At 71.0% G+C, this 114,014-nt stretch carries 104 protein-coding genes and 5 pseudogenes (1 of these 109 only partly in view); 68 read left to right on the top strand and 41 right to left on the bottom strand.

The genetic code is table 11. From position 1 onward, the window contains the following. From KGS77_RS25085 to KGS77_RS25240, 32 genes and pseudogenes are all read left to right on the top strand, one after another. A protein-coding gene (locus tag KGS77_RS25085) for a phage tail tape measure protein (protein ID WP_242585220.1) crosses the window boundary here: on the top strand, positions 1-2,311 show its 3' portion. 1,961 nt of this gene lie to the left of the window's left edge; the window shows 2,311 of its 4,272 coding nt (coding positions 1,962-4,272); its start codon lies beyond the left edge, outside the window; its stop codon occupies positions 2,309-2,311. Next, positions 2,311-3,207 carry a phage tail domain-containing protein gene (locus KGS77_RS25090; RefSeq protein WP_242585221.1) on the top strand — a complete coding sequence of 299 codons (897 nt, stop codon included), beginning with the start codon at positions 2,311-2,313 and terminating at the stop codon, positions 3,205-3,207. Before KGS77_RS25085 ends, KGS77_RS25090 begins: the two co-directional genes overlap by 1 nt. Before the next feature lie 16 nt (positions 3,208-3,223). Next, positions 3,224-4,153 (top strand): hypothetical protein, encoded by a 930-nt coding sequence (locus KGS77_RS25095; RefSeq protein WP_242585222.1) that lies wholly within the window; start codon positions 3,224-3,226, stop codon positions 4,151-4,153. Positions 4,154-4,155: 2 nt separating this feature from the next. Beyond that, entirely contained in the window at positions 4,156-5,241 is a 1,086-nt protein-coding gene (locus tag KGS77_RS25100; protein ID WP_242585223.1) for a hypothetical protein, read from the top strand. Positions 5,242-5,243: 2 nt separating this feature from the next. After that, entirely contained in the window at positions 5,244-8,192 is a 2,949-nt protein-coding gene (locus KGS77_RS25105; protein WP_242585224.1) for a hypothetical protein, read from the top strand. Positions 8,193-8,233: 41 nt separating this feature from the next. Further along, complete coding sequence (locus KGS77_RS25110) at positions 8,234-8,641, top strand: hypothetical protein (RefSeq protein ID WP_242585225.1); 408 nt, start codon at positions 8,234-8,236, stop codon at positions 8,639-8,641. 59 nt (positions 8,642-8,700) lie between these two features. Continuing rightward, positions 8,701-9,549, top strand: coding sequence for a peptidoglycan-binding protein (locus KGS77_RS25115; RefSeq protein WP_242585226.1), 849 nt, complete (start codon positions 8,701-8,703; stop codon positions 9,547-9,549). 29 nt (positions 9,550-9,578) lie between these two features. Further along, positions 9,579-9,833, top strand: coding sequence for a hypothetical protein (locus KGS77_RS25120; protein ID WP_242585227.1), 255 nt, complete (start codon positions 9,579-9,581; stop codon positions 9,831-9,833). 184 nt (positions 9,834-10,017) lie between these two features. Then, on the top strand, positions 10,018-10,605 hold the full coding sequence (locus KGS77_RS25125) for a hypothetical protein (RefSeq protein ID WP_242585228.1): 588 nt from the start codon (positions 10,018-10,020) through the stop codon (positions 10,603-10,605). A 217-nt stretch (positions 10,606-10,822) separates the two neighbouring features. Continuing rightward, on the top strand, positions 10,823-11,167 hold the full coding sequence (locus KGS77_RS25130) for a hypothetical protein (RefSeq protein WP_242585229.1): 345 nt from the start codon (positions 10,823-10,825) through the stop codon (positions 11,165-11,167). 23 nt (positions 11,168-11,190) lie between these two features. Further along, positions 11,191-12,282: an AAA family ATPase gene (locus tag KGS77_RS25135; protein WP_242585230.1), complete on the top strand. Its 1,092-nt coding sequence runs from the start codon at positions 11,191-11,193 to the stop codon at positions 12,280-12,282. Between the two features lie 31 nt (positions 12,283-12,313). Beyond that, positions 12,314-13,444: a PD-(D/E)XK nuclease family protein gene (locus tag KGS77_RS25140; RefSeq protein ID WP_242585231.1), complete on the top strand. Its 1,131-nt coding sequence runs from the start codon at positions 12,314-12,316 to the stop codon at positions 13,442-13,444. Between the two features lie 1,172 nt (positions 13,445-14,616). Beyond that, positions 14,617-15,045, top strand: coding sequence for a hypothetical protein (locus KGS77_RS25145; RefSeq protein ID WP_242585232.1), 429 nt, complete (start codon positions 14,617-14,619; stop codon positions 15,043-15,045). A gap of 81 nt (positions 15,046-15,126) precedes the next feature. After that, entirely contained in the window at positions 15,127-15,780 is a 654-nt protein-coding gene (locus KGS77_RS25150) for a hypothetical protein (protein WP_242585233.1), read from the top strand. Next, positions 15,780-15,935 carry a hypothetical protein gene (locus KGS77_RS25155; protein WP_242585234.1) on the top strand — a complete coding sequence of 52 codons (156 nt, stop codon included), beginning with the start codon at positions 15,780-15,782 and terminating at the stop codon, positions 15,933-15,935. Before KGS77_RS25150 ends, KGS77_RS25155 begins: the two co-directional genes overlap by 1 nt. 54 nt (positions 15,936-15,989) lie before the next feature. After that, positions 15,990-16,472: a hypothetical protein gene (locus KGS77_RS25160; RefSeq protein ID WP_242585235.1), complete on the top strand. Its 483-nt coding sequence runs from the start codon at positions 15,990-15,992 to the stop codon at positions 16,470-16,472. Between the two features lie 70 nt (positions 16,473-16,542). Then, the gene (locus tag KGS77_RS25165) at positions 16,543-18,039 is read left to right on the top strand and encodes a DNA cytosine methyltransferase (protein ID WP_242585236.1); all 1,497 of its coding nucleotides are present in this window, start codon (positions 16,543-16,545) and stop codon (positions 18,037-18,039) included. After that, entirely contained in the window at positions 18,036-18,494 is a 459-nt protein-coding gene (locus KGS77_RS25170; protein WP_242585237.1) for a hypothetical protein, read from the top strand. Before KGS77_RS25165 ends, KGS77_RS25170 begins: the two co-directional genes overlap by 4 nt. A 21-nt stretch (positions 18,495-18,515) precedes the next feature. Next, complete coding sequence (locus KGS77_RS25175) at positions 18,516-18,890, top strand: hypothetical protein (RefSeq protein WP_242585238.1); 375 nt, start codon at positions 18,516-18,518, stop codon at positions 18,888-18,890. A gap of 39 nt (positions 18,891-18,929) precedes the next feature. Beyond that, positions 18,930-19,247: pseudogene (locus KGS77_RS25180) on the top strand (HU family DNA-binding protein); the annotation flags it as partial. Positions 19,248-19,613: 366 nt separating this feature from the next. Next, positions 19,614-20,120 (top strand): hypothetical protein, encoded by a 507-nt coding sequence (locus tag KGS77_RS25185; protein WP_242585239.1) that lies wholly within the window; start codon positions 19,614-19,616, stop codon positions 20,118-20,120. Beyond that, positions 20,120-20,365, top strand: a complete 246-nt coding sequence (locus KGS77_RS25190) for a hypothetical protein (protein ID WP_242585240.1) — start codon at positions 20,120-20,122, stop codon at positions 20,363-20,365. The genes KGS77_RS25185 and KGS77_RS25190 overlap by 1 nt, the downstream gene beginning before the upstream one ends. After that, entirely contained in the window at positions 20,362-21,063 is a 702-nt protein-coding gene (locus KGS77_RS25195) for a hypothetical protein (protein WP_242585241.1), read from the top strand. Before KGS77_RS25190 ends, KGS77_RS25195 begins: the two co-directional genes overlap by 4 nt. Before the next feature lie 159 nt (positions 21,064-21,222). Further along, a complete protein-coding gene (locus KGS77_RS25200; protein ID WP_242585242.1) occupies positions 21,223-21,630 on the top strand; it encodes a hypothetical protein in 408 nt (135 codons plus the stop codon). Beyond that, complete coding sequence (locus tag KGS77_RS25205; protein ID WP_242585243.1) at positions 21,627-22,700, top strand: protein phosphatase 2C domain-containing protein; 1,074 nt, start codon at positions 21,627-21,629, stop codon at positions 22,698-22,700. Before KGS77_RS25200 ends, KGS77_RS25205 begins: the two co-directional genes overlap by 4 nt. Positions 22,701-22,793: 93 nt before the next feature. Then, entirely contained in the window at positions 22,794-23,141 is a 348-nt protein-coding gene (locus KGS77_RS25210) for a hypothetical protein (RefSeq protein WP_242585244.1), read from the top strand. A 34-nt stretch (positions 23,142-23,175) separates the two neighbouring features. Then, positions 23,176-23,460, top strand: a complete 285-nt coding sequence (locus tag KGS77_RS25215) for a hypothetical protein (RefSeq protein WP_242585245.1) — start codon at positions 23,176-23,178, stop codon at positions 23,458-23,460. Positions 23,461-23,477: 17 nt separating this feature from the next. After that, entirely contained in the window at positions 23,478-24,077 is a 600-nt protein-coding gene (locus tag KGS77_RS25220; RefSeq protein WP_242585246.1) for a hypothetical protein, read from the top strand. Positions 24,078-24,155: 78 nt separating this feature from the next. Then, positions 24,156-25,211, top strand: coding sequence for an N-6 DNA methylase (locus KGS77_RS25225; protein ID WP_242585247.1), 1,056 nt, complete (start codon positions 24,156-24,158; stop codon positions 25,209-25,211). An 86-nt stretch (positions 25,212-25,297) separates the two neighbouring features. Further along, positions 25,298-25,486 (top strand): DUF4314 domain-containing protein, encoded by a 189-nt coding sequence (locus tag KGS77_RS25230; protein ID WP_242585248.1) that lies wholly within the window; start codon positions 25,298-25,300, stop codon positions 25,484-25,486. Between the two features lie 69 nt (positions 25,487-25,555). Then, the gene (locus tag KGS77_RS25235) at positions 25,556-26,299 is read left to right on the top strand and encodes a hypothetical protein (protein WP_242585249.1); all 744 of its coding nucleotides are present in this window, start codon (positions 25,556-25,558) and stop codon (positions 26,297-26,299) included. A 1,295-nt stretch (positions 26,300-27,594) separates the two neighbouring features. Beyond that, positions 27,595-29,277, top strand: a complete 1,683-nt coding sequence (locus tag KGS77_RS25240; protein WP_242585250.1) for an SWIM zinc finger family protein — start codon at positions 27,595-27,597, stop codon at positions 29,275-29,277. A 67-nt stretch (positions 29,278-29,344) separates the two neighbouring features. Here the strand turns inward: KGS77_RS25240 and KGS77_RS25245 are convergent. Together KGS77_RS25245 and KGS77_RS25250 are read right to left on the bottom strand one after the other, a co-directional pair. Beyond that, positions 29,345-29,512: pseudogene (locus tag KGS77_RS25245) on the bottom strand (type II toxin-antitoxin system YoeB family toxin). Beyond that, positions 29,509-29,772 carry a type II toxin-antitoxin system prevent-host-death family antitoxin gene (locus KGS77_RS25250; RefSeq protein WP_242585251.1) on the bottom strand — a complete coding sequence of 88 codons (264 nt, stop codon included), beginning with the start codon at positions 29,770-29,772 and terminating at the stop codon, positions 29,509-29,511. The pseudogene KGS77_RS25245 and the gene KGS77_RS25250 overlap by 4 nt, the downstream one beginning before the upstream one ends. 555 nt (positions 29,773-30,327) lie before the next feature. On the opposite strand from KGS77_RS25250, the gene KGS77_RS25255 reads away from it, so the two are divergent. From KGS77_RS25255 to KGS77_RS25270, 4 genes are all read left to right on the top strand, one after another. Continuing rightward, positions 30,328-30,588: a DUF2399 domain-containing protein gene (locus KGS77_RS25255; RefSeq protein WP_242587678.1), complete on the top strand. Its 261-nt coding sequence runs from the start codon at positions 30,328-30,330 to the stop codon at positions 30,586-30,588. Between the two features lie 157 nt (positions 30,589-30,745). Continuing rightward, positions 30,746-31,459 (top strand): hypothetical protein, encoded by a 714-nt coding sequence (locus KGS77_RS25260; RefSeq protein WP_242585252.1) that lies wholly within the window; start codon positions 30,746-30,748, stop codon positions 31,457-31,459. A 278-nt stretch (positions 31,460-31,737) separates the two neighbouring features. After that, positions 31,738-32,805 carry a hypothetical protein gene (locus KGS77_RS25265; protein ID WP_242585253.1) on the top strand — a complete coding sequence of 356 codons (1,068 nt, stop codon included), beginning with the start codon at positions 31,738-31,740 and terminating at the stop codon, positions 32,803-32,805. A gap of 110 nt (positions 32,806-32,915) precedes the next feature. Beyond that, complete coding sequence (locus KGS77_RS25270) at positions 32,916-34,106, top strand: hypothetical protein (protein ID WP_242585254.1); 1,191 nt, start codon at positions 32,916-32,918, stop codon at positions 34,104-34,106. 100 nt (positions 34,107-34,206) lie between these two features. On the opposite strand, the gene KGS77_RS25275 is transcribed toward KGS77_RS25270, so the two are convergent. Both KGS77_RS25275 and KGS77_RS25280 read right to left on the bottom strand, forming a co-directional pair. Further along, positions 34,207-35,010: a nucleotidyl transferase AbiEii/AbiGii toxin family protein gene (locus KGS77_RS25275; RefSeq protein ID WP_242585255.1), complete on the bottom strand. Its 804-nt coding sequence runs from the start codon at positions 35,008-35,010 to the stop codon at positions 34,207-34,209. A gap of 115 nt (positions 35,011-35,125) precedes the next feature. Beyond that, positions 35,126-36,364, bottom strand: a complete 1,239-nt coding sequence (locus tag KGS77_RS25280; RefSeq protein ID WP_242585256.1) for a hypothetical protein — start codon at positions 36,362-36,364, stop codon at positions 35,126-35,128. 83 nt (positions 36,365-36,447) lie between these two features. On the opposite strand from KGS77_RS25280, the gene KGS77_RS25285 reads away from it, so the two are divergent. The 7 genes from KGS77_RS25285 (at position 36,448) to KGS77_RS25315 (ending at position 46,334) form a co-directional block, all read left to right on the top strand. Next, positions 36,448-39,357: a CRISPR-associated endonuclease Cas3'' gene (locus KGS77_RS25285; protein WP_242585257.1), complete on the top strand. Its 2,910-nt coding sequence runs from the start codon at positions 36,448-36,450 to the stop codon at positions 39,355-39,357. Between the two features lie 104 nt (positions 39,358-39,461). Next, on the top strand, positions 39,462-41,243 hold the full coding sequence (casA, locus tag KGS77_RS25290; RefSeq protein WP_277994265.1) for a type I-E CRISPR-associated protein Cse1/CasA: 1,782 nt from the start codon (positions 39,462-39,464) through the stop codon (positions 41,241-41,243). 53 nt (positions 41,244-41,296) lie between these two features. Further along, on the top strand, positions 41,297-41,902 hold the full coding sequence (gene casB, locus KGS77_RS25295) for a type I-E CRISPR-associated protein Cse2/CasB (protein WP_242585259.1): 606 nt from the start codon (positions 41,297-41,299) through the stop codon (positions 41,900-41,902). Positions 41,903-41,981: 79 nt separating this feature from the next. Further along, positions 41,982-43,130 carry a type I-E CRISPR-associated protein Cas7/Cse4/CasC gene (gene cas7e / locus KGS77_RS25300; RefSeq protein ID WP_242585260.1) on the top strand — a complete coding sequence of 383 codons (1,149 nt, stop codon included), beginning with the start codon at positions 41,982-41,984 and terminating at the stop codon, positions 43,128-43,130. Further along, positions 43,127-43,990 (top strand): type I-E CRISPR-associated protein Cas5/CasD, encoded by an 864-nt coding sequence (gene cas5e, locus KGS77_RS25305; protein ID WP_242585261.1) that lies wholly within the window; start codon positions 43,127-43,129, stop codon positions 43,988-43,990. The genes cas7e and cas5e overlap by 4 nt, the downstream gene beginning before the upstream one ends. Positions 43,991-43,994: 4 nt before the next feature. Further along, positions 43,995-44,822, top strand: a complete 828-nt coding sequence (cas6e, locus tag KGS77_RS25310; RefSeq protein ID WP_242585263.1) for a type I-E CRISPR-associated protein Cas6/Cse3/CasE — start codon at positions 43,995-43,997, stop codon at positions 44,820-44,822. A gap of 783 nt (positions 44,823-45,605) precedes the next feature. After that, positions 45,606-46,334, top strand: a complete 729-nt coding sequence (locus tag KGS77_RS25315; RefSeq protein ID WP_242585265.1) for a DUF4232 domain-containing protein — start codon at positions 45,606-45,608, stop codon at positions 46,332-46,334. Positions 46,335-46,703: 369 nt separating this feature from the next. Here KGS77_RS25315 and KGS77_RS25320 read toward each other — a convergent pair whose 3' ends face one another. After that, a complete protein-coding gene (locus KGS77_RS25320; protein WP_242585267.1) occupies positions 46,704-47,414 on the bottom strand; it encodes a phosphatase PAP2 family protein in 711 nt (236 codons plus the stop codon). Between the two features lie 198 nt (positions 47,415-47,612). Here KGS77_RS25320 and KGS77_RS25325 point away from each other — a divergent pair, with 198 nt between their 5' ends. Both KGS77_RS25325 and KGS77_RS25330 read left to right on the top strand, forming a co-directional pair. Continuing rightward, the gene (locus tag KGS77_RS25325; RefSeq protein WP_242585268.1) at positions 47,613-48,005 is read left to right on the top strand and encodes a BlaI/MecI/CopY family transcriptional regulator; all 393 of its coding nucleotides are present in this window, start codon (positions 47,613-47,615) and stop codon (positions 48,003-48,005) included. Positions 48,006-48,007: 2 nt separating this feature from the next. Continuing rightward, on the top strand, positions 48,008-48,958 hold the full coding sequence (locus KGS77_RS25330) for a M56 family metallopeptidase (protein WP_242585270.1): 951 nt from the start codon (positions 48,008-48,010) through the stop codon (positions 48,956-48,958). A 235-nt stretch (positions 48,959-49,193) separates the two neighbouring features. Here the strand turns inward: KGS77_RS25330 and KGS77_RS25335 are convergent, their stop codons facing one another. The 3 genes from KGS77_RS25335 to KGS77_RS25345 all read right to left on the bottom strand — a co-directional run bounded on the left by KGS77_RS25335 (position 49,194) and on the right by KGS77_RS25345 (position 51,110). Beyond that, positions 49,194-49,493: a DUF6506 family protein gene (locus tag KGS77_RS25335; RefSeq protein ID WP_242585272.1), complete on the bottom strand. Its 300-nt coding sequence runs from the start codon at positions 49,491-49,493 to the stop codon at positions 49,194-49,196. A gap of 103 nt (positions 49,494-49,596) precedes the next feature. After that, complete coding sequence (locus tag KGS77_RS25340) at positions 49,597-49,995, bottom strand: nuclear transport factor 2 family protein (protein WP_242585274.1); 399 nt, start codon at positions 49,993-49,995, stop codon at positions 49,597-49,599. Between the two features lie 128 nt (positions 49,996-50,123). Next, the gene (locus KGS77_RS25345) at positions 50,124-51,110 is read right to left on the bottom strand and encodes a helix-turn-helix domain-containing protein (RefSeq protein WP_242585276.1); all 987 of its coding nucleotides are present in this window, start codon (positions 51,108-51,110) and stop codon (positions 50,124-50,126) included. Positions 51,111-51,348: 238 nt separating this feature from the next. Here KGS77_RS25345 and KGS77_RS25350 point away from each other — a divergent pair, with 238 nt between their 5' ends. Together KGS77_RS25350 and KGS77_RS25355 are read left to right on the top strand one after the other, a co-directional pair. Continuing rightward, on the top strand, positions 51,349-51,699 hold the full coding sequence (locus KGS77_RS25350; protein WP_242585278.1) for an immunity 53 family protein: 351 nt from the start codon (positions 51,349-51,351) through the stop codon (positions 51,697-51,699). A 324-nt stretch (positions 51,700-52,023) separates the two neighbouring features. Then, positions 52,024-52,899 carry a RimK family alpha-L-glutamate ligase gene (locus KGS77_RS25355; RefSeq protein ID WP_242585280.1) on the top strand — a complete coding sequence of 292 codons (876 nt, stop codon included), beginning with the start codon at positions 52,024-52,026 and terminating at the stop codon, positions 52,897-52,899. Between the two features lie 82 nt (positions 52,900-52,981). Here the strand turns inward: KGS77_RS25355 and KGS77_RS25360 are convergent, their stop codons facing one another. Further along, positions 52,982-53,497: a recombinase family protein gene (locus KGS77_RS25360; RefSeq protein WP_242585282.1), complete on the bottom strand. Its 516-nt coding sequence runs from the start codon at positions 53,495-53,497 to the stop codon at positions 52,982-52,984. Positions 53,498-53,533: 36 nt separating this feature from the next. Here KGS77_RS25360 and KGS77_RS25365 point away from each other — a divergent pair, with 36 nt between their 5' ends. From KGS77_RS25365 to KGS77_RS25390, 6 genes and pseudogenes are all read left to right on the top strand, one after another. Beyond that, positions 53,534-54,016, top strand: coding sequence for a DNA-processing protein DprA (locus KGS77_RS25365; RefSeq protein WP_242585284.1), 483 nt, complete (start codon positions 53,534-53,536; stop codon positions 54,014-54,016). A gap of 25 nt (positions 54,017-54,041) precedes the next feature. Then, positions 54,042-55,370 carry a hypothetical protein gene (locus KGS77_RS25370; protein ID WP_242585285.1) on the top strand — a complete coding sequence of 443 codons (1,329 nt, stop codon included), beginning with the start codon at positions 54,042-54,044 and terminating at the stop codon, positions 55,368-55,370. Positions 55,371-55,471: 101 nt separating this feature from the next. Continuing rightward, positions 55,472-56,164 carry a GntR family transcriptional regulator gene (locus KGS77_RS25375; RefSeq protein ID WP_242585287.1) on the top strand — a complete coding sequence of 231 codons (693 nt, stop codon included), beginning with the start codon at positions 55,472-55,474 and terminating at the stop codon, positions 56,162-56,164. Between the two features lie 249 nt (positions 56,165-56,413). Then, a pseudogene (locus tag KGS77_RS25380) lies at positions 56,414-58,830 on the top strand (collagenase). Between the two features lie 280 nt (positions 58,831-59,110). Next, positions 59,111-59,539 carry a thioredoxin gene (gene trxA, locus KGS77_RS25385; RefSeq protein ID WP_242585289.1) on the top strand — a complete coding sequence of 143 codons (429 nt, stop codon included), beginning with the start codon at positions 59,111-59,113 and terminating at the stop codon, positions 59,537-59,539. Beyond that, positions 59,532-60,128: a histidine phosphatase family protein gene (locus KGS77_RS25390; RefSeq protein ID WP_242585291.1), complete on the top strand. Its 597-nt coding sequence runs from the start codon at positions 59,532-59,534 to the stop codon at positions 60,126-60,128. Before trxA ends, KGS77_RS25390 begins: the two co-directional genes overlap by 8 nt. A 174-nt stretch (positions 60,129-60,302) precedes the next feature. On the opposite strand, the gene KGS77_RS25395 is transcribed toward KGS77_RS25390, so the two are convergent. Both KGS77_RS25395 and KGS77_RS25400 read right to left on the bottom strand, forming a co-directional pair. Next, positions 60,303-61,334, bottom strand: a complete 1,032-nt coding sequence (locus tag KGS77_RS25395; RefSeq protein ID WP_242585292.1) for a rod shape-determining protein — start codon at positions 61,332-61,334, stop codon at positions 60,303-60,305. An 81-nt stretch (positions 61,335-61,415) separates the two neighbouring features. After that, complete coding sequence (locus KGS77_RS25400; protein ID WP_242585294.1) at positions 61,416-62,432, bottom strand: YafY family protein; 1,017 nt, start codon at positions 62,430-62,432, stop codon at positions 61,416-61,418. A 63-nt stretch (positions 62,433-62,495) separates the two neighbouring features. Between KGS77_RS25400 and KGS77_RS25405 the strand changes: the two genes are divergently transcribed. Next, positions 62,496-64,937: an excinuclease ABC subunit UvrA gene (locus KGS77_RS25405; RefSeq protein ID WP_242585296.1), complete on the top strand. Its 2,442-nt coding sequence runs from the start codon at positions 62,496-62,498 to the stop codon at positions 64,935-64,937. 210 nt (positions 64,938-65,147) lie between these two features. Then, entirely contained in the window at positions 65,148-66,089 is a 942-nt protein-coding gene (locus tag KGS77_RS25410) for an SDR family NAD(P)-dependent oxidoreductase (protein ID WP_242585298.1), read from the top strand. Positions 66,090-66,532: 443 nt separating this feature from the next. Here the strand turns inward: KGS77_RS25410 and KGS77_RS25415 are convergent, their stop codons facing one another. The 10 genes and pseudogenes from KGS77_RS25415 to KGS77_RS25460 all read right to left on the bottom strand — a co-directional run bounded on the left by KGS77_RS25415 (position 66,533) and on the right by KGS77_RS25460 (position 79,560). Beyond that, positions 66,533-67,129: a hypothetical protein gene (locus tag KGS77_RS25415; protein ID WP_242585300.1), complete on the bottom strand. Its 597-nt coding sequence runs from the start codon at positions 67,127-67,129 to the stop codon at positions 66,533-66,535. Further along, entirely contained in the window at positions 67,113-68,015 is a 903-nt protein-coding gene (locus KGS77_RS25420) for an FkbM family methyltransferase (RefSeq protein ID WP_242585301.1), read from the bottom strand. The genes KGS77_RS25415 and KGS77_RS25420 overlap by 17 nt, the downstream gene beginning before the upstream one ends. A gap of 197 nt (positions 68,016-68,212) precedes the next feature. Then, positions 68,213-68,413: pseudogene (locus KGS77_RS25425) on the bottom strand (Trm112 family protein); the annotation flags it as partial. Further along, positions 68,410-69,375, bottom strand: coding sequence for a DMT family transporter (locus tag KGS77_RS25430; protein WP_242585303.1), 966 nt, complete (start codon positions 69,373-69,375; stop codon positions 68,410-68,412). The pseudogene KGS77_RS25425 and the gene KGS77_RS25430, both read right to left, overlap by 4 nt. Positions 69,376-69,379: 4 nt before the next feature. Further along, positions 69,380-70,000, bottom strand: a complete 621-nt coding sequence (locus tag KGS77_RS25435) for a class I SAM-dependent methyltransferase (protein WP_242585305.1) — start codon at positions 69,998-70,000, stop codon at positions 69,380-69,382. A gap of 145 nt (positions 70,001-70,145) precedes the next feature. Then, positions 70,146-71,741, bottom strand: coding sequence for a condensation protein (locus tag KGS77_RS25440; RefSeq protein WP_242585307.1), 1,596 nt, complete (start codon positions 71,739-71,741; stop codon positions 70,146-70,148). Then, on the bottom strand, positions 71,738-76,318 hold the full coding sequence (locus tag KGS77_RS25445; protein ID WP_242585309.1) for an alpha-(1->3)-arabinofuranosyltransferase family protein: 4,581 nt from the start codon (positions 76,316-76,318) through the stop codon (positions 71,738-71,740). The genes KGS77_RS25440 and KGS77_RS25445 overlap by 4 nt, the downstream gene beginning before the upstream one ends. Next, positions 76,315-77,040 carry a class I SAM-dependent methyltransferase gene (locus KGS77_RS25450; RefSeq protein ID WP_242585311.1) on the bottom strand — a complete coding sequence of 242 codons (726 nt, stop codon included), beginning with the start codon at positions 77,038-77,040 and terminating at the stop codon, positions 76,315-76,317. The genes KGS77_RS25445 and KGS77_RS25450 overlap by 4 nt, the downstream gene beginning before the upstream one ends. Before the next feature lie 7 nt (positions 77,041-77,047). After that, positions 77,048-78,250 (bottom strand): glycosyltransferase family 4 protein, encoded by a 1,203-nt coding sequence (locus KGS77_RS25455; RefSeq protein WP_242585313.1) that lies wholly within the window; start codon positions 78,248-78,250, stop codon positions 77,048-77,050. A gap of 347 nt (positions 78,251-78,597) precedes the next feature. Next, on the bottom strand, positions 78,598-79,560 hold the full coding sequence (locus KGS77_RS25460; protein ID WP_242585314.1) for a DUF3068 domain-containing protein: 963 nt from the start codon (positions 79,558-79,560) through the stop codon (positions 78,598-78,600). A 248-nt stretch (positions 79,561-79,808) separates the two neighbouring features. On the opposite strand from KGS77_RS25460, the gene KGS77_RS25465 reads away from it, so the two are divergent. Both KGS77_RS25465 and KGS77_RS25470 read left to right on the top strand, forming a co-directional pair. Next, positions 79,809-79,961, top strand: coding sequence for a hypothetical protein (locus KGS77_RS25465; protein WP_242585316.1), 153 nt, complete (start codon positions 79,809-79,811; stop codon positions 79,959-79,961). A 19-nt stretch (positions 79,962-79,980) separates the two neighbouring features. Beyond that, on the top strand, positions 79,981-81,417 hold the full coding sequence (locus KGS77_RS25470; protein ID WP_242585318.1) for a helix-turn-helix domain-containing protein: 1,437 nt from the start codon (positions 79,981-79,983) through the stop codon (positions 81,415-81,417). A gap of 30 nt (positions 81,418-81,447) precedes the next feature. Here the strand turns inward: KGS77_RS25470 and KGS77_RS25475 are convergent, their stop codons facing one another. The 3 genes from KGS77_RS25475 to KGS77_RS25485 form a co-directional block, all read right to left on the bottom strand. Further along, positions 81,448-82,536: a GntR family transcriptional regulator gene (locus KGS77_RS25475; protein ID WP_242585320.1), complete on the bottom strand. Its 1,089-nt coding sequence runs from the start codon at positions 82,534-82,536 to the stop codon at positions 81,448-81,450. Between the two features lie 155 nt (positions 82,537-82,691). Then, positions 82,692-83,330: a DsbA family protein gene (locus tag KGS77_RS25480; RefSeq protein ID WP_242585322.1), complete on the bottom strand. Its 639-nt coding sequence runs from the start codon at positions 83,328-83,330 to the stop codon at positions 82,692-82,694. A 106-nt stretch (positions 83,331-83,436) separates the two neighbouring features. Continuing rightward, the gene (locus KGS77_RS25485) at positions 83,437-83,901 is read right to left on the bottom strand and encodes a MarR family transcriptional regulator (RefSeq protein ID WP_242585324.1); all 465 of its coding nucleotides are present in this window, start codon (positions 83,899-83,901) and stop codon (positions 83,437-83,439) included. An 88-nt stretch (positions 83,902-83,989) separates the two neighbouring features. Here KGS77_RS25485 and KGS77_RS25490 point away from each other — a divergent pair, with 88 nt between their 5' ends. The 4 genes from KGS77_RS25490 to rbsK all read left to right on the top strand — a co-directional run bounded on the left by KGS77_RS25490 (position 83,990) and on the right by rbsK (position 87,270). Continuing rightward, positions 83,990-85,009 carry an NADP-dependent oxidoreductase gene (locus tag KGS77_RS25490; RefSeq protein ID WP_242585326.1) on the top strand — a complete coding sequence of 340 codons (1,020 nt, stop codon included), beginning with the start codon at positions 83,990-83,992 and terminating at the stop codon, positions 85,007-85,009. A 124-nt stretch (positions 85,010-85,133) separates the two neighbouring features. Beyond that, positions 85,134-85,562, top strand: coding sequence for an organic hydroperoxide resistance protein (locus KGS77_RS25495; protein WP_242585328.1), 429 nt, complete (start codon positions 85,134-85,136; stop codon positions 85,560-85,562). Positions 85,563-85,900: 338 nt separating this feature from the next. Further along, positions 85,901-86,161, top strand: a complete 261-nt coding sequence (locus KGS77_RS25500; protein WP_242585330.1) for a hypothetical protein — start codon at positions 85,901-85,903, stop codon at positions 86,159-86,161. A gap of 215 nt (positions 86,162-86,376) precedes the next feature. Next, complete coding sequence (gene rbsK, locus KGS77_RS25505) at positions 86,377-87,270, top strand: ribokinase (protein WP_242585333.1); 894 nt, start codon at positions 86,377-86,379, stop codon at positions 87,268-87,270. 44 nt (positions 87,271-87,314) lie between these two features. Here rbsK and KGS77_RS25510 read toward each other — a convergent pair whose 3' ends face one another. Genes KGS77_RS25510 through KGS77_RS25520 form a run of 3 tightly spaced genes read right to left on the bottom strand, consistent with a single transcriptional unit; the run spans position 87,315 to position 91,388 of the window. Further along, entirely contained in the window at positions 87,315-88,775 is a 1,461-nt protein-coding gene (locus KGS77_RS25510) for a nitrilase-related carbon-nitrogen hydrolase (protein ID WP_242585335.1), read from the bottom strand. Then, complete coding sequence (locus tag KGS77_RS25515; protein ID WP_242585337.1) at positions 88,772-90,193, bottom strand: pyroglutamyl peptidase; 1,422 nt, start codon at positions 90,191-90,193, stop codon at positions 88,772-88,774. The genes KGS77_RS25510 and KGS77_RS25515 overlap by 4 nt, the downstream gene beginning before the upstream one ends. 43 nt (positions 90,194-90,236) lie before the next feature. Next, a complete protein-coding gene (locus KGS77_RS25520; protein ID WP_242585339.1) occupies positions 90,237-91,388 on the bottom strand; it encodes a helix-turn-helix domain-containing protein in 1,152 nt (383 codons plus the stop codon). Positions 91,389-91,522: 134 nt separating this feature from the next. Here KGS77_RS25520 and KGS77_RS25525 point away from each other — a divergent pair, with 134 nt between their 5' ends. Together KGS77_RS25525 and KGS77_RS25530 are read left to right on the top strand one after the other, a co-directional pair. Then, complete coding sequence (locus tag KGS77_RS25525) at positions 91,523-92,449, top strand: NAD(P)-binding domain-containing protein (protein ID WP_242585341.1); 927 nt, start codon at positions 91,523-91,525, stop codon at positions 92,447-92,449. Beyond that, positions 92,446-93,036, top strand: coding sequence for a maleylpyruvate isomerase N-terminal domain-containing protein (locus KGS77_RS25530; protein ID WP_242585344.1), 591 nt, complete (start codon positions 92,446-92,448; stop codon positions 93,034-93,036). Before KGS77_RS25525 ends, KGS77_RS25530 begins: the two co-directional genes overlap by 4 nt. A gap of 108 nt (positions 93,037-93,144) precedes the next feature. On the opposite strand, the gene KGS77_RS25535 is transcribed toward KGS77_RS25530, so the two are convergent. The 3 genes from KGS77_RS25535 to KGS77_RS25545 form a co-directional block, all read right to left on the bottom strand. Then, a complete protein-coding gene (locus tag KGS77_RS25535; protein WP_242585347.1) occupies positions 93,145-93,897 on the bottom strand; it encodes a DUF4097 family beta strand repeat-containing protein in 753 nt (250 codons plus the stop codon). A gap of 220 nt (positions 93,898-94,117) precedes the next feature. After that, positions 94,118-95,218: an aldose epimerase family protein gene (locus KGS77_RS25540; RefSeq protein ID WP_242585349.1), complete on the bottom strand. Its 1,101-nt coding sequence runs from the start codon at positions 95,216-95,218 to the stop codon at positions 94,118-94,120. Between the two features lie 172 nt (positions 95,219-95,390). Further along, entirely contained in the window at positions 95,391-96,314 is a 924-nt protein-coding gene (locus KGS77_RS25545; RefSeq protein ID WP_242585351.1) for an SGNH/GDSL hydrolase family protein, read from the bottom strand. Between the two features lie 397 nt (positions 96,315-96,711). On the opposite strand from KGS77_RS25545, the gene KGS77_RS25550 reads away from it, so the two are divergent. Both KGS77_RS25550 and KGS77_RS25555 read left to right on the top strand, forming a co-directional pair. After that, on the top strand, positions 96,712-97,206 hold the full coding sequence (locus KGS77_RS25550; RefSeq protein ID WP_242585353.1) for a DUF3145 domain-containing protein: 495 nt from the start codon (positions 96,712-96,714) through the stop codon (positions 97,204-97,206). Positions 97,207-97,470: 264 nt separating this feature from the next. Then, the gene (locus KGS77_RS25555; RefSeq protein ID WP_242585355.1) at positions 97,471-98,346 is read left to right on the top strand and encodes an NAD(P)-dependent oxidoreductase; all 876 of its coding nucleotides are present in this window, start codon (positions 97,471-97,473) and stop codon (positions 98,344-98,346) included. A 219-nt stretch (positions 98,347-98,565) separates the two neighbouring features. On the opposite strand, the gene KGS77_RS25560 is transcribed toward KGS77_RS25555, so the two are convergent. The 5 genes from KGS77_RS25560 to KGS77_RS25580 form a co-directional block, all read right to left on the bottom strand. Then, positions 98,566-99,831: a beta-ketoacyl-[acyl-carrier-protein] synthase family protein gene (locus tag KGS77_RS25560; RefSeq protein ID WP_242585357.1), complete on the bottom strand. Its 1,266-nt coding sequence runs from the start codon at positions 99,829-99,831 to the stop codon at positions 98,566-98,568. A gap of 76 nt (positions 99,832-99,907) precedes the next feature. Beyond that, the gene (locus KGS77_RS25565) at positions 99,908-100,156 is read right to left on the bottom strand and encodes an acyl carrier protein (protein ID WP_242585361.1); all 249 of its coding nucleotides are present in this window, start codon (positions 100,154-100,156) and stop codon (positions 99,908-99,910) included. 103 nt (positions 100,157-100,259) lie between these two features. Then, complete coding sequence (locus KGS77_RS25570) at positions 100,260-101,303, bottom strand: ketoacyl-ACP synthase III (protein WP_242585363.1); 1,044 nt, start codon at positions 101,301-101,303, stop codon at positions 100,260-100,262. Positions 101,304-101,315: 12 nt separating this feature from the next. Further along, complete coding sequence (locus tag KGS77_RS25575) at positions 101,316-102,266, bottom strand: ACP S-malonyltransferase (protein WP_242587679.1); 951 nt, start codon at positions 102,264-102,266, stop codon at positions 101,316-101,318. A 90-nt stretch (positions 102,267-102,356) separates the two neighbouring features. Continuing rightward, positions 102,357-103,547, bottom strand: a complete 1,191-nt coding sequence (locus tag KGS77_RS25580; protein ID WP_242585365.1) for a helix-turn-helix domain-containing protein — start codon at positions 103,545-103,547, stop codon at positions 102,357-102,359. A 107-nt stretch (positions 103,548-103,654) separates the two neighbouring features. On the opposite strand from KGS77_RS25580, the gene KGS77_RS25585 reads away from it, so the two are divergent. Continuing rightward, positions 103,655-104,344 carry a pirin family protein gene (locus tag KGS77_RS25585; protein WP_242585367.1) on the top strand — a complete coding sequence of 230 codons (690 nt, stop codon included), beginning with the start codon at positions 103,655-103,657 and terminating at the stop codon, positions 104,342-104,344. A gap of 283 nt (positions 104,345-104,627) precedes the next feature. Here the strand turns inward: KGS77_RS25585 and KGS77_RS25590 are convergent, their stop codons facing one another. After that, entirely contained in the window at positions 104,628-105,449 is an 822-nt protein-coding gene (locus tag KGS77_RS25590) for a serine hydrolase domain-containing protein (protein ID WP_242585369.1), read from the bottom strand. Between the two features lie 168 nt (positions 105,450-105,617). On the opposite strand from KGS77_RS25590, the pseudogene KGS77_RS25595 reads away from it, so the two are divergent. Together KGS77_RS25595 and KGS77_RS25600 are read left to right on the top strand one after the other, a co-directional pair. Next, positions 105,618-106,052: pseudogene (locus KGS77_RS25595) on the top strand (MerR family transcriptional regulator); the annotation flags it as partial. Positions 106,053-106,270: 218 nt separating this feature from the next. Beyond that, the gene (locus tag KGS77_RS25600; RefSeq protein WP_242587680.1) at positions 106,271-107,272 is read left to right on the top strand and encodes an aldo/keto reductase; all 1,002 of its coding nucleotides are present in this window, start codon (positions 106,271-106,273) and stop codon (positions 107,270-107,272) included. 219 nt (positions 107,273-107,491) lie between these two features. On the opposite strand, the gene KGS77_RS25605 is transcribed toward KGS77_RS25600, so the two are convergent. From KGS77_RS25605 to KGS77_RS25625, 5 genes are all read right to left on the bottom strand, one after another. Beyond that, entirely contained in the window at positions 107,492-108,790 is a 1,299-nt protein-coding gene (locus KGS77_RS25605; RefSeq protein ID WP_242585371.1) for an acyltransferase, read from the bottom strand. A gap of 144 nt (positions 108,791-108,934) precedes the next feature. Continuing rightward, positions 108,935-110,101: an alpha/beta hydrolase gene (locus tag KGS77_RS25610; protein ID WP_242585373.1), complete on the bottom strand. Its 1,167-nt coding sequence runs from the start codon at positions 110,099-110,101 to the stop codon at positions 108,935-108,937. Positions 110,102-110,376: 275 nt separating this feature from the next. Then, positions 110,377-111,057 carry a response regulator transcription factor gene (locus tag KGS77_RS25615; protein WP_242585375.1) on the bottom strand — a complete coding sequence of 227 codons (681 nt, stop codon included), beginning with the start codon at positions 111,055-111,057 and terminating at the stop codon, positions 110,377-110,379. Next, a complete protein-coding gene (locus KGS77_RS25620) occupies positions 111,054-112,586 on the bottom strand; it encodes a sensor histidine kinase (protein WP_242585377.1) in 1,533 nt (510 codons plus the stop codon). Before KGS77_RS25620 ends, KGS77_RS25615 begins: the two co-directional genes overlap by 4 nt. Positions 112,587-112,890: 304 nt before the next feature. Next, positions 112,891-113,772, bottom strand: a complete 882-nt coding sequence (locus tag KGS77_RS25625; RefSeq protein WP_242585379.1) for a DUF4429 domain-containing protein — start codon at positions 113,770-113,772, stop codon at positions 112,891-112,893. Positions 113,773-114,014 lie beyond the last annotated feature (242 nt).

Here is a 114,014-nt window from a genome sequence, read left to right on the forward strand (position 1 = left end):
CCGGAAAGCGGGCCGGTCGGCCGACGCGTCGAAGGCATCCCTATCGGACTACGTCGCGGAGCTGCGCAAGCAGCTCAAGGCACAGCGCGAGTTCCAGAAGAACCTGGGCGATCTGGCCGCCGCCGGTCGCCTCGGTCTGGCGGACCATTTCTCCGACCTCGGCCCTGACTCCGCGCCCATCCTCGACGAGCTGGTCAAGCAGCTCAAGAAGGGCAAGGGCAAGGTCGCCGACGAGCTGGAATCGATCATCCGGGAGTCGTCCGCCCGCTCGACTCCCGCTTTCCGCGCCGGCCTGGGGCAGTTACCCGCGATTTCAGCGAAGTACGGCAAGAAGGTAGCCGAAGCCTGGGCGGACGCGGCAGCCACCAATGACCCCAAAAAGCTCGCCCGCGTCATGCGGGACATGACCGTGGCCGACATGGAGACGGCGGCGAAGAAGCTGCCCAAGGCCGCAGCCGCGCAGCTCGAACAGGGCATGGGGCTCCTGGCGGACGTATCTGCCAGGTTCGGCAAGGAGGCGTCCACTTCGCTGGCGCAGTCCTTCCTCAAGGGGGACATCGGGGAAATCCGCTCGCAGCTCAACGCCCTGTACGGCGCGGACCTGCCGATCAAGGCGCCCGACCTGACGGGGGTCGTGGGCGCGTTCAAGGCGGCTGGGGTTCAGTCGAATTCCGAGTGGTCCGGGATGCTCAGCCTCATCGTTGCCGTGGCCCAGCAGAAGGGCACGGCAGCGGCATCGGCCCTGACCACCGCACTCCTGTCCGGTGACATGGCAGCGGTGCAGGCCCAGCTCGACTTCATCGGTGCGTCTGTGGGGCGTATCCCCGGAACGAAGACGATCACCGTGACCGTGACCAAGCCCGCCGCGGTGACCATTCCGTTCTACGCCAAGTTCCAGCCCAGCTCTTGGGACAAGGACGGCAATGGCGTCCCCGACGGGATCCAGGCGCCAAAAAAACAGGCGAACGGCGGCCTGATCGACTTCTACGCCGATGGCGGCGTGCGCTCCCGCCGCGAGGAGCACACGGCCCAGATCGCACCCGCCGGCGCATGGCGGGTTTGGGCCGAGCCAGAGACACAGGGTGAGGCGTACATCCCGCTGGCTGGAGCCAAGCGGGCCAGGTCCAAGCGGATCTTGGAAGAGGTCGCCCGCCGCTTCGGCGGGGAGGTCAGTTACCACGCCGACGGGGGCCTGTCGGGCTTCACCTACCGGCCGCAGACGCTGTACTCCCTCTCCGGAATTGCCAGCGATTCACAGGATAAAAAGGGGCACTTCAGCCTCGCCCTGTTCTTGAAGAAGCTGCACTCCTCGGTAGCGACGGCCAATCGATGGCGACGCGACCTCAACACAGTGGCTCGCCGCGCTGGCCAGGACGTGGCCGACGCTCTGGCGGAGATGGGCGAGGAGGGCGTCTCGCTCACCCACAAGATGGCGACCGGCAGCTCACGCGACGTGCGGTCGATGGCAAAGGACCTGCGGGAACTGGCCAAAGCGTCCAAGGCGAGCCTCGGCGAGTACACCGGGCGGCTCCGCCAAGCGGTGAAGGACCAGACCGGCTTCGAGCAGGCCTTGGCAAAGCTCGCCGCCAGCGGTTTCGGCGACCTCGCCAAGCGCCTGGCCGAGCAGGGGGACCAGGACGCGGCCGACCTCGCCGCTCAGGCCGTGAAGGACAAGAAGAAGGCGAAGGCGGCGAACGACGCCGCACGCAGCGCCGGCAAAACCGTCCCCAGCGATGATCTGCCGGACCTCGTCGCGATCATCGGCGCGGTCAAGAGCAAGACGACCGGCCTGCATGCGGTGGCCGACGCGACAGGGCTCGACGAAGACCACATCATCAAGATCGCCAACTTGGGCCTCTCCCGACTCAAAAGCGCGCTGGGGGCGAAGGGCGCCAAGTTCTTCTCCGACCTGAGCCGCGCGAACAAGGGCTTGTCGTACGCGAACGGTGGCATCCTCACGCCCGGTCTCTACGCAACCTCTGACGGCCTGATCAAGTTCGCCGAACCGGAGACACAGGGTGAGGCGTTCATCCCGCTCGGCGCTGCCAAGCGCAGCAGCGCCCTGTCCGTCCTCAACGACGTCGCCACGCGCTTCGGAATGCGCCTGGCCAGCGGAGCCGCCCCACCTTCCCTGCGGCTCGTCGACGCCCGGCCGCCGACCGCCATCAAGGTCACTGTCGTCCAGCAACAGCCGAAGGCCCTCGTGGAGAACATGCCGATCACCGTCCAAGGCCGCGACAGCTCGCCGCAGGAGCTGTCCAGGGAGATCATGCGCCGCCTGCGGAACGCCCAGCGTGGAGGGCGGATCTGATGCTCCCCCTCAGCGAATGGCAGATCGACTTCGGCGGCGTCCTCATCGGCCACAAGACGGTCGTGTCCATCTCCGACGTCGAAGGACTCGGGGCTGCCGAGCTGCGCACGCAGGACGTCCTGAACCCTGTCGACGACGGCGCGTTTCCCGGAGTCGATCTCTACGCGCCGCGCACGGTGCGGATCGAAGCGGGAATCCGGACCGCGGGCGATCCGGCCGCCGCCCTGGACAAGCTCGCCGAGATAGAGGCTGTCGCTGCGAACCCATCGATCCGTCGCACCGCCGGCGCGCTCGCACAACTACGACTGCGCTGGCCTGGACGTGGCACGAAGGTCCTCTTCGGCCGCATTCGACGCGCCGAAGCGGTTTCCACCTCCCAGGCCATCCACGGCTGGATACCCCTGGACCTGGAGTTCACCGCCCTCGACCCGCGCCTGCACGACGACGAGGTGTCCAGCGTCACGCTGCCTCTGGACATCTCCAACACCACCGAAGGTTTCACGGCCCCGATCGTCGCCCCCATCACCACCGGCATCGCCACCCCGGAGACCAGACCGGGCTGGGTGATCAACGACGGCACCACCGGTGCGTGGCCGACCATCCGGATCTCCGGACCGGTCACCAACCCGCGCATCCTGCACGTCGACTCCGGGCGGGTCCTGAACCTCGACGTCACTCTCGGGGTCGGCGAGCGCATCGACATCGAGACCCGGCCCGGCACGCGGTGGGTCCTGCGCAACGGCAGCGGCAACGCCGCCTCGGCCCTATCGGGCGCATCGCGCCTGGACCTCTTCCAGATCCCGCCGGGTCGCAGTGAGATCCGCTGGACGGCCACCGACTACACCAACACCACCCGCCTGACCGTCTCGTGGCGGTCGGCGTGGACTGCCCTGTAAGAAGGAGGACCCTGCTGTGACGCTCGTCCAGCCGCCCATGCTCACTCACGGCGGCACACACCCCGCCCGCGCCTTCCGGATGATGGTCAGAGACCTCGCCCGCGGTAGCCAGGGCGTGACCGAGGCCAACGACCTCAAGGTCCGGCAGCTCTCCACGCCGGGCTCCGGCGTACGAGTCGGAGACGGTTCCTCCGTCATACGCGGTGCTTCGTGGGGGCAGGGGTCGTACACGCAGTACAACGTTGGCGACGCCATCGTGCCGGTAGCGCCGACCGGGGCCTCCGGCCGTTCCGACCTGCTGATCCAGCGCATCGAGGACCCCGAGTACGAGGGAAACCGCGACCCGGCCAAGGACGACATCGGCTACTTCCAGGTGATCCCCAACGTGTCGGCGACCGCCACGGCGGTGCCAGCGGGGATGACGGCCATTCCCCTGGCCCGCCTCGACATCCCGTCCAACACCGCAACCATCACGGACGCGATGATCAAGGACCTGCGGAAGATCGCCAACCCGCGTCGGGAACGCCGCCTCTACACGGCGTTTCCGGGCAGCTTGTCGACCCTCGTCTACCAGGACAACAAGTGGCACACATGGCCCGCTGCTGCGCGCTGGACCGTCCCCGTGCCCGCCTGGGCGGTCAACCTAAAGGCGGTCACGACCTTCGCGGGCCTGCGTATGTCCGACGCGGATGTCTTCGCTTCGATGCAGCAGGTCATCGGCACCGTGCAGGGCCAGAACACGGTCATCGACGACGACCAGGGCAAAAACACCCGACGATCCACCATCGTCCTGGCCGACAACATCGGCATCACGCCGGCCATGCGCGGCACCAACCAGACGCTGTACGTGCAGACCTACATGTCCAAGAGAGAGACCGGCAATCTCGGCGTGGACGGATCCACCTGCATTGTCTGTGACGTGGAGTTCAACGAGGGCGTCATCTGACGATGGCGTACCGCTACCTGACCACGCACGCCCTCACCGGCGACACGCTGGCCTGGGACCTTCCGCTGACCGAGGTCGAGTTCGGCTCGGAACTGTGCGGGCCGGGCAACTTCACCGGCGTCATCGAGCCGAGGTTGGCCAATCTCACCCCTGCCCAGGTCGACCCGGGCACGACCCTGATCTTCGCCGAACGCGACCGCACCCTTCTGTGGGGCGGCATCATCTGGCGCGCGGAGCCAGAGGGCCAGAAGCTGCGGATCGAGGCCAGCGGATTCGGCTCGTATCTCACCAAGCGCATCGACCTTCACGGCAACTTGGACGGGCGTGGACCGTGGGTGAACGCTGACCCTTGCCGCGTAATCCGGGACGCTTGGGCGTACTGCCAAGCCCAGCCGGATGGGAACCTCCGCGTCGCGGTCGACGGGACGACGTCCAACGCCAAGGTCGGCACGCCTGCCGAGCCCTATTCCACGCCCTGGTGGGAGGCGCCGACGCTCAGCAAGGTCGTGGACGACATGGTGGCCGTAGCTGGCGGACCGGAGTGGACCGAGACCGTCGCCTGGTCGGGTGACACGCCGACGCAGCGCATCCGGATCGGGTGGCCCCGCCTGGGCACGCGTCGGCAGGACATCAGCTTCACTTCGGGCATCAACGTCACCTCGACGGTCCCCGTGGAATACGACGCCGACAGCTACGCCCAGGTCGTCATCGGCCTTGGCGCAGGCGAAGGCCGCTCTCGGCGCCGCGTCGTGGACGCAGCCCGGAACGGACGCCTGCGCCTGGAGCAGGTCCTCGAAGTTCCTACCGAGAAGGCCAACGATCGGCTCGCCGCCCGCACCCGCACCGAGCGCGTGAACCGGTCGGTCATCGGCGAAGTCACCGGCATAGTGCTCCGTGACCATCCGGCGGCCCGCATCGGAGCCTTCCAGATCGGCGACGACGTCCGTGTACGCCTGAATGACGAGTGGACCCAGTACGACGGCTGGTCACGCATCACTGGCTGGACTCTCAAGCCACCGGCCGGCGACGAGCCGGAGCAGGTCACCGTCCAACTGGCGCGGGCGGACCGCTACACCTACGGAGCCTGAGCATGACCAACCAGATCGCCAGCCTCGCCGCCCGCCTGGCCGCCGTCGAGAGACGCCTTGACAGCACCGGCCGCACGGCCCAGCTCGCGTACTCCTCCATCGAGGACGGTGCGATCAACGTCTTCGACGACGACGGGTCCTTGCGCGCGGTCATAGGCCAGCAGCCCGACGGCACCACCGGAGTCAACGTCGTCAACGGCCCGACGCCTCCGACCCCGAGCCAGCCCACCGTCACCGCGATACCAGGTGCCGTGGGCGCCGCCTGGGAGGGAACCTTCGCTGACGCCGTCGCCGCGCCACTGGACTTCGCCCGCGTCGAGGTCCACGCGGCTAGCTTCGACAACTTCACACCCGGAGCCGCCACCCTGCGTGGCACACTCGAATCCCCGCGCGGCGGCACGCTGACCATCCCCGGCGAGCAGGCGCTGTACGTCCGCCTGCTGACGCGCAGCTCCTCGGGCGTGGCGTCGCCTCCGTCAGTTCAGAGCGGCCCGGTCACCCCGGGGCCGGTTGTCGCCCAGGAGGTCCTGGACGGCATCGTCGGCGAGACCGCGCTCGCCGAGGGCGCCGTGTCCCGTGCCAAGCTGCAAATCGGTGCGGTCGGCCACAACCAGCTCGCCATCGGTACAGGCAACCTGATGCCGGACCCGTCGTTCGAGGGAGCGTTCACCGAGCAGCTCGTCTCCGCGAACAGCCAGTGGACGCTTGTCGACGGCAACGGCTCGCCCAAAGCTCTGCGGGTCGACGGCACCAGCGCCACGGCCGCTTCTCCCAGTCTTCGCATCACTGAGTTGCCCGTCTCCCCGGGCAACCACTTCTTCCTCGCCTTCGACTACCGTGTCTCCGCCGACTGGGTGGGGGACTCGGTCCGTTTCTACCTGCGCTGGCAGGATGCCGCAGGCGTGGCGCTCGGCTACGGCACTGCCATTGCGAAGCCCACCCCCGGCGCCGTGTGGGCGCGCGTGAGTCAGCAGGTGCAAGCTCCCGCCGGGACCGTGGCCGCCACGGTCTGGCTGCAAGACGTCCAGGCCACCGCCGGCACGGCCGACTTCGACAATGCCGAGATCCGAACCGTCATCGGCGCGGGTATGGTCCTGGCCGAGTCCATCGGCACGCTGGAGCTGGCCGCACAGTCCGTCACCGGTGAGAAGGTGGTCGCCAAATCCATCACCGCCCGCGAGGTAAAGGCTCTGTCCCTGACCGGGGACGAGATCGCCACCAACACGTTGACCGCCCGCAACATCGCCGCGGGCTCACTTTCGGCGTCGCGGCTGGCGATCGGCACCAACGGCAATTTGGTTGGAGACGCCTCCTACGAGACCGGCGTCGTCGCAGCCGGTTTAGCTGGCCAGGACCCGGCGGTCTTCGCTGTCGAAGACGGGGGCAACAACTCCGCCAAGCGGTTGCGCATCACCGCGGCTGTTGGGGCGTACCGGTGGGTGCAGCACGCCACGTCGCCTGTGCTGCCCGGAGACCGCTACTGGATTGCCGCCGACTACAAGACCACCGCAGATTTCGCCGGGGCCAGCGTGAAGCTGTTCCTCGGCTTTTACGACGAGGCCGGTACGCGCCTCGGCTCGGACGGAATCATCGTCTCTACCCCTGTCACCGACGGCACATGGCAGCGCATTTCCAAGGTCATCACAGTCCCGGCCGCCTCCACCCAGGTCAACGTGCGGATCGGCGTCGACGGCACCGGCAGCACGGTTACCGCTGGCAGCGCCTATTTCGACAACCTCGAATGCCGCTCCGTTCTCTCAACCCCGGGCAGTGGCGCCCGCGCCGAACTCTCCCCGGAGGGACTGCGTCTTTATGACGAATCCGGGGGCGAGGCAGTCTCGCTGACCACCGGCACACCGAACTACGTGACGCTGACCAACGACGGCATCGCGGTCGCCACCATCGACCAGGACGGCAATACCGGTGTCGCTGATCTGGCCGTAGCTGGCAATTTCACCGTCGGTGGCGATCCGTTCGAAACTTATTTGGCGGGCTTCGCTCGCGGCCTGGTCGCTGTCGATTACCAGGCAAGGGCCGTCACGGCAGGGAATACCGAATACGGATTCGTCGAGTTATCCTTCGACGCCGACACCAGCCGCATGTACCGCGTTGTCTTGGACTGCTACGCCGACCCTTCTGTGGCCGGTGGCGAACTGGTTGTTGCCCTTCGGGATGGTGGCGCGAAGACACCGTCGATCTCCTCACCTCAGATTCAGTCTGTGATCTACCCCCTGGCCACAGCCGGATATCAACGAATCCGGCTGGAGTCCATCCGCTCCGGCGCGGTGTTGGGGGAGGGCCTGCACCGTTTGCTGACCACCTTCCGTTGCCAGGGCGGCCCTACCGGTCAGACCGTGCGCCTGTTCGGCGGTACCACCTACCAGGGCGTGATATACGTCGAAGACGTGGGGCCGTACATCCCGGAGACCGGGGTGTACAACGTGGGCGGCGGGACAACGTCCCCGCCGAAGAAGACCTACACCAAGACCTACGCGGCCTCCTGGTCTGGCAGCTATGCCAATCGCGGTGCCTACAACTCCTACCACGGAAACCAGTGCCTCCAGGGATATTACAGCTCCAACAACGGCATGCAGGCGAGCCTTGTTGGATTTCCCGCATCGCTCGGCACCGACCTGTCAGGTGCTGTCATTCAAAAGGCGGAGGTTTACCTCTACTTCGATCACTGGTATTACAACCGCGGTGGAAAGGCTGTCATCAAGGCGCACAAGTTCACATCGCGGCCGTCAATCTTCGGCTCCGATAGTGAATCTCAGACAATCAGTTGGGGGAAGAATGTCGGCAAGTGGGTGGACATCACCGCTGTATTTGACAGTACGAGCTGGCGCGGGATCGCGCTGGACCCGAACAACTCGGACCCGAACTACTATGGGCGCGCTCAAGGAGCCGGGCAGAGTCATCCCCCTCAGCTCCGCGTGACCTACACGAAGTAGGGGGCGTGCCTTCCAGTTCTGCTGGCATCCCGCGCGGCCGTATGATCAAGGATGTGGCGCGGGGCCACCGATCGCCGAAGGAGCACGCGGTGAGCATCCCGCCGCCGGGCGCGGAACCCACGCTGTGGGAACTGCACCGCGCCGTCGTCCAGTTGCGCGAGGACCAGCGCGACGATCTCGCACAGCTCCGTGACGATCTGCGCAGCGACATCGCTGCTCTGGCGAACCGTCTCAACCAGGTGGTCACCGTGGACGTCTACCGTGCCGACCAGCGTAACCTCACTCTGCGTATCGACACCCTTGAACGGGAGCTGGAGACCGTGAGGGCCGAGCGGGACCAGGACCGCGAGCAGGCGAGCACCAACCGGCGTCTGATTATTTCCGCGTTCATCGCGCCAGTGCTCCTGACGGTGCTGCAACTGCTGCTCGCTGCACGCGGCAGCCCGTAACGAAACGAACAACGTCAATCTAGATCGCCATGGCGCGGGGGAGAAGCAGGACGCGCCTCATGCCCGATCTCTGGCTGCCCGGAGCGGAACGGCACCCGCTCAGTGACACGGCACCCACCGACACCAAGTACGCCCCGCGCGTGATCTGGCACATCACCTGGGACAAGAACGGCACGGCGTCCAAGCCCGCCGACCTCGTTCCCTTCGACCAGCTCGTCCGGTACTTCACGGGCGGGGGTAGCGGGGCCGCTCCGCACCTCCTGTGGGACCCGTTCACCGGACGCACCGCGCAGTTCTACCCGGCCAACAGCCGTTCCAAGTCGGTCGTCGACGCCGCCGGCGGCACGCGGACGAACCGCACGGGGAAGGTGTGCCTACAGGTCGAGACACTGTTCTTCCCCTACTGCCGAGTGGGCGGAAAGACGTACGCGACCGTCCGGGACACCCCGGCCAAGGGTCTCGACAAGATCCTGACCTGGGCCCGGAGCTGGGGAGTCCCCGACGCCTGGCCGATGGGCACGCCCACCTGGAGCGCGGCCCGCAGCGAGCACACGTGGGAGACGAAAGGTGGGCACTACGGCCATGGCCAGGTGCCCGAGAACCAGCACACCGACCCGGGACCGATGCCGAAGTGGCCCACCGGGGGGAGCCCGGCGCCCAAGCCAGACCTGCCGCCGTTCCCCGGCCGTAGCGCCTTCGGCCCCGGCAAGTCGAACGCCTCGATCCTCCTCCTGGGCCAGCAGCTCGTCCGGCGTGGTTTCGGCAAGCACTACCGCGTGGGCCCGACCCGCGACTGGGGTGAGGCAGACCGCCTGAACGTCAGGGACTTCCAGCTCGCGCAGAAGTGGAGCGGTTCCGACGCCGACGGCTTCCCCGGCCCCCAGACCTGGGCCCGCCTCTTCGGCTGACCCCTCGACATCATCAAGGAGCGCAACCCATGAACCTGTACGCATCCCTTCTGCGCACCGGGGTGCCGACCGCGGTCGGCTGGCTCGTCGCAGTAGCCCTGAGACACGGCCTCGACCTGGACGCGAACGCGGTATCCGGTGTCCTCACTCCCACGGTGATCTTCGTTTACTACGGAGTCTTCCGTTTCGCCGAGAAGCACCTGTCGCCCCGCTTCGGCTGGCTGCTGGGCTACGCCCGGCCGCCGAAGTACGAGGACCCGCAGCTCTCGCTGCCGAGGACCTGACCGGATCGGCGTGACGCCGAGCGCGACTCGAGTAAGCAAGGAAGAAGGCCCCCGTCTCGCCTGTGACGGGGGCCTTCGACCTCTTGGAAGCCTCCACACTACCCGGGTTTCGGGGGACACGGACTCCACCCTCTCGCACTGGTTACAATTTATATGCAGACGTACCGCGAGGGAAGGCGATGGCGTGCCAGAGGATCAGAGGTCATCGGCGAGGAAGCCGTACCTGGCCGGCGGGGCGGAGTTCGCCGCGCTCTATGGCGTGAAGCGGCTCCAGGTGAGTCAGTGGATCAGTCGTGACCACACGCTGGACTACCGGTACGCCAAGATCATCAGTGGCTCGCCCTACTGGCTTCTCCAGTTCGTGAAGGGTTTTGGGCAGACCACTCCGCGTACGAAGTACATCAACGAGGTCGAGCTTGCGCGGCTGGTCAGGGAGCAGGACCCGGGGTACTGGGTCGGCGAGGTCGACCAACTTCCTCCTCTCGTGGGACAAGCCGAGCTGGTGGCGCTGTTCCAGTTGCCCTCCCGCGCTCTGCTGAGGAAGGCGGTCAGCACGGGCCGCTTCCGTCCTGCCGACTACACCCTTTCCGGCTCACCGATCTGGCTCCTGGAGCCGCTCATGGAAGATGTTCCCGCGCTCCAGGCCGGGGCCCGCGGTGTGGACTGGGCGGTCGACGAACGCGTCCTGGCCGCGCTGCGCGACGGTACGTATAACGGTCCCGGCGCCAGGATCGTGCCGCGAGGCAAGGCGGCCCGCCAGACCCCCAACTAGCCTGCAAGGAAGGTGACTTGTTCTTGACCTCACTCCTGGTTGCATATAGAATAGAAGCGTGCCCAGCAGGGGTGCGTTTCATTCAGTGGAGGGTCGAGTGTCTTGTTCGAGAGGGCCGCCGAGTGTGGGCTACTGGTGTTGCTGATCGACATTTCTCCTGCCTGGAGATAGATTCCAACACTCCATAGTGTTCGTGCTACCTCTGAGGGGGAGAGTCTTGCTGATCGAACAGCCGCCGTTGTTCGGGACCATCCAGCCCGTTCGCCACCCCGCCGACGCCGGCAACCTGACCATCCAGCAGCGGTTCGAGGCATTCCACGCGCTCAACCCCTGGGTCATCGGGGCGCTGGCCCGGATGACCGCCGACTGCGCGGAGAAGGGGCTCGGCCGCATCGGCATCGGGATGCTCTTCGAGCTCCTGCGCTACCAGTACGGAGCGGCCACCCGAGGCGACGAGTTCGCGCTGAACAACGACTACCGCTCCCGGTACGTCCGGCTCCTGCTGGCCGAGCACCCGGAGTGGTCCCCGCTATTCAAGGTCCGAGCCCTGCGTACGGACTGACCACGACCTCTTGGAGCCAGATCGTGAACGCACCAGCGGGCGCCGCCAAGCCGCCTGCCATCAAACTCAAGACCCGCAAGCCGACCGGCGTCGTGCCATGGCCGCTGATCCTCATCGAGGGGGAGGAGGGCGCGGGCAAGACCTACTCGGCCGCCCAGTTCTCCGCCTCTGAGCGCATCGGCCAGACGTACTGGATTGACCTCGATGAGGGATCGGCCGACGAGTACGCGGCGATCCAGGGCGCAAACTACCTGATCATCGAGCACGACGGCACCTACCGGGACATCCTTGAGCAGGTCGAGGCCGTGCACGCCGAGGCCCGGCGTGCCGCAACGGCAGGAGAGCCGCCGGTCGTCCTGACTATCGACTCGGGCTCGGCCCTGTGGCGGATGCTGTCCAACTGGACGTACGAGCGGGGCCGCAGGACGCGCAAGAACCGCAAGCTGCTCCAGGAGGACCCCGACGCCGCCTACGACATCGGCCGGAACCTGTGGAACGACGCGTTGGAGCGGTGGAACAGGATCATCTACCTGCTGCGTACCCTCCCCGGCATCGCCATCGTCCTTGCCCGCGGCAAGCAGGTCAGCGCCACGGATGACAACGGCCAGCCGATCCAGAACCAGACGGAGTGGAAGGTCTCGGCTCAAAAGGATCTGGGCTTCGACTCAACCTGTTGGGTCCGGATGAAGCGTGATGCCGACCCTCAGATCATCAAGGTTCGGTCCCTGCGCATGCGCGTGGAGCAGAGAAAGCCCTTGACGCTGCGGGACTTCAGCATCGAGGACCTGGTCTTCAACAGGCTCGGCTGCTCCATCGAATCCCAGCCGCGCGTGATGCCCGCGCTCGCCGGTGACCTTGTGCAGCCGTGGCTGACTCGCATCGCCGAGTTGAAGGACAAGGAAGCCCTCGGCGCGCTGTGGCGCTCTGTCCCCGACCCGGCCAACCGCCTCAGCCGGGACGAGATCGCCACTGTCCGGGCCGCCGCCGAGCAGAGGGCAGCCGAGCTGGACAACCCGCGCTCGGAGATGGGCGAGGGCCCACTGACCGACGCCGACAAGCTCCGCGCCGCCGCCAAGCGGAAGGCCGCCGAGCAGGACCAGGACGCCGAGCAGTGACCGGCCCGCACGCACCTCTTGGAGAACTCCCATGTCCGTAGCCACCGTCGTTGACGGCGTCGCCCCTTCCATCTGGGACGCCGCCCACTACGTCGACGCCCGCAGCCCCCGTTCCCGACAGACCCAGCTCGGGGCATCCGACACCGTGTGTGGCCGACGCGCCGCCTACATCCTGCACGGCGTCACCCCGACCGACCACGCCGATAAGCGCGCGGCGATCCTCGGCACGTTCATCCACTACGGTCTGCTGGAGTCGGCGCGCACGGAGTACGGATGGCTGGTTGAGCGCAGCGTCCAGGATGACCTGATTCGAGGGCACGTCGACGTCGTCCAACTCGACGCGGCGACCGCCGCCCGCCTGCCCGCTCGGCACAGACCGGCGATACCTGCTGACGTGCTCACCGTGGAGGACGTGAAGACGAAGTCCACGTACATGTGGGACCGCATTCTCCGGTACGGGGCTACGGCGGCCGAGCTGCGCCAGGTCCACCTGTACGCGGGTGTACTGCACGAGGTCGGGTTCGAAGACGTACCGGGCCAGCGGTACCTGTCACGGCTGGGCCCGTTGGACATCGGCCGCATCCGCTTCCGCTTCATCAACCGCGACAGCGGCGCGGAGCACACCCAGGAGATCGACTTCGACCCCCAGCGGGCCGCCGAGGCCCAGTGGTGGGTGGAGCGCGTGCGCGAGGCCAGGGACCCCGAAGAGATGCCGCGTGACTTCAACGGACCGGGTCTCGACGCCATCTGCGACTACTGCCCGTTTCGCTCCGTGTGCTGGCCGGGGGCGGCTCCGGGCGTCCCGGAGCAGACGGTGCTCATCCACAATGATGCCGACCGCGAACAGGCGCTCATCGACTACGTGAAGGGGCATGAACTCGCAAGCGAGGGCAACCGGATCAAGACGTTCGCGCGCAAGAAGCTGGACCAGTCCCCGGCTGGGATCTATGGGCCCAACAAGCTCTCCTGGCGCGGTGGGAACGACGAGGAGAAGGACGACGTGGAGGCGATGGTCGACCTCCATGAGGTCGCCGGCATCCCCGTGCCGATGAAGCCGGACGTGGATCGCATGGTGAAGAACCTCAAGGCGGCCGGGCTGCCCATCCCGCGGCGGAAGACCGGGAAGAAGACGGCTCCGGTCATCAACGTCGCGCCGGCCTGACCCGAAACCCCTACCCCTCCAGCCCCGCCCGTGACAACGGGCGGGGCGCCCCGCCCTGCCGCCATGCCTGTACCGCCCAAGGGGAATCGTGTCCATCCAACTGATGATCGCCGCGGCGTACTTGCCGCCCGATGTGCTCAGCCAGAGCCAGAAACTCGCCCTCATGAAGATCGCGGACAGCGCCGACGACGAGACGCGTCTCGCTCGGCCCGGCCTGACCCGCCTTGCCGCGTGGGTCGGCGTGACCGACAAACGTGCCATCACCATCGTCACGGAGCTGGTAGCCAAGGGCCTCGTCGAACGTGTCGAGACAGGCAAGGCAGGCCGATCTGCGGTCTACCGGGTCTTCCCACTCGGCGTACCCCCCACGCCCACCACGCCGGAACTGAAGGCGGCTGCCGAGGCCCGCAAAGCCGCCCCCAAGAACCCTCACAAAGCTCGCTCCGGGGTGGTGCGTTCAGCTCCGGCCAAGCCCGCGATGACTTATCAGGATGTCGAATCCCGTGAGGCTGTACGACAGCAGAGGGATGTAAAGCCGAAGGCGGAAGCAGGGTTTCACGGGGGGAACCCAGCGGGGGAGGCAGGGTTCCACGGGGGGAACACTGAGAAGGCGGAGGGCAGGGTTTCACCGGTGGAACCCGATGAGTTCCACGAGGGGAACCCACAGGGTTCCAGCGGTGGAACCCCTTCCTTTCCTGGGTCTTCCTGTGTCCCTCCTTTCCCCCCTACCCCCACGGCTGACGCCGTAGGGGAGCCCGCGCCCGCTTCGGCAGATACCCCGATCCCGCAACGCGAGGAGCCGCAGACGGGCTGTTCGAGGCACCGCGGGCGCCCTGCTGCCTCCTGTCGCGGGTGCGGCACCAACCCGCGCGCAGAACGCGAGAGGGAGCGGGAAGAAGCAAAGGTGGCAGAGCACCAGGCGCATGTGCGCTTCTGGGATCAGTGGCACGGAAATGCGGCTAGCCGCCGTCAGCGGGTCGAGGAGCAGTCCGAGTCGGTGGAGGCCGCCCGCAGGGCTGCGCGTGAGGCAGTGCGTGGGTCCAAGGCCCGCCGGGGGCAAAAAACTTAGGCGGCCGAATGAATATTTCGCCAGGAATCTAGACATACGCGGTATTGCATATAGAATAGTACCATGAAGAAGGGGAGGGGCCCCTTCGGATCGGAAGGATGACATGAGCTACTTGCCCACTCTGCGTCGCGAACACAAGGGCGCGATCGTGCTCGACGGTAGTGCCGCCGCCCACGAGCAGATCCGCGCCCTCGCTGACCTCTATCGCGAAGACCCCGAAGGTGTCGGCGACATGCTCATTCAGATCGCCGACCTCAAGGGCCAGGTCGAGTGCGAACGCGACCTCGACGGCCTCGGTCACGCCGAGCACGTGCGCGACGAGATCGTCAGCGAACTCCTCGATGAGATTGGCGGTGCGGAGACCCGCCTCGACCCCCGCGACAACCACCACGCACTCATGCAGGCGCGAAGCCTCGCCCACCAGGCCCGGCGCATCGGCGATGCTGCGCAGCAGCGCGCCGACGAGTTGGCGGCCCTGACTGCCGTCGCTCGAGGGGTGCGGGAAGAGCGCCGGAGGCCCCCTGTCTGCTAGTCGCAGGCGCATCAACCTGGTTCCAAGATAGATCCCAACTTTGTACCGTTTAGTGGCACAAGACCTCTTGGAGAGGACACCGTGAGCAACGACCTCGCACAGATGGCCCCCATGCCCGTGCACGGCAACACTGATGACCCGCTGTGGCGCAAGCTGTGGAACGCCTACGAGCCGATCATCACCGCTCTGCGCCGCATCCCGCTCGTGACCGACGTCGAGATCTCCGGTGGCATGGTCGGTATCACCGCCCAGCTCACCGACGGCTCGCACCTGTGGATCTCATCGGTCGAGGAACTGCCCCTCGACCTCAGCGACGTCGAGGGCTTCATCGTCCGGCGCGCACACGAAGACAACCCGACCATCGACGAGACGGTCTACGACTCCACCGAGGACGGCGAGCACACCCAGCACGGGAACGATCCCGTTTCTCTCGTCCAGGCCATCGGAGTCTTCGTCACCCAGCGGCGCCTGGCCCCCCGACGTGTCGACCTGGTCTCCGTGCAGATGCAGGGCGTCTCAGCGAGACACCAGTCGCTGTCCCAGTTGGTCCAGGGTCCGTTCGACGCCCGCCACGCGGCCATCAAAGAGTACGGCTACGTCACCCACGACCTGATGCAGCGGGGTTGGCGTTGCATCCACGAACAGGGCGGGACCGCATGGCCGCTCACCATCTGGGAGCGAAACGGCGAGGTCGTCACCGTCTACCTCGCCCACGCCGGCCAGGCCACGGTCTGATGACTGTCATCTACGCGCTGCTCGCACTTTCCATCGGTGTCGCCGTCGGCCTCGCCGCGCTCACCGTCGGCGAACTCCGCTGGGAGGCCCGCAACCGGCTCCCTCGATGCACCACTTGCGGCGAACGGCACCACCGCCACGCCGCCCACCGCTGAACGCTGCCCGGCCTGACGCGAGGCCGGGCAGCCACAGACCTCTTGGAGAAACCCGTGGGATACGACATCTACATCCAGACCACTGACGGCAAGCCAGCCGACGGGGACGAGAACTACTTCCGCTTCGCGTGGACCGCGATGCCACGCATCCTCGACGCGATGAACGACTTCGGGATGCTCGTCGAGCTGCCCGTTCCCTCCTACCCGGAGCTGTCCGCCTACGGGCTGACGGAGGAGGACCTCAAGCCCGGTACGCAGCCCGACCACGCCACGGCTACCCGCATCGCCGAATACCGAGCCGCATACCTGGCCGTCAAGGACGCCTCGGAGTCCGAGCCCAAGGGCATCCCCGCCTACAAGCTCAGGTACGACGACGGCTTCCTGGTCACCGTCGCCGAGATCACCGCCGCCCTGACCATTTACGAGGCTCAGCCTCACGTGGGCATCGCTGAAATGCCGGTCGGCGACCACACCTGGCGGCTCTGGGTGAACTTCCTGCGCCGGGCCAAAGAGCGCGGCGGCCTCCGCACTCACTGATCCCGGCCATCGCCCGGCCCCGTTACGCGGGGCCGGGCCTCACAGAACATCTTGGAGAACCACGACCATCATGGCCAAAGTCATAGACCTGCTGTGTGGCGCAGGGGGCAGCAGCACCGGGCTCGTCGAAGCCGGGTACGAACTGATCCTCGGGATCAACCACTGGCAGCTCGCCATCGACACGCACGCAGCCAACCATCGCAACGCCGACCACGCGTGCATCGACATCTCCGGCCTCCCGATGCGCTACCTCCCCAACGCCGACGTCCTGTGGGCATCGGTCATCTGCACCGAGATCAGCCCCGCCGGCGGGCGGCGCCGCGAGACCAACCAAATGGACCTGCTCGACCTGATCGAGGAGGGCGAAGGCTGGGAGGCCCTGACCAAGGATGCCTTCGAGCGCACCCGCGTCACCGGCTGGTGCGTCGTACGCGCCGCCGAGGCCAAGCGATTCAAGGCAATTGTCGTCGAGAACGTAGTCGAGTTCGGCCTCGACTGGATCCTGTTCCCCAAGTGGCTGGAAGCCATGGAACTACTCGGCTACCAGTACCAGATCGTGTGTGTCAGCAGCGCGCACATTGGAGACGACGTCAACCTGCGCGCTCCCCAGTGGCGCGACCGCATGTACGTTGTCTTCACCCTCAAGACCATGCGGAAGCCGGACCTGGAGCCCAGGCCCCTCGCGCCATGCGTGGACTGCGGCGAGGACGTGCCCGCCGTCCAGTCGTGGAATGTGGCGGGCGTACGGATCGGGAAGTACCGGCGCGACTACATCTACCGCTGCCCCAACACCTGTTGCCGCCACGCCATGGTCGAGCCCTATGTCCGCCCGGCCAGCGACATCATCAACTGGGAAGACCTCGGCACACGCATCGGCGACCGCAAGAAGCCCCTCGCGGACACCACAATGGACCGCATCCGCGCGGGCCTCCTCAAGTTCCCCCACCGGCCCAGCTCTATCACCCTCACGCACGGCAGGGAGGGCGGCGACCGGGCGTACGCCGTTGAGGACCGGCCCCTGCCGACCCGCACGGCTAAGCAGGGTGACGCACTGTTGGTGCCGACCGGCGGCTCGTGGAACACCGACGCCGTTCCCATCGACGTGCCCCTGCGCACTCGCACCACCCGCCAGAGCGAAGCACTCCTGACGGTGGAACCGTTCATCGTCGAGTTCCGCAACAACGCCACCGCCAGCCCCGCGGCCAATCCGCTGAGCGGAGTCACCGCACAGGGAAATCACCACGGCCTAGTGACCCACGGCGGCCGAGTGCCGGAGCGGGCTAGGGCCACCCTCGTCGTGCCGTACCGCAAGGCCGCAGTGAAGACGGCCGCCGAGCCCATCCACACCCTCTCCACCCGCGACTCGGCCGCCCTGGTCCGCTCCGCGCCGGACATCAACGACTGCTACTTCCGGATGCTCAAGCCCCGCGAACAGCTCGAAGGACAGCGGTTCCCGGCGAAGTACGTGGTCTACGGCAACCTGGCTGAACAGACCATGCAGGCAGGCAACGCAGTCTCTGTCAACGTTGCGCAGTGGATAGGTCAGCGATTGAAGCCTGTCCTGTGACCGGATCTCGCAGTGCCCTACCCGGCACACACATCACCGACCACGCCCCCTGCTGGGGCGATCCCGACTTCGCCGTGGCCGACAACCGGTGGAAGACCGGTAAGGACTTGGTCGCCATCTGCGAACCCGTCCTCTACGTCTGCGGTGGTTGTCCCTACCGAGCCGCCTGCATCCGGCAGGTCCTGCCCGCTAAGAGCGACTTCGACGGCGTTTGTGGCGGCCGGATCTGGCTGTCCGGCGTGATCGTGCACTCCCTGCCGGACGCCGACCCCTCGGAGCTGCCGCCGGCGGTCATCCGCAAGTCGTGTGGCACCGCCGCCGGGTCCCGCGCCCACCGCCGCGCCGTCGAGCAGCAGTGCCCAGACTGCCAGCCCTTCTACAAGCCCGGCCCCAACCCACTCGACGCCGAGGACGAGCCGGACGCGCAGCAGCTCGCACTCCCCGACGTCGCCTGATCCACCGAAGGAGTAGGACAGATGAACAACCGATCGATGCGCGAACTCCTCGGCCCCGTCGCCGCCGTGGCACTCATCGCACAGCTCAACCCAGACCTGCCCGCGCCCGGCATCGAGTTTGCCCCGATTTTCCACGGCGGCGTGGAGTACGGCATGGGCATCCGGCTGCACATGTACCGGCCCCAGGAGGGCGTATACGAGCGGTGGGCGCACCTGGTCGGCAGCAATGACCCGGACTCTCACACCAATCCGGCCACGACAGCCCAGGGCAACCTGTGCCGCCGCACCTACGGCAGTTACGCGAACATCCCCGTCGAGGCCGTCGCCTACGTGCCGCAGACCGCGCCCCGAACCGCCAACCACTGGGCGTTGGCACTCGACGAGCCCGCCGCCTGAACTCGGCCGCTTCCCACCCAACCCACAGAAGGACATCCCATGAACAAGAAGCTCCTCATTGAGGACGTCGCCGCCAAGATCGGCTCCCGGACCGTTGCCGCACAAGCGGTGGAGGCCGTCTTCGACTCGATCGTCCGCGCGGTGGCCGACGGGAAGCGGATCAGCGTGACCGGCTTCGGCTCGATTGCACCCGTGGAGCGTCCGGCGCGACTCGCTCGCAACCCGCAGACCGGAGAGCGGGTGCAGGTGGAGGCTACCCGAGCGGTCCGCTTCCGCGCCGGAGCGTCCTTTAAGGCCCTGGTCGACGGCACCAAGCCGATCCCGGAAGAAGGCAGCGCCATCAAGAAGGCCCCGAAGACGCCTCGCACCTGACCTGCACGCCGTTGCCGCCCCGGCAGGATCCGGGGCGGCCCGAACCCGGAGCGCACAGTGATCGCTCATGTTGTGCAGTTCAGCGGCGGCATCGGCAGCTTTGCAGCCGCCGTCCGCGTCGCTGAGAAGCACGGAACCGACAACCTCACTCTCCTCATCGCCGACACGGGCATTGAGGATGACGACCTGTGGAGATTCGCTGACGACACCAGCCGCCTGCTGGGGGTGCCGCTGACCAAGGTGGCGGACGGGCGCACGCCCTGGGAGGTTTTCCGAGACAAGAGGTTCCTCGGGAACGACCGACTCGCGCCATGCACACGGACGTTGAAGCAGACTCCGTGCCGCGCATGGATGGAAGCACACAAGGACCCCGCCCGCACGCTCGTGTACGTCGGCATCGAACCCACGGTGCGCGACAAGGCCCGCATACCCGCCATCGCCCGCGCCTGGAAGCCCTGGCGCACCCGCTTCCCCCTGTGCTCGAAGTGGGAACCGCCGCGCACGAAGGGCGAACTGCTCCAGGAGGCGCGTGCACTGGGCGTCGCTCCGCCGCGCCTGTACGAACTGGGCTTCTCCCACAACAACTGCGGGGGGACGTGCGTGAGGGCAGGCATGCGTCAGTGGAGGCACCTCCTCGACGTCATGCCCGACCGGTACGCCTACGCCGAGGCGCAGGAAGAGGGCCTGCGCCGGCTGCTGGGGCCCGTCACGATCCTCCGGCAACGACGCAAGGGCGTCGCCCGTCCCCTGCCCCTGGCCGAGCTGCGGCGAGCGCACCAGGCGGCGCCGATGCTGCCCGACGAACGAGAAACGCCTCCCGTCGACCGCGACGAGCTGATGAACGAAGAGGTGTGCTGATGCACGAGGAGATAGCCGAGCGCGTCTGGGAAGCGGTCGGACGCTGGATGGAGAGTCGGCGTGAGGAGTCCGTGCAGATCCTCGCCACGCTGGCGGAGACGCAGACGCCGTCGACGATGTACGGGGTGGCTCTGGGCATCGCCCCCGTCGCCAAGGCCACGCTGACGAAGATGCACGGAAGCCATGGCCACGCCTGCTTCTGGGGGATCAGAACTGCTGACAGGTCGCGCCGGGACCGCCCATGACCCACATACGCACCGGCCGCATCTTCGCGGCCTGCCACCCGCAGGACACCGCTCGCATCCGCATCGTGGAGTACGAAGAGGGGGGCGCGCGCGCCCTGGTCGCCGACGCGGCCACCGGGCTTCGCCAGCGCCTCATTCTCGTGACGAGCCTGCACCCCACAGCCGTCACCGGGACGGGAAGCAGACGCAAGAACGGATACGCGCCCGAGGACGTGCCTGCGCTGGACGTGCCCGCAGCGCCCAAGCCGCCGACGCTGTTCCAACGCGGAGACGTGGCCGCCGAGACGACGGACTGGTTCGACGGGATGCCGGGCCGCCGCTTCCGCGTGGCACTGCCCCCGCGGCTGCTGCTCCTCAACTCCAACCAGCGGCTCCACCATCACCGTCGTGCCGACATCACCAGAGTTCTGCGGCGCGCCGCCTGGGCGGCTTCGCGGGCAGTGCCGCATCTGGAAAGGGCGCACATCGTCGGCGTGCTGCACCCCGAGGACCGGCAGCGGCGCGACCCGGCCAACTGGTATCCCAGCTTCAAGGCGTGCGTGGACGGCCTCGTGGACCAAGGAGTCCTGGACGACGACGACCACACGCGTGTCATCGGCCCGGACATGAGGATCGGCCACGTCGTCACCGGGTCTCGTCTCATCCTTCACATCAGAGAGCTGGCTACGCCGGAAACGCCCGCTGAGCTGCGGAAATAGCTCAGCCCCCTGAAAAGAAAATCACCCAAAATCTTGCAAACCCCCCTAATGCATATAGAATCAAACCAGCGCAAAAGGGGAAGCCCCACCCGAACTCCGCCCGGCGGCCGGTGACCTACAACCCGGCCGCCGGGGGGACCTACACCAAGGAGGACACGCGTGACACTGGTCGACCCCTGTCGGATCGCGGATCGCCAGGTCTGCCTGGCCATCCGCGGTCTCTCACGCGGCGTGCTCAGGCGCCTGACGGTCGCCACAGCCGGGATCGAGCCGCGCATCAAGACGATCGTCGCCACCCAGACCGACACCTCCGGAAGCTACGCCCTGTGGCGCCCGCACGGCGATGACGAACGGCCTCTCCTCCAGTTCGACCTGTTCAAGCAGCCGGATGCCGCCTGGGCCAGCCTCACCCGCGACGTGTCCTTCCTCGCCCGGCTGGCCGACGTCCGCACCCACCCGCCCGGCTACTTCTACGTCCACCCGCTGCCGGACCTCCGTGACATCGCAATCCCCCTGTCCTCCAACCCCCGGGGCCACGCCCCGCGCACGATTGGACCGCTTCAGTGATCGCCACCACCCCGGCCCTGCTCGTCCAGCCTGACGGCCAGGTCGAGGAGATCGTCCTCGACTCCCATCTGCCCGACCAACTGCGGAGCATCGGCTTCCACGTCGACGGCGCCCACGCCTACCCGCTCGGCCGCCTGGCCGTCGTCCACGTCGGGCAGGGCAGGGAGACGGTCAACAATGTCGCCCGGCAGGCATGGATGAGCGTCACCGGCGGAAGTACCCCGCCCGTGCTGCGCGGACCCGTCGTCATCACCGGCCCCGCCGACAGCGCCGGCGACTACACCCCGCTGCCCGCGCTGAGCGCCGAAGCTGTCCGCCGCGCCTCGGGCCTGCTGTCCGGCACGTTCGCCGTGGCGCCGGGCGTGAGTGCGGCGCAGCATCCCGGCGGGCGGGCCCACCAGTGCGACGCCTACGCCGTCAAGCGCGACAAAGGCAGCGGTCGCTGGGCCTTCGCCGTCCTCGACGGTGTCGGCGACACGCCGGAAGCCCGACGCTTCGCCCGCAGGTTCGCGCCGCGCATCGCCCGCGCCGCAGCCCTCTACTGCGACCCCGCTCGCGCCCTCGCGGCAGCACGCATCCAGGCCAGGAACGAGAGTCGGTGGGACTTTGACCCCGCGACCGACCCCAGCGCCGTCGCGGTCGTTGCCGTGGCCGACCACCGCTCGCCGCTCGTCCGCTTCGCCTGGTGCGGCGACGTACGGGCCTACCGGCTCACCCCGATCGGTACGGCGGTGCCGCTGACCAAGGACCACGACTACGCCGAGGAGCAGCGAGCCCGCAGCCGTACCCCGGGCCCGTACGACCGGGACTTCATCACCTCCTGCCTGATGCGCGGCTCCATCGCGGCAGGAGCGGTCGAGCGCAAGTGCGCCCGGCGACTGCTGCTGTGCACCGACGGTGTTCACGTCCCCCTGGAACAGAGGAGTCGCGGAGTGGGTGACATCCTCGCCCTCGCCGCTGACGCCAAGGATGCGGCCACCATGTGCATCGCCGACGCGCTGGAGGCCGCCGGACCGGACGGCGTTCCCGACAACGCGACGGCCCTCGTCGTGGACTTCCCCGAGAGCTAACCCCCCTTTCCCTGCCCTCAGCATGGGCACACTGCCTCCTGAATGCCTATAGAAAAGAAGCATTCGGGCGGTGCGCCCCGAACCGGAGATGCCATGCCTGCCCGTCCCTCGTTGCCGGTCATCAACACGCCGGAACACCACCTTGGCGCGATGTTCCTGGTCATCGCTACCCGCCAGCCCGACGACGCGACGCTCCGCGCCGCCGCGAACCTCATCGACAGCGCCGCAACCGCGTCCTGGGCGCTGCGGCCGGAAAGCCTCGCGACGCTCACCCAGGACCAGTACCGCCAGCTCCTGGACTACGCCGCCGCCCCTCAGGTCCTCGACCTGGCCCTGTACCTCGGCGGCGACAGGAAGCAGATCCGCACCCTCATGGATCACATCGGCCGAGAGATCGCCGAACTCCTCATCCACCACCCCGCACCCCAACCGCAGGACTGACCGCCCGCCGACGCGCTCACGAAGGAGAGACACCGTGCTCAGCTCGCCACAGCAGACGTGGTGGGTCATCTACCGCGAACCCAACCCCGCCCAAGTCGAAGTCATGGCGGTCGAACCTCCGCCCGGTGGTGACGCCGCCCACGACAGGCGATGCGCCGAGCTTCAAGAAGCAGAGCAGCACGCCTACGTCGTCACCGCGCCCGACGCGGATACCGCTGGCGACATCGCCCTGCTCGCCTGGGCGGAAGAACTCGTCGCCAGCCCGACGCGACTGGCCGCCGCCAACGCCTACCTCGCCGTCAACGCTCGCACCGAATAGACCTTTTGGAGATCAGCATGCACACCATCGCGTCGGAAACCCTGTGCGCCACCCTCGCGGCCCGTCTGGGCGTGCATCCCGTGGCCGCCGAGAGCGCCCTGCTTGCCACCCTTGAACACTTCCATGCCCAGTCCCACGAGCCCGCCATCGCTCGCGCCGGCTTCACGCCCGCCGAGTACATGCAGACCGCCATGCGAACGCCTCGCTTCAAGGCCATCCTCACTGCCAGTGCGCTTCGGGCCGACGGCCGGGAGGCCGATGCCCGCCTGAGCTGGGAGGCGTACGTGCAGCGGGAGATCGCCGTCGCAGAGCGAGCCCACCAGGCTGTTCCGCCGACCGCCCTCCTTGGTGACATCGACGCCGTGCACCGCGTCGGACGACAGCTCGGTCTCAGCGACGAGCAGACCGACCAGCTCATTCCGGGCATTGTGCTCACGCTCGCCGCCGGATACCCGTACCGCGCGCCCGACCAGCGGCACCTGAGCCTCACCGACATCCTCGCCCAGGTCGCCACCGAAGACCTGACCGAACTGCTCAGGCACACCGCCCTCTCGGCGGCGCGGCGCTCCGAGGAAGCCGCCACCGCCCTTCGCCGCATGCAGCGCGGAGCACGCTGACCCACTGTGCGGCGGCTCGCCCATTGCGCGGGCCGCCGCACAGCCATGCCCCGATGATCACCGTTCCTGGAGGACTGCATGAGCCAGCTCGACCTGTTCGCCGACGCCGACGTTTCCGACGAGCCCCCGCCCCCGTCCATCCCCGCGGCAACCCGCAGGTACCTCACCGACCTACCGCCGGCGCCCGCCCCCGTCACCACCCCGCCCAAGGCCCGCCCCAAGCTGGCCACGGTCAAGCCCAAGTTGGGCCACTACCGCCCCTTGCTGAGCAACCCGCATCAGACTGCCTTCGACATAGCCGAGGCCGTCAGCTACGCCTGGCATCACGCTCAAGGCGGGGCGGGCATCGAGATCCCAATGGGCGTGGTGGCCGCACTCGCCCTGTGGCCCCTGCGCGGCCCGGACGCCTACCTCGCCGCCGACTGGTGGCTCAGCCTCGACGACGACCAGCTCCTCACCGCCTTCCGCGAGTGCTGGGCGCGCTGGTGGATCATGCGCCCAGACCTGATCGACCGAGCCACGCCACTGCACAAGTGGATCGAGGACGAGAAGCCCGGCCCGACGCGCGCCCGCGCCGTAAGGGCGGTGGTGGAGGCCGCGCTCACCCGGGGGCTGCTCCACCTGACCAGCAGGGACGACGCGTACTTCCGTGCAACCGCGGACGTGATGGGCGCCCTGCTGGCCATCATGCGGTCGAAGGGGGCCCACGACGCTCTCGCGGAGGTCCACACGCCCCCCGAGCTGGCCGAACTGATGGCGCGGATGATGCTCGACGACATGCCGCTCAAGCCGGGGATGAAGTTCGATGAGCCAGCCGGTGGAACCGGCGGGATGTACCGCGCGGCCGTCCAGGTCATGCGGGACAAGGGCATCGACCCTCACCAGTTCGGATGGCGTCTGACCGACATCGACGAGATCGCGGCGGCCGGTGCGGCCGTCAACGTGATCATCTGGGACCTCGGTCCACACGTCCTGATCGCCTGCGGTGACACCCTGCACGACGGCGACGTGACGGCGAAAGCGGTTCAGCAGGCCCGCGCCTCCATCGAGCGGCGTGATGATCTGCATACGCAGGCCGCCATCCTTGCGGCGCTCCAGAAGGTCGAGGCGCTGGTGCGCGGAGTGGCCGCCTGACCAGGGCTAACGCCCCGGAATCTTCTGTACGTGATCGTGACCCCGCTTTTCACGCATACAGAATAGAACCCGCGAAAACGGTTCCGATGACCTGCAAGCGAGACGACCGCATCGCACTCGTCCCCACCACCGACCCGTACACCGACCTCACTGAAGGAGACCAAGGAACCGTCCGGCGGTACGACACCGCCCTCGCCCAACTCTCCGTCGACTGGGACAGCGGCTCCACGCTCTCGATGCTCCTGGACGGCGGCGACGAGGTGCGCCCCACGTAACCCCGTGGGCCCGTCTTGCACCGGGGCGGGCCCGGCGCCCCACCAGCAGACCTCTTGGAGACACGCCCCATGCTCATCACCTACGCCGCAGTACGAGAAACGGCGGCCACCCTTGCCCGGAGCCTCGGAGAAGACTGGACTCTCGACCCCGAAGCGCCCGCCGACGGCGCGGCCCACCTGATCTGCAGCGACGGGCGAGCCATCAGCTTCCGCCCCATCTTCGGCGGAGCAACCGTCCAGCTCTGGATCACCGGCAACGCCGCGCCCACCCTCCCCGCCGGCGCCAGCCCGGCTGAACGCGCCGCCCACGAGGCCCACGTCGCCATGCGCCTTCCCGAAGGCCGCCGCTACAACAAGGCGACCACCCTCGTCACGGACGAAGAGGAGGAACCGGCGGTCATTATCCTGCGCACTCTCGAAGACCTCCTCCCAGCCTTCGAGCACAAACCCCGCTACGTCGGCCACAAACCGTGGATAGACCTCTTCGACAACGCCCTTGCGGCCGTCACCGCCGAGCGCACCCCCTCGCCAGCCGCCGCCACCCGCGGGGAAGACCCGGAGCCCGAGGCCGAGGCCGCGCCCGAGCCGGAAGCTGGCCCCGAGCCGGACTCTGACGCGGAGGTCGAGCCCAAGGCGGTGTCGGAGGCCGCCCCCGAGGTCGAGCCCAAGCCGGAGCCTGAGCCGGACGGTGACTCCGAATCCGCCCCAGCGGAAACGGCCAGCAGCCTGACCGACGAGCAGCCGGGAGCCGCCGCGGCTCGGCGTCCGCGCAAGCGCACGCCCAGGCGGCGCCCCAAGGCCGGCACCAACTGACCCGTACGACTCGACAAGGGGCGCGGCAACGCCGCGCCCCTCCTGGAGTGCCATGAGCAACAACACCGGAGCCATAGCCCGTCAGCGTCACTACACCAGTCTCCGGAACGCCGACAGGGAAGTCCTCCGTGGGACCTGGTCCATCGGATACGGCGACCCCGGCTTCACCACGCAGTTCGGCACACCGCCGGAACCCAGCAACCATCACTCGGCCACATCCATACACAAGATCGTCACCGACGCCCTATGGCTGCATCGCGGTGCCTGCCTCGCCTGTCCCTGGGAGGGGCCAGACCGGCGACGCCGAGACGCAGCGATCGAAGACGCCCACGATCACACCCATCCCGAATGGCGCACTCTCCCGATCATGGACCGGGCGAGCGGCAGAGGGGCAAGGATCTGGTGGCAGCACGTCAGGGCGAGGTACCCGCAGGGTTGGTTCGACGCCGGCGGACCGCTTCGGCTCTATGCTGAACCGCCCTTCGACCGGCATGAGGCCGGGGCCGCGCCCGGTGGCGGATTCATCCTCCACGCGACACGTCGTAAGCCGAAGCCGTCCAGCGCCATACAGCTCACCCTGGAGCAGGCCGTACCGGCCGGGTAGAGTAACCGCACGACGTTTGGCCTGCATGAACGGCCACAGAGGCTCCGCCCCGGTTCTGGGGCGGAGCCTCTATGCGTTGGAACGGGAATCCGCTGCGGAGGAGTTCGGCCACCGGCCCCGAGCTGTTGCGGTCGTTCCTTCAGTACCTCGCTGCGTCCTCGTGGGGACTCGTTGAGGACGCGTTGGGGACACAAGGACAGGAACAGACTGACAAAGGTTCCAGAGTGCCAGCACACGTCATGCGGTCTGAGCTGGGAAAACGCCCAAAACCAGCGTAGAGAAGCAAGGGCCGCCAAGATCCCCAAAGGACTCATAATCCGTCGGCCGTGGGTTCGAGTCCCACCCGCCCCACCAAACGCAGGTCAAGGAAACGTTGTGAACTGCGGGAATGTCCTTCCGGGCCCTCGGGGTCGGGGCTGCGGCCCAACGGATTGACTCCGTTCGCCGTTACTTCGCCAAACGCGTGGTGTTGGTGCTGGTCTCCGCGTTGTGACCTGCGGTGCTGCAGTGAACCGGAGGTGCGGCGGGTCGGGAGCCAGGTCGCTGACGGCGTGGATCGTGCGGTGGTTCGTGATGGCGGCGTAGCCGGCGGTGGCTGGGCTTGCATGCGATCGCGGATGCGGTCGTGTATGCGTGGACGGCTGGGGCCGTCGGGCCTCCGGAAGTTGCTGATCCGCGGTTGAATACCGGTGTGGCGCGGAAAGTTGCGGGGTTCGGCGAGGACGATCTGCGGGCGCTGGCCGGGGCTCGGTCCTTCGAGCGGGGGCTGGGGTATCTGGACGCGGTGAGCGGTCTGGAGGTGGGGGACGGCTCGGTCACCGCCTTGGTGCACGGCACGGATGTCTATGAGGTGGAGCTCGCCCTCGGCGAGGACGACGGGCTCTCGGGGTGGTGCGACTGCCCGTACGGGCAGGAGGGCAACTTCTGCAAGCACTGTGTGGCCGTAGGGCTGACCGTGCTGCGGCGGGCGAAGGCCATCCCGGGGCAGCGGGCCGCCGCGCGGGCGCGGGCCGGGGCTCTGGAGGCGTGGCTCACGGCGCTGTCCCGGGAGGAACTGCTGGCGCTGGTGCGGGAGCAGATCGCCGAGGACCGCGGGCTGCGCCGGCGCCTGGAGCTGCGGGCCGCCGCCGCTCGCTCCGATCTCGGTACGGTCCGGGACCGGATCCTGGCGCTGGTCGATCCGCGGCCTTTCGCCCGGTACGGGTACGTCGAGTACGCCGATGCTGCCAGGTATGCGCGGCAGGTGGCCGAGGCGGCGGGCGCACTGCGCGCCCTGACCGCCGGCGGTCAGGCGGCGCAGGCGGTCGGTCTGGCCGAGGAGGCCATCCGGGTACTGGGGGAGGCGTACGGGGAGATCGACGACTCCGACGGTGTGGTCGGGGAAGCCGCAGGGGCGGTAGCCGAGGCCCATCTGGAGGCGTGTGAGAGTGCGCGCCCCGATCCGGAGCGACTGGCCGAGTGGCTGGTCGGCCAGGTGCTCGGCGAAGACAGCGGCGTAATGGATCTGGACCCGCTCGACTACGCCGGGGTGCTGGGGCCGAGCGGGCTTGTCCGCTTGCGGCGGCTGGCGGCCGGAGCGCGGCGGCGCAGGCCGTCCGGCTGGGCGGAGCGGTATCTGATGGAGCGCCTGGTCAAGGCGGAGGGTGACGTCGACGCGTTGGTCGCCCTGTACGCGCAGGACCTCGACCCGTCCGGTGCCACGCATCTGCGCATCGCTGAGGAGCTGGAGACGGCGGGCCGCGGTGACGAGGCGCTCACGTGGGCGGAGCGCGGACTTCGGGACTGCGCCGCCGAGACGTACGTCGACGGCCGCCTGGTCGACTATGTGTGTGCCCGTTACGCGAACGCGGGGCGGTCGGCGGACGTGGTCGGGGTGCGCCGGGACCGGTTCCGGATCGAGCGGTCCCTGGCCGCCTACCAGCAGCTACGCTCCGCCGCCCAGGCGGTGGAGTGCTGGCAGGCCGAGCGCGTGGCCGCGCTGGCCGTTCTCAGGGAAGACACCCGCCGCGAACGGAGCGGCTGGTACGGCGGGCCCGTGCTGATCGACGCGCTCCTTGACGACGGTGACGTGGACGCCGCCTGGCGCGAGGCCACCGGCCTCGCCGACGACCGGCAGTGGGAGCAACTCGCCGGCCTCTCGCGCGAGTCGCACCCGGCCGAGGCGCTCGCGGTCTACCTGCGGCTGGCCGAGCGGTTGAAGGAGCCGACCGGCGACCGTGCCTACGAGCGTCTGGCGGGGCTGCTGCTGGGTGCCCGTGACTGCCATCGTGTGCTGGGCACGCAGGAGGCGTTCACCGGCTATCTCGCCGGTCTGCGGGCGGAACTGAAACGCCGGCGCAAGCTGATGAGCATCCTCGACCGGCATGGGCTGTGAGGGGGGCGCGGGCCGTGGGCCGGGCGGCGCTTCTCCATCTGAGGTCGGTCGTGTGTACGCGCTGGAGTCAGTTGCGGTACCGGGCCTGGACGATGATCAACTCGTCGTCGGCCGGCTTGTACACGAGTCGGTGGGTGTCGTCGATCAGTTTGTTGATGCGCTTGATCATCTTGCGGTCGGTCTCGGCCCATTAGGTGTAGTCCTGCCAGGCGTGCGACGTAGGCGAGATCTTCACGCACGCCCCGCGTCGGGGTCGGTGAGCTCATGCTGCCGAGCCTTACCGGTCTCTGCCTCGGCGATGGAGCCGAGCAGGCGGCGGGCGTTCTTGGGGGAGCGCAGGAGGTGCACCGTCTCCATCCAGGAGCTGAAGTCCTCTTCGGACATCGGGACGGCGTTCCCCTTGCGGGAGGTGATGTGAACGGGAGCGTGGTCCTCGTTGACCTGCTCGATCAGTGGGAACAGGTTCTGACGTGCCTCGCCGGCATTGATGGACATGCCTGTCGACTCCTCTCTCAACCTGTGCAAGATGCCGTACGAGTCTTGTCGACGGCCACTGATCGCCTCCAGCCGCCGGCGCGGGGCCGTGGCCGGCGTGGCCGGAACCGATCGGACCGCCGGGCCAGGCAGGGGCCGCTGGAAGGGGCGCGGTCGGGTTCATGCCACAGTCCGGCGGCCTCATGGCTGCCTCCGTCCCGCGGGACCTGGCTTGGTAACTCGGTGTGAAGGTCGGGGCCTGGTTTCAGGGTGGGGTCCGAATCGAAGACAATGTCGGCACGATGACGCCGCAGCCCGCCCGTCCCGACCCTGCTGATCCCCGCCCCGCTGAGGCCCCGGGATCCTCCAGCAGCCCCTCGTATGCGCCGTTCGCGCACCTGACCGCACCCAACAGTGCCCTCTACCGCGACGTGATGAAGGCGCCGGCTCGCCCGCACCCCGCGGGCGGCCAAGAGCCTGCTGGGCGAGACAGCCGAGGCCCTGCGCCGGGCTCCTGAAGGACTCCCTGTCCTCCACCGTCCTCACCCTCGGTCTGCGCGGCACTCCCGCCCTGGACTGGGCGGCCGACGCCGGCGAACCCGTCGTGCTCACCCCGCGCCAGCTCAGCCGGACCGCCGCGTCCCCTGGCACCCCTGGCGCTACACAGCCGCCGACTACCGCAGCGCGGTCGCCTCCGCCCCACTGGCCCCGCCTCTGACCGGCACGCCGACCACCGCCGCATGGGACCCGGACCTGCCCACGGCCCTCACCGAACTCGGCGTGCGCACCGAGGAGGAGTCGGTACTCGACGACCTGCTGGCCGACCTCGGACACTGACACGGCACCGTGGCCGTATCACGGGATGCCCAGCTCTCCTGGGCCTATATCCGGGCACTTGAGCACACCGGCCAGTTTCTGCGGGCTACGCTGCTTTCTCGCTGCGAGGAAGAACAGAGGAAGAAGAGAGCAAGGGCAGGGAAGAGGAGAAGAGCCGATGGCAGAGGTGCCGGCATGTGCAGGTGCCGCGGGGCCCGCGGAGGCGAGTGTGCCTCCTGGCCGTCCGGTCGTCTGTGAAGAACTGCTCGGTACCGCCGTGCTGGCGGCCCTGGAGCAGCGCTTCGCCGAGGGGCTCGTGCCGCCTCGCGAGCCGCAAGCCGTCATTCATCCCAATGGTTTCGTCAAATTGCCGCTTGCGCAGACCGACGACGGTGCCATCAGGCTCTTTCTGCACGTTTGGCGTGCGGACAGTATCGACGCCGATGTGCATGACCACCGATGGCCGTTCTCCTCCCTCGTATTACGTGGCGAGGTGTCCCACACCTTGACAGAAGTGACGGTCATCTCCGGTAGCGCCGGCAGCAGAAGCGGCGAGAAGGACGCCAAGGAGGTGTTCCCTGTGGTTCGTTACCGGCTCGCCGGAGGTGAGCACTGTTTCGACTTCTCGCACGGGGAGAGTGCTGTTGTCGATCGCAGACGTACGCACGTACTTTCCGCCGGCCGTCGTTATGGCATGGAGGCATTCGTCTTCCATCGGGCGCATTCTCTGGCCGGTGCCATGACCCTCGTGGCCAGAGGCGTGCCGCAACAGCCGTACTCACGCGTGCTGCTGAATGACGAGACACCCGTGCCCGCCATGAAACCGTGGCGTCGCCTCGACCAGGACGAGAGGCGGCGGCACTTGCGCGATGCATTGGAGGTATTACGGTGAGTGGCCCGCTCCCGGGTCGCCCGGGCCCTTTCGGCCCCGGGCCCGACGAGCCGGACGCGCTGTTCCGCCGGGAGGCGGTCCTGGTCGTGGCTGTGCGAATGGAGCGGGCGCCGGATGGTACGTACACTTCCGGGCCACTCGTACGCCGCTGGCGTGCAGGTCGCGAGAACGAGGTCGTGTCGCATGCCGATCGGCGTGCCTCGTACACCAATCCCCAACTCCTCCCATTGCTGTGGGCACCTGATGTGCGGTGGCACAGGCAGTGCGAGGGAGAGGCGGTGTCCCCGGCCGGCTTCCGGCTCGGCGCCGTCGAACTGGTCAGGCTCGATGGCTCGATGAACGCCGCGCTCATGGATATGGAGACGCCCGCGGCAGCGAATGGCGTAGCCCTGCTGCACGGTACGCTTCCTGCCGTCAGACCGGCGGACTTGCCCAAGTCTCTGCAGATCTGCGTGGACATCGACACACATCAACGTCGTGGCGAGCAGCGTCACTGGGTGGCCGGACAGTTGCCGGACGGGTGCCGCATCGCTGAAACTCAGCGCAAAATGATCCATGGTGTTTTTGTCTCGGCACGCGGTGAATTACCACGCCTGCACGAGAACTCGGAGCTTGACGTGGCCGGGCAATGGCTCTGGGACATGTTCCATGCGACGGAGTACGCTCCACCGGCCGAAGCCGCGGAGGAATTGGAAGAGTTACGGCTCCGGCTCCCGATCGCTGTGCGTGGGGTGGCGGGCACCCGTGGACTGTCCCTGGTGGCGACCGGGTCCGACCCCAACAGAGAACAGCCCTCGGATCGCCAGTACTACGATGGCACCAGCTTTCACCTGACGACCCTGTACAGCGAAGCGCTGGCATTGGCCTGTCTGCAACAGATCGTCCTTGACGCATTCGGGCGGGAGGTGGCCCGTCTGGGTCAGAGCGAGCCACTGCGTCGTAAGGTGGGCCGGCTGGAGCGGGACCTGCTCATCTTCCGCCGCAGTTACTGGGCTGTGGACTTCGGACGGCAGGCCACATGCACGGCGATCGTCCGGAACATGCAGCGAGGCTGCGGCCTGCCCGAAGCACTGCAGAGCCTGATCAGTGACTTGGGCGAGCTGGCCAGGCAAGTGCAGGCGGCCGAGACCGAGACGACCAACGCCATTCTTGGCCTGCTGGCCGCGATCGGCCTCCCGCTGGCGACCGGGCTGGCGATCTGGCAGGGACTTCCGCAAGCGGGCACGGCATCCCTGTACCGGACGCTGGGAATCACCTGCCTGACCACGGCGCTGCTCATCGGTACCTTTCCCGGCCTGCGTCGTCTGTTCGTCTCCCTCTTCCGGCGCGACAGGGGGAGGCGGTGAGCGAAGCGTTCGTCTGGCCGCCGCGACACGCGCCGGGTTTTCCGACGGGCTGCTCGGACGCGGGGGACGTCCTCGGCCGGATTGCCGAGGAGAGCGGGCATGGGGTCACCATGACCGTCGTGACCAGTGCGCTACGCGCCACCGTGGAGGACAGCGGGGACCACGACGCCGGACTGCGCAGGGTGCGGAACAGCCTCGCTCTGGTGGCGGACGGTACGGACAGGGGCCGGTGGTCCGCCTCGTACTACGGCAAGGACCTGGTCCTTACGTGCCCAGGCGCGGCGGAGCCTCCCCGGATGCGGTTCGGTGAAGGGGTGCGGCACGGGTGGGCCTGGAACCGGGTGAGGCTCGACGGGGGAGTTGGGCAGCGGCGTGAGTCCCTGCTGGCCGCCTGCTACGAGGTGTCGATGGCTGCCCGGCTGCGGCGTGACCACCCCGGCCTTCAGGAGGCCCGCAGCGGCCCGGTGATCGACCGGGCCCGGCACGTACTGAGCCCGGTACAGATAGCGTCACTGCTGGCCGGAGTGCTGGTGAGGCCCTTGGGCGGAGCTGATGGCGCGGGCGGCGCCGCACCCGGCGAGGACCCGCGTCTGCCCGGCGTGCCGTCGGCCGATGGCTGGGCCGGGACCGTCGCGACGCGCACGCCGGCCGGCCATTACGCCGTCACGGATGTGCATGACATCGAGTGGGGCACCGTGCGTCGCGCTGACGGTGAGCGACTCACCGAGGGCAACGCCCAACAGCTCCTGCCCCTGGCGGAGACCTGGTCCGCCGGGAGGCTGGAGACCTCCGCGGTCCTGAGACAGGCGTACCGACTCCGCGTTGCGCGGGAGACCGATCTCGTGGATCACTTGCGCGCCCTGAGCGACGCCGTACGGCCGGCCGGACGTCTGTACGCGACCCTGGGCGACGGACTCAGCGGGTTGGTACCGGACGCGGCGACACTACGTGCAGCCGTTTCCCTGGCCAACCGGCGTAGCGCGGGGCGTATGCACAGCGGCGCCGGTGTGGCGCCCCTGGCCTCTGTGGACCTTGCCGCGGCGCGCGAGCGCGCCCACTTCAGCCTGCACGTGACCAAGACGTTGAAGGGATCCGCAGCCCCACAGGCCGCGACGCATGTGTTCGGGCAGCCACTGGATGCCGGGGCAACCGGGTACGCGCTGGACTTCCTCACCGGCCTCGCGTGTGCGGGCGCAGGGCAGCCGGGTCACCACCACCTGCTCCACGCCCGGCGGTGGCGTGATTGGTGGCTGGAGCATCTGCCGTGCTCGGCGCACCGTGCCTTCATGCGCTTGTTCTGAGCGAGCTCGCAGATCGAGCTGCCGGTGGTGACACGCCGCGTACCCGCGGGCCGATGTGAGCGTCTGCTCAGCAGGGATCGCCGGAACGGCAGGGGGCACTTCAGGACCACGCGTCGGGACTCCACACCGCGTCCATCGCATCGGCCTCTTCTTCCGGCGCCTGCTCCGGGCACCGCAGTACGGGCTCCCAGAAGCGCGCCAGCCGCCCTGCCGCCTCAGGCAGACGTCCGAAGGGAAGGCCGTCCACGAACGTGGCCGTGTCCCAGAAGTCGAGCCACTCGGCGGGCGGCGCCGGGAGGCAGGCTGGGGGAGTGCGGCCGTGATCCGCCATCTCGGTCATCAGGTCTTGGCACAGCGCTTTCAGCCGCAGGGCAGGGAATGCGGGGTGGGCAACGGCGCGGAGCATGTCGGTGAGGTCCTGCCAGCGGGTGTTGACCCGGCCGCCGCTGCGTTGCCTGCTGTAGCGCACGAGTTTCTCCGCCAGGAACCGGTACCCGGTGACCGACGGCACGGTCACCTCCCCTGTCGGCCCGGGGAAGCCGAGCAACGTGGTGCGCTCCCTGTCCCTCCCCTCGCCCTCCTGCGCAAGGAGCAGGTTGAGGAGTACGGGCGGCAGCATCTCCGGCCCCCTGATCTCCACCAGCGCCCGGTACACCGTGGGTGAGGAGCCGGAGCTGAACACCACCGGCTCGTGGCGTGCCACGCACAACGACTCACCGCGTGGTCCGTACGGCAGCGCGTCCTGCATCAGAAGACGCTGCGCCGCCTTCGCCGGTACGACGAGGTCGAGGTCGTTCGGCAGGCGGGCTGCCGGGCCGATCCAGGCGGACAGCGCCGCGGAACCTTTGACGTACCAGCTATCGGGGGCGAGCGCCGCGCGGAGGCTGTGCAAAGTGATCGCCATGGCCAGCATCCGGTGGCGGTCCGCGAGGGGCCGGGATTTCCAGCCGGCACCGGGGCCGGAGCCGAATGCGCCGGGTGAATTCTTCCGCTGTTCACTTGCCTCCGCTGCCTCCACGTCACAACAGCGTAGAGACCTCCGGCATTTGACTGTGGGAAGGGGCACCTTGAGCCAGCCAGCGCCGCATACGTGGTGTGGGCGGGCGCATGTGTGGCCGTCCCCGCAACGCGCCCACCCGGCAGGCGAGTTCGCGTAGCGGGACGAACTCGGATCGGTCACCGACCTCTGTCAACGCGTCGGGTACGGCGGGAAGGAGTGCCGGGTGTCGCGCCGCAAGGGGCAGCAAGCGGGCGGCGGTGAACGCGTCGGGCTCCGAAGTGCGCAGCAGTTCCTTCGCGGCTGCTTGCCCGAGCGGCGAGTGGACGGCCCGGTCGAGGTAGTGGACAGCGCGCGGGAGAAGACCAGGACGATCCCGGACGGCGCCGACGAGTGTCCGGCTGACTGTGTCGACCGGCGGGGTGCGGAACAGCGCGAAGCGCAGATTGCGGACATCGCCGTCGGCCAGGCCGGAACGCCATACTTCTTCGGGGCGCCCCTCGATGATGTGAGCGGGCCCGGCGAGCACGGAGGCGGCCTTTGTGACGGTGCTCTTCTCCGCCGAGAGACGCAGCCCGAGCTGTTGAAGGGTGATCGCCGCGGCAGCGCGGATGTCGTCGGCCTCGTCCTGGTCACGTACGAAAACATGGAGGTCGTCGCCCCAGCGTGCCCACCGGCCCGGCGCGTAGGACGCCACCGTGTCATCCAGCGGGGCGAGTGCTGCCGTGGCGAGCCGACTGGCCCAGCGGTGCCCTGGCAGCAGTCCGCGACCGGCGGCGGTGTGCAGGGCGGTGAGGGCGCCGGCCAGCCGCTCGGTCATCCAGGGCGCACGAACCAGGACGTCCAGCGGGAGGGACCGGCTGAACCGGTGAACGTCGAGGACGAGCACCAAGGGCAGGTCGGCCCGGGCGGCCAATGCGCGCAGGTGGCGCTGCCGTGCCTGGTAGGCGGGTCGGTACTGCCAGTTCAGTGAGCGGTAGCTGAACACCTCGGGCCGCGGTACGTGGTCGCTCAGAGCCTGCTCGGTGAGGCGGAGCATGCGGGCACGAGCGGCACAGGAGACGACGGGAATGACCTCCGCCCGCCGGGCGAGCGGAACCCGTAGGTGGCCGACGCGGAACGGCTCGTCATCAAGCGGTCGGCCGATGGACAGGAGGCGGCGGACGTCGACGGCGCCCAGTGCGTCCGGTACGTAGTCCGTGAGCAAGTCCCCGTCGAAGGCCGTGGACAGGGCCTGTGCCGGCGGTGAGTCCTGCGTCATGGAGGCAGAATGGCACACACTGGAGGAGGGGCATCGCGGCGGCCGTCTCATCGCGGTCACAGCGACATCTGCGTGGGGGTGTGGTGACCGGAGAAGCCGACGGCCAGCGGGACGGGGACGTCGAGCGGCAGGTGTGGGCGCTGATCGGCAAGACCGCAGACCACGCGAACGGGACCGATAATTTGCTCGTGTCCCACCTGCTCGATACGGCGGCGGTCGCAGAGCGCATCTGGGACGACTTCCTCGCCCGCGCCACCCGCGACATGCTGGACCGGACGGCCGGCGGGGCCGGCAAGGGGCGCGAACTGCTCATGTGGCTCGCCGGCCTGCACGACCTGGGCAAGGCGACCCCGGCATGGCAGGGCAAATATCCCTCGGCGGCGAAGCGTGTCCGGGAAGCCGGACTCACCTGGGACGCGCCGACTGTCAAGAACTACGAGTGGGCGCACGGGCGTGCCGGCGGCTTCCTGCTGAGACGCCTCCTGCCCGAGGAGGGGTGGCCGCCGGAGCATGTGGAGTGGATCTGGCCGCTGATCGCCGGTCATCACGGCTTCTTCCCGCTGGCCAGTTCGCTCAAGCCACCTCCACCGGCACGTGGCCAGGCCCAGGGGCGCCAGCAGTGGCCCCTTGTCCAGCGGGCCCTGCTGCGGCTGGTGGGCGAGCTGCTGGAACTGGCTCCGGTGGCCGGGCTGGTGCCTGCCGAAGTTCCGTCGCGCGCCCTGCAACTGCACCTCGCCGGGCTCATTGCGATGGCTGACCACGTGGCCAGCAGTAGGGGGTACTTTCGCGGTGTCGACGACCCCGCCTTGGTGACCCTGGACAGGGCGCGTGAGCGTGCTGCTACGGCTTGGACGGCTCTGGGCCTGCGACGCGGCTGGGAAGGTCTCTGCCTGCCTGACGATGAGGTGTTCGAGCGGCGGTACGGAGAGCCGCTCCGGCCCGTACAGAAACTGGTGGCTGAAACGGCTCGCGCGATGCCCACCGCCGGGATGTTGATCATCGAGGCTCCCATGGGTGAGGGAAAGACCCGGGCGGGCCTGATCGGTGCGGAGATCCTGGCGGCCCGCTTCGGCTTCGACGGGGTGTTCGTCGGCATGCCGCGCTGGTCGACGGCCGACCCCATGTTCCGCGACGTCCAGGAGTGGGCCGAGACCACGCAAGCGGGCCTGGGAGCGCAAGTCGCTCTGCTGCACCTGTGGCAGAACTTCGCTCCCGAGTGGACGGCTTTCCACCACGCGACCGCGGAGCAACGAGCGGCGGCAATCGGCGACTGCAGCGAAGAAAGGGCAGGCCGGCAGGAGGATCACGCCGACGGGCAGAGCCCCTCCCGCTTTTTCTTCGGCACCGGGCGCGGGCTGATGTGCCCGTTCGTGGTCAGCTCGACCGACGAGTTGCTCTACGCCGCCGCGCGCAGCAACTGGGCATCGATGCGGATGGCCGGCCTGCTGGGCAAGGTGGTGGTCCTGGACGAGGTGCACGCGACAGACGTCCACGGCTTCCAGTTCCTCCAGGAGGCACTGCGCTGGCTCGGGCAGGCTTGTGTGCCGGTGGTGCTCCTGTCGGCGACGCTGGCCGCCGGACAGCGCCGGCAGATCGCGGACGCCTACCTGGCGGGGGCGACCGGCGAAGCGGGGTACGAGGGCGGGGCGATGCCCGAGCCGCAGGACGACACGATGCCCGGTCCACGGCGCGGCCGTGCCCGCGTCACGACGGTGTGCATGCCGCCTGCCGCTGGGGCGCCCCCCGTCACATCGGCACGGGGCTGCCTGAGCATGCGCCCCGAACGGGTGTACACCATCGACGTTTTCCCCGAGGACGTGACCCGCCCTGATACCGAGGCCGCCGACCCGGCTCTCGTCGGACGGCTCGTGGAGGACCTGTCGGACGGTGGCTGCGCGCTGGTCGTACGGGAGACGACGCTGCGCGCCCAGAACCTTTACCGGTCGTTACGAGACCGTTTCGGCCCGGACGGCGTCGTTCTGCTGCACGAGCAGATGACCGCCCGGGACCGTGCACTGCGCACGGACATGTGCCTGCGTGTCCTCTCCCCGCGTGGCGGTGGCGACAGGCCGCACCGGCTGGTGGTGGTCGCCACGAGAGTCGCGGAGCAGTCCTTCGACGTGGATGTCGACCTGCTGGTCACGGACCTGGCCCCGGTCGATCTGCTGCTGCAGAGGACCGGCCGGCTGCACCGGAACCCTCACCGCGGGCGTCCGGCGCGGCTGCGTACGCCTCGCGTACTGATCACGGGCATGACCATCGATGCGACGTCGCCGAGCGGGACGAGTGACTCTTCCGGCGTCCCCCGGTTCCAACACGACTGTGAGCAGCGGTACGGCCACTATCCGCTTTTGAACGCCGCTCATCTGGTCCTGACAGCAGCTCGTGGCGCGGGTGTGCCCTGGTCGCTGCCCAGCCGGATCCCGGACCTGGTGGCGATGGGGTACGACGACTCGACGGAGCTCCCTCAGGCATGGCGGGAGGCGGCAGAAGCCGCACGGCGGGAGTGGCAGGACATACGGGACAGTCGAGCCGACCAAGCGCGCTGCCTCCTGCTGTCCCGGCGCGGCAGCGGCGAGGGCGGCACCCTGGCAGGTCTGCACTACGTGGCGGCTCCCGTTCTCCGCGGTGGCCGAGGACTGTCGGCGCTGGTGCGCGGCGAGCAGCCGTCGGCCGAGGCTGTGGTGGTGGTCCAGGAGGGCGGCGCCTACAGGATGCTGTCGGGCACTCCGCTGGATGATCGTGAGGGCCTGTCCGATGCGCTCATCGACGAGCTTCTCACCCACACGCTGGAACTTCCCGGGAAGTACGTACCCATGGACCCGGTCACACTGAACCCGTTGCCCCAGTGGGAGAAGCACAAGAGCGGCCGGTTCGGCGGCCGTGTGGCACTGGTGCTGGACACGCAGTACCGCGTGGTGCTGGCAGGTCGCCGCCTGCGGTACGACACCGAACTGGGTCTGGTGGACGAGGGGGGCGCGGACGGTCCGTAGGTCCGGTGAAATGGCTCGTTCGCCTTCGGTGTGTGATGCAGGTGTGGAAAGCTGGCTTCGCACCGCAGTTCGGGTAGGGGCGACCGTGTCGAGGGGGATGCGCGTTGTGGAATCTGCTGGATGAGCCGTGGCTGCCTGTGCGCAGACGCCCGGACGCCAAGCAGGCCGGGAACCACCTTTCCGCCCGCCCGTCCGAGATCGGCGTCCGCGAGCTGTTGCTCGATGCCGGCCTCTACGCCGAGCTCTTGGTGGAGCTGCCGACACAGCGGCCGGCCATTTACCGGCAGTTACTGCTGCCCCTGATCGTGGATGCCCTCGGCTTTCCCGAGGACGCGACCGCATGGGGGCGCATGTTCACCGCCGGTCACTTCAGTGCGGCGCAGCGAGAGCGTCTGACCGCCTATCTCGACGCCCACCACCACCTCTTCGACCTCTTCTCTCCCGATGACCCTTTCGCCCAGGTCGCCGGTCTCAGCACCTCCGGTGACGCCACCAAGAGCGCAGCCGTACTCGTCGCCACCGCGGCCCTGGGGAACAACGTGCCGCTGTTCTCCTCCCGTACCGAGGCCGACCCTTTGGAGCTGTCCCCGGCACAGGCCGCGCGCTGGCTGTTGCACGTCCACTGCTGGGACACCGGTGCGATCAAGACAGGAGCGAGCGGCGACCCGAACGTGAAGGCGGGGAAGACCACAGGCAACCCCGTCGGGCCCCTCGGTCAGCTCGGGGTCGTCATGCCTGTGGGCACGACGGTGTACGAGACCCTCCTGCTCAACATCCCGTACGGCAGGGAGCCCGACAAGAACGATCTCCCGCAGTGGCAGCGCCGGGCCAAGGAAGGGGACGTGGCGAAGACGCTCTCCTGCGCGACGCCCGCCTGGACCACCCGGGCCGCCCGGGGCCTGCTCGACGTGTGGACCTGGCAGGCGCGACGCGTACGCCTCGTCCCCGAAACGAGCTCCAAAGGGGAACTGCACGTCTCCCGGGCCATCGTCGCCGGCGGCGACCGGCTGCTCCTCGACATGGATCACGAGCCCCATACGGCCTGGCATGTCGACAGCGCGAGCACCCGGGCCCGACAGTCCGCGGAGCGTGGAAAGCGGAAGGAGCAAGAGAGTCATTTCCGACCCGTACGGCACCGGACGGGTCGGGCGGCCTGGCGCGGACTCGATGCCCTGCTGGCCGTGGGCAAGTCCACCGTCGAGGAGCACGCCGAAGAGAAGACCGACGGCTTTCACACCAGCATTCTGTTGAGCCAGCTCGTCGAAGTCAACGACTACCTGCCCGGGGATTACGGCGCCCAGGTGGAACTGACCGGCATCCGCTACGGGAAGAAGCTCGGCAACATCGAAGACGTCTACCACGACGAGATTCCGCTGCCGCTCACCGCGCTGCGGCCGGACAGCGACGTCCGCGGCGCTCTCCTCGGCGTCGTGGAACAGGCCGAAGAGCTCGCCATGGCCGTCAATGTCCTCGCCGCCGAACTGCGCCGTGCGGTCGGGGCACCGCCGCCGCCTCCCGGTACCTGGCAGTACCCGGGCGAGACGCTGCTGCACGCCCTCGACCCACTGGTACGGCGGCTCCTGATCGGACTGCGTGAAGTAGGGGAAGAGGACTTCGACCGTATGGAGGAGGGCCTGCTCGCATGGGAGGAACGGGCCTACCGGGAGGCTTGGAGGATCGCCGACGACCTGCTCTCGGCCAACGACGCGGCATCCGCCTTCACCGGCCGGGAGGTCAAGGGCAAAGAAGGACAGACCCGGATGGCGCGTGAGAGCACCGCCGAGGCATTTTTCAGGGCCAACCTCCGCAAGATCCTTTTCCGCCGGGCCGCCCGCCATCAGGCGCAGACGTCCCCGCCCGCAGACCCGCTGACCACGGAGGGATGACCACCGTGACCAAACCTCCGCCCCCCGGGCCGGAGAAACCCGAACCGCCCCGAGTGCCGTATTGGCACCGCTACCTCAAGGCCGACGGCAACTGGGTTCCGTCGGTGGGAGGTAACGGTCCGCCCGGCGAGGAACTCGCGGATCTGCGGTCAGGGCTCGGCCAGCCGACCGGTTCGGTGATGGCGCTGTGGCCGTACTACGCCACGGAAACGGACGGTGAGCTCACGCCCGAGCTCCACGCGGAGCACGGCGCGGTGACCCTCTACGGTCTTCATCAGCAGGGCCAGAAGAGCCCCATGCATCGCAAGCACGTCAATCCGGGGCAGGCACTGCGTCGGCTGCGCGACAGTGAGAAGTTCCTCGAAACCGCCCTGGACCGCAGAGTCCAGGCCGCAGCGACCACCACCTCCGTCCCGGCCCTGCTCTACCGTCTCCGCGGCCTGGTCACCCAACTGCGTGGGCAAGCCATACCGCTGGACTACGACCTGCTCATGCATGACCTGATCATGTGGGCGGACCCGGAGTCACGGAAGTGGGTGCGCAGCCGATGGGGCCTGAACTACTACGCACGCGGCGGCAAGGGAAGCACCGACAATCGCGAGGGCGCGACAGTGGGCGAGGCGGCTCAGGACGCCTCTGCCGTGCCGCCCGGAAACTGACCACCCCGTTGCCTCACCACCCCATCACCCCAGCACCCTGCCACCCCCACCCCGACCGTCCGACCCGACCGGAGCACCTGTGACGCTTCTCCCGCCCCGCCTGTACGTCGACGTACACATCCTGCAGACCGTGCCTCCGGCCAATCTCAACCGTGATGACCAGGGCAACCCCAAGGAGGCCTACTACGGGGGCACGCGCCGTTCGCGGGTCTCCTCGCAAGCGTGGAAGCGCGCCACCCGGATGCACTTCACCGAGTACATGCCCGCGGATGACCTCGCGACCCGCACGCGCCGGGTCGCGAGCGATCTGACCTGCGCTCTGAGGACACGTACCGGACTGGAGGAGGAACCCGCGAGCAGGCTGGCGGACGCCTTGCTGGCGCCACTGAAGATCAGCGCGGGCCGGAAGAGGGGCGACACCGCCTACCTGCTCTTCTACGGACGCCGTCAGCTCGACAACGTCGTCGGCCTTGTGGGTGATCGTGCCGCAGAACTCGCCGCCCTCGACGACAAGGATTTGCAGGCAGAGGTCGAACAATTAGCGGTGGAGGAACAGTTCAGCACCGGACACCCCCTGGACGTGGCACTCTTCGGCCGCATGGTGGCCGACATCGCCGCGCTGCGTGTCGACGCCGCGGTCCAGGTCGCCCACGCCCTCTCCACCCATGCCGTATCCCTGGAGTTCGACTACTTCACCGCCGTCGACGACCTTGTCGAGGAAGAACGGGAAACCGGAGCCGGAATGATCGGCAGCATCGGCTTCAACTCCGCGACGCTTTACCGGTACGCCACCGTGAGTCTCCAGCAACTCCGTGAGAATCTCGGTAACGACGCCGCCGCCGTCGACGGGACCCGCAAGTTCCTCACCTCCTTCGCCCGCTCCGTGCCCAGCGGATACCGCAACTCCTTCGCACACCAGACGCTGCCCAGCCTGGTGTCGGTCGTCGTACGGTCCGACCAGCCGGTCAACCTCGTCACCGCGTACGAGAAACCCGTCGCCCCCTCCGCCGGAATCGCCGCGGAATCGGCCCGATGTCTTGCCGAAGAGCACCGCACCGCCGTCGACGGGTGGGGCGAGGCGCCTGCCTTCAGCGCGGTCTGTCACGCTTTCCGGGACGAGACGGCGCAGTGCCTGGAAGAGGCGTTCGGACCTGCTGTCACCTTCCCGGAACTGCTCAACGGCCTGGACGAGTACCTGTCCAGCGCGATCGCCGAGGCGGGTCGATGAGTCCCGCCGCATCGGACGTGCCGGACCGCGCGGGGCCCGGCGACCGTGCCGTCCTGGTGCTGCGGCTGGCCGCGCCCCTCCAGTCCTGGGGCGCTCAAGGGGCCTTCAACGTACGGGACACCAGGCCCGAACCCACCAAGTCCGGCGTCACCGGGCTCCTCGCGGCGGCTTTGGGCCTTCCCCGTGGAGCGCCACTGGACGAGCTGCTCGCCCTGCGCATGGGGGTGCGGGCCGATGTCCCGGGCACCCTGCTGCGGGATTACCACGCCGTCAGCGACTTCCGTGGCCATCCGTTGCCCCAGGCCGGTGTTTCGGCCAAGGGCGTCCAGAAGCCCACCGCACCCGCCAAGTACACCCACGTCACATCGCGCTACTACCTCCAGGACGCACTGTTCGTCGCGGCCCTGGAAGGCCCGCCCGAGCTACTGAACCGGCTCGTCGCGGCTCTCCGGGCACCGCACTTCTTTCTCGCCCTCGGCCGCCGATCGTGCCCGCCCACCCAGCCCCTCGTCCTCGGCATCGAGAACGGAGACCTGGAGAGCGTGCTGCGCGGATTGCCCTGGCAGGCGTCGGAGCGGGCGAAGAACAGCTACGCCCGCAAGCTGGGGCGCCGACGCGGCCTCGACGGTCCCTTCCGCCCCGCGACGGTGCCGTGCTCGGTGACGCTGGAGCACGCTGACGGTGATGACGTGCTGCAGGACGTACCGCTCACCTTCGATCCGCACGACCGCGCGTTCCTGGGACGCCGGGTACGCCAGGAATGGCTGCGTGTACACACCGGCTTCTCCGACCCCGACGCCGCCACGGAAATCGAGGCGGACCAGGACATACACGACCCCTTCGAACTCCTGGGCCGGTGAGCGCATGCCGTACCTGTCCCGTATCCGCATCAATCCGCTACGCGCCGAGAGCCGGCGCTACCTGGAGAGCCCACGCGCCGTGCACGGAGCCGTCACGGGAGGCCTACCGGGTTCGGCGAGCGACGAGCGGCCACTGTGGAGGATGGATTCCGACGACCCGCACCGCCCGCACCTGATCGTCCTCACCCGCTCCCGCCCCGACTGGTCGCACATCGTGGAGCGGGCGGGCTGGCCGGACGCGGAAGGGCAACACGCCCTGGTACGTGATTACGCTCCCCTGCTCGGCCTCATCGCGCCGGGCCGCGAGTTCTGCTTCCGCCTCACGGCCAACCCCGTACAGAACTCGCCGTCACCCGTCTCTCCCACCGCCGCACAGCGCAAGCGCATCGCCGCGGAACAGGACCCCGCCCGCCGACGCGGCTTCCGGATGGCTCACCGCACGGCCGCCGAACAACTCCGCTGGTTCCTCCAACGAACCGAACGCTGGGGCTTCGCCGTACCGGCGTCCCGCACGGACCCCCCGGCGGCCGGCTTGAGCGCCGAATGCGCTCCCGCCTCCGACGCGTTGAGCCGCACAGCCACTCGTTCTTCCCCCGACCGGACTGACCCGACTCCCCGCGAGGTACGCATCACAGCCCGCCATCGGCGCACCTTCGCAAAGAACGGCCGAGGACCACGGGTCGTCATCAACAGCGTCACCTACGAGGGCCGCCTCCAGGTCACCGACGCCGAGGCATTGACTCACCACTTGCTGAACGGCATCGGCCCGGCAAAGGCCTACGGGTGCGGGTTGCTGACGTTGGCGCCGATCAAGGGTGGGGCACCTGGGTGACGGGACTCCGTCAGGCACCGCGCTTGCTGCGGACAGTCCCAAACGCCTCGCACACCATGGCGACACAGCCGAGGACTGTCATCGACCAGACGCTGGTCGATGACATCTCCTCCTGCATGATCCGGATACCGCGGGGCTGTGCACCCCGCTGGTCGGACATGTGGAGGTACTCCGGCGCCACTGCCACGACCGCCGTATGGAACGGCTGGCGGCGGGTGACGCGTGGCAGGAACCCAACCTTGCGTATCCGCCCGGAACGGGGCCTGTCGAGCAGAATGGTGGGCGGGCCCCGTCACCGTCAATGCAGGGATCGGACAGCAACGTCTCGGCCATGATGAAGATTTGAGGAGCGGCATCGCCCCCGGGGCGGCCAGCAATTTCGGACTGCATCCTTTGCTCGTACAGATGCTGTCGAGGCGGTTCGCGCGCTGATTGCAGGATTAGTACGGGGCATCATCGCTCTTTTGTCCGTGTTGTTCACTGAGTTGCGCGCGCCAAATGCGCCAGCAGATGCGGGAGCCGAGGCCGCGGCCAGCTCTCGGGTTTGCTTGAAGAGCTTCCGCCCTCCGGACGCGCTGTCTCAGCTCGGCCGGGCTGACCGGAGCACCGTCTTTTTGCGCTCATGCCAGTCCCCTCCGTGGTACTGCCGCAAGGACGACAGTGTTGGGCTGTGGGGGGCGTTAGTCAGGCGTTAGCGGAGCGGCAGTGGCGCGTCAGTGGATTGGGGGAGGGTGGGTGACGTACTGAGGAAATCACGTCACCGACTGTTCCGGGGGATCTGAGATGAGCTCCAGCACCACCGTTCGCGCTGCCCGCCGCCGTACGCTGCGTGTTGCCGCCGCGGCGTTGACCGCCGCCGCCGGTCTGGCCCTGACCGCCTGTTCCGGCGCGGAGGCCGGCGGCACGAAGGCCGCGGGACGGACGGAGTCGGGCCCGACTGCCGCGGACTCCGACGGTGCGGGATCGTCCGCAGCCGTGCCGGGTTCCGGTGCGCAGGCGGATTCCGGGGCCAAGTCGGGGGGCGCGGGCCAGCCGTCGGCCCGGTCGCATGCTGCTCGAGGCGGCGGTGGCAAGGCGGGTTCGGGGATCCAGCGTTGTCACACCTCGGGTTTGAAGGCGGTCTTCGCCACCGGCGGGGATGCCGTCCCGGATCCGCATGCGTCCAGGGCGACGACCACCAGCATCGTGCTGACGAACAAGGGGAGCCGTGCCTGCACGATCGGCGGGTTTGCGGGTGTGGACCTCACCTCGGAGAACGGGGGGCAGCGCTGGTCGCTGGCCCGTTCCTCGGCCCGGCACGGCTCGATCACCCTGAACCCCGGCGACTCCACGGACTTCACCATCAACCTCGCCCTGACCAAGGGGAACGAGGAGGGCTTCTACCAGCCCGCCTACGCGGTTGTCACCCCGCCCAACGAGACCACTTCGCTGACCTTGAAGTGGCCCTGGGGCCCGCTCGTCGACCAGAGGAGCGCCACCCACCCGGCCACTTTCGTCAACCCCATCGGCTGACCAATCCACCTGCACTGCCTCGGATACGGCATCGAGCCGGCTCCCGCGAGTGCGAATCTGGCAGGCTTCGCGCTGGTCATGCTGTGTCTGCGGGCCTTTTCCAGCGGCTGCACGGCACTGACCGGCGTGGAGGCATCTCCAACGGCGTACCGGCGTACCGTAAACCCAAGCCGAAGAACGCTGCCGCCACGCTGGGCATCATGGGCGCCAACACCGCGCTGGGCTCCCCGTACCGTGACATCACCCGGCCGGTCGTCGAGTACGTCCGGACCCTGCGGCGCGCCGGTCCGCGGGACGTGATGAGCGTGTTCGATGCCGGTCGGTTCCGCGGCGTGGGTTTCTTTCGGGGTGTGACGTGGCTCTCGTGGGTCATGGTGTGGTTGTGGCGATCAGGCGCTTGAGGCGGGTGGTCAGCAGGTGTTCCGACACGCCGGTCGCGCGGGTGCGTACCAGGAGGGTCAGGAGCAGCGCCACTACCGCGCCGACGACGAAGCCGGCCGCGACGTCATGTGGGTAGTGAACGCCTACCCATACCCGGGACGCGGCCATGGCGAGTGCGGCGGCCAGCGTGAGCGTGCCGAGGCCGCGCGCGACGAACAGCAGCGCCACCGCGGTTGACGCGGCGAGGGCCGCGTGGTTGCTGGGGAAGGACCAGTCGCCGGGTGCCGGGCAGGTTTCCAGTGTGATGACGTGCAGACTTCGGCAGGGGCGGTCCTCGCGTACGAGGAGCTTGAGGCCGTCGTTGACGGCGTACGCCGCGAGGACGATCACCGGTGTCGCCAGCGCCGTCACGACCGCCGGGGTGCCCGCGCGCCGTGCCCGCCACCAGGCCACGGCCATCAAGGCGGCGAACAGCACGAGACCGTACGCCGACCAGGTGGAGATCGCGCTGTCGAGCCAGCCGGGGGTGCGGTGGGCCAGGTTCACGACGGCGGTGTACGCGGAGCCGTCGACCGAGGATCCGTTGATCCCGTTGACCGGGGAAGTGGCGACTGTGGAGCTGTTGACCGGGGAAACGTTGAGCGTGGAGCCGTTGAGCGCGGAGCCGTCGACCGTTGCGGTGTGGTACGCGAGGTTCATCGTCGTGCTGCCTCCTCGTGTGTCGCGCCGAGGAGGTGCGCCGTGAGCGGTGGCGGCCCGGTGACGGGCAGGGGTGGGGTCATGGTCGCGGCCCCTTTCATAATGGACGGCGGGCGCGGCCGAGGCGGGCCCCTGACTGACTACAAGCGAGTAGACGGTCTACAGTACTGTAGACGATCGCGGGGTGAGGAGCGTCCCATGCGAGAGGCCAAGGACGAGCGCCGACCGGCGGGCGGACTGGAAGCGAGCATCATGGCCGCGCTCTGGGCGGCCGGAGCTCCGCAGACGCCGGGGCAGGTGCAGCGCAGCCTGGGCGCCGACCTGGCGCGTACGACCGTCACCACGATCCTGACCCGCTTGTACGAGAAGGGGATGGTCACCCGGGAACGCCAGGGGCGCGGTTACGCCTACGTACCCGCCCAGGACGCCCCGGGGCTGACCGCGCGCCGCATGCACAGCGAACTCGACACGGACGCCGACCGGGAAACGGTCCTCGCCCGCTTCGTCGCCCAGCTCAGCGCGGAGGACGAACGTGTCCTGCGCGACCTGCTGGACGGCGGCGCGGGCGCGGGCACGGGCGGCAACCAGTGATCATGGCCACGGCGCTCCTCGTCCCGCTCCTCCTGGTGCCCCTCCTCCTGCCTTTCGCGGTGGCCCCGCTGGCCCGCCGCGTCCTCGCCCACCTCGCCCCCGTGCCGGCGCTATGGGTACTGACCGTCGGCGCAGCCGCCCTCACGGGCTGTTCCCTGGCCGCGCTCGGCGGCTTCCTGCTGACGGGGCTGCTCAAGCTGCCCCTCTTCGCGGAACTCGACCACCTCGTGCACCCCCTGCGGACGCCGTCGGACTACATCGTGGTGCCCGCCGCGGCGGCTGCCGTGGGCGCCCTGACCGTCACCGCCTGGACGATCGCCCGCTGGGCACTGCGCCAGTCCCGGCACCTGCGCACCGCCCGCAGCGCGGCCGACCGCCGGCCCGCCGCCGGCGACCTGTGCGTGCTGGAGTCGCCGTACCCGGACGCGTACGCCCTGCCGGGCAAGCCGAACCGCATCGTCGTCACCACCGCGATGCTGCGCAGCCTCGGCCCCGGGGAGCGCGAGGCCCTCTTCGCCCATGAACGGGCGCACAACGCGGGCCGTCACCACTACTTCCTGGCCGTGGCCGAACTCGCCGCGCACTGCCACCCCGCCCTGCGGCCCGCTCGTGCCGCCATCCGGCTCGCCGTGGAACGCGTCGCCGACGAGTCCGCTGCCGCCGCCGTCGGCGACCGGCGCCTGACGGCCCGGGCCATCGGCCGCGCAGCCCTCGCGGGCCGCTCCACGACGGCCACCCGGCGCCCGCCCCTCGCCCCGGCGGCGACGACCGGGCCGGTGCCGCAGCGGGTCGCGGCGCTCCTCGCGCCGCCCCGCCGCGGACGCCGTGCCGCCGCCGTCGGCGCCGGGCTGCTGCTCGCCGTATGCGTCACCGCCTCCGCCGGCGCCGTGACGACCGGCGCGCTCGCCGTCCATCACGAGGTCGAGGTCGCCCAGGGCGAGGCGCGGCGCTGACCGGCCCCCGTAGCCGGTCGCGGGTGCCGCCGGGTGTGCGGTGTGCCGCGGTCGGGGCGGCCGGTTTCTTCTCGCCTGCTCGTCGGATTGCCGCGCGCTGGGCTCTCATGGCAGGGCAGGACAGGGCGTTGGCGTGGCAGGGCGGGGTGGAGCGGTGGGTGGCGTTCGTGGGGCGTTCGGGGGGCGGGTGAAAGGCCCGCAGGGTGGCGAGCGGCGAGCGCGAGCGGCGACCGGCTCAGGAGAAGATCGCGGCTACTTGGTGGACGGCTTCGGGGCCGTAGCCGACGGCGCCCACGGGAACCGCGCCATCGATGGCCTCAACGATGCGGCCGGCCCACACAGGTCCAAAACCTCCGCACAGTTCGATGAGCTGTACGCCCTCGTCCACCAGACGACGTGCGATCTCGATGCCCTCCTCGGGATTCTCCACGCCGACGAATACGCAACGGCACTTCCCGGTGTCCACGACGCTGACATGCCCTCCCGCCGGGCTGCCGGTCGCCGTGTAGAGGAAGCCGAAATGTGTGAGCGCCATGTCCGCGTACTCTCCTGGCATTGTTGGTGCGGCCGGTGGGCCGGGTCGGGCCGGGTCGTGTGTGGTCGTTCGGTGGTCCGGTCGCGCGCTGATCCAGGGGTGCTTACCGGTGTGTGAAGGCGCGGGCCAGGGCGAGGCTGTCCTCGTAGGTGAGGTAACGGCTGATCTTTCCGTCCACGACGGTGAAGCGGAACGCGCAGGGGGATTCGAAGGGCTTTCCGGTCGCTTGGACGATCTGCCGCATGTGGGCAAAGACCACCGCGTCCTCGCCGTCCACCAGCACCCGCTCGATGGAGAAGGTCTGCATCTGCAGGTGCCTGGGAAGTGTGGTGAAGAATTCCTTCACTTCCTCGCGTGTGGAGCGTCTGCCGACCCACGGCACCTCTTCGGAACCGTAGATGTCCCAGTCGATCTCTTCCGCGAACAGCTCCGGCAAAGACTCCAGGGCTCCCTCGGCCAGGCGCCGGTAGAACTCGTCGACAACCGCTCGTGTATCGCTCATGGCTCTCCTCCCCATCGAACCCATTGAATCCATCGAACCCATCGAATCCATTGGATTCACTGGTCGCGCGCCCAGTCAGTGTTGCCCCGGCGCGGCGCGCCCGCGATAGCACGGCGTCCACAGCTTCGTTAGCTGTCCGTCCACTCGCCGGGGGAGCCCGCCTGCTGCCGGAAGTCCCGCGGCGCGAGGCCGTAGGCGGTGCGGAAGGCTCTGCTGAAGTCGGCCGCACGGGGGAAGCCCCACCGGGTGGCGATGCGGTGGATGGGCAGGGCGCGCAGCGCCGGGTCGGCGAGTTCCCGGCGGGCGGCTTCCAGGCGCCGCAGGCGGATCCAGGCCGCGACGGTGGCTTCCTCGCCCTCGAAGAGACGGTGCAGGTAGCTGACGGACAGGTGGTGTGCGGCAGCCACGGTGGTGGGGGTGAGCCGCGGGTCGTGCAGGTGCTGCTGGATGTGGTGCTTGATGCGCAGTACGAGGGTGCGCTTACGGGGGTCGGGCGGGACCAGGGACTCGTCCTCGATGGCGTGCGCGAGCAGGGCGGCGACCAGTTCGGCGGCGACTCTGCCCAGCCTCGGCCCGTCGTCGGGCTGGTAGGAGTCGGCGTCCTTGACCACCTGGAGGAGGAACTGGGACAGCAGCGCGCCGATACCCGACCGGGCCGGGATGCGCCGTGGCAGCGTCCGGCCGGTCGCCTTGCAGGGCAACGGCAGGAGCGCCTTGGGGAGTTCCAGGCCCACAGTGGTCACGGGGGCCGTGCCGGTGCGGATCTCCCAGGGCATCGAGGAGTCGTTGACATGCAGATCACAGGGCTGGTAGACGGTCTCGTGGTCGTCCCAGGTGCCCACGCCCGTCCCCTTGCGGATGAGCGAGACGTGGTACAGCTCCGGGTCGGACCGGCGGATCAGCTCCGGGGTGCGCTGGATGACCAACTGCTGGAACGTCTGCGGCCACACCGAGACCGCCCCCAGATCCAGTACGCGCATCCGGGCGTGGAAGTCATCGGCGTGCTCGCTTCGCATGCGCACCGGAGCGTGCGTCTGGCCCACGGACTCCGCCCAGTAGGCCAGCCGGTCCCCCGCCGGCACGTCGTCGCTCCGGATGACCGTCTCGTTCAGCACTTTCCCTTCTCCCCGAGTTCATGTACCAGGCTTCATGTACCAGGCTTTATGTACCAGGCAGAGTTCAGCCTGGACGATACGCGGACGTGGAAGAACCACTGTGAGGCGAGGTGAGGCGAGGTGAGGCGAGGTGAGGTGAGCGGTGAACTGCGGGCGGGCTTCGCCGTTGGCCGGTGCCTGGTCCGGGCGGTCCGCCGGGTTGGCCGGTCCAGGCCCGGTGCGCATAACATCTGCCTCCATGTCCAAACCCGAGTACGTCCTCGACTGGTTGCAGAGCTGGTACGCCGCACAGTGCGACGGCGACTGGGAGCACGAATGGGGTGTGACGATCGGGACGCTGGACAACCCGGGCTGGACCGTCGCAATCAATCTCGAGGGTACGGACCTGGCGGATCGCGCGTACTCCCGGCAGCAGGTCACTCGCGGTGAGCGCGACTGGGTGACGGCCTGGACGTCCGACAGCACGTTTCATGCCGCGTGTGGGCCCGGCAATTTGACCGAGGCTCTTACGCTGTTCCGCGCCTGGGCGGACACGAGCGTACGGGAGAGACCTCCGTCTCGCGGACGCCAGCAGTCAACGACGTCCTGAGCTCGTACTTCGGCTCGTACTCCGGCTTGCACTTACGTGTGCGGGGGCATCGACCACCTCGCGAGGTGCGTCGCGCAGACCGCTGTGCGGCCGGTCGCGCCATACCGGGTGACACGCGCCCGCGCCGTACCGGGCGACAGTGGACGCGGTGCCGGGCACCGGCGGTGATGATGAGGAAATGAGTGCTTCCTCTCAGGCTGACGGCGGCCGGTGCGTGTCCGACGGTGAAGTGTGGCTGGTGCTGGGGCCGGGCCTGGACCACACACGGGTCAACGGCGAACTGGCGACCGTCCTCGCCAGCGGTTCGCCGACCGCTTCCGCGTCGTGCACACCGAGGATCTTCTTCTGGGCGTACGCGGCGGGCGGCTGGAGGTGCGGGACGCGGCGTCCGGGCGGTGCGTACCGGCCCCGGAGGTCGCCTACGCGCGGATGTCGACGCCGCTGCTGTCCACCGACCGGGAAATCACGCTGCTGCGGCACCTGGAAGGAATGGGCACCGTCCTGCTCAATCCGATCGATGCCGTCCTGGCGTGTGTGAACAAGTTCTGGCAGCTCCAGACCCTGGCCCTGGCCCTGGCCGGGCTGCCGGTGCCGGACACCCTGACGTACGCCCACGGGCCCCTGGACCGGGTTCTGGACGCGGTGCGGGGCCCGTGCGTGGTCAAGGCGGTACGCGGGCACCGCGGGCAACAGGTGTTCCTGGCCGAGGACACGGCGCTGCTGCGGGAAGTCGCCGGCAGCCTCGATCAGCGGGTGCCGTACGCCTTCCAGCACTACGTACGCCACTCGCACGGCCGTGACCTGCGGGTGATCGTGGTGGACGGCCGCGCGGTCACCGCCCAGGTCCGCGCGGCGAGCGACGGCGGCATCACCTCCAACCTCGCCCGCGGCGGCACCGCCACCCTCTGCCCCGGACTCCACCCCGCCGCCGAACGCCTGGCCGAGCGCGCCGCCCGGGCCCTGGGCATGGTGGTGTCCGGCGTCGACCTGCTCTTCGAACCCGACGGGGCATTCACGGTGTGCGAGGTGAACGTCAACGTCGCCTGGAGAGCGACCATGCCCACCGTCGCCCCCGCCATCGCCGACGCCTGCCGGGCCCGGCTCCGTGCCCACCCGGCACCACCGGGGCCGCACGCCGGCGACGCGACGTCCCGGCCCGGGCCGCCGGACCGCCCGCGTGAGCCACGACCGCCCGCGTGAGCCGTGGTCACCGGCGTGAGCGGCGATCACCCGCGCGAGCGATCACCGGCGTGAGCGGCCCCGACGCCGGACGGGGCGGCGGTCAGGTGCGCCACCGTCCGGCGAGTGCTTCGCGGACGTACGCGTCGGACTCTCCGAACGTCGTCTCGGTGTGCCCGCCGGTCCGCGCGACCCGCTGTTCGTAGGTGGTGCGTGCCGTCGCGTCGTGGGAGAAACGGCCCCAGGAGTGCACCAGACAGATCACCTCGCGGTCCCGGACGGCGTCGCTCATGGCGGCGAGGAGCGCGGTGAACTGCGGGCGTACGTCACCGATGGCGTCGTCGCCGCGGTCGAACCACCGTCCGGCGACCTCCCAGCCCTGTTCCGCCGCGTAGTTCCGGCAGCCGTCGAGGCGCATGTCGAGCAGGCGGTGGGACCGCGTGGCGTTGCGGTCGTAGACGAACGCGAGCGGTGCTTGCCGCGGGACCGTCGTATGTGTGCTGCCGCGGGTGGCTCCATCGGAAGCGTGAGCCACCGTGCCGTGTGCGTCACCGCCTGGCGGGCCGAGGCGGTATTCCCGGTCCGCGACGCGGACATCGTCCTGTTCACTGGTGTCCATGTACCGATCTCAGCCGAAGGGGCGCCGGTGTGGGATATGACGAGCTGTGACACGGACTTGATCACGGCTCGGAGGGTGACGATCACCGGGACGAGGGAGACGAGCCACCGGAGCGTGGAGTGGTTCGACGGCCTGTTCGCCGGTTACCTCGCGCCGTTCGCCACCGGCGGGACACATTTTTACGTCGGTGGGGCACTCGGAATCGACAGCCTGGCTCTTCTTTGGCTGGCGGGAAATACGGGGTCCTCCCTTACCGTCGTCGTGCCGGGTACGGCCCGGGAACAGCCGGCCGACGCGCGAGAGGCGATCTCACGTGTCCGGGACCGGGTGTCGTCGGTCGTCGAGTTGGGCGCGTCGCCTCTTCGTACGGCCGCTTTTCACGCGCGGAACCGGTGGATGGTCGACCGCAGTGACCTCACGATCGGTTTTCCGCTCGCCGGCCGGACGTCTTCCGGGACATGGCAAACACTCGACTATACGGCGGAACGAGGGCTGCCACGCCTGATCGTGCCTGTCTGAGCCGGGACCAGGCATGATGAGACGTATGAGTACGCAGGACCAGCGCGTCGGCGCGGCCGTCCTCAAAAGGCTCCGGCTGTCGCGTGGTTGGTCCCTTTCCGACATGGCCAAGGCGCTCATCGACACGGCCTCCGGCCTGGGGCTGCCGGCTCTTCCCGGTGTCACCAGCGTGCAGCGGTCGGTCGCCCGGTGGGAGAGTGCCACCGGTTTCAGCCTTCCGGGTGAGCGCTATCAACTGCTCCTCGCTCACGTCTACGCGCGCACGTCGTCCGGGTACGCGGTCGGGCCGGGGAGCGACTTCGCGGAACTGCTCGGCGCGTTGAGCCGGTTCGGCGTCGCCGAGCGTCGGCTCGCCGAGTTGCGGACGCTGATGATGCGCGCGGGCCCCGAAAGAGGGGCCGGGCTCCTCGCTCTTCTCGGACCGACGGCCAACGTGTCTTTGGCGGACGCGCTCGCCGATCCGGGGCGCGTCGACGACGAACTCGTCAGGGTACTGAAGGGGGCTGTCGCGGCCGTCGACGCCGAGGTCGGATCGGTACCTTTCGTACGGCTGCAGCTGCTGCTGAGCCCTGTTGTGCAGGCATGTCAGAAGCTGCTCAGTGGTGCGGTGGCGCCGCCGCTGCTGTCGGATCTGCGCACGACAGCGGCGCAGGCGTACAAGCTCGCAGCCCGCCTGGCGTTCGAGACCCGTGACGACGGCGCCTCCCTCGCTTTCTACCGCGCGGCCACCGATGTGGCCGGCCGCCTCTCCGCGTGGCGTCGTTCGGCGGTTCTCATGAGCAGTGCTCTGGTCACGCTGTACACATCGGGGGTGGACGGTGCACGTACGATCGTGGACGCGGCGGTACGGGACGCGCGCAGCGGTGACAGCGTCACGGTCCGGGCGCGTGCCCATGCCTTGCAGGCGGAGATCGCCGCACGGTCCGGATCCCGGCGACACGCTCAGGCCGCCTTGGCCCTGTCCTGGTACGACATGGACGGCGATCACAGAGGGGACCCGTCTTCGGCAAGCTTCTCGGAGGACCACCTTCGCGGGTTCGAAGGGGTCTGCAACCTGTTCGTCGGCGATGCCGCGGCAGCACACGATCACTTCGAGCGGGCGGCCAACGCGCTCGTCGCACCGCGTGAGCGGATTCAAGCGGCGATCATCTCGACCGACCAGGCGCTGGCCCGGATCCGCCTCGGCGCCCCGCAGGACGCCGCCGCGTTGCTGCATCACTGCGTGGACGCGGCGGCAGGCACGGGCAGCCGGGTGGCGATGCTGCGCTTGCGTACGGCTCGGGACGAGCTTGGGCCTTGGCGGCACGAGCGGTGGGCGGGGGACCTCGACGATCACCTGATCGCCGCGATGTAGCCGGTCGTCGAGGCGGCCGGGTGAGCTCCTGGGCGGCGGATGGGCTGCTCTGTGGGGTACTTGTACGGTGGGAGCCCACCTGGGGACGGAGGCGGGGGACTGTGGGTGAGTTCAGGTACCGGGGGCCGGTCGGGGGGCAGGAGCGGCTGCGGGACAAGGTGGGGCATGCGCTGCGGGCGGCTTTGATCGCGGGGGAGCTGCGGCCCGGGTCGGTGTATTCGGCGCCGGCGCTGGCGGCGGACTTCGGGGTGTCGCCGACGCCCGTGCGGGAGGCGATGCTCGATCTGGTGCGTGAGGGACTGGTGGAGCCCGTACGGAACAAAGGGTTCCGGATCACCGAGGTGAGTGAGCGGGACCTTGACCAGTTCGCGGAGATACGGGCGCTGATCGAGGTGCCCACGGTGGGGCGGGTGGCGCGTACGGCGTCCCGGGAGCAGCTCGCGGCGTTGCGGCCGGTGGCCGAGGAGATCGTTTCGGCGGCGCGGGAGCATGACCTCATCGGTTATCTGGAGGCCGACCGGCGCTTCCATCTGGGACTGCTGGGGCTCAGCGGGAATGAGCGGCTGGTGGAGGCCGTGGGGGAGCTGCGCAAGCGGTCGCGGCTCTACGGGCTGACCCGGCTGGACGAGCGGGGGGAGCTGCTGCCCTCGGCGCGGGAGCACGTGGAGTTGCTGGACCTGGCACTCGCGGGTGACGCTGAAGGGGCCCAGGCGTGCATGGCACGGCATCTGGGGCATGTCAGGTCGTTGTGGGCGCGGGCCGCTCGGGAGGGCGGGGCCGCCGCTGGGTCGTAGCCGTACGGATGGTGCGGCTGCCGCCGGGGCGCTACGGGCGCTGTGGGCCGTGGGGCTGCTTCGGGGGCGGTGCGGTGGGCCGGTGGTGGGCCCGGTGGTAAAGGGGTGACGCGCTTATTGTCAGTGCAATGTCACATTACTAAGGTACGGGGCGCAGGTCGCACCTGGAGCTGATGGCACGTCAACTGACGCGCGTGCAGACGCGGTTGAGGGCACGCGCGTCGCCCACCCCCTCGGCAGGAGTGATCGATGTCCTCAATACGTACCGGTACCGTGCGCAGGTGTCTGGGCGCTGTCGGTCTGTCGGTCTGTGTGGCGTTCTCGGCGTTTCCGGCGGCTCAGGCCGCGTCGCCGCCCGCGCACGTCCGTCCTGCGGCCCCGGCCGCCATCGCTGCTTCGGCCGCCGCCGCCCCGGCCGCCGCCGTGGCCCGGGCCGCCGATCCGCCCGAGAAGGGCCGTGGGCACTTCGACGTGGCCGACCGGGTGGCGCGGGCCCCGAAGCCGGCGGCCCGGGACCTGGGGCCCGGCGGCGGGCTGATCGCCCGGGGGCGCGTTCCCGGGGACATCTCCCAGGGCGTGGGGCGGCTGCCCGACCGGGGGAAGGCGGGCGGCGATCCGGGCGTACGGGCGCTGGGCGGGAGCGTGCCGTGCACGCTGGACGGGATCACCCGTCTGGACCCCGAGCGCCTGGCGGACTTCCTCGCCGACCCCGCCGTCACCGCGGACGGCTGTCTGCGCGGGCTGATCTGGACGTGGGACGCCCGGCTCGTCCCGGTGCTGTCCCGGGCCCATGTGCAGGCCGTGGCCGCTCGGATCAGCGCGCTGGCGCCCCGGCACGACGGCAGGAACAGCAGCCATCTGACCGAGCTGTTCACCTATCTGCACGCGGCGGTCTACCACGACTTCTCGCGGCAGGAGATCGACCTCACCGACCCGGCCACCGTCGAGGCGATGCGCCGCGCCGTCGCCGCCTTCGGCACCGCGGACCGTACGTTCGACGTCACCCGGGCCAACGCCGAGGCGCTGCGCGAGGCGCTGACCACCGCCAGTTCCGCCGGACTGCGCCAGCACCAGCTCGCGCTGATCAAGCGGGTGCTGTCCACCATGGCGGCCGGGCGGCCGACCGCGACCGACGCCTCCTGGGGCGGGGCGGTGCTCGCCGCGCTGTCCGTGAACTACCTGGGGATCTACCCCGGCAACAAGGACGCGGCCTTCCACCGGGCGGCGGCGGCCGACGCCGACTACCGCGCGGCCTTCCGGGCCTTCTCCGGTCACCTCCACCTCAAGGGCACGGTCAACGCCTGGACGGTCCGTGACGCGCTCAGCGAGTACGGCCGCTTCGGGCAGATCGACGGGCTCAAGGACGGCATCGTCAGCGACCTGGGCCGGCTGCTGCCGGTGGCCGAGAAGAACTTCGGGAACTTCGGCGCCCCCTGGGCGGCCGTCGCCTCCTGGCTCAACTTCTACGGGGTCTGCGCCACGTACGGGGTCTGTACGGCCCAGATCGAGAAGCGGATCTTCCCGAACACGTACTCGTACGACAAGGGCGCCCTCGTGGTCCGTACGGCGCTGGACCGGGCCACCGTCGACCAGCTCTACTACGCCGCCAAGCAGGTACGGGCCCACTTCTTCCGCGTGCTGGGGACCGACGTCCCGCTGGCCGGCGACACCAACACCACCCTGCACACCCACCTGTACGCCTCCCGCGCACAGTACGAGGTGATGCACCCGCTGCTCACCGGCATGGGCACCAACAACGGCGGCGTCTACATCGAGAAGGGCGCGACCTTCTACACCTACCAGCGGCGTGTCCCGCAGGACTCCTCCCTCACCCTCGAAGAGCTCTTCCGGCACGAGTACACCCACTACCTCAACGGGCGCTGGGCGGTCCCCGGCAGCTTCGGCGAGGGCCCCTGGTACACGGGCGACCTGACGACCGCGATGGACGAGGGCACCGCCGAGTTCTTCGACGGGGCCACCCGCGATGACGGGGTCAAGGTACGCAAGTCCCTGGTCAAGGGCATCATCGCGGACACCGCTGGGGGCGGCCCGCGGATGAGCGTCAACCGGATGCTGCACGCCACCTACGACGGTGACGGCTTCCGCTTCTACAACTACGCGGGCACCTTCTTCGAGTTCCTGTGGCAGCGCCACCCCTCGATGCTCCGTGAGATGTACGGCTACCAGCGCGCCGACAACCCGTCCGGCTTCGACGCCTGGCGCACCCGTACCGGCTCCGACACGGGCCTCCAGCGGGAGTACGACGCCTTCCTCGACGCGCAGATCGCCCAGGTGGGGGACCTGTACGTACCCGACACCACCTTCACGCCCGTCGGCTCGCTCCGGTACTCCACGGCCGCCGAGGTCCGCTCCGCGTTCACCACGGCCACCGGGATCACCCCGAATGCGGTACGAACGGTGACACGGCGGGACGGCCCCGCTTCACCTGCACGGGCCGTATCACCGCCAGCCTCACCGACGCCCGCAACCCCGACAAGGTCTTCGCGGACATGTCCGAGACGGTCGACTACTTCGTCCTGGACCGCGCCAAGCCCGCCGCGAACAACCTCGCCGACATGAACTGCTCCTTCGGCGCCGTGCAGATCTGGACGGACGGCCGGGCCGGCACGGCCCCCTTCACCTGCGACGGACCGCTGCGCGGCTGACACCGGCCGACCGCGCCCGCCGGCCGGCCCGGCCCGTGGAGATCGGTGAAAGTCATCCCGGTCGGGATGACTGGACCGTGGATTGCTGGGCAGGGGTGCGGGACGGTCCGGCTCGCGGGACACCTCCGCCGTACGCCGTGGGTGCCGCCCATGGTGTACGGCGTTGCGGTGCTCCCTCCCGGGGGCCCGGAAGGGGCACCTTCGTGGAATACCTCCGGGGGTGCCCGGGTTACCGCGGCAGGACCGAAGACAGACCGGAACCGGAAGCAGGGACGTACGTATGAGCACCGTAGAGCTCACCAAGGAAAACTTCGACGAGGTCGTCTCCGGCAACGACTTCGTACTGATCGACTTCTGGGCCGGGTGGTGCGGCCCGTGCAAGCAGTTCGGCCCGGTCTTCGAGCGGTCCTCCGACAAGCACCAGGACCTGGTCTTCGCCAAGGTCGACACCGAGGCACAGCCCGAGCTGGCGAGCGCCTTCGAGATCCGCTCGATCCCCACGCTGATGATCATCCGCGACAACATCGCGGTCTTCGCCCAGCCCGGCGCGCTGCCGGAAAGCGCGCTGGAGGACGTCATCGGACAGGCCCGCAACCTGGACATGGACGAGGTACGCGCCTCGGTCGCCCAGGCCCAGCAGGAGGCGCAGCAGCAGGAGGCCCAGCAGCAGGGGCAGGACCGGCAGGGAGCGCAGGACGGCGGTGAGTGACCTGCTGCTGGTCCGGCACGGCGAGACCGCGTGGAGCCTGACGGGGCAGCACACGAGCTGGACGGACCTGCGGCTGACCGCCGACGGCGAGGAGCAGGCCCGCGCGCTGCGCCCGCTGCTCTCGGGCCGGAAGACCGGCGCGGTGTTCGCCAGCCCCATGACGCGGGCGCTGCGCACCGCAGAGCTGGCCGGCCTGCCCGACCCGACGGTCGACCCCGACCTGCGGGAGTGGGACTACGGCGGCTACGAAGGCGTCACCACCGCCGAGATCCACCGGACCCGGCCCGGCTGGTTCCTCTTCCGGGACGGCGTCGAGGCCGGACCGGCCGATCACCCGGGCGAGTCACCCGCGCAGGTCGGGGCGCGTGCCGACCGGGTGCTGGCCCGGATCGCGCCGCTGCTGGAAACCGGCGGGGGAGATGTGGTGCTGGTGGGGCACGCGCACTTCCTGCGGGTGCTGGCGGCCAGGCGGCTGGGGCTCGACCCGTCGGCCGGCGCGCACTTCACCTTCGAGACCGGTGCGGTGGGCGTGCTGGGGACGGAGCACGGGCGCCCCGCGGTGGTGGCCTGGAACGCACGGTCGCTGTGACCCCACCCCATATGGGTGCTGCGGGGCCGTACGGGCTCCGGGTCCGTACGGCCCCGAACCCGCGCCCGTACGTCCGTACGCTGTTGTGAGTCCGCGGCCGGTCCCGCGCCCGTACGCCCGTACTCCGTTCTGAGTGCGTACGGCCCGGTCCCGCGCCCGTACGCCGCTGCCCGCTCAGGGCGCCATCGGATCGAGGTGCAGGGGTTCCACCTTGCCCTCGATCATCGCCCCCAGCCCCTTGACCGCGCAGATGCCCGGCTCATGGGCGAGGTGCACCGGCATGGCCGTCCCCCGGCGGATCATCGGCTCCAGGCCGGGGACCAGCGCACTGCCGCCCGCCAGCATGATGCCGCGCTCGCCCAGGTCGGCCACCAGGTCGGGCGGGCAGCGGCGCAGCACCGAGCCGATGCCGTCCAAGATGCCCGTCATCGGCGTGTGGATGGCGTTGCGCACCCGCTCGGTGTCCACCAGGACCGAGCGGGCCCGGCCGCTGACCACGTCCCGGCCGTGCACCTCCGTCGAGCAGGGCGCCGGCCCGGCCTCCTCGCTCAGCATCACGTGCAGCGGCCGTACGGCCTGGCTCGGCACCATCAGGGCGTGGTGCTGCCGCAGGTGCTGGACCACCGCGTGGTCGATGGCGTCACCGCCCACCGGGACACTCTGCGCGGCCACGATCGAGCCCAGCGAGAGAACCGCCACCTCCGTGGTCCCCGCGCCGCACACCACGATCATCGTCGCTTCCGGGTACTCCACCGGGAGCCCGCAGCCCACCGCCGCCGCGACCAGCGTGTCCACCAGTTCCACCCGGCGCGCCCCCAGTCCGCTGAGGGTCTCCACGGCGGCTCGCTGGGCCAGCGGCTCGCTGCCGTACGGGAGACAGACCGCGGCCCGCAGGGAGGGCCGGCGCCGCCAGGTCCTGCGCAGCTTGTCGCCGACCAGATGGCGCAGCAGCCGCTGCGCCATGTCGATGTCCACGACGGTGCCGCCGCACACCGGGCGGACGACACGGATGTGCTCGGGCGTGCGTCCGTCCATGACCTCGGCCTCCGCGCCCACGGCGATCAGCGCGCCGGAGCGGACGTTGACGGCCGCGACGGTCGGCTCGTCGACGACCAGGCCCATGTTCTTGACGTACACCCTGGTGCGGGCCGCGCCGAGGTCGACGGCGACCGAACAACGGTGCAACTGCGCCAGGCTGAGGGTCATGGAGGGTTCCTCCCCGAGGGGCCGGTGTGGGGCGGGCGGCCACGGCAGGCCACTCGTCGGCCATTTTGGGGGTACGGAGCGTCAGATGCCGCCTCGACAGGTCCGGTTGGGGGACGGCGCGCCGCGCGAGGCGTGCACCATACGGGTGCCCAGTTCACGCAAACAGGCGACCAGTTCGGCGGGTTCGTGGACCTCGAAGGGCACACCGAGCAGGGCGAGCCGGAACGCCAGCCAGTCCAGCGCGTCACCCCCGGTCCGCAGCAGACAGGTGTCCTCGGTGAGCGGCTCCAGCAGGCCGCTGCCCGGCGGCAGCCGGCCGGCCGCGTCCTCGACGGTGGTGTGCAGGGTGACCAGGGCCCGGTGCCGGGCGCGGTGGCTGATGACGGACTCGGCGACGAAGGCGGCGGCGTCGGGGGCCGGCGGGCGGCGGCCGGGCACCGCGCGCGCACCGGTCGGCAGCGGGTCGGTGACGCGGTCGGCGCGGAAGGTCCGCCAGTTTGCGCGGTCCAGGTCGTACGCCACCAGGTACCACCGGCGATCGGCGCTGACCAGGCGGTACGGCTCGGTGTGCCGGCGGCTGGAGGCCCCGTCCCGGGCCCGGTAGGCGAAGCGCAGCCGCTCACCCCGGCGGCAGGCCGTGGCCAGCGCGGCCAGGACGGCCGGGTCGGTGAGAGGCGCCTCGCCGCCGGCGGTGAGCAGGCCGTAGAGGGGGACGGTGGCTTCCTGGAGGGCGCTCACGCGCTGCCGCAGCCGGTCGGGGAGCACCTGTTCGAGCTTGGCCAGGGCCCGTACGGAGGTCTCCGCCACGCCGGTGACCGCGCCGCTCGCCGCGGTGTGCAGGCCGATGGCGATGGCCACGGCCTCGTCGTCGTCCAGGAGGAGCGGGGGCATGGCGGCGCCCGACGCCAGCCGGTAGCCGCCGATCGCCCCGATCGTCGCATCCACGGGGTAGCCCAGCTCCCGCAGCCGTTCGATGTCCCGGCGGACCGTACGGGGGCTGACGCCGAGCTGCTCGGACAGCTCGGCGCCGGTCCGTTCGCGACCCGTCTGGAGCAGCGTCAGGAGCTTGAGGAGGCGGGCGGGGGCGGTGACGCTCATACGGCCCAGAATGCCGCAGAAGGCGGCCGTTTCCTGGCCTAGTTCGTTCCTAGCCTCGGCGGTATGGGACGACAGAGCGACAAGAGGCACACCACACGGCACGGCGGTGACCGGCGGGCGCCGGGCGAAGGGACCGGCGGAGCCACCGGGGACGGCATCCTGATCACCGGGGCCCGGGTGCACAACCTCAAGGACATCTCCCTGGAGATCCCCAAAGGCTGCATCACCGTCTTCACCGGGGTGTCCGGGTCGGGCAAGTCCTCGGTGGTCTTCGACACGGTGGCGGTGGAGTCACAGCGCCAGCTCAACGAGACCTACCCCTGGTTCATCCGCAGCCGGCTTCCCAAGCACGAGCGCCCCGAGGCGGCGGCCATGGAACGGCTGACCCCGGCGATCGTCGTCGACCAGCGGCCCATCGGCGGCAACGCCCGCTCCACGGTCGGCACGATGACCGACATCTACTCCGTACTGCGGGTGCTCTTCTCACGCTGCGGGACCCCGGGCGCCGGCGAGGCCACCGCCTACTCCTTCAACGACCCCGCGGGCATGTGCCCGCAGTGCGACGGACTGGGTCGGACCGTACGCCTGGACCTGGACCGCTACCTGGACACCAGCCGGTCGCTGAACGACGGCGCCCTCCTCTTCCCGCCGCTCGCCGTCGGCACGGCCGGCTGGCAGATCTACGCCACCTCCGGCCTGTTCGACCCCGACAAGCCACTGGAGCGATACAGCGACAAGGAGTGGCAACTGCTGCTGCACGGCAAGGGGTTCAAGGTCAGGCGCGGCGACAAGGGCTTTACGAACACCTACGAAGGACTGGTGGAGAACTTCGAGCGCCGGTACGTCAAACGGGACCTGTCGGCGCTCGACGAAACCTTCCGCGAGGTCGTACGCGGCTTCGTGACCGAGGGGACGTGCCCGGGCTGCGAGGGGGAACGGCTGAACGAGGCGGCCCGCAGGACCCGGGTGGCGGGCCTGGGCATCGCGCAGATGTCGGCGCTGGAGGCCACGGACCTGATCACCGTGCTGCGCGGCATCGACGACCCGGTGGGCCGGCCGATCGCACGGCAGGCGATCGCCGCGCTGGAGCGGGTGGTGGGGATCGGGCTGGAGTACCTGAGCCTGGACCGGCCCACCACGACGCTGTCCGGCGGCGAGGGACAGCGGCTGAAGATGGTGCGGCACCTGGGCAGCAGCCTGACGGGGATGACGTACATCTTCGACGAGCCGAGCACCGGACTGCACCCGCGGGACGTCGGCCGGCTCAACGACCTGCTGATCCGGCTGCGGGACAAGGGCAACACGGTGCTGGTCGTCGAGCACGACCGGGACGTGATCACGATCGCGGACCACGTGGTGGACATGGGGCCGGGGGCGGGCACCCACGGCGGACACGTCGTGTTCGAGGGGACGGTGCAGCGGCTGGCGCAGTCCGGGACGGTGACGGGGCGCGCGCTGCGCCGCCGGGTGCCGGTCAAGCGGGACTTCCGCGAGCCGCGGGACTGGCTGACCGTGCGGGAGGTGTCCCTGCACAACCTGAAGAACGTGACGTTCTCGGTGCCGGTGGGGGTACTCACGGCCGTCACGGGAGTGGCCGGATCCGGCAAGAGCACGCTGGTCACCGAGGCGTTCGCCGGCGCCCACCCGGAGGCGGTGGTCATCGGGCAGCGGGCGATCGGGGCGTCGGCGCGCTCCACCCCGGCCACCTACCTGGGGGTGATGGACGCGATCCGCCGGATCTTCGGCCGGGCGAACGGCGTGCCGGCCGGGCTGTTCAGCTTCAACTCCGAAGGGGCGTGCGAGCGCTGCCGCGGGCGCGGGGAGCTCCACACCGACCTGGCGTTCATGGACCCGGTGACGACCGTCTGCCAGGCGTGCGGGGGGCGGCGCTTCAAGCAGGAGGTGCTGGCGCTGACCGTACGGGGGAAGTCGGTGGCGGACGTGCTGGAGCTGACGGCGGAGGAGGCGGTCGGCTTCTTCGGACGGGGCGGCGCGGCACCGGAGCCGGACGGCCCGGAGCGGACCGGGGAGTGGGAGGAGTCGGTACGGCGGGAGCTGACCACCCTGGTCGAGGTGGGCCTGGGCTATGTGACGCTGGGGCAGCCGGTCGCCTCGCTGTCCGGCGGCGAACGGCAGCGCCTCAAGCTCGCCACCCACCTGCGCCGCACGGGCAGCGTGTACATCCTGGACGAGCCCACCACCGGCCTGCACATGGCGGACGTGGACGGGCTGGTGGACCTGCTGGACCGGCTGGTGGACGCCGGCAACACCGTCCTGGTCGTCGAGCACGACCTCGATGTGGTCAAACGGGCGGACTGGGTGGTGGATCTGGGCCCCGACGGCGGCAAGCGGGGCGGCGAGATCGTCTTCACCGGCACCCCGGCCGAGCTGCTGCGGGCCCGCGGGTCGGTGACGGCCCGGTGCCTGCGCGCATCACTCCAGGACGTACGGGATGTACGGGAGGGACCGGACGTAGGGGACGGTGTACGGGCGGGGGCCGCGTGAACGGGCGGTGCGCCTGACCGGCCCACGGCGCGGTCCGGGCGCCCTTGTCCGGTGCGGGGCAACGTCCAGGAAGGCGGGCCCGTCGGCAGGATGCCGGCCGCCCGGCGGGACTGTCGGTGATCCGTAGGCGAGGTGTCGGTGGCCGCTGGAACCGTGGGCGCCGGTTGCCGAGGGAGCAGCCGCCTCCAACAGCAAGGGAGCCCTGTCGCGATGCCGCCCACCACGCCCTGGAACGTCCGGCGACTGCCGGCTGCCGACGGCCGTGTCTTCCTGGTCACCGGCGGCAACGCCGGCATCGGGTACTTCGTCGCGGAGCAGTTGTCGGCGACCGGAGCCACCGTCGTACTCGGCAGCCGGGATCCTGCCAGGGCCCGGGCCGCCACGGCCTCGATCCGGTCGCGCGTCCCCGGCGCACGGGTGCGGGCCGTACGACTGGACCTCGCCGACCTCCCCTCGCTCGGGGCAGCGGTGGAATCGCTGGGGGTGGAACGCCTGGACGCGGTGGTCCACAACGCCGGCGTCGCGCTGGACGACCCGCCGCGCAAGGAGACCGGGGACGGCCACGAGCTGATGTTCGGCACCAACCACCTCGGGCACTTCGCCCTGACCCGGTGGCTGATGCCGCTGCTGTCGGCCGCGCCGGCGGCCCGCGTGGTGACCATGGGCAGCTTCGCGGCGAAGTCCGAGCGGCTCGACCTGGACGACCTGCAGACCCGCGAGGACTACCGGCCCAAGCGCACTTACGGACGCTCCAAACTGGCACAGATGTACTTCGGCGTCGAACTCGACCGCCGCCTGCGTGCCGCCGGCAGCACGGTGGCGAGCGTGGTGGTCCACCCCGGCGGCGCGCTGGACTCCCTCACCCCGCCACGGCCACCGGTGCACGTACCAACCGCCGGCGCACGGCTGGGCGCGGCACCCGCGGCCCTCCTCCTCCAGGGCAAGCACGCCGGCGCGTGGCCCGCGGTCCGGGCGGTGCTCGACCCGGCCGTGCGGGGAGGCCAGATGTGGGGACCGCGCGTCTTCGGCCTGCGGGGCGAGCCCCGGCGCGAACCGGTGTGGAACCACCTCGCCGACCCCTTCGTCGCGGCGCGGCTGTGGGAGGCGAGCGTTGACCTGACCGGCGCCGACCCCGGCACCCTCTTCGGATAGCTGCCGGCTGCGAACGGCTCGGACAGGCGTGCGCCGGCCGGACCCGGCCACCGCGCGACGGCAGGGACCGGACAGGCCCGCGTCACGGCCCCGCCGGTCGAAGGCGACACGGCCCAAGGACCACGCGGACTTCGCCGGGGTCCTGCCGCTGCCGGGCCGGGCGCGGCGCGAGGTTCTCGGCGGGTGGCTCGAACGCATGCATCCCGGACATCGCCTTCCGCGGAACAGGTCCAGCGCCCGCCCTGCCACGACGCACCAGGGCGCGCCGACTCCGCGCAATCGCTCCGCGACCTGTTCCGGCCGCCAGGCATCAGCCCATCGGGCAGCCAGTTCGTCCGCATCCAGGACAGCACCACCGGGCGGCAGGGCATCGGGCATCGGGCATCGGAACAACTTACCGCCGCACTCCGGCCGAACAGTGGCCCTTGGGCCGGGCCGGGCGCTCAGTCCATGACGCGCTGGAGCAGGCCCCAGGTGAACTCCGCGACGACGTCCCGCGGGGCGCCGTCGGGGCCGGGGGCGGTGAAGGCCAGCCGCCAGCGGGTGGGGGCGGTGCCCTCCAGCGGGCGGGCGGGGGCGAAGGCCCGGGCCGCCTCATCGATCGTGCAGGACCAGGGGGTGAGGTCTGCCGTCGTCCGCAGCGCGGGGCCCGGGGCGCCGGCGGCCCGTACCAGCGCCTCGTTCCACACCGCGCCCTGCTCGGTGCTCCAGACCTCGAAGCGCAGGTCGGGCCACAGAGGAACCGGCCAGGTCAGGGCCCGGCAGGTCAGGTCGCCGACGCGCCGGGTGCCGGTCGCCTCCGGCGTACCGAGCAGCGAGCGGTAGCGCGCCAGCGGGCCGCGCGAGCGCGGTGAGTGCGCCCACGCCTGCCAGCGGCGGTTGGCCTCCCGCATGTCGGCCCGGGAGACGTTCAGCCTGCGCAGCGCGTCCTGGACGAGACCGGGCTGGTGGTCGGCCATCCGGCGCAGCAGGACGAGCTGGAAGGCGACCGGGCCGGACGGGGTGGGGGCGGTGCCGGTGGGGTCAGTGGTCGGGGCCATGGGGGACATCGTCGCGCAGCGCGCGGCCCGGGGCACGGCCACGGCCACGGGTGCGGGCGCGGGGACGGATGCGGGCTCGGACGCGGGTGCGGATGCGGGTACGGCCAGGGAGGTGAGCGCCGGTGGGGGCGCCGGGGCGGCGGCCCTCGGGGAGGAACAGCACGGAGTTGACGTAGCGGCGGTGCGGGGCGACGGAGCGCCGCAGCAGGCCGTGTTCGGCGACGTGACAGACGCGCGACTGGTGGGCGGCCAGGTCGAAGTCGGCCAGCGGCACCCAGTGGTCACGCGGCAGCACCCAGCCGCGGTAGCCGTGGCCGGCCGTCCACGCCAGCACCGGGTCCAGCGGCTGGATACGGGTCTCCAGCTCGACGAAGAGGGCCGGGCGGTCGCGCATGACGGTGCGCTCGCAGCCGCGCAGCACGGCGAGTTCGCCGCCGTCCACGTCGATCTTGATCAGGGTGACGGCGGACAGCTTCAGCTCATCCAGCGTCAGAGCGGGCACCTGAAGGGATTCCTGGTGGAGCTCGCGGCGTACGAGGGAGGAGACCCCGCGGTCCCCCCGGCCGCCGGGCGGCAGCCACAGCGTCGCGGTGCCCGAGTGGTCGCTCGCGGCGGCGGCCACGACCTCGACGTGCGCGGGGGTGACCGAGGCGATCAGACGGGCGAGGTGCGGTACGGGCTCCACGGTCACCACCCGGTCCGCGCGCCGCGCCAGGTGCCAGGTCCACGGCCCGTACCAGCCGCCGACGTCGACCGCCGTGCCGCCGGGCGCGAGGAAGTCGGCGAGCCGGCCCAGCTCGGGCTCGAAGCGCGGGTAGACGCGGGCGGCGACGGCGGCGATCAGGCGGGGCGGCAGGTGGGGGCCCAGCCGGGCGGCGAGGGTCATGGCCGCTCCCGTGGCCGGTCCGGGCGGCCTGTGGTGGCGGTGGCGGTGTCCTCGCGGGTGTCCCGGCCCGCCACCGCGCCCCCGGCGGGGTCCACGGCCGCCTCCCGCTTCGCCGTGCCGACGGCCGCCTCCCGTTCCGTCGTGCTCGCGTCGGCCTCCTGCTCCGCCGTGCCCGCGTCGGCCTCCTGCTCCGCCGCCAGCCGGCGCGTGATCTCCTCGTGCTCCGCGTCACCGACCTGCTCCCCGCAGGACGGCAGGAGCTGGGGGATGCCGTCCACGATCGGGTAACGGCGCCGCAGCCGCGGGTTGTAGAGAAGGTCCTGGGAGGCGAGCAGGGACAGCGGCCCCTTGTCGATCGGACAGGCCAGGATCTTCAGCAGCGGGTCGTCGGGCTTCATGGCGTCAGCTCCTCGGAGGCTTCCGGGTGTCCGTCCCCGTCTTCGCCCGCGGGTCCGTCGGGACGCGCGGGTGCGGCGGCCGGCTCGTCCTGGCGGGGCAGCGCCAGCAGGACGCACACGGCGACCGCCGTGCCGCCCAGCCGCAGTGCCAGGCGCAGCGGGTCGGCGGGCAGCGGCTCGCCGAAGGCGGCCGTGCCGCAGGCCACGGTGAAGACACAGGTGACGGTGGTGCAGACGGGCACGATCAGGGAGGCCCGGCAGCGCTGGAGCGCCGTCTGCGACAGCACCAGGCCACTGGCTCCCGTGAACACCAGCAGGTAGGGGTAGGGCGAGGTGAACAGGGCCAGCGCGGCGTTGCCCAGGTCGTGGGTGGTGAGCATGCCGGAGACGCCCTTGATGGCCAGCGAACTGACGCCGTACAGCAGCCCGACGGCCACGCCGTAGGCCACGCCCGTCGGCGGCTGGCGGTGCCGGCGCCGGGCGCGCCGCTCCGTCGCCCCGTACAGCCACAGCCCGGCCGCCAGCGACGGCAGGGTGACGGCGAGCAGCGGGCCCGTCTCGGCGGTACGGGTGACCGAGGCGGCGCCGTTCCCCTGGAGCGAGGCGATGACCATGCCCAGCGCGAGGAGGATCGCCGCGATGCCCTGCCGCTCGCGCCCGCTGGTCCGCTCGCCCAGGACGAGTGAGGACAGCAGCAGGAGCAGGACCAGTCCGGAGACGAAGATGCCCTGAGCGGCGGCGATGGGCAGGGTCCGGTAGACGGCGAGCTGCGCGGCGAACCCGGCGGCCAGGGCCAGCGATCCGCCGACCCACAGCGGACTGCTCAGCAAGTGCCGTACGACCCGGGCGGGCCGTCGGGTGTCCAGCGCGGGCAGGGCGGACAGGGCGCGCTTCTCCAGGACGAAACCCGTGCTGTACAGGACGTTGGCGAGCAGCGCGGACGCCACGCCCCACCACAGCACCGCCCTACTCCCTTCTCCGCCGGGCGTGCGCCAGCAGGATGGAGGCCAGCGAGGGGACGTGGCAGGCGGCCCGGTCCAGGGGCCGCAGCGGGCGCGGCACGTCGTGGTAGGGCGCCCCCGCCAGCCGTACGATGTCGAAGCCGGCGGCCGTCAGGAAGCCGCGCAGCGCCCGCGCGGTGTACAGGCGCAGATGGCCGACGACCTGGGTGCCGGGCCGGCCGTGGATGTGTCGCATGCTCACCTCCGAGAAGACCGGCTGGATCCCCGCGAGGAGCAGTCCGCGGTTGTACCAGGCGGCGAGGTTGGGCGTGGAGAGCATCAGGTGTCCGCCGGGCCGCAGCACCCGGCGCAGTTCGTCCAGGGCCGCGTCGGGGTCGACGAGGTGCTCGATGACCTCGCTGAACAGGACCGCGTCGGCGGACGCGGTGGCCAGCGGCAGGCCGCCGCCGGTCAGTTCGCCGCGTACGGTGTGCGGCAGGCGGGAGGCGGCACGGCGCAGCGCGTCCTGCGACCAGTCGACGCCGACGATCCGGTGGCCGGCCAGGACGTCCGCCGCGGTGGCGGCGGCGGTGCCGTCGCCGCAGCCGATGTCCAGGACGGTGGCGCCGGACGCGCCCGGAGGCACCGGCCCCAGGGCGCGGGCCAGCAGCAGCGCCTGCCGGCGGCTGCGGGCGGCCCCCGAGGCGACCGGGACGCCGGGGTCCTCGTAGAAGTCCCGGAGGGTGCGGGGGCGGTGGCAGGGGCCACGGGGGCGATGGCCTGGCGGCCCGTCATGAGGCGCCCCCGGAAAACCCCCCGGGCTCCTGGGTGCCGTTTCCGTTTCCGTTCCTGCTTCCGTTCCCGTTCCCGGGCGCGGTCCAGGCCGTGGCGGCCAGCGACTGTTCGAACAGGGCCAGGAGCTGGACCCCGGCCTCGTCGTCCAGAAGGGTCCTCGACCAGCGCAGGGCGAGCTGGATCCGGCCGCCCACCGAGGCCGTGGTCACGGTCAGCCCCCGGGGCATCCGGGCCGGTGCGGAGAACCACACGGCGGTCGGACGGCCCGCCTCGCCGAAGTCCAGCGGGTAGGGGATGCGGCCGATGTTGGACAGGAGGGTGGTGGAGGTCCACGGGGCGGCGGCGCGCCGCAGCGCCCTGGTGAGAGCCCCGCGCAGCCCGACGGGCAGTACGGGGGCGGTCAGCAGCGCGCCGGTCAGGCCGAGCTGGGAGCCGGGCGCGGACTTCAGGGAGCGGGTACGGGCGGCGGTGCGGCGCAGCAGGCGGGCGACGGCGTCGGGGTCCGGGGGGTCGGCGGTCAGCAGCGTGGCGTCCTGCCGTTCCTCCGGGCCGAAGCCGACCGAGACCAGCCGGGTGCCGTTGCCGATGGGCATGTCGGTGCCGCGCGGACGGTCGTCGACGGGCATGGTGACCACGACGGGCGCGGTGGGACGGTCGTGCAGATGGTTCCAGCGGGCCACCATCAGGCAGGTGGCGACCAGCAGTTGGTCGTTGACGGTGTAGGGGGCGCGGCCGTCCGTACGGGGCGGGCGGGCCGGGACGGGCAGTTCGACGACCAGCATGCCGTTGCCCTCGAAGGGGTGCCGGCTGTCGGCGGCGATCCTGGCGGGGCGGACCGGCCAGGGCCCGCCGGACGGCGCGGCCGGTACCGGTTCCGCGCCGCTCGCCGGGGCCTGGGGGGCGCGCACGGGCGGCGGTGCCGGGGGGTGCTGGGCGCCGCCGTACAGTTCGGCGGCGGTCGCGAGCACGCGCAAAGTGGCCGGGCCGTCCAGCGCGGTGTGGTTGATGGTCAGCATCAGCACGCTCCCGCCGTCCGCGTACGCACCCTCCGGTGCGGGCCCGGACGGCCCCGGCTGTTCCACCACCTCCAGACGTACGGGCGGGGAGGTCTCCAGCGGCGGGCAGTGGGTCAGGGCGCGCTCCCGGGCCCGTACGAGCGCGTCCGGGCGCGGCGGCGGGAAGGACACCGGGTCGGTGTCCGGGACGCCGGTCAGCTCCCACTCGTAACGCCGGCGCCACCAGCGGACCGGCGCCTGCCGCATCAGGATGCGCGGATGGCGGCACAGCGCCTCCCGGAAGGCCGCGCGCAGCCGTTCGTGGTCGAGGCGGCCGGGCAGGTGCACCTCGATGTGGACGGTCTCCGGCTCCTCCTCCTGGAGGCAGTGCCGGGCGATCTCGTCCACGACCGGGAAGGGAATCCGCCGTACGGCCGCGGCCGGTCCGGCACCGGTCTCCTCCACACGATCACCACCCGGGCCGTCACCGGATCCGCCGGCGGGCCCGGGGACGGGCGCGCGCGGCGTTCCCTCGCCGGTGACGGTACCGCCGCCGTCACCGGTCGGCCCCTGCTGTGCCGGTTGCAGTGCGGTCATCGAGTGGGTTCCTCCCCGCTGCTGTCCTTGTCGCCGCGCCGGGGCGGCGGTTCCCCGCCGGGGCCGGACGGCTGTTGCGCGCCCGGTCCGGAGGGTGGTTCCGCGCCCGGGCCGGCCGGCTTCTTCCCGCCGGGCCCGGGCGGTGGTTCGCTGTCCGGCCCGGACGGCTCTTTCCCGCCAGGTCCGGTCGGTGGTTCCCCGCCGGGTCCCGGCGCCGGTTCCCCGCCAGGTCCGGGCGGCTCTTCCCCGCCGGGTCCACCGGGCTGTCTCCCGCCGCCGGGGCCGCCGTACCCGGCAGGCCGTTCCCCGCCGGATCCGGCCGGCTCTCCCTCGCCGCCGGGACCGCCGTACCCGGCAGACGGCCGTTCCTCCTCGTACCCGGCGGTCCGCTCCTCGGCCAGGGGCGGGCCCGAGGACGCCTCACCCGCCGCCCGTCGCCGGACGAAGGCCCCCGGAGGCGGTACGGTGACCACCGCCGCCGCCAGCGCCAGCAGGGCCAGCCCCTGCGCCACGCCGCTGAACGCGCCCTGGCCGCCGGCGGCCGGTTCGCCCGCGCCGAGCGCCGCCGTGATGCCGGCGCCCACCATGCCCAGCAGCGCCAGGGGCGCCAGCAGGACGGGCCGGAAGCGGGCCAGGACCGCCAGCAGCGGCACGATCACCGCGTACGGACCGGCGGCCACGACCATCACCGCCGTCGGCGCCAGGACGCCCAGCACCCAGGAGGGCGCGGGCGGCACCGGCGGCTCGGGCGCGGTGGATCCGCGCCGTACGAGGGCGGACCCGATGAGGAGGACGATGCCGAGCACCCCGCCGAACAGCCCCAGGTCATAGACGTTGGACGGCTCGTAGGTGAGCCGGACCGGGCCGCCCTCGCCCGCCGGCACCAGGAAGCCCTGCTGCCAGCCGTCCAGCCGCACCGGTGTCAGCTCACGGCCGTTGAGGGTGGCGTGCCAGCCGTCGTTGGCGTTCTCGTACGTCTGGAGGTACACCGCCCGGCCGGAACCGACCTGTACGGTGCGGCGGTCGCCCGCCCAGTCCCGGGCGGTGACCTCGCGCCCCTCGGTGGCGGTCGCGGCGGCCTGTCCCCGGCCCAGGGTGAGGTCCGTCAGCGCCAGCGGACCCCGGTCACCGGATTCCACCCGGTGCTGCCCGGCGGGCAGCGTCAGCTTCCCGCCCTCGCCCGGGCCCGCGCACAACTCGACCTTCACCGGGCGGCGTTCGGTCAGATCACGGACGTACCCGGAGGCCCGGGTGGCGTGCGGCTCGCCGTCCACGGTCAGCACCGGCCCCTGACCGCAGGGGAGCGTGAAGCGCGCGGTGTCGTCGGGCGGCGGGGTGCGGAGCTGTGCCAGCGCCGGGAGGTAGACCTCGCTGAGCCCCACGGGGAGCTGGAGCGGCTCCCCCGCGACCGGGTTGTGCAGGGTCAGCGGGGCGGCCTTGCTGATGGTGATGTCCAGGCGGTCGGTGGTGATGGGGTCGAAGCGGGCCTGGCCGTTCTCGTCGACGGCGGCGGTCGCGGCCCCGTCGGGCGAGTTGATCAGGATCTGCTCGGGCCGGGTGGACAGGCCGCCGGCGGCGGCCAGCACGATCTGGTCGATGGCCCGCTTCCCCGGCCAGCGCAGGTGCAGCGTCGGTTTGCCGCCCGCGATCCAGGCGGTGGTCAGATCGCCGTCGACCAGGTTGCGGGGGGTGATGGAGGGGCCGAAGCCGAAGCCGGTGGAGTCGGCGGTGACGGTGATCTTCTCGCGCTGCTCCGGCGCGACCCGGTCCAGCAGCCGGTCCAGCGCGGCACCGGGCACCGGCAGGGCGCTGCCGGATACCTTGTACGGTGCTTCGGCGGCCGTACGGAACTGGCGGTGCAGCCCCGTCTCGGCGGAGACCGGCGAGAGGCCGCCCGGGTCGCTGCCGCGGTGCAGCGAGACGGTTTCGGCGGGCGCGCCGGAGCGCACCGCGTCGGTGGGCAGGTTCAGCAGCCGGGTCACCCGGACACCGGGTACGGAGATCTCCGAGAAGCCTGCGCCGGACAGCCCGGCGCGCGGCGTCTGCGCGCCCAGGATGGTGATCTTCAGCCACCTGGCCGGTCCGGCGGGCGCGGCGACCCGCTGCTCGGTGCCGTCCGGCCGCAGGGTGCTGACGGCGCTGCCCCGGTCGCTCTGGACGCGTACGGAGGTGGGTGCCGGCCGCATCCCGTCACCGGGCAGCGGCGTCAGGGACAGCGAGGAAGGCAGCGTGAGGGGCCGGGTGAAATCGATCCGCACCCACTGTCCGACGGGCCGGCCGGCGCTGCCCTCGGCCCAGGCGGTGTCCGCCTGGCCGTCGAAGGCGTTCACCGGGTCGTACTGGGGCAGGTGGAAGAGCCAGTTGCCGCTGGTGGAGGCGGTCACGGAGGAAGCGCCGCGCAGCACCGCCGTGGTCTGGTGGCCGGTGCCCTGCGTCGGCAGGAGCTGGCGGGGCGGGCGCCCGGGGTCCTGCACGCTGCCGGGGTGATTGCGCTCCTTCGCGGTGTAGGTGTACGAGGTGTTGTTGTTGACCAGGCCGAAGCGGGTGTCGGCGCGGCGCAGGCCGTCCGCGGTGAGCTGGAGCGGCGGTGTGCCCACACCGGGGTGGTTGTCGCCGGTCAGTACGGTCGGCCGGTCCCGCAGCGAGGGGTCGGCGGAGAGCGGGAGGAGTGCTTCGGGGCCGCCGCTGAGGACGGCGGTGTCGGCCGCGGTCCTGGCGGTGACCGGGCCGGGGCGCGGGGTGTCCTGGGGCTCGTAGATCTCCACCGCGCGCGGGCGCGGGTACAGGCCCTGGACCTGGACCGGGGTGTCCTGCGGGATGCGCCCGCCGGTCACCGGCTCCCCGAAGCCCGCCACCTTTCGGTAGCCGGACGCCTCCAGGGTCTGCCGGACGGTTCCCGGCGGTACGTAGCCGATCTGGTCCGGGTCCAGGTCGTTGCGTACGACGACGTTGTAGATGCCGGCCCGGGCCAGGAAGTCCCGCAGGCCCGGGACCGTCCCGCCGGACATCAGCGCCTGCTCGACGGCGTCCATGGCGCGCTGCACCCCCGGCGTGCCGAACGGCACGAAGTCCCGCTGCGCCCACCGGGATCCGGCCAGGACGTCCAGCGGCTCGTCGATGGGGGAGCCCCAGGTGTAGATGCCGTGGGCGGTGGCGGGTACGACCAGCGCGCGGTTGTCGGGGGTGTGCTTCTTGAGCCAGTCGGCGGTCCGCGACCAGTACGACGGCAGCTTTTCGAACGACCCGGACTGCAGCACGGTGCCGTTGAGGTACGGCCACGCCAGCGCGGGCAGGACCAGCAGCGCGGCCAGCGGCGGCACCAGGCGGCCGGGCAGCGGGCGGGCGGTGCGGCGGACGGCCGCCAGGGAGGCCACGGAGGTCAGGTGCGCCAGGCCCAGTGCCAGGGCCAGCGCCAGGCCCGGCTGGAACTTGTAGATGTTGCGGAAGGGCTGGAGCCAGCCGTTGAGCCAGTCCTGCCACACCCCGTGGAAGGGGGCGCCCAGCGCGCCGGCGTACCCCGCCAGGGTCAGGCCCGCCACGACCAGGACGGTCAGCACCAGCCAGCGCCGCTCCGGTACGTCCCGGCGGGCCAGCCCGGCCAGCCCCAGCCCGGCGGCCAGCGCCGTCCCGGCGACGGTGAGCGCGCCGGCCACCATCGTCCAGCCGGCCGTCAGCCACGGCTCGCCGAAGTTCAGATAGGCGACCCAGTTGCCCGCGCCGCGCAGCAGTTCGGTCGCCGACATGGTGCCGGTGGTGGTGTTCGCCTGCTCGATGTACGGCATGAAGTTCTCGCCGTACACCCCGAGCAGCAGCAGCGGCACCACCCACCACGCGGTGGCCAGTACGACGCCGGGCAGCCACCAGGCCAGCAGCGCCGGGCGCCGTGGCCCCGTACGCGTGAGCACGTACAGCAGGACCGGGAGCAGCGAGGCCAGCGTCGAGGCCGCGTTGACGCCGCCCATGAAGGGGATCAGCAGCGCCGAGCGGGTGGCCGCCAGGCGCGCGGTGACGCGGTGGTTGGTGAGCGGCAGCAGCACCCAGGGGAGCAGCGCGCCGGGCAGGGCGGCGGCGGTGGTGGAGCCGACGACGATGGTGAAGACCGGCCACAGGGCGTACGCGGCGGCGGCCATCAGCCGGGTGGGCGGTGTGCCGGCGCGCAGCCGCTCGGCCAGCCGCAGCGCGCCCCAGAAGGCGGTGGTGACGACGATCGACATCCACAGCCGCTCGGCGAACCAGACGGGGATGTGCAGGAGGTCGGTGAGGCCGTAGTACGGCAGGGTCGGGAAGGCGTAGCCGATGTACTGGTCGGAGATGCCGCCGAAGCCGCGCCGGTCGTGCCACAACTGCCCCAGGTCGCTCAGGAACTTCCAGGGATCGGTGGTCACCCCCAGCTTCGTCTCGAAGGTCATCCGCCCCAGCGAGGTTCCCGCCAGGCAGGCGAGGGTGGCGGCCCAGAACACCAGCAGCCAGCGTCTGCCGCGCGGCCGGTCGGGCGGCGGGGCGGCGGGCGCCGGCGCCGGCCTGTCCCCGGGCTCGGGCGATCCCGGTGATCCGGACAGATCGAGGGTCTGGGTCATGGCAACCGCCGGAGGATGAGGAGGAGGTTCCAGGTGGCGACTTCGCGTACGCCCGGCAGGCGGGGGATGGTCTGGGCGAAGCACGGCGCGTAACGGGAGCGGGCCGTCAGGATGTGTACGTCCTCGCGGGCGCGTACGTGGCGCAGCACCGGCCCTATGTGCACGGCGAAAAGATTCACTCCCAGGGTGTGTTTGGCCTCGCGCCCCGTACGCCGCCGGTAGCGTTCGCGGGCCCGGTGCGCGCCCAGGTAGTGCCACGGCGCGGTCTCGTGGCCGCCCCAGGGCGAGAGCCAGTTGGTGAAGGCCAGGTAGATCAGTCCGCCGGGCCGGGTGACCCGCACCATCTCGCTGAGGAAGGTCCGCGGGTCCGCGACGTGCTCCAGGACGTTGGAGGAGAAGCAGACGTCGGCGGCGCCGTCGGCCAGGGGCAGGAGATAGCCGTCGGCCAGGACGGCGCCGTACGGCGGCCGGCCGCGGGCACTGAGCTCCCGCAGGTCCGGTTCGAAGAGCCAGCTTCGCGCGCCGCGGCGGCGGAACTCCTCGGTGAAGTGACCGCTGCCGCCGCCGATGTCGGCGACCACCGCGCCCTTCAGCGGCGCGTACCGCTCGACCTGGTCGGCGGCGTCGCGCGCCAGCAGCCCGTAACACCGCTCGGGGTCCTGCTGTTCATGCAGGAACGCCCGGAAGAGGGTGAGGGATCTGCGCAGCGAGGGGTCCCGCACCGTCGCGTCACCGCCCCGGCAGGGAGTCGGGGCAGGCTTCGGCGGCCTCCGCGGCCACCGCCCGGAAGCTGCGGACCGTACCGCTCCATCTGAAACACGCGGCCCGCCGCCGCGCCGCCTCGCCCAGGGCCGCACGGCGCGGTCCGCTGAGCGCCAGCGTGCACCACTGCGCGGCGAACGAACTCTCGCCGCGTGCCAGCAGGCCGGTCGTGCCGTCCTGGACGGAGTCGCGCAGGCCCGGCACGTCGAAGCCGACGGTGGGGGTACGGCGGGCCGCCGCCTCCATGACCACCAGCCCCCACCCCTCGACCAGCGAGGGGTGCAGCAGCAGCCAGGCGCGGCACAGCAGCCGGTGCTTCTCCTGCTCGTCGACGTGTCCGGCGAAGTGGACACCGGGGCCCGCCGCCGCCTCCAGACGGGCCCGCTCGGGGCCGTCGCCGACGATGACCAGTCGGCCCCCGGTGACCGGGCGGACCCGCTCCCACAGGCGCAGCAGCAGGTCGACGCGCTTGTACTCGACCAGCCGGCCCATCGCCAGGAACAGCGGCTCGGGCGACTCGGGAAGCAGCGGGCCGGGCTCCTCCACGCCGTTGTGGACCAGCCGGATGCGCTCGCGCGGCACGCCCAGACCCCGCAGGGCGGCGGCGGTCGAGCCCGAGACGGCCACCATCAGGTTGCCGCGGTGGGCACCGGCCAGCGCCCAGTGCTCCAGGCGGCGGCCCAGCCGGGCCGCCGGGCCCGGGTAGCGCAGGCCCCACAGGTCGGTGTGGACGTGGTTGACCAGGCACAGGGTCGGGCCGTGGTGCCACAGCGGCGCCAGGTACGGCATGCCGTTGCACACCTCGACGAGCAGGTCGCACCCGCCGGCCAGGCGGGCGAAGCGGCGCGGCGCGCGCAGGAAGTGCCCGGCGTCGCCGCCCGCGGAGACCACGCGGTAGGGGTGGGTGGCGGCCGGGCCGCCGCACAGGAGGGTGACCTGGTGGCCGTGGGCGGTGAGTCCGGCGGCGATCCGGTCCACCAGCAGTTCGGAGCCGCCGGCGGCGGGGTTGGCCAGGTCGCGGCGGGCGAGGAAGACGATGCGGCGGGGGTGCGGGGGCGGCTCGTACGGGGACGGCTCGTGCGGAAACGTTTCGTGTGGGACCGGGGCGTACGGGTTTCCGGGCAACGCGGGTGGTGCGGCGGACAGGGACGGTCGTACGTGCTGGGGCATGTGCGCTCCAACTCGTCTCAGGGTGCGGTACCAGTGGCGTGGGGGGACGTACTGCGTGCTGAGTCCTGCGGAGTCGTGGGCTGCGCGGCCGTGCCGTTCGGGGACGTACGGACGTACGGGGTGTACGGGACGTACGGTGAAGCACAGGGACGTGCGGGTGCGGGTGCGGGTGCGGGTGCAGGTGCGGGTGCGAGGTGCGCTGGTGCGGGGCGTACGCGTGCGGGACGTGCCGGCGCCGGCCGGGAAACGCGGCGGGCGGCGCGTGGGTTGGATAGTTTTCGCCGCCCAGTTCGATGCGGCTACTCACCGGCGTGACAATTTTCGGGTCCTTCCTGCCTGACGCCTCATCACTTCGCGCTGGTTTGTCCGGTCCGCCGCCTCCCGCGCACCACCAGGACCATCCCCAACAGCGTCAATGCGCCGCCCGCGATCACCGACGCGAGCGGCAGCGTCTCGCCGACCAGCTTCAGCTTGAAGCTGTCCCAGTCGGCCAGCTTCACCTGCTCGCGCTGGGTGGCGGGGGTGAACTCCAGCCGGTCGCCGCGCAGCAGCGTCACCGCGTCCCGCCGGGCACCGGGCGCCCGCAGCGTCTTGCGGGGCGAGATCGAGGCGTTGATGATCCGGCCGGTGCGCCGGTCGGCGACCAGCTCGATCCTGGCGTTGGCGTACCACTCCTCCGCCTGGACCTGCCCCTGCGCGGGCCGTCCGACCAGCCGTCCGGGCACCTGCCGGCTGCCGGTCCTGGCGGCCGGCACGGACCCGGTGTAGCGGTATCCCAGGTATCCCTGCACCTTGCGGGTGCCGGAGAAGCGGAGCGGTACGGCGGCGCCCAGCGTGCTGTCCCACCAGCGGTAGGTCTTCTTCTGGAGGTCGAAGGGGAACTTCAGGTACGCGTCGCCTTCGATGCGTACGGGCGCCTCCTTGCAGCAGTGGACGGGGGCGTTGGTGTACCGGTCGGACACCCAGCGCTCGACCGTCCACTGGAAGGACCTGCGCGGGTCCTTCAGCTTCAGTGTCCTGGGGGTGTCGATCGTCGTGGAGGCGTCCCAGATGGCGTGGCCGCTGCGCTCGCTGCCCGCGACATCGCCCAGCACATGCCGGGTGATGGTGATCACCTGGTCCTTCTTGGTGCTCAGCGACGCGGTGTCGAAGTAGCTGCCGGTGCCGGTGAAGACCGCGGTGATGTTCACGTCGACGGGGGTGCGCTTGACGCGGGGCTCGACGTACCAGGCGAGCAGCGGAGCCAGGACCAGCAGGAACACGCCGGCTCCCAGCACGGTCAGGGACAGCGGCGAGGCGGTCTTACGCATACGGGCACTCCTGGAAGCGGCGGGGGCAGTGCACGTGCGGCGACGCATGGGCGCCATGGGGCGGGAACCGTAGGCGAATACTTGACAGGCAGTCAATGCCCTTCCACACTCGGGCAGGCAGCGTGACCGCTGCGGGAGCGCGTTATGAGACAGCGCCGCGGGCGGGGTGCCGCGGGCGGGGTGCCGTACGCCGGGATGTACCGGGTGCCGGGATGCCGCGCCAACCTCGACGAAGGGGCTCGCCGCACATGCACCGACTGCTCGCCGCCGTACTGACGTCCCTGATCGCCGCCGCGCTCGCCCTGGGCACCGCGCAGATCGTCATCGCCGTGTTCAACGCCACGCCCGAACAGCCGAACGTGCCGCTGGTGACCTTCAGTGACCGCGGCGGGCAGGAGTGAGGGGAGGGGGACGGCAGGAGTGGTGGCAGCCGCTCGTTCGGCCTGGCGGGAGGTACCCCGTCACCAGGTACGCCGGTTCGCGGCACGTGCCCTGGAGGAGGTGCCCTCCCTCGCCCAGGAGATCCTGCGCGAGATCCGCCGCGAATTCCCGCAACTTCCCCTGGTGGCCGACGAGAACGGTGAGCCCAGGGCGCTGACCGGCATCCGGCAGTCCCTGGAGCACTTCGTGGACCACATGACCGCCGGACTGGACCGCCCCCTCGTCCACCCCAGGGTCTTCCAGGATTTCGGGCGCGGCGAGGGCATCCACGGCCGCAGCCTCGACGCGCTCCAGGCGATCTACCGGCTCGGCGTACGGCTGGCCTGGCGGCGGCTGGCCGAGATCGGACAGCAGGTGTCGATCCCGGCGCCCGCCATGTACGAGCTGGCCGAGTCCGGGTTCGAGTACCTGGACGGGCTGGTGGCCGAGTCCGTACGCGGCTTCGCCGAGGCCGCGGCCCGCCAGGCCGGCGAGCGGCTGCGGCTGCAACGCCGCCTGATGGAACTGCTGTTCACGGAGCACGGGCGGACGGGTGGCGGGGCCGGCGGTGCCAGGAACGGGGCCCGAGCGGGGCCGCGGGGCGCTTCATGGTGCGCCGGGACCGCGGCGGGGGCCGGAACCGGGTACGGGAGCGGGCAAGGGGACGGGCACGGGACCGGAGACGGTGACCGCGGCGGACGCAGGGCCGCGGGCGGCGCCAGGCCCGGTTCCGGTGCCACGGCCGGCTCCGGAACCGGACGGTCCGGACTCTCCGCCGGGCTCGTCGAGCGCGCCGCCCGGATCGGCTGGCCGCTGCCCGAACGCGTCGCCGTGGCCGTCCTGTTACGGCCCGCCCGGGAGTCCGTCGCACCCGCCGTCCCCGCGGACGTCCTCCTGGACATGGACTGCGAACGGCCGCGCATGGTGGTGCCGGAGCCGGACGCGGCGGGCCGGCGCGACCTCCTGCGCCGGGCGACGGCCGGCTGGTCGGGCGCCATCGGCCCCGCCGTACCGCTCATGGACGCCGCCAAGTCGCTGCGCTGGGCCACCGCCGCGGTCGACCTGATGGAGCGGGGCCTGCTGCCCTCGGGACGGATGCTGCACTGCACCGAGCACACCGAGGCGCTCATCCTCCTGCCGCCCGAGGAGCTGATCGAGGACCTGACCCGGCGCCGGCTCGCGCCCCTGGCACACTGCGGCCCCACCCACGGCCGTCGGCTTGCCGAGACCCTGCTGGCCTGGCTGGAGACGCGCGGCGGGGCCCCGGAGGTCGCCGCCCGGCTCGGCGTCCACCCGCAGACCGTCCGCTACCGCCTGCGGCAGATACGGGAGTTGTGGGGCGCGGACATGGAGGACCCGGACCGGCGCTTCGAACTGGAACTGGTGCTGCGCGCCCGGCGGCTGCGCGGCGCGCTGGGCGTACCCGGCCGGGAGTGAGGCCCGGCGCCCTGCCCCCGCAAGCGGACCTCAGCGCTCCTGGTGCGCCGCTTCTGCCGGTCCTGCCGCTTCTGCTGCTTCTTCTGGTCCTGCCGCTTCTTCTGGTTCTGCCGGTCCTGCCGCTTCTTCTGGTTCCTCCGCCACCAGCGGGCCGATGCCGTCCAGCAGCCGCGCCAGCCCGAACTCGAAGATCGAGTCCAGGGTCAGCGACTCCTCACCGCCGGCCACCTCCACCTGCGCGTACATCGGATAGGAGCCGGAGGCGATGATCCGCTCGTACATCGGCTCCATCGCGTCCATCCACTGACCGCGGCTCAGTCCGGTCTCCTGCTCGTTCTCCAGCTCGTCCTCCAGGCTGACCGCCGTGCCGCGCACATGATTGATCAGCGTGAGGGCCACGTGGAGCTTGGTCACCGGGTCGGGGATCGCCGTACGGGCCATCGTCCACTCGATGAGCGCCATGGCGTTGGGCATCGGCGTCGGGCGGGTCATCGACAGGTACGGGGCCAGCCAGGGGTGCCGGTGGTAGAGCTCCCACTGGAGCCGGGCGCCCGCCTCCATCCGGCCGCGCCAGTCCCGTGGCGCGGGATCGGGCAGCTCCGGCTCGCCGAAGGCGGCCTCCGCCATGGCGAACAGCAGCTCGTGCTTGTTGGCCACATGCCGGTAGAGCGCCATCGAGGACACCCCGAACTCGGCCGCGACCCGGCGCATCGACAGCGCCCGCAGCCCCTCGGCGTCGGCGACCGCCATCGCGGCCCGTACGACGCGCTCGCGGCTCAGCCCGCTGCCGCCCTCGTCCCGGTCCTGATCCCGGCGCCGGTCGTGATTCCGGCCCCGGTCGCGGTGCCGGCGCTCGTGCGGTGGCAGGGCCCCGGCGGGCGCCCGGTGGGCGGGGCCGGGTGCGGCGACCACGGTCCCCACCCCCGGCACGGCCCGTACGAGCCCTTCCTGCCGCAGCGTCGCCAGCACCTTCGTGGCGGTGGCCATCGCCACCCCCCACTCCTGGGTGATGCCCCGCGTGGACGGCACCCGGTCGCCCGCCCCCAGCTCCCCGTCGGTGATACGGCGCCGGATCTCGGCGACGATCCGAAGGTAGGGCGGCGGCTCGGAGCGGTCCACGGCGACAACCTCCGTACTAGTGCACCAGATGGTCCGAACCTATCAGGGGGACATGACAGGAGGTTTTCCGTGCGGTTTCCTGTGCATACGGGCAGCGGACGGCAAGGGGGGCGGGCGGCGACGGGCGGGCCGCCGCGCCCCCCGCCCCCGGCGGATCAGGTGAAGTCCAACTCGCCCGTACGGGTCCGCTTCAGCTCGAAGAACTTGTCGTAGCCGGCGAGCAGACGCACGCCGTCAAAGACCCGTACGGCGTCCTCGCCGCGCGGGATCGCGGTCAGGACGGGCCCGAAGAAGGCCACGCCGTCGATGTGCAGGGTGGGCGTGCCGACGTCCTCACCGACCGGGTCCATGCCCTCGTGGTGGCTCTTGCGCAGCGCCTCGTCGTGGTCCGTGCCGTGCGCCGCCTTGCCCAGTTCGACGGGCAGGCCCACCTCGGCGAGCGCCTCCTCGATGACGGCTCCGGTGTCCTCGCGGCCGTTGGTGTGGATACGGGTCCCCAGTGCGGTGTAGAGGTCGCGCAGTACGCCCTCCCCGTGCTCCTGCGCCGCCGCGATGCACACCCGCACCGGCCCCCACCCGGCGTCCAGCAGCTCGCGGTAGCGCTCGGGGAGGTCTTCGCGGCCCTCATTGAGGACGGACAGGCTCATCACGCGGAAGCGCAGGTCCAGCTCACGGTGGCGCTCCACCTCCAGGATCCAGCGGGAGGTGATCCAGGCGAAGGGGCAGATGGGGTCGAAGTAGAAGTCGACGGTGTGGCGGGAGCCGCTCTGGGAAGCCGGAGGCCGAGAAGTCATGGCCACAGGTTAGTCCGGAGTTGGATCATTGAATGGTCCGCTTCGGCCGCGGGATCGTGGGCCAATCGGGTGGCTCGTGCCGCCCGCGCCGCCCGTGCCCTCGTCGTCACTTCTGTTCCGGACCCTCCTGTTCCGGACCCCGTTCCGGGACCATGCCGAGCATCCGCTGGAGCAGCTCCTTCAGGAGGGTGCGCTCGGCGACGGTCAGTCCGCCCAGTGGTTCGCGGGCGAAGTCCAGGGACGTACGCAGCCGTTCGGCCGTCCGCCGGCCCTCTTCCGTCGGGGCGGCGAGCTTGACCCGCCGGTCGGCGGGGTCGGGGCGGCGCTCGACCAGGCCGCGGGACTCCAGCCGGTCCACGATCCCCGTCACGTTCGACGGCTCGCACTTCAGGCGCTGGGCTATGCGCCGCATCGGCAGCGGCTCGCGGGCGAGGAGTCCCAGGACGCGTGCCTGGGCACCCGTGAGGGAGTGCTGCGCCGCCGCGAGCTCGTACTCCTCGTAGTAGCGGGCCACGACGGTGCCGATCAGCTCGACGACCTCAACGGTCAAGGGGTCCGGGCGAGGAGTCATGCACATCAGGATACCGGTTTGCTTGACAACCTGAAATATTCAGGAGCATGGTTGTTTCACCACCTGAAGCATTTGGAGGACCGAGATCATGTCCGAACTGCCCACGACCGGCCGTGAATGGCACCTCGTCGCCCGCCCGCACGGCTGGCCGAAGCCCGAGGACTTCGCCCTGCGCGAGGCCCCGGTCCCCGAGGTCGGTGAGGGCCAGATCCTGGTCCGCAACTCCTGCTTCTCGGTCGATCCGTACATGCGCGGCCGGATGAACGACGTCAAGTCCTACGTCCCGCCCTTCGAGCTGGACCGGCCGATGGAAGGCGGCGCGGTCGGCGAGGTGCTCGCCTCGCGCGCCCCGGAGATCTCCGTCGGCGACCACGTCCTGCACGGGCTGGGCTGGCGCGAGTACGCGGTGCTGGACGCCAAGCGCGCCGCCAAGATCGACACCTCCCGCGCCCCGGCCTCCGCCTACCTCGGCGCGCTGGGCATGCCGGGCCTGACCGCCTACGCGGGCCTGCTGGAGGTGGCCTCCTTCAAGGAGGGCGACGCCGTCTTCGTCTCCGGCGCGGCCGGCGCGGTCGGCAGCCAGGTCGGGCAGATAGCCAAGCTCAAGGGCGCCTCGCGGGTGATCGGCAGCGCCGGCTCCGACGAGAAGGTGCGGGTGCTGGTCGAGGAGTACGGCTTCGACGCGGCGTTCAACTACAAGAACGGCCCGGTGGCCGAGCAGTTGAAGAAGGCCGCCCCCGACGGCATCGACGTCTACTTCGACAACGTCGGCGGCGACCACCTCGAAGCGGCCATCAGCTCGCTGAACGTGCACGGCCGGGTCGCCGTCTGCGGCATGATCTCGCAGTACAACGCCACCGAGCCGACGCCCGCGCCGCGCAACATCGCACTGGTCATCGGCAAGCGGCTGCGCATCCAGGGCCTGCTCGTCAGCGACCACTCCCACCTCCAGCCGAAGTTCATCGAGGAGGGCTCCGCCTGGGTGCAGTCGGGCGCGCTGAAGTACCGCGAGACGAAGGTGTCCGGCATCGAGAAGGGCGTCGACGCCTTCCTCGGCATGCTGCGCGGCGAGAACACCGGAAAGATGATCGTCAGCCTCACCGACTGACCTCTGGCCCCGCCCCGCTCCCGCCCCTGACCCCGCCGCGGCGCGTCCGCCGCGGGGCCGTGGGCCCGCCACCAAGCCGTCGCGACCGTGGGCGCGCGTCGCGGCGAACCAAGGAGGATCACTGATGTCCATCCAGCCCGTAGACGTCGCCTACACCGCCGTCGCCACCGCGGAGAACGGCCGTGACGGCCGGGTCGCCAGCGACGACGGCAAGCTCGACGTGACCGTCAACCCGCCCAAGGAGATGGGCGGCAGCGGCGCCGGCACCAACCCCGAGCAGCTCTTCGCCGCCGGTTACAGCGCCTGCTTCCAGGGCGCGCTGGGCGTGGTCGCGCGCCGCGAGAAGGTCGATGTCTCCGGCTCCCGGGTGACCGCCAAGGTCGGCATCGGCAAGACGCCGGACGGCGCCTTCGGCCTCAAGGTCGAGATCACCGCCTCGATCCCGAGCGTGGACGCGGCCACTGCCCGCGACCTGGTGGACAAGGCGCACCAGGTGTGCCCGTACTCCAACGCCACCCGCGGCAACATCGAGGTCAGCCTCAGCGTCGACTGAGGCACAGACTCCTCCGGCCGTCCGACGCGGCGAGGACCGCACCCCGACCGGGCACCCCGGCCGGGATGCGGCCCTCCGCCACCACGGTCTCCCGTGTGCTCACGGTCCCCAGCCAGCGGCCGGCGACGACGCCCCGTACGTACCTGCCGTACGGGGAAACACACGCCGGGCGCCGCCCTCAGCCCCACGGCCCCGGGCCGACCGACCGCGACCATCGCGCTCACCGACACCGACGAAGGCATGCGGCTCAGCAACCGAGCCCTCTCGTCCTGGTACGGAGACGTGGTCGTGGTGACCAGGTCGGCCCGGCGCGCGCCCCCTCCGGCGAGTGGCTCACCATGGCCCGCCCCGATCAGTTGCGCGGCCAGGTCGAGGAGAACTTGCGCCGGCTCGGCCCCGTGGTCTGCGTGCGGAACTCCTACAGCCTGGACCGGCGCCGCGCCGACGAAAGCGGGCTGGTGGACCTGTGCGGGGGGCAGGGCATCGCCTTCGTCCCGTTCTTCACCGCCTCCCGGCTGCGGCGTGAGGCAGCCGCAGCCGCGGCCGTAGGCCAGGAGCACAACGCGCGCGTCCGCTCCGTCGCGGCACCCCCTCGATGACGCCCACCCTCAGGTCCGCTCGTCGGATCCGCCGGTACCGCCCCGCCTCGCCTGCCGGTGAACTAAAAAGATCCGATGTGGACAGAAGACCACAGGTGACCGCCGCTCATTCTCTGCGCTTCGATGATTGAGGCTGATGACTGACGGCTGATGAGTGACGGCTGATGAGTGACGAGTGACATGGCCGCTTCGGCGACGAGGAAAGAAGAGAATCGATGTACGAGGTACTGGTGGTGGGCTCGGCCAACGCGGACCTGACGGTCCGGGTGGAGCGGCGTCCGGGCGCGGGTGAGACCGTGCTCGGCACGGACCTGGTCGAGACGGCGGGCGGCAAGGGCGCCAACCAGGCCGCCGCCGCGGCCCGGCTGGGCGGCCGGACGGCCCTCCTTGCGCGGGTCGGCGGTGACGCGTACGGCGAACTGCTGCTGGAGGCCCAGCGCGCGGCCGGGACCGACGTACGGCATGTGATCACCGACGACGCGGCCCGGACCGGCACCGCCATGATCATCGTGGGGCCGGACGGCGACAACAGCATCGTCGTCTCGCCCGGCGCCAACGCGGCGCTCACCCCGCGGGACGTCACAGCGGCCAAGGACGTCATCGCCGGCTCGGCGGTGGTCTCCCTCCAGTTGGAGATCCCGGTGGAGACCGTACGGGCCGCCGCCGGGACGGCGCGGGAGACCGGCACCCGGGTCGTCCTGAACCCCTCGCCCAGCCCCGACCGCCTGGACCCCGAACTGCTCGCCGTGGCCGATCCGCTGGTCGTCAACGAGCACGAGGCACGGCAGCTCTCCGGCACGGACGGCGGGACACCCCGGGAGTGGGCCCGCGCCCTGCGCGAGCGCGGGGCGCGCTCGGTCGTGGTCACCCTGGGCGGCGACGGTGCACTGGTCTCGGATTCCTCGGGGGAGACCGGGATCCCGGGCGTACGGGTACGGGCCGTGGACACCACGGGCGCGGGCGACGCCTTCACCGGCGCCCTCGCCGTCCGCCTGGCGCGCGGTGACTCCACGGCGGACGCGGCCCGGTTCGCCGTACGGGTGGGAGCCGCCGCGGTCACCAAGCCCGGCGCCCAGCCCTCCTACCCGACGCTCGACGAGCTTTCGTAGAGCCTCGGGCAAGGAGGGCGGGCGTCAGCCGGCCAGTCAGGCGGTCAGGGCAGCTCCTTGGGGGCGTACAGCGCGTGGTCCGCTCCGGTCGCCATCGCCCAGTAGCGGTCGCCGTAGGACCAGTGCCACCACTCGGTCGGGTAGTTGACCAGCCCGGCACCGCTCAGCGCCGCCTCCAGGGCACGCCGGTTGGCGCGCGCCTCCTCGCCGATGTCCGGCGCGTCCGTGTAGCAGGCGCCGTCGCTCTCCTCCGGGGAGGCGTTGATGGGCGTCCCCATGTCGACGGGCCCGCCGTCGGCCGTGACGAGGGTGAGGTCCACCGCCGCGCCCGCGCTGTGCGGGGCTGTGCCGGGCGGGGAGACGTACCGGCTGGCAGCGGTGTGGATCTCCGGTTCGCTCCACTCCGGGTGCGCGGCCCGCAGTTCGTCCGCGTACTCCTCGAAGTACCGGTACTGGAGGCCGGGTGGGCGGTAGCCCTCGACGAACAGCAGCCGCAGCCCTTCCGGCAGCGACTCCTGCGCCTTGACCAGCCGCTCCACCACGCCCGCGCGCAGATGGGCGAAGGCCCCGCGCTCGTCGTAGCGGTCCTTGTCCACCAGGATGCCGGGCGCGGCGGTCCGTATGTCCAGCAGCGGCTCGCCGCACTCCTCCACGGGGATCGTCGTCACCTTCGGGTCCGACATCAGCGTGATGCCGGAAGCGGCGATGGTGGTCGCAGTGGCCGTAGCGGTCCTGGTTCCGGTTTCCTCCGTTTCGGCAGTGCTGCCCACGTCCGCCAGGATCAGGCAGGGCGCCTCGTCGGCCTCCGCCGCCTGTGCCGCGTCCGTCACCTCGGTCGGCTGCGCGATACGCCCGCCGTCAGGGGACCAGGCGCCGCTGTGCCCGCAGGCGGGCCCCGCGCTGCCGCTGCCGATGCCGTTGGCGAGCAGGACGTACAGGCCGTTGTCCCGCGCCAGGTCCGCGTACCGGGAGACCCGCTCGGGCGTGCCGTGGAAGGAGCTGGCGAGGTACACCGCACAGCCGTCCGCCGCGGCCCGCGCGGCAACCTCGGGGAAGCTGTTGTCGTAGCAGGTGGCCAGCGCGAACCGCAGGCCGTCCAGGGTGAACCGGCCGTCGGCGGCGCCCGGTTCGAAGACGTCGTTCTCCTCCTCGAACAGATGCCGCTTGTCGTAGCGGGTCAGCAGCTCGCCGTCCGGCCCGTACACGAACGAGGTGATCGTCAGCGTTCCGTGCGGTGTGCGCGCCGGGCCGTTGACGACCGCGGCGACCTTCGAGGCCCGGCACGCCTCCCGTACGGGCTCCAGCCGGATGTCGTCCGCCGTCACCGACAGCCGGTCCGGCTCGGCGGCTATCGCGCCCAGCTCGTAGTGGGTCAGGGCCAGCTCGGAGAAGACGACGAGCCGGGCACCGCGCCCGCCGGCCTCGGTGACGAGCGCGGCCATCCGCGCCGCGTTGGCGTCGATGTCCAGTGGTGCGGACGCGAATTGTGCTGCTGCGATCATCATGGGGCCATCATGCCTGCCGCCACTGACAACGGCTCCGCCGACTGCCGTGCGGACAGCCGTGCCGGTGACGGCTCCGCCGACGCGACCTTCAGCACCTCCCGCACCTGCCCGGTGATCGCGATCCGGTTCCGTACGAAGACGGGATCGCTGACCGTGCCGGTGCGCGGGTCACCGTTGCCCGGCCCGAACTCCAGGACCGGCGTGTGCAGATGGCCGCCGGGCGCCTTCAGCCCCACCGCGTCGCGCAGCAGTGTCGCCCGGTAGGCGATCTCGTTGGACAGATAGTTTCCGCCCCCGCCGGCCCGGGCGGCGGAGCCCGGCGTCGGCCCGTCCGGCCGCTCCACGGGCGCGTCGCCGCCGGCCGGGATCTCGGTGACGGCGGTGTTGTCGCGCACCGGGTACGGCCCGGTGCGGGCCGCCACGATCCTCTCGTACGGCAGCGTCGTGGACGTCCACTGCGGCTGCGGCCGTACGGTCGGCACCCCGCGCGGGATCGGCACCGTCTCCGTCCGCGACTGCCGTACGTTGTCCGGGTAGCCGCCGCGCCAGGCGCCGTTGGTCCGCTCCACGTCGAAGCGGTCCGGCCGCCCCTGGCTGACGGTGGTGAACAGATCCACCTGCCGGGGGCCGGGCCGGAAGTGCGGCAGCAGGGTCCGCTCCACCGTTCCCTGCGCGAAGTCCGCCCAGCGGACCGGGAAGACGGCGGTCTCGACGCGTACGAGCCGGCCCGACGCGGTCCGTAGGGTCCTGCCGTCCAGGGCCAGCGCCGCCGCCCCGGAGGGGTTGCTGCGCCGGGCGTCCGCGTCGAGCTGGAAGGGGTCGAAGCCGGTGACCACGGCTCGAAGGACCCGCTTGCCGGCGGGCAGGTCGATCGAGTCCTGGCCGCGCGAGGAGCGCTCCAGCGCGCCGGTCAGGGCGGCGCGCCGGCCCGCGGTCAGCCGGAAGCCGGGGTTCCACTCCTTGAGCGCCCGGGTCATGCCCAGCCGTGCCCAGTACAGCGGCCGGTCGTCGTCCCGGCTCAGGTCGCCGCCCGCGGGCCCGCGGCCCTGCACCCGGTCCACGGCCCGCCGCCACAGAGCCCGTCCTTCGCGCGTGACGTACCGTTTCGCCTCCCCGTACGAGCCGGTCCGCGCCAGCCCCTCGGCGAACCGCGCGGCCACCGTGCCGAACCCGCTGCGCCGCAGGATCTCCTGCGGCACGGCCTGCGCCAGCCGCCGTTCCTCCACGGTGAGCTGTTCCTCGCGCTGTTCCTCGCGCTGTTTCTCGTGCTGCCCCTCGCGCCGCTCATCCATGGTGTGCGGCCCGGCCCCGGCCGCCGCGTGCGCCGGGCCGGCCGCCTGCGGGCCGGCGACGAGCACGGGCAGCGCCGTGGCCAGCGCCGCGCCGAGCACTCCCACTCTGTGGCGTATGAGTCTCATGGGGCGAAGTAAAGCCGCGCCGCCCCGGGAGCGGTAGGGGGCGTCACCGTACGCGCGACAGGGCCGGCGACCTGCGGGCCGCTGCCGGCGTACGGCGCGCGGAGGCCGGTGCCGTACGCACCGGTGCCGCTGACCTGCGCAGCGCCCCGGAATCCCCCGGCATCCCTGAAACCTCTGGCATCCCCGAAACCTCCGGCATCCCTGAAACCGTACGGGGAAAGGCCCTACGGTAGTCGGACGGCGAGACCCCGACCTGCTTGAGGAAGTGGTGGCGCAGGTTGTTCGCCGTCCCCAGGCCGCTCAGCTCGCTCACCTTCTCCACCGGCAGATCGGTGGATTCCAGCAGGCCGCGCGCCCGCCCGATGCGCTGGTCCAGCAGCCACTGCAACGGCGTGTTGCCGGTGGCCGCCTGGAGCCGCCGGTAGAAGGTGCGCGGGCTCATCGCGGCCCGTCGCGCCAGGTCCTCGACGGTCAGCGGCTCGTCCAGTCGCTCCCGCGCCCACTGGAGTACGGGCGCCAGGCCCGTGTCGTCCGTCGGGGGCACCGACTGCTCGATGAACTGCGCCTGGCCGCCCGGCCGGTGGGCGGGGACGACCATCCGCCGGGCCAACTGGTTGGCCACGTGTGCCCCCAGGTCGCGCCGGACCAGGTGCAGGCACAGGTCCAGCCCGGCCGTCAGCCCGGCGCTGGTCAGCACGTCACCGTCGTCCACATACAGCACCGAGTCGTCCACCCGCACCTTCGGGTAGCGCTCGGCCAGTTGGGCGGTGTGCATCCAGTGGGCCGTGGCCCGTCGGCCGTCCAGCAGCCCGGCCTCGGCGAGCGCGAAGGCGCCGGTGCACAGGGAGACCATCCGCGCGCCCGCGTCATGGGCGTCCCGCAGCGCGTCGGCCAGCCCGTCCGGCAGCGGGCTGCCGTCCTCGACACAGGCGTCCGGGACCGACGGGACGATGACGGTGTCGGCGCCGGCCAGGTCGGCCAGCCCGTACGGGGTGCGCAGCGTGAGCCCGGAGGCGGCGCGCGGCCCGTCCTGCGCCTGCGGGCCGGTCCCGCACAGCCGCAGGTCGTACCAGGGATCGGCCAGGTCCGGCTGCGGCTTGCCGAAGACCGTGAGGGGGATGCTCAGTTCGTACAGGTCCCAGGAGGGGAAGCCGATGTCCTCGGTCACCACCACGGCGACGGATCCAGCGCTCATGGCACCGAGCCTATGACCGTGGCAGGAATTTGGTGGTGGCGGTCACCACGGTCACTGTCGCGGCCCGTTCCGCACTGCGAAGGTGGTCCTACGTGATCAACCGCCGTGCAGGCGGATGTACAAGGAGATATGCGATGAATCCCGTACGCGAGGCCGTCACCGTCATCGGCCTGGGTTCCATGGGGTCGGCGCTGGCCGGCGCGCTGACGGGCCAGGGGCACCCGGTCACGGTGTGGAACCGCACGCCGGAGCGGGCCCGGGCGCTGGTCGCCAAGGGCGCCACCTCCGCGGCGACACCCGCCGAAGCGGTCGCAGCGAGCCGGCTGGTGATCGTCTGTGTGCTGGACTACGACGCGATGCACGCCGTCCTGGACCCGGTGGCCTCCGAGCTGGCGGGAAAGACGCTGGTCAACCTCACCTCCGGCTCCCCCGAGCAGGCCAAGGAGGCGTCCGCCTGGGCCGCTTCGCACGGCGCGGACTACCTCGACGGCGCCATCATGACCACCCCGCCGGGCGTCGGCAGCCCCGAGATGATGTTCCTCTACAGCGGTTCGGCGGACGCCTTCGCCACCCACCGCCCCACCCTGTCCGGCCTCGGCGACCCCCTCCACCTGGGCACCGACCCCGGCCTCGCCTCCCTCTACGACGCGGGGCTGCTCGGCCTGATGTGGGCCGCCCTGACCGGCTGGCTGCACGGCACCGCGCTCGCGACGGCCGAGAAGACGCAGGCCGTGGCCTTCACCGAGATCGCGGTCCGCTGGCTCACGGCGGTGGGCGGCTTCATGTCCACGTACGCGCCCCAGGTGGACGCCGGACGCTACCCGGGCGACGACGCCACCGTCGACGTACAGATAGCGGCCATCGACCACCTCCTCCACGCCGCCGCGGACCGTGGGATCGACAACGCGCTGCCGCTGCTGCTGAAGCAGACCATGGAGCGGGCCAAGGCGGCCGGGCACGGCGCGGACAGCTACGGCAGCGTCATAGAGGTGCTCAGGAAGCCGCAGGGCTCTGCACCCGCGGCAGGCACGGACGCCGGCTCCGCGGCGGGTGCGGCATGACCGCCGGCACCCTCCACGGCGAGGAACTGGTCCGCGCCGCCGTCGAGGAGTCCCTGGCCGCCCTGGAGAAGGGCGCCGGCCAGGACTGGTCCCGCCCGGCAGGCGGCCTGGAGTGGACCTGCCGCCAGACCCTGGACCACCTGGCCCTGGGCATCGTCGGCTACGCGGGCCTGCTCATCGCCCGCCCCACCGACCGCTACATCACGCTGTTCGCCTCGCTGGACGCGCAGGCCCCGGTCGCCGCCTGCCTGGAAGGGCTGCGCATCGCCGGAACGCTGCTCGCCTCGACCGTACGCGACACCGGGCCCGAGGTACGGGCCTGGCACCCGTGGGGCCACTCCGACGCCCAGGGCTTCGCCGCCATGGGAGCCGTCGAACTGACCATGCACACCTACGACATCACCCGCACCATGGGTACGGGGTGGACCCCGCCGGACGGCATCGCCGCCGCCGCTGTGGAGCGTCTCTTCCCCGACGCGCCCACGGGCAACGCGCCTTCCGACACACTCCTTTGGTGCACCGGCCGGGCCGCGCTGCCCGGGCTGCCGCGCCGCCAGGAGTGGCAGTGGGACGGCACCGTACGCTGAGCGCGGCCCGTACGGAACCGCCGGCTCCGGCTCCGGCCCCGGTCCCGTACGGTCCCGTCGACTTGGGCCCGTACGGGAAGACGGGGCCGAAGGCCCGCCCGGGAGGACTCAGGAGGGGGAGGACACCGACACGTCCCCGCCGTCGGTGTGCGCCTTGATCTTGTGCGGTGCACGGCCGTCCGTCGGGCCGCTGACCTTCCGGGTGCCGCCGCTCGTCGTGGCGTCCACCGCGTACGAGCCCTTCGGCAGCCGGATCGTGACGTTGCCGCCGCTGGTCCGGCCGTCCACCCGGTCGGGCACGCCGGTGAACTCGGCGTCCACGTCACCGCCGCTGGTCCGGGCCGTCGCCTTCTTGGCCGAGGACTCCTCGATGGTGACGTCCCCGCCCTCGGTCTCCGCGCCGATGTCACCGGCCAGGCCACGGACGACGACGTCACCACCGTCGGTGTGCAGGTCGGTGATCATCGAGCGCGGTACCCGCACGTCGTAGCTCACCGTGCAGGTGAGGGAGGTGCCACCGCAGTCGTCGTTCTTCTGCTTCAGCGTCAGCCGCCCGTTCGCGACCGAGTGTTCGGTGACCGGCTTCTGCTCGCTGTACCGGTACCGCTCCGTCACCCGGATCGCCCCGCTGTCACCGTCGGTGGCGATGACCGTGATGTTGCCCCCGGACGTCGTGGCCGATATCTCCTTCGCCCCGCCCTTGACCATGTACGTACGCTCGCTCTTCTTGACGTCCTCGGTCACCTGGCAGGCGGTGGCCGCCACGGACAGCGCCGCGCAGGCGGCGACGGCCCCGGCGATGCGGACGGTACGGGCGGCGCGGGCGGTCCGGGCGGTCGGAGTGGAGCGGTAGGCGGTCATGAGGGAAGTGTTCTCCAAGAACGGCGGCAGTGCGGCGGCGGGAGGTCCGCGGCGGCGGGTCGTCGACGGCGAGCCGTCTTGACCCCTTCATTCTCGGTCCCGTCCACGGCTCGGCGCATAGCCGGCAAGGACGATCTCTCTCGCTCAGTTCCCCTAGGGGCATTCCCGGGTGCCTGCCCGGGACAACCCTCACCCCACCGCCGCCCTCGCCCCACCGCCCTCACCCCGCCGAGAAGCCGTACACGCTGGTGGAGCGGTACGTTCCGGACGGGCGCAGGACCGTGCCGGGGAAGTCCGGGCGGTTGGGGGAGTCGGGGAAGTGCTGGGTCTCCAGCGCGATTCCGGCACCCGCCGCGTACGGGTGGCCTCCGGAGCCCACCAGCGAGCCGTCCAGGTGCTCGGCGGTGTAGAGCTGCACGCCCGGTTCGGTCGTGGCGATGCGCATCCGCCGCCCCGAGAGCGGGTCGTGCAGCTCGGCGACCGGCTCCGGCTGCCGCGTCACCCCCTTGTCGAGCACGAAGTTGTGGTCGTAGCCGCGTCCCACCGCCCGGGGGCGCCGGAAGTCCCAGCGCGTCCCCGCCACCTCCGCCGGCCCGCCGACCGGGATGTTCGCCGCGTCGACGGGCGTGTAGCGCGAGGCGGCCAGCCGCAGGACGTGGCCCTCGGCGCTGCCGCTCGCGTCCCCGGCCAGGTTCACGTACGTGTGATTCGTCAGGTTGACGACGGTCGCCGCATCGGTGGTCGCGCGGTAGTCGATCCGCAGCTCCCAGGCGCCCGGAAGGGACGTACGGGTCGCAGAGCCCGCAAGGGACGTAGAGGGCATAGAGGATGTAGGGGACGTAGAGGCCGTAAGGGTGTACGTGGCCGTGACGTCGAGGGTGCCGGGGAAGCCCTCTTCGCCGTCCGGGCTCACCCGGCGCAGCGCCACCCCGCCCGGAACCGGCCGGGCGTCCCAGACCGCCTTGGCGAAGTTGCGCTCCCCGCCGTGCAGGCAGTTCGGCCCGTCGTTGCGCGCCAGCCGGTACGTACGGCCGTCCAGATCGAAGGACGCCCCGCCGATCCGGTTGGCGTACCGCCCGACCAGCGCGCCGAAGTGCGAACCGCCGTGTGCGAGGTAGGAGTCCAGGTCGGCGAAGCCCAGCGCGACCTGCGCCGGCGTCCCGTGACGGTCGGGGACCTCGATGGTCTGCACGATGCCGCCGTACGTCAGGATCCGGACCCGCAGGCCCGCGCCCGTCAGCGTCCAGCGGTCGACGCGGGTGCCGTCGTCCAGGGTGCCGAAGGGTTCCGTGGTGACGACCGTACCGGCGTGCGCGTTCATGCTCCGGAGCCTACGGTGCCGGCGGCCCGCGGTCGCCCGGGCGGTGGCGTACGAGGTGACGGCCTACGGGGGTGACGGCATACGGGGAGCGCGCGCCAGGCGTACGGCATACGGCAGCGCGCCAGGCGTACGGCTCACCGGCCCCCGCCCCGCCTGGCTCGCCCCGCCTGACTCAGCCCGCCGGCTCCTGACGGGTGATCTCGCGGTGGGCGAGGGCGGCCAGTTCCCGCTGTCCCTCCCGGCCGGGGTGGAACCAGTCCCACCCGCTCAGCTCGTCGGTGGTGAACCGGTAGTCGAAGACGGCCCGGTCGTAGCGGCACAGTCGGTCCTTCGCGCAGACGTCCTTCAGTGCCGCGTTGTACGCCATGACCCGGTTCCGTACGCCCAGCCGCCGGTCGGCCGCCGCCTTGCCCAGATCGTCCGGGTCGCGGAGCATCGACCCGCATATGCCCAGCTTCCAGATCTCCTTGCCCAGGGAGCTGGTGCGCCCCTGGGACCACAGCCTCATCAGGTCGGGCACCGCCGCCACGTACACCTGGGTCTTGGGCAGTGCCCGCCGCAGCCTGGTCATCGCAGTCCGGAAGTCGGCGCGGAAGCCGGCGACCGGTGTCATGGCGGCGGCCGTGCTGCGACAGGCGTCGTTGGCCCCGATCAGGATCGTCACCAGTTCGGGGCGGTGCCGCACGGCCGCGTCGACCTGCGCGGGCAGCTCGCTCATCAGCGCACCCGTACGGGCGAGGTTCCAGCTATGCCCCACGGGGTCCTTCAGCAGCCGCCGGGCGACGCTGTTGACCTGCGGGTCGGTGCCGGTGGCCCAGGAGACGCGGGGGCAGTCGGCCAGTACGGAGCAGGCGTCGAACCCGACGGTGATGGAGTCACCGAGCGCCGCGACGGAGGCGGGGTCGGTACGCCAGGCGGGGGCAGGCTTGGGGGAGGGCTTGCGGGTGGCCGGGCCGCCTTGCCGGGAGGCCCAGTTGCCGTGGTCCGAGGGGTCGGCGCAGCCGGCGAGGGACAGCAGGAGCGCGGTGGCCGCCAGGACCGGACCGGCGGCGGTACGGGACCGGATCCGGCCGGCGGAGGTACGGCGCGATCGCACGGCTGCGCCGGGGCGGATCCGGCCACGCGCGGGGGGACGGATGTGGCGAAAGGACCGACCGGTGGGTGTCATCCTCTGTCCCCCTCAGGCGTGCGAGTGATATCTGTTCCGGTACCGACGGTACGTCACCCCTCGACTCCTGCCGCGCGGTAGCTTTCTCCGTAACGATCGGGCTTGCGCCCGAAGGGGCGAGTGCAGTCGGCAGAGATAAATTACAACACGTCATTTCCTGTCCCTTTTGCGGCAAATTGAGTCTCATGGTGTTTACTGTAGGTAACCTCGCATGCTGGTGCCGAAGTGATCACTGGGGCAGAATGTCGGTAGCTGTCCCGGCCGCAACCGGAACGGGCACGAGGCCGCTGGGGAAGGCGAACCTCGAACCGTACTGGAGGTCCCGGTGACGACACGTGGAGTTCTGTACGTCCACTCCGCTCCGCGCGCGCTGTGCCCGCACGTCGAATGGGCCGTCGCGGGCGTCCTTGGAGTGCGCGTCAACCTCGACTGGATCCGTCAGCCCGCAGCGCCCGGCACCTGGAGAGCCGAGTTCTCCTGGCAGGGCGAGGCGGGCACCGCGTCCAAGCTCGCCTCGGCACTGCGCGGCTGGCATCTGCTGCGCTTCGAGGTGACCGCGGAGCCCTGCGCCACCGCCGAGGGCGAACGGTACAGCGCCACCCCTGAGCTGGGCATCTTCCACGCCGTCACGGGCATCCACGGCGACATCCTCATCCCCGAGGACCGGCTGCGCGCCGCGCTGGCCCGCTCGGCGGTCGGCGAGACGGAGCTGGCCGAGGAGGTCGCCAAGCTCCTGGGCAAGCCCTGGGACGACGAACTGGAGCCTTTCCGGTACGCGGGCGAGGGCGCCCCGGTCCGCTGGCTCCACCAGGTCGTCTAGGGCGTTTCTGATGGATCTCCGTGGAAGACGGAGCGGTGTTCGGTGCGTGCGCTCGGCGTGCGGTGTGAAGGGTCATGTGGCGGAGCCACCTGTCCCTTTGCGCCGTGCGGCGAGGGTGCGTGCCGGGCGTCGCGAGGCCGCGGAGATCCATCAGAAGCGCCCTAGATCCCGCGCCGGACCCCGCGCCTCCACCACCACTTCGGACACGCGTTGCAGGGGACCGTGCATTGCCTTCGAGTGCGCTCCAGGGCCTAGCGTTCAACCATGACTGACAACTTCTCGGTGGCGGTGCTCGGCACCGGAATCATGGGCGCGGCGATGGCCCGCAATCTCGCCGGGGCCGGACTGGAGGTCCGCGCCTGGAACCGTACGCGGGCCCGGGCCGAGCCGCTGGCGGCCGACGGGGTCACGGTCGTGGACACCCCGGCCGAGGCGGTCGCGGACGCCGATGTGGTGCTCACCGTGCTGCTGGACGGGCCCGCCGTCCTGGACGCCGTACGGCAGGCCGCCCCCGGTCTGCGCGCGGGCGCCGTGTGGACCCAGTGCGCCACGGTCGGTCCCCAGGCCCTCGCCCCGCTCGTCGCCTTCGCCCGCGACCACAAACTGCGCTTCGTCGACGCCCCCGTACTGGGCACCAGGGCCCCGGCCGAGAGCGGACGGCTGACGGTCCTGGCGGCCGGCCCCCAGGACGCGCGTGAGGCGGCGGACCAGGTCTTCGCGGCGATCGGGCAGCGGACCGTATGGCTGGCGCAGGACGCGGCCGAGGGCCCCGCCGGCCGTCTGAAGCTGGTGCTCAACAACTGGGTGCTGACGCTCGTCAACGGGACCGCCGAGTCGCTGGCCCTGGCGAAAGGGCTCGGCGTCGACCCGCGCGCCTTCCTGGAGGCCGTCGAGGGCGGGCCGCTGGACTCGCCGTACCTGCGGATGAAGGCGGAGGCGATCCTCACCGGGGACTACCGCCCGCAGTTCGCGCTCTCCGGAGGGCTCAAGGACGCCCGGCTGATCGCCGAGGCCGCCGAGCGCGCGGGCGTGCGGCTGGACCTGGCCCCGGCGGGGCGGGCGCGCCTGGAGCGGGCCCAGGCGCAGGGGCACGGCGAAGAGGACTGCGCCGCCTCGTACTTCGCCGCGTTCGACCACTGACGGCGCGGCGCCTTCGTACCTCCGCCCTCGGTGCCGGGCACGCCGTACAGCCGCGCCCGTACATACGAGCCGGTCATGCCGTACGTACGGCGAAGCCCGCCCGGTCGCGATGACCGGGCGGGCTCCTGCGTACATATGGGGCCGCATATGGGCCGCGTACGGACGGTGTACGCACCGTTTACGGACGCGTACAGGCCGGTCCGGGGCCCGTTCCGGGGCTCAGACCGAGCGGAACGCCAGGACGACGTTGTGCCCGCCGAACCCGAAGGAGTCGTTGAGGGCCGCGATGGTGCCCTCGGCCGGCAGCGGCCGGGCCTGGTCGCGCACGATGTCCGCCTCCGCCTCGGGGTCGAGGTTGACGACGTTGATCGTCGGCGGCGCGACCCGGTGGTACAGGGCCAGGATCGAGGCCACGGTCTCCACGCCGCCGGCACCGCCGAGGAGGTGGCCGGTCATGGACTTCGTGGCGGAGATCGCCATGTGGTCGACGTGGTCGCCGAAGACCTTGCGCAGCGCCTTCAGCTCGGCGAGGTCACCCTGCGGGGTCGAGGTGGCGTGCGCGTTGACGTGCACGATCTCGGCGGGGTCCAGACCGGTGTTGGCCAGCAGGTTCTGCAGCGCGTGGGCGATGCCGTTGCCGGAGGGCTCGGGCTGCACGATGTCGTGGCTGTCGGCGGAGACGCCCTGGCCGAGGGCCTCGGCGTAGATACGGGCGCCGCGCTTGGCGGCGTGCTCGGCCGACTCCAGGACGATCACACCGGCGCCCTCGCCCATGACGAAGCCGTTGCGGTCGGCGTCGTAGGGCCGCGAGGCGCCCTGCGGGTCGTCGTTGGACTTCGACATCGCCATCATGTTGCCGAACGCGGCGATCGGCAGCGGGTGGATGGCCGCTTCGGTGCCGCCCGCCACGACCACGTCGGCGCGGCCGGTGCGGATCATCTCGATGGCGTAACCGATGGCCTCGGCGCCGGACGCGCAGGCGCTGACCGGGGTGTGCACGCCCGCACGGGCGTTGACCTCCAGGCCGACGTTGGCGGAGGGGCCGTTGGGCATCAGCATCGGGACGGTGTGCGGGGAGACGCGGCGGACGCCCTTCTCCTTGAGCACGTCGTACTGGCCGAGGAGGGTGGTCACGCCGCCGATGCCGGAGGCGATGACCGCGCCGAGACGGTCGGGGTCCACGGTGCCGTCCTCGCCGGCCCGGGCGGTGTAGCCGGCGTCCGCCCACGCCTCACGGGCCGCGATCAGCGCGAACTGCGCCGAGCGGTCCAGCTTGCGGGCCTGGGCCCGGGGGATGACCTCACCCGGGTCGACGGCGGCCTGTGCGGCGATGCGGACCGGCAACTCGGCCGCCCACTCCTGATCCAGGCGCTCGACGCCGGAACGGCCGGCGAGCAGGCCCTCCCAGGTCGAAGCGCTGTCGCCACCCAGCGGTGTGGTTGCGCCGATACCGGTGACGACCACGGTGCGATTGGTCGCGTTCACGGGAATTCTTACTCCACTGGTAGAGGGGTTGAGAATCGACGGCGCCACCGCGGGGTGGCGACATGCATGAGCTGGGTCAGCTCTGGTGGTCGAGGATGTACTTGGTCGCGTCGCCGACCGTCTTGAGGTTCTTCACGTCGTCGTCGGGGATCTTGACGTCGAAGCGCTCCTCGGCGGCCACGACGACCTCGACCATGGACAGCGAGTCGACGTCCAGGTCGTCGGTGAAGGACTTGTCCAACTTGACGTCCTCGGCGGGGATCCCGGCGATCTCGTTCACGATCTCGGCGAGACCGGCGAGGATCTCTTCCTGAGTGGCGGCCATGATGGCGCTCCTTCGGTATTTATCGGGGAAAACTGCGTTATTCGGTGAAGCTCTGTACAGCGGCCCGTGCGTCCGGAGACGTACGGCGTTGCGCAGATCTTGCCTAGGGGAGGGTAACGACCGTCGCGGCGTAGACGAGACCCGCCCCGAAGCCGATGACGAGCGCGGTGTCACCGCTCTTCGCCTGCCCGGTCGCCAGCAGCCGCTCCATGGCGAGCGGAATCGAGGCGGCCGAGGTGTTGCCGGTGGTCTCCACGTCACGCGCGACCGTGACAGTCTCCGGCAGCTTCAGAGTCTTCACCATCGAGTCGATGATCCGCATGTTGGCCTGGTGCGGAATGAAGACGTCCAGGTCGTCCGGGGTGACTCCGGCCGCGTCCAGCGCCTGCTGGGCGACCTTGGCCATCTCGAACACCGCCCACCGGAAGACCGCCTGGCCCTCCTGGGTGATGGCGGGGTACCGGATCTCCTCGGCGGCGAGCCGGACCTCGGGGTCACCGCCGGGGACGGGCGTGGTGCGGTAGACGTCCCAAGGATGAGTCTGCTTGATCGTATCGGCCTTGTCGCCTTCGGAGCCCCAGACGGTGGGGCCGATCGCGGGCTCCTTGGCGGGGCCGACGATCACCGCTCCGGCGCCGTCACCGAAGAGGAAGGCCGTCGCGCGGTCCTTCAGGTCGGTCAGGTCCGACAGCCGCTCAACGCCGATGACCAGCACGTATTCGGCGCTGCCGTCGGTGACCATGCCCTTGGCGAGGGTCAGGCCGTACCCGAAGCCCGCGCAGCCCGCCGAGATGTCGAACGCCGCCGGCTTGCCCGCGCCGATGCGGTGCGCGATCTCGGTGGCGATCGCCGGGGTCTGCTTGAAGTGCGAGACGGTCGAGACGATCACCGCGCCGATCTGCTCGGGGGCGATGCCGGCGTCGGCGATGGCCTTGCCGGACGCCTCCACCGACATGGCGGCGACCGTCTCCTCCGGGCCCGCCCAGTGGCGGGTGGCGATGCCCGAGCGCGAGCGGATCCACTCGTCGGAGGAGTCGATGTGCTTGAGGATCTCCTCGTTCGGTACGACCCGGGTCGGGCGGTAGCCGCCCACACCCATGATGCGCGCGTACGGGGAGCCCTTGGCGGGCTTGATCTTCGAGGTCATGCTCTCGGGCTCCTATTCGGCCTGGCCGGCCTGGGCACAGTGCTCGGCGATCAGCGTGCGGGCCGCGTCGAGGTCGTCGGGGGTCTTCAGGGCGAGTGTGCGCACACCGGGCAGGGCGCGCTTGGCCAGCCCCACGAGCGTGCCGCCGGGCGCGGCCTCGATGATCGCGCTCACCCCCAGCTCCTTGAAGGTCTCCATGCACAGGTCCCAGCGCACGGGGTTGGCCACCTGGCCGACCAGCCGCTGTACGACGTCCTGGCCGGAGGTGACGACCTGACCGTCCTTGTTGGAGACGTAGCGGGTGTGCGGGTCGGCGGCCGTCAGCTCGGCGACGGCGGACTCCAGCGCGGTGACGGCCGGGGCCATGTGCACGGTGTGGAACGCGCCGGCCACCTTCAGCGGGACGACCCGCCGGGTGCCCTCGGGCTTGTCCTCGGCCAGTGCGGCGAGCTGCTCGGCGGTGCCCGCGGCCACGATCTGGCCCGCGCCGTTGACGTTCGCCGGGGTCAGGCCCAGCTTCTCCAGGTGCGGCAGGACGTCCTGCGGCTCCCCGCCCAGCAGGGCGGACATGCCGGTCTCGGTGACGGCCGCGGCCTCGGCCATGGCCAGGCCACGCCTGCGTACGAGCGTCATCGCCGACTCGTCCGGCAGCACACCGGTCAGCGCGGCGGCGGCCAGCTCGCCGACACTGTGGCCGGCCGCGGCGCCGACCTGGCGGGAGAAGTCATTTGCCGTCGCGAAGAGCTGACGTGCGGAGATCAGGGAGGCCGCGACCAGCAGCGGCTGGGCGACCGCCGTGTCGCGGATCTCCTCCGCGTCGGCCTGCGTGCCGTAGTGGACCAGGTCCAAGTCGATGGAAGCCGACCAGGCGCGAAGCTGTTCCTCGACACCGGGAAGGTCGAGCCAGGGGGTCAGGAAGCCGGGCGTCTGAGCGCCTTGGCCGGGAGCGACGAGTACGAGCACACTCACACTCTCTCTTGTGGAAGGTCCGGCCCGCCCGTGGGGACAGGGACGAAGAACCCTCAGGGGAATTGTTGGTGTTCCACAAAAAGTTTAGGGCTGCGTCTCGCCGGAGGCCAGACGCCCCAGGATCAGCGCGATGCGCAGCGTAAAGGCCGAGCGCACATCGGACGGTGACCATCCGGTGACGTCCGTCACACGTCGCAGCCGGTAGCGCACGGTGTTGGGGTGGACGAAGAGCATCCGCGCCGCGCCCTCCAGACTGCTGGCCTGCTCCAGATAGACGCTCAGCGTCTCCAGCAGAGCCGACCCCGCCTCCTCCAACGGTCTGTAGATCTCCTCCACCAACTGGTCGCGTGCGGCCGGGTCCGACGCCATGGCGCGCTCCGGCAGGAGATCGTCCGCCAGTACGGGGCGGGGGGCGTCGGGCCAGGCGGCACACGCCTTGAGCCCGGCCGCCGCGGCCTGCGCCGACCGGGTGGCGGCCAGCAGGTCCGAGACCACCGGACCGGCCACCACCGGCCCCGCCGCGAACGGCCCGATCAGCGCCTTCGCGGCCTTGAGCGGATCGTCGCTGCCGCCCGCGATGACCACCAGACGGGTCCCCAGCACACCGGTCAGCACCTGGAGCTTGGCGTGCCGCGAGGCCCGCCGGATCGCCTCGACCGTCAGCTCGCTGTCGCCGTCCGGGGCCGTGCCCAGCACCACACAGACGTGCTCGGGGGAGTTCCAGCCCAGCGCCGCGGCCCGCGAGACCGCGCCCTCGTCCGCCTCGCCGGAGAGCACCGCGTTGACCACCAGCGACTCCAGGCGGGCGTCCCAGGCGCCGCGGGCCTCGGCGGCCTGTGCGTACACCTGGGCGGTGGCGAAGGCGATCTCCCGCGCGTAGACGAGCAGCGCCTCGCGCAGCACCGACTCGTCCCCCGGCGCGGCGACGTCGTCGATCGCCGACTCCATGACCTCGATCGTGGTACGGACCATCTCGACGGTCTGGCGCAGGGTGATCGCCCGGGTCAGCTCGCGCGGCGCCGTACCGAAGACGTCGGTGCTGATGGCCTGCGGAGTCTCCGGGTGCCGGAACCACTCGGTGAAGGCCGCGATGCCCGCCTGGGCCACCAGGCCGATCCAGGAGCGGTTCTCCGGCGGCATCGCCCGGTACCACGGCAGTTGCGCGTCCATGCGGGCGATGGCGCTGGCAGCCAGCTTGCCGGAGGACTTCTCCAGGCGGCGCAGGGTCGCGGTGTGCGGATGCGGGTGCGGGTCGCGCGATGCGGGTTCAGACACGGGGACAAGCCTGCCTTATCGGAGCGGTGGGGTGTCGCGGCGGGGCTACGGTGGACCGCCGCAGGCCCCGTACGGTGTCCGGTGCGGGTGGCACGAGGAGGGCTCCAATGATCGAGGTACACGGCGGCGACGAACGCTATCGGGGCGGGGACGCGGACGTCGGCATCGAGTCGCTGCACGCCTTCTCCTTCGGCCCGCACTACGACCCGGACAACCTCCGCTTCGGCGCGCTGACCGCCTGCAACGAGGAACGGCTGGCGGCGGGCGCCGGTTTCGGGGAGCACCCGCACCAGGACACGGAAATCGTCACCTGGGTCATCGAGGGCACCTTGACGCACCGCGACTCCACCGGCCGTGCGACGGTCGTACGGCCCGGTGACGTGCAGCGGCTCAGCTCGGCCGGCGGCGTCCGGCACGTCGAGCGCAACGACGGCCCTAAGCCGCTGCGCTTCGTGCAGATGTGGCTGACGCCCACGGTCTTCGGCGGTCAGCCGGAGTACGAGGTGGTCCGCGGCATCGCCGACGGCACCCCCTACGCCCTGCCGCGTGCCGGCGCCCTGCTGCACGTCCGGCGCCTGGCCGGCGGCGAGCGGTCCGCGGTCCCCGACGCGCCCCGGGTGTACGTGCACGTGGTGCGCGGTGCCGTACGCCTGGGCGGCGGCGAGGTCCCGCAGGACAGCCGGCTGACGGCCGGGGACGCCGCCCGCGTCACGGACGCAAAGGGACTGGAGGCACTGGCGGAGGAGGACGCGGAGTGCCTGATCTGGGAGATGGGTGCCGAACCCACGTACGGATGAACCTGTATGAGCGTCTCGGGGCGCGGCTGCCTGACGATGTCGAGCGGTCGCCGTCACGCCATGACGGGTCCGGCCTCACCGAGACCCGCCCATCCGGATACCCGCCCATCCGGATACCCGCCCACCCGGATACCCGCTCCTGGGCATCGAGGGCATCCTCAAGAAGCGTGCGACCAAAGACGCGGCCTACTGTTGAACTCCTTCGCCGGCGCACTCCAGGTCCTCGGGAACCTTCGTCCGCCGGGCGAGTTCGTCGTCGGGGCGGCGGACCTCGGGGCTTCCGTCAGGCTTCGGCGCGCAGTTCGGTGATGACCGCGTCCGTCAGCGGGGGCCAGGACTCGATCGCCCACGGGCCGAAGGCGCGGTCGGTCAGTGCCACACAGGCCGCGCCCGCGTCCGGGTCCACCCACAGGAACGTGCCGGACTGGCCGAAGTGCCCGAAGGTGCGCGGCGAGGAGGTGGCCCCCGTCCAGTGTGGCTCCTTGGAGTCACGGATCTCGAAGCCCAGGCCCCAGTCGTTCGGTTTCTGGTGGCCGTATCCGGGCAGTACGCCGGTCAGGCCGGGGAAGACCACCGAGGTCGCCTCGGCCAGGGTCTGCGGCGCGAGCAGGCGCGGCGCGAGCAGTTCGGCCGCGAAGCGGGTGAGGTCGGCGACGGTGGAGACGCCGTCCTTGGCGGGGGAGCCCGGCAGGTCGGTCGCGGTCATGCCCAGCGGCTCGAAGACCGCCTCGCGCACATATTGCGGGAAGGGGATGTCGGTGGCCTTGGCGATGTGGTCGCCCAGGGCCTCGAAGCCGGCGTTCGAATAGATGCGGCGGGTGCCGGGCTCGGCCATCAGCCGGTCCTCGTCGAAAGCCAGACCCGAGGTGTGGGCGAGGAGGTGGCGGACCGTGGAGCCCGCCGGGCCGGCCGGCTCGTCCAGCTCGACGGCGCCCTCCTCGACGGCGAGCAGCGCGGCGTAGGCAGCCAGCGGCTTGGTGACGGACGCCAGCGGGAAACGGTGCTCCTGGGGGCCGTACGTTCCGGCTGTCGTGCCGTCGGCACGTACCACCGCTGCCGCCGCGGTCGGTACCGGCCAGTTCTCGATCATCCGCAAGCTCTCCATACGGCGAGCCTAACGTTCCCAAGATTGCGTCAAGACTCCGCTTGCTTGGAGTGCACTCCAGGTCTCTAGCGTTGCAGTCGTCGTGACAGACACGGCGGTCGCGGCGGATGCGATGGATGCGGCGGATGCGGCGGCCGTGAGGGATCCGGCGTACTCGGGAGGCACGGCATGACGGTGACACAAGCGGGACCGACGAGGCTCGTCAGGTGCATGGGGAGGGTCACACATCCGCGCCCGGAGGGGCAGGACCGGTACACGATCAGCGAGGTGGCCGAGCACACCGGACTGAGCGCGCACACCCTGCGCTGGTACGAGCGGATCGGGCTGATGCCGCACGTGGACCGTACGCATACAGGACAGCGGCGCTTCAGCAACCGCGACCTGGACTGGCTGGACCTCGTCAGCAAGCTGCGGCTGACCGGGATGTCGGTGGCGGACATGGTCCGCTACGCCGAACTGGTGCGGGCCGGCGAGCACACCTACCCCGAGCGGGAGGAGCTGCTGACCGCGCACCGCGAGGACGTACGGCAGCGCATCGCCGAGTTGGGGAGCACGCTGGAGCTCCTCGACTTCAAGATCGACCTTTATGCCGACGCCCGCCGGGAGCGCGAGCGGCGGGAGATGCACGAGAGCGTCTCGTACGGGGCGGCATACGGCGGTACTTCACGACAGACGCGGACATCAGCACAGACACAACAGACGCGACAGGCGGCGTACGAAAGCGCCTGACGGAAGAGTCCGAGGGGCCTGGGATTCATATGAGCACGGAAGACAACGGCGGGAGTGGCGTGAGCGACGGAAGCGGCGTGGGTGCGAACGTGATGGAGACGGTGGAGCTGGGCAAGGGCGGGCCGCGGGTCGGCGTGCAGGGCCTGGGCTGCATGGGTATGAGCGCCGCGTACGGGCCGACGGACGCGCAGGAGGCGCGGGCCACGCTGGAGCGTGCACTGGAGCTGGGCGTCACCCTCTTCGACACCGCCGACATGTACGGGGCCGGGGCGAACGAGGAATTCCTCGCGCCGTTCCTGCGGGCCCACCGCGCGGATGTCGTCCTGGCGACGAAATTCGCGCTGGCCGTGGACCCGCAGGACCCGACCAAGCGGACCCTGCGCAACGACCGTCCGTACATACGCCAGGCCATCGAGGCGAGCCTGCGGCGCCTGGGCGTGGACGAGATCGACCTGTACTACATGCACCGGCGCGATGTGAACGTCCCCATAGAGGAGACGGTCGCAGCCATGGCCGAGCTGGTGGCCGAGGGCAAGGTCAAGCACCTGGGCCTGAGCGAGGTCACCGGCAGCGAGCTGCGCGCGGCGCAGGCCGTGCACCCCATCGCGGCGGTCCAGTCGGAGTGGTCGCTGTTCAGCCGGGACGTCGAGGAGAACGTGGTGTCCGCCGCGCGTGAGCTGGGCGTCGGCTTCGTGCCGTACTCGCCGCTCGGCCGGGGCTTCTTGACCGGCTCGTTCGTCAGCGCGGACAAGGAACTGGGTACGGACGACTTCCGCCGTCTGCAGCCGCGCTTCACCGGTGACAACGCCGCCGCCAACGCCGCGCTGCTCGCCCCCGTACGGCAGGTCGCCCAGGAGCGCGGGGTGACGGCCGGTCAGGTGGCGCTGGCCTGGGTCCACCACCAGGCGCGGGTGCACGGCCTGCCCGTCGTACCGATCCCCGGCACCCGCAAGCGCAGCCGCGTGGAGGAGAACGCCGCCGCCTCCCGCATCGAGCTGAGCGAGGCCGAGCTGGCTCTGCTGGAGCCGATCGCCTCCCAGGTCGCGGGCGCGCGCTACGCGGACATGACGCTCACCTCGGCGGGGCGGGAGTAGTCGGCGGGGCGGGGGTCAAGCGATGGGGCGAGGGTGAAGTGGGGCGGGGGTGATGCGGGGAGGCGCGGGGAGCCGGGCTTTGGTTCGGCTGCCCGCGCCTGTGCCCGGCTGTCCGTTCTTGTGCCCGGCTGTCCGTGCCTGTGCCCGGCTCCCCGGCCTGTGACCGGCTGCCCGCGCCTGCGTTCGGCTGTCCGCGCCTGTGCTCGCTCGCCTCTCATGTCATGCCAGCCCCAGCGCGAACGCCCCGAAGCCCATGGCCAGTACGGCCGCCAGGGCACGCCGTACCGCCGTCACCCCGGTCCACGGCGCCTCGAACCGCCGGGTCACCCGCCCGATGAGCACCAGCGCGAGCGCCAGGACCGGGATCCAGGCCAGCCGGGCCAGAACCCAGCCGACGGTGTCCGGCGCGGTGGTCAGGCCCGGCACCGCGCCCAGGAACGAGACGGGGGCGGCGGCCGAGAGCATGGCGGTCTGGTGCCAGCACAGGATCGTCATCGCCGAGAGGTTGATGATCACCACCGGTGCCCACAGGGCGGGCCGCTGCAGCAGGGCGGCGACGCGGTCGCGCAGCAGGACCGCGGCGCCGCACTGGGTGGCGGCCAGGGCCAGGACCAGCAGCGACGGCGGGTGGGAGTTCGTACGGTCCTGGCCGGGCACGCCGACCATGCTCGCGGGGTAGTCGAAGAAGAGCAGCAGCGCGGCGAACAGGGCGGCGCCGCCCAGCAGCAGAGTCCGGGCGGCGGGCCGGCCGAGCCTGCCGTGCCCCCAGGAGACGCCGAGCTGGTAGGCGAACATCCAGCCGGGCAGCAGATTGAGCAGGCTCAGCCAGGAGGGCATCGCGTCCGCGTACGGGCCGTACCGCAGGAAGTCCACGACGGCGACGCTGCCGAGCAGGGGCGCCGCGGACCACACGCCCATGGCGCGGGCGGCCCGGGAGCACAGCGGCGTCAGCGCGGTGATCACCGCGTAGACGCCGACGAACCACAGCGGCTGGACGACCAGGGTCGCCCCCGTCCGCAGGGTGGCCTCGGGGACCCCCAGCGCGTACAGGACGGGCACCATGGCCGCCCAGGTGGCGGTGACGCCGAGGACGGGGCGGCCCAGACGCGCGAGCCGGCCGCGCAGCCAGGCACCGGTCCGCTCACCGCGTGCGGCGGCGCGCCGGTAGGACAGTACGGAGGCGTAGCCGCCGACCAGGAAGAAGATGCCGAGCATCTGCAGCACCCAGCTCACCGGCGCGAGGGCGGCGAAGGTGCTCAGCGGGCTGGCGTTGTGCAGCGCGCCGCCGGAGTCCAGGGTGAAGCCGCCCAGCATCCAGTGACCGACGGGCACGGCCAGCAGGGCCAGGGCGCGCAGCCCGTCGACGGCGCGGTCGCGGTGGGCGGGGGTGCGGTCCTCGATGGCGCGGACGGCTGACCGTACGGCCTTGGGGATGCCTGTGACGCGGGCGGCGGGTCGGGTGGCGGGGCGGCTGGTGGCTCGGACGGCGGGGCGTGGGGCCGGGTGCGTGGTGGTCATCGGGCTTCCCTGATGGGTGAGGGCGGACGGTCAAGGGGCCGGTCGTTGGAGCACGGGTGCGGGTACGGGCCGTACGGGGTACGAGTCCGGGTACGGGCCGTACGGGTACGGGCGTACGGAGCGGGCGCGGGGTCGTACGCGTGCTCAGCGCACGTCGGCGTAGCGGCCCAGGGCGATGGCGGCGAAGCTGCGCAGGGAGTCCGTGCCGGGCGCGAGGTAGCCGGTGTGGCCCTCCGCACGGTCCGCGGAGACCCGGCGGGCGCCGAAGTCCGGGCCGGTGGGGTCCTCGCCGTGCCCCAGCCCCAGGAACTCGACGTGGGGGACGCGGGCGATCCAGTCGGAGGCGTCGCGGGCCGCCCACACCCGGGCGCCGGTGTGCAACTGCGTCACACTGTCCGCACGCATCCCGGGCGACCCGAAGACCACCAGGTCACCCAGTACGCCCCGGTCCAGTTCCGGTGCGGCCAGACCGCAGACGACCGAGCCGTAGCTGTGGCACAGCACGGCGGGGGCCGGGGCCTTGACGGCTGCGAGACCGGACAGGAAGCGGGCCAGGCGCGGGGCGCCGGCCTCGGCCAGGCGGCCGGTGGCGGCATCCGGGCCGAGGCCGACGGGGGTGGTGTAACCGGCCCAGGCGATCACTGCGGTGGGTGTGCCGGGCGCGTCGGCGGTCATCTGCGCGCGCAGCGACCTGGCCATGCCGGACGGCGTTCCGTACGCATCCGTCGTCCGGTCGAAGGAGGTCAGATCGATGTCGGAGCCGGGGACGACCACGGCCGTACGCCGTGCCGCCGTCAGGTCCCCGTACACCTCGGCGACCTGGCCCCGGCCGCGCGGGTCGAAGGCCAGGATGTGGCGGCCGGAGGAGAGCAGCGCGGCGCAGCGGTCCGCCCGCTTGCGTGCCTCCTGGTGGTCTTCCGCGGTGTCGGCCGGGTCGGTGGCGCGGGCCAGTTGCTGCCGCTGCTCCTGCTCGATCGCGCGGGAGTTGGCCGCGTACCGCAGGGCGACGGGGGCGCCGTCCAGATTGCCGACGGTCAAGGGGTGACGGGCCGCCAGGTCCCGCTGCTGCGGCCCCGTCAGCGAGGCGAAGAAGCGGGCGACATCGCGCGGCGCGGCGGTCGCCGGGTCGGGCAGCGGGCGGCCCAGGGAGTGGTCCGCGCGCCAGGACGCGGCGCCGGGCGCGGGCCCGGTGACGGCTTCCTGCGCGGTCCCCGCGGCCCAGCCGCCGGTACCGGCGACGACCGCCGCCGCGAGCGCGGCGGCGGCCAGCGTGCGCTTACCGCGCCGGGTCAGGACCCGCAGCAAGGACATGGTGTTGTCTCCCTCTTCCGTCGGTGTGGCGGAGGGAAGGTAAGGAGACGATGTCCGACGCGGCGTCACACCGCGGAGCCAACTGCCTTGTCATACCGGGGTAGGGGGTCCGTGTCCCGCTCGTCCTTTGGAAGGAGCCGTCTTCCCGGTCCGGAGGCGGGGCGGTCGGCGGACAGCGGTCAGCGCCCCACGGGCGGCGGTCAGCGCCCCACGGGCGGCGGCCGGCACCCCACGGGTGGCTGCGGGCCGCCGCGGGGGCGCTCAGAACTGAGGGCTCACCGCTCGCCGGGCGACACCAGACCCGACTCGTACGCGAAGATCACGGCCTGGGCGCGGTCGCGCAGGTCCAACTTGGCCAGCACGCGTCCGATGTGGGTCTTCACCGTCTGCTCGGCGAGGACCAGCGAGCCGGCGATCTCCTGGTTCGACAGACCGCGGGCGATCAGCTCCAGCACCTCGGTCTCGCGCGGAGTCAGGCCGTTGAGCCGCAGCGAGGCCCGGTCCTTGCGGGGCTTGGGGCGCTGACGTGCGAAGTCGGCGATCAGCCGCCGGGTCACCGACGGCGCGAGCAGCGCCTCGCCCGCCGCCACGACCCGTACGGCGGAGATCAGATCGGCGGGCGGCGCGTCCTTGAGCAGAAAGCCGGACGCGCCGGCGCGCAGCGCCTCGTACACGTAGTCGTCGACGTCGAACGTCGTCAGCATCAGCACCTTGGGGCGGTGGCTGACGCCGATGGGCGGGTCGAGCAACTGCCGGGCCGCCTCCAGCCCGTCCATCTCGGGCATACGGACATCCATCAGCACCACATCGGGGTGGACGCGACGGCTCAGTTCGACGCCCTGGAGGCCGTCCGGCGCGTCACCGACGACGTCGATGTCGCTCTGCGCGGCGAGCAGGGCGGCGAAGCCCGCCCGCACCATGGCCTGGTCGTCGACGATGGTCACCCGGATGGTCATGCGGTGTCGGAATCCTTTGCTGTGTCAGGTGCGCCGGCCGGCCCGGACCCGGGGCCGGACTTCGGTCCGTACCCGGACCCGGACCTGGATCCCGGTCCGTACCCGGACCCGGGCCCCGGCCCGGCGACCGGTTCTGCGGCAGATTCTGCCCCAGGCCCTGTGGCGGGCCCTTCTGCGGTCCCCGTCGCAGGCCCTTCGCCGGGCTTCGCGGCAGGTCCCATGACCGGTTCGGTGACCGGTCCGGTGACCGGTGTGCCGACGGGGAGGCGGGCCGCGACACGGAAGCCGCCGTCGGGCAGGAGGCCGGTGTCCAAGGTGCCGTCCACCAGGCGTACGCGCTCGCGCATGCCGACCAGGCCGTGCCCGGTGCCGGTGGTCTCCAAAGGCGCGGAGGGCCGGGGCGGCGCGGAGTTGACGACCAGTACGGTCAGGTGCCCGCGGTCCGGGGTGAGGGTGACCGATACCCGGGTCTGCGCGCCCGGAGCGTGCCGTACCACGTTGGCCAGCGCTTCCTGCACGATCCGGTACGCCGACAGCTCCACCGCCTGCTCCAGCTCCACCGGCTCCCGTGGCAGCGTCAGCTCCACCGGCACACCTGCCCGTACCGTCCCCTCGACCAGCTTCGGCACCTGGTCCAGGCCCGGCTGCGGCGTCTTCTCCGGTCCGCCCGCGCGCTCGGACTCCTCGTTGCGCAGCACGCCCAGCAGCCGGCGCATCTCCGCCAGCGACTCGCGCGCGGTGGCGGCGATGGCGCCGAACTCCTCCTGCGCCTCCTTCGGTATCCCGCTGATCCTGTAGGGCGCACTGTCGGCCTGGACCGTGATCACCGACATGTGGTGGGCGACGACATCGTGCAGTTCACGCGCGATACGGGCACGCTCCTCCAGCAGGGTGCGGCGGGCCCGTTCGGCCTCGCTGATGTTCTCCTGCTCGGCGAGCCTGCGCTGGGCGTCGCGGCGCTCCTGCAAGGTGCCGCCCACCAGCAGCACCACGCCCGTGAGGACGAACAGCAGCAGCCAGGTGCCGACGCTGCGGACCGGCCAGAACTCTTCCAGGACGGCGCCGACCGCGCCGGTCAGCAGCCAGACGGCCACCAGCGTACGGCGGCGCTCGCGCAGCGACAGGGCCAGCATCAGGGCGAGATAGCCGATGACCACGGTGGGCGGCCATGGCCAGGGGCGGCCGGCGGTGCCGGAGAGACCGCCCAGCACGACAGCGCATATGACGTCGGCTCCGAAGACCACCCACCATGCCTGGAGCGGCCGGGTGACCGAGAGCAGCAGCGGGGCGGTCTGCGCGGTGGCGAACGCCCCGGCCAGCGCCGGGGCCATGCCGTAGTCATGGATGAAGACGGTGATGGTGGTGGGCAGCAGCGAGACGGCGAAGAGGAAAGCGACGACGTACGGAAGCAGGCGCAGCCAGCGGCTGCCGGCCGAGCCGAGGAGCGGCTCGCCGCTGCCGGTCGGCGTGCCGAGGTCGTCGGCGAGCGCACGCAGTGCCCTCAGTGCTGTGCGGCCCGCGTGGGCCATGCGCCGACGGGCCGGGGACGAGGTGGGGGAGGCTCCGGAAGGAGGCAGTGGTGTGGACATCGCCCGGTCAGCGTAAGCGGCCACCGCGGCTCCGGCGTCACACCGGAGTCCGGGTCCCGTGGTCATACCCCGGTATGACACTCCGGTATGACATCGCGGCCGGCCCCTCGGCGTGACACCACGGACCGACGGCCCGGAACGACAATGGACCCTCGGGCCCACGGCACCCCTGCTCCCAGCATCCACGCAACGCTCCCCCGTCCGCCCCGGGCGATCAACTCACCCCGGGCTCTGTCCCGCCTGACTAGAGCTCGGCCAGCAGCTCCGCCTTCTTCGCGCTGAACTCGTCGTCCGTCAGCAGCCCCGCCTCGTGCAGTTCCCCGAGCTGGCGTATCCGGTCGGCGATGTCGGCCGGGTCCCGGCGGGCCTCCACGGCCGGCCGCACCGGCGGCGTACGTATGGTCGCCTCCGGGGCCGGACCGGCGGCCCGTACGGCCTGGAGGACCGCGGCGGCGAACGGCAGCGACTCATGGACCGGGCCGTAGCCGAGGCCGAAGACGACGGCGGCGGGGTCCTGGTCGGCCTCGCCGGGCGTCCGGCCGTCGGAGCCGCGCGCCAGCAGCCGCAGATGGCCGTTGAAGACCTCCGGCGAGCGCCACTCCACCCCGGCCAGCTCGCCGACCGGGAAGCTCTGGTCCCCGCATTTCCACTTCGCGGACGACGCCCCGGTCCAGAACCAGCGGAAGGCCACCGAGCTGCCGTCGAAGGACGCCTTGCCGTCGTACGCCTTGAAGTGCAGCGGCGGTTCGGGCGCGGCGACCAGGTGCCGGTCCGCGGGCGAGGAGGCGGCCGGTCCCAGCGCGGTGCGCAGCTCGTCGGCGTAGTACTCGGCCAGCGTCTCGCGCTCGGCCGGCAGTACCAGGCGGTAGGGGTCGGCGTCCTCCTTGAGCTGCCCGGCCGCGGCCTCCATCAGCGGGTCGGCGCCCGGGCGCGGTACGGCGTGCAGCACCACGGTGCCGCGTCTGCCCGCGGACAGCTCGACGGACCTCAGCGCCTCGTACGGGATGCGTCGCTCGCCGAGCGCCTGGAACAGCTTCGGCCTGCGGATCCCCCGTTCGAAGCGGATGAGTACGGAGTCCGTGTCGAACTCCCAGACGGCGTGAAAACCGGCCAGCACATCACCCATGCGGCTCATCGTATGCGGCGGTCGCCCGCCCGTCCCCCCTTCCGTACGCCGTGCGCTACGCGCGTCACGCCTTACCTGCCCCGGTACGCCGTCGCGCACTCGGCCCGGTCTTCGCGTTCACCCCTGAATCGACCCTGACGTCACCCGGACGCCGTCCCTGACGGCACTGCGGCCCGGCCCGTAAGCGTGTCCCTGACACCGACGGACCACCACATCACCGGACCGCCGGACATCATCGTCGC

The organism is Streptomyces sp. MST-110588, from assembly GCF_022695595.1.
Lineage (GTDB): Bacteria > Actinomycetota > Actinomycetes > Streptomycetales > Streptomycetaceae > Streptomyces.

Excerpts from the sequence above, each read along its gene's own strand:
- KGS77_RS25090 (WP_242585221.1), top strand. The coding sequence starts at position 2,311 with ATGCTCCCCCTCAGCGAATGGCAGATCGACTTCGGCGGCGTCCTCATC.
- KGS77_RS25100 (WP_242585223.1), top strand. The coding sequence starts at position 4,156 with ATGGCGTACCGCTACCTGACCACGCACGCCCTCACCGGCGACACGCTG.
- KGS77_RS25105 (WP_242585224.1), top strand. The coding sequence starts at position 5,244 with ATGACCAACCAGATCGCCAGCCTCGCCGCCCGCCTGGCCGCCGTCGAG.
- KGS77_RS25110 (WP_242585225.1), top strand. The coding sequence starts at position 8,234 with ATGATCAAGGATGTGGCGCGGGGCCACCGATCGCCGAAGGAGCACGCG.
- KGS77_RS25115 (WP_242585226.1), top strand. The coding sequence starts at position 8,701 with ATGCCCGATCTCTGGCTGCCCGGAGCGGAACGGCACCCGCTCAGTGAC.
- KGS77_RS25120 (WP_242585227.1), top strand. The coding sequence starts at position 9,579 with ATGAACCTGTACGCATCCCTTCTGCGCACCGGGGTGCCGACCGCGGTC.
- KGS77_RS25140 (WP_242585231.1), top strand. The coding sequence starts at position 12,314 with ATGTCCGTAGCCACCGTCGTTGACGGCGTCGCCCCTTCCATCTGGGAC.
- KGS77_RS25145 (WP_242585232.1), top strand. The coding sequence starts at position 14,617 with ATGAGCTACTTGCCCACTCTGCGTCGCGAACACAAGGGCGCGATCGTG.
- KGS77_RS25155 (WP_242585234.1), top strand. The coding sequence starts at position 15,780 with ATGACTGTCATCTACGCGCTGCTCGCACTTTCCATCGGTGTCGCCGTC.
- KGS77_RS25165 (WP_242585236.1), top strand. The coding sequence starts at position 16,543 with ATGGCCAAAGTCATAGACCTGCTGTGTGGCGCAGGGGGCAGCAGCACC.
- KGS77_RS25175 (WP_242585238.1), top strand. The coding sequence starts at position 18,516 with ATGAACAACCGATCGATGCGCGAACTCCTCGGCCCCGTCGCCGCCGTG.
- KGS77_RS25185 (WP_242585239.1), top strand. The coding sequence starts at position 19,614 with ATGGAAGCACACAAGGACCCCGCCCGCACGCTCGTGTACGTCGGCATC.
- KGS77_RS25190 (WP_242585240.1), top strand. The coding sequence starts at position 20,120 with ATGCACGAGGAGATAGCCGAGCGCGTCTGGGAAGCGGTCGGACGCTGG.
- KGS77_RS25195 (WP_242585241.1), top strand. The coding sequence starts at position 20,362 with ATGACCCACATACGCACCGGCCGCATCTTCGCGGCCTGCCACCCGCAG.
- KGS77_RS25210 (WP_242585244.1), top strand. The coding sequence starts at position 22,794 with ATGCCTGCCCGTCCCTCGTTGCCGGTCATCAACACGCCGGAACACCAC.
- KGS77_RS25220 (WP_242585246.1), top strand. The coding sequence starts at position 23,478 with ATGCACACCATCGCGTCGGAAACCCTGTGCGCCACCCTCGCGGCCCGT.
- KGS77_RS25225 (WP_242585247.1), top strand. The coding sequence starts at position 24,156 with ATGAGCCAGCTCGACCTGTTCGCCGACGCCGACGTTTCCGACGAGCCC.
- KGS77_RS25230 (WP_242585248.1), top strand. The coding sequence starts at position 25,298 with ATGACCTGCAAGCGAGACGACCGCATCGCACTCGTCCCCACCACCGAC.
- KGS77_RS25235 (WP_242585249.1), top strand. The coding sequence starts at position 25,556 with ATGCTCATCACCTACGCCGCAGTACGAGAAACGGCGGCCACCCTTGCC.
- KGS77_RS25250 (WP_242585251.1), bottom strand. The coding sequence starts at position 29,772 with ATGTCCATCAATGCCGGCGAGGCACGTCAGAACCTGTTCCCACTGATC.
- KGS77_RS25260 (WP_242585252.1), top strand. The coding sequence starts at position 30,746 with ATGGCAGAGGTGCCGGCATGTGCAGGTGCCGCGGGGCCCGCGGAGGCG.
- KGS77_RS25270 (WP_242585254.1), top strand. The coding sequence starts at position 32,916 with ATGACCGTCGTGACCAGTGCGCTACGCGCCACCGTGGAGGACAGCGGG.
- KGS77_RS25275 (WP_242585255.1), bottom strand. The coding sequence starts at position 35,010 with ATGGCGATCACTTTGCACAGCCTCCGCGCGGCGCTCGCCCCCGATAGC.
- KGS77_RS25280 (WP_242585256.1), bottom strand. The coding sequence starts at position 36,364 with ATGACGCAGGACTCACCGCCGGCACAGGCCCTGTCCACGGCCTTCGAC.
- cas5e (WP_242585261.1), top strand. The coding sequence starts at position 43,127 with ATGAGTCCCGCCGCATCGGACGTGCCGGACCGCGCGGGGCCCGGCGAC.
- cas6e (WP_242585263.1), top strand. The coding sequence starts at position 43,995 with ATGCCGTACCTGTCCCGTATCCGCATCAATCCGCTACGCGCCGAGAGC.
- KGS77_RS25315 (WP_242585265.1), top strand. The coding sequence starts at position 45,606 with ATGAGCTCCAGCACCACCGTTCGCGCTGCCCGCCGCCGTACGCTGCGT.
- KGS77_RS25320 (WP_242585267.1), bottom strand. The coding sequence starts at position 47,414 with ATGAACCTCGCGTACCACACCGCAACGGTCGACGGCTCCGCGCTCAAC.
- KGS77_RS25325 (WP_242585268.1), top strand. The coding sequence starts at position 47,613 with ATGCGAGAGGCCAAGGACGAGCGCCGACCGGCGGGCGGACTGGAAGCG.
- KGS77_RS25330 (WP_242585270.1), top strand. The coding sequence starts at position 48,008 with ATGGCCACGGCGCTCCTCGTCCCGCTCCTCCTGGTGCCCCTCCTCCTG.
- KGS77_RS25335 (WP_242585272.1), bottom strand. The coding sequence starts at position 49,493 with ATGGCGCTCACACATTTCGGCTTCCTCTACACGGCGACCGGCAGCCCG.
- KGS77_RS25340 (WP_242585274.1), bottom strand. The coding sequence starts at position 49,995 with ATGAGCGATACACGAGCGGTTGTCGACGAGTTCTACCGGCGCCTGGCC.
- KGS77_RS25350 (WP_242585278.1), top strand. The coding sequence starts at position 51,349 with ATGTCCAAACCCGAGTACGTCCTCGACTGGTTGCAGAGCTGGTACGCC.
- KGS77_RS25360 (WP_242585282.1), bottom strand. The coding sequence starts at position 53,497 with ATGGACACCAGTGAACAGGACGATGTCCGCGTCGCGGACCGGGAATAC.
- KGS77_RS25365 (WP_242585284.1), top strand. The coding sequence starts at position 53,534 with ATGACGAGCTGTGACACGGACTTGATCACGGCTCGGAGGGTGACGATC.
- KGS77_RS25370 (WP_242585285.1), top strand. The coding sequence starts at position 54,042 with ATGAGTACGCAGGACCAGCGCGTCGGCGCGGCCGTCCTCAAAAGGCTC.
- trxA (WP_242585289.1), top strand. The coding sequence starts at position 59,111 with ATGAGCACCGTAGAGCTCACCAAGGAAAACTTCGACGAGGTCGTCTCC.
- KGS77_RS25395 (WP_242585292.1), bottom strand. The coding sequence starts at position 61,334 with ATGACCCTCAGCCTGGCGCAGTTGCACCGTTGTTCGGTCGCCGTCGAC.
- KGS77_RS25400 (WP_242585294.1), bottom strand. The coding sequence starts at position 62,432 with ATGAGCGTCACCGCCCCCGCCCGCCTCCTCAAGCTCCTGACGCTGCTC.
- KGS77_RS25405 (WP_242585296.1), top strand. The coding sequence starts at position 62,496 with ATGGGACGACAGAGCGACAAGAGGCACACCACACGGCACGGCGGTGAC.
- KGS77_RS25410 (WP_242585298.1), top strand. The coding sequence starts at position 65,148 with ATGCCGCCCACCACGCCCTGGAACGTCCGGCGACTGCCGGCTGCCGAC.
- KGS77_RS25415 (WP_242585300.1), bottom strand. The coding sequence starts at position 67,129 with ATGGCCCCGACCACTGACCCCACCGGCACCGCCCCCACCCCGTCCGGC.
- KGS77_RS25420 (WP_242585301.1), bottom strand. The coding sequence starts at position 68,015 with ATGACCCTCGCCGCCCGGCTGGGCCCCCACCTGCCGCCCCGCCTGATC.
- KGS77_RS25440 (WP_242585307.1), bottom strand. The coding sequence starts at position 71,741 with ATGACCGCACTGCAACCGGCACAGCAGGGGCCGACCGGTGACGGCGGC.
- KGS77_RS25445 (WP_242585309.1), bottom strand. The coding sequence starts at position 76,318 with ATGACCCAGACCCTCGATCTGTCCGGATCACCGGGATCGCCCGAGCCC.
- KGS77_RS25455 (WP_242585313.1), bottom strand. The coding sequence starts at position 78,250 with ATGCCCCAGCACGTACGACCGTCCCTGTCCGCCGCACCACCCGCGTTG.
- KGS77_RS25460 (WP_242585314.1), bottom strand. The coding sequence starts at position 79,560 with ATGCGTAAGACCGCCTCGCCGCTGTCCCTGACCGTGCTGGGAGCCGGC.
- KGS77_RS25465 (WP_242585316.1), top strand. The coding sequence starts at position 79,809 with ATGCACCGACTGCTCGCCGCCGTACTGACGTCCCTGATCGCCGCCGCG.
- KGS77_RS25480 (WP_242585322.1), bottom strand. The coding sequence starts at position 83,330 with ATGACTTCTCGGCCTCCGGCTTCCCAGAGCGGCTCCCGCCACACCGTC.
- KGS77_RS25485 (WP_242585324.1), bottom strand. The coding sequence starts at position 83,901 with ATGACTCCTCGCCCGGACCCCTTGACCGTTGAGGTCGTCGAGCTGATC.
- KGS77_RS25490 (WP_242585326.1), top strand. The coding sequence starts at position 83,990 with ATGTCCGAACTGCCCACGACCGGCCGTGAATGGCACCTCGTCGCCCGC.
- KGS77_RS25495 (WP_242585328.1), top strand. The coding sequence starts at position 85,134 with ATGTCCATCCAGCCCGTAGACGTCGCCTACACCGCCGTCGCCACCGCG.
- KGS77_RS25500 (WP_242585330.1), top strand. The coding sequence starts at position 85,901 with ATGGCCCGCCCCGATCAGTTGCGCGGCCAGGTCGAGGAGAACTTGCGC.
- rbsK (WP_242585333.1), top strand. The coding sequence starts at position 86,377 with ATGTACGAGGTACTGGTGGTGGGCTCGGCCAACGCGGACCTGACGGTC.
- KGS77_RS25510 (WP_242585335.1), bottom strand. The coding sequence starts at position 88,775 with ATGATGATCGCAGCAGCACAATTCGCGTCCGCACCACTGGACATCGAC.
- KGS77_RS25515 (WP_242585337.1), bottom strand. The coding sequence starts at position 90,193 with ATGAGACTCATACGCCACAGAGTGGGAGTGCTCGGCGCGGCGCTGGCC.
- KGS77_RS25520 (WP_242585339.1), bottom strand. The coding sequence starts at position 91,388 with ATGAGCGCTGGATCCGTCGCCGTGGTGGTGACCGAGGACATCGGCTTC.
- KGS77_RS25525 (WP_242585341.1), top strand. The coding sequence starts at position 91,523 with ATGAATCCCGTACGCGAGGCCGTCACCGTCATCGGCCTGGGTTCCATG.
- KGS77_RS25530 (WP_242585344.1), top strand. The coding sequence starts at position 92,446 with ATGACCGCCGGCACCCTCCACGGCGAGGAACTGGTCCGCGCCGCCGTC.
- KGS77_RS25535 (WP_242585347.1), bottom strand. The coding sequence starts at position 93,897 with ATGACCGCCTACCGCTCCACTCCGACCGCCCGGACCGCCCGCGCCGCC.
- KGS77_RS25540 (WP_242585349.1), bottom strand. The coding sequence starts at position 95,218 with ATGAACGCGCACGCCGGTACGGTCGTCACCACGGAACCCTTCGGCACC.
- KGS77_RS25555 (WP_242585355.1), top strand. The coding sequence starts at position 97,471 with ATGACTGACAACTTCTCGGTGGCGGTGCTCGGCACCGGAATCATGGGC.
- KGS77_RS25565 (WP_242585361.1), bottom strand. The coding sequence starts at position 100,156 with ATGGCCGCCACTCAGGAAGAGATCCTCGCCGGTCTCGCCGAGATCGTG.
- KGS77_RS25570 (WP_242585363.1), bottom strand. The coding sequence starts at position 101,303 with ATGACCTCGAAGATCAAGCCCGCCAAGGGCTCCCCGTACGCGCGCATC.
- KGS77_RS25585 (WP_242585367.1), top strand. The coding sequence starts at position 103,655 with ATGATCGAGGTACACGGCGGCGACGAACGCTATCGGGGCGGGGACGCG.
- KGS77_RS25590 (WP_242585369.1), bottom strand. The coding sequence starts at position 105,449 with ATGGAGAGCTTGCGGATGATCGAGAACTGGCCGGTACCGACCGCGGCG.
- KGS77_RS25600 (WP_242587680.1), top strand. The coding sequence starts at position 106,271 with ATGGAGACGGTGGAGCTGGGCAAGGGCGGGCCGCGGGTCGGCGTGCAG.
- KGS77_RS25605 (WP_242585371.1), bottom strand. The coding sequence starts at position 108,790 with ATGACCACCACGCACCCGGCCCCACGCCCCGCCGTCCGAGCCACCAGC.
- KGS77_RS25610 (WP_242585373.1), bottom strand. The coding sequence starts at position 110,101 with ATGTCCTTGCTGCGGGTCCTGACCCGGCGCGGTAAGCGCACGCTGGCC.
- KGS77_RS25615 (WP_242585375.1), bottom strand. The coding sequence starts at position 111,057 with ATGACCATCCGGGTGACCATCGTCGACGACCAGGCCATGGTGCGGGCG.
- KGS77_RS25620 (WP_242585377.1), bottom strand. The coding sequence starts at position 112,586 with ATGGCCCACGCGGGCCGCACAGCACTGAGGGCACTGCGTGCGCTCGCC.
- KGS77_RS25625 (WP_242585379.1), bottom strand. The coding sequence starts at position 113,772 with ATGGGTGATGTGCTGGCCGGTTTTCACGCCGTCTGGGAGTTCGACACG.